The following is a 100,048-nucleotide window of genomic DNA, read 5'->3' on the forward strand; positions in this document are numbered from 1 at the left end:
GCAATCCGAGCCACGTGGGAAATCGATGAGGGGGCAAGACGCTCCGCCGAAGCGGAGCGGGATAAACATGGATACAGCTGGCCCCCAGGCGGGGCTGGCTAAGGCTGATCAGCCTTGGCGCTGCTTGTGCTTGGGATTGGTGCAGATCACCATCACCCGGCCGTGGCGACGGATCACCCGGCACTTGTCGCACATTTTCTTGACTGAGGCACGCACCTTCATGGGCGTTGTGCTCTCCGAATTTGCAAACCGACAACCTATCACACGGGTCAACCACTCCCTGGGGATCAGCCCAGCAGGGCCGTGATCCGTTCGGCGATGGTCTCCACGGTGCCGTTGGCCTCCACGGCCTCGAGCAGGCCCTTGCTTTGGTAGTAGCGAATCAGGGGTGCGGTCTGCTCGCGGTACACCTCGAGGCGATGGCGGATCACGGTCTCGTTGTCGTCGGCCCGGCCCCGTCCCAGCAGACGCTGGATCAGCACGGCGTCATCCAGCTCCATCAGCACCACCAGCTCGATCGGTTGCTGCAGCTCATCAAGCAGCACGCCCAGGGATTCCGCCTGCGCGAGGTTGCGCGGGAAGCCATCCAGCAGCCAGCCGCCGCCACCGCTGGCCGCCTGGGCCTCCAGGCGACTGCGCACGATCGCGAGCACCAGCGCATCGCTCACCAGCTCCCCTCGGGCCATCACCGCCTCCGCTTCCTGGCCCAGGGCGCTGCCGGCGGCCACTTCGGCCCGCAGCAGATCGCCGGTGGAGAGGTGCAGAAGGTTGCGCTCGGCGGCCAGCTGCTGGGCCTGGGTGCCCTTGCCAGCTCCGGGGGGGCCGAGGAACAGGAGACGTTGCTTCATGGCGGGACTGAAAACAGAGGTCGGGGTGCCGGAGGGCTTGCGGTTACTGCCGCACCATGCCCTCGTAGCGCTGGGAGATCACGTAGGTCTGCACCTGTTTGGCGGTGTCGATCGCCACGCCCACCAGGATCAGCAGGGAGGTGGCCCCCAGGCCCTGGAAGGTGCGCACCTGGGTGGCCCCTTCCACGGCGGAGGGAATGATCGCCACGGCGCCGAGGAACACACCACCCAGCAGGGTGAGCCGGTTCTGGACGCCGCTGAGGTAATTGGCAGTGGCTGAACCAGGGCGCACCCCGGGAATGGCCACGCCGCTGCGCTTGAGATTGGTGGCGATGTCCACCGGATTGACCGTGAGCGAGGCGTAGAAGAAGCCGAAGCCGCAGATCAGGGCGAAGAACACCAGGGCGTAGAGCCAGGGCGTGCTGCTGTTGGGGTTGAGGTAGCCCGCCAGCTGGATCAGCCAGGGGCTGCGAGTGAGGTTGGCGATGGTCAGCGGCAGGAACACCACCGCTGAAGCAAAGATGATCGGCATCACGCCGCCGGCGTTGAGCTTGAGCGGCAGATAGCTCTGGCGTGCCGAGAGCACCCCAGCGCCGCCCACCTGGCGCTTGGCACTGACGATCGGGATGCGGCGGTTGCCCTCCTGCACAAAGATGATCCCAACGATCGTCAGCAGGAACACCAGCACCAGCACGACGATGCCGCCCACGGTGCTGCGGTCGCCGCTTTGGGCCAGCTCGATGGTGGAGCCCAGGGCCTTGGGCAGGGTGGCCACGATGTTGACGAAGATCACCAGGGACGCGCCCTGGCCGATGCCCCGTTCGGTGATCACCTCGCTGATCCACATCACCACCATCGAACCGGTCACCAGAGCCAGGGCTGTTTGGATGACAAACACGGGCTCCGAGAGTCCCTCGGTGGCGTACTGGCGCAGGATCAGGGCAAACACCGTGCTCTGCAGGATTCCCCAGCCCAGGGCCACGTAGCGGGTGATCTGGGCAATCTTGCGCCGACCGGCCTCCCCTTCATTCTTTTGGAGGTCCTCCAGCTGGGGCAGGGCTGCGGTGAGCAGCTGGATGATGATCGATGCGTTGATGAAGGGCAGGATCCCCAGGGCAAACACGCCCAGGGTGGAGAGGCCGCCCCCGGTGAAGATGTCGAGGAAGCCGATCAGCTGGCCCCCCCGGGAGAGAAACTCCTGGAAGGCCACCCGGTCGATGCCCGGCATCGGGATGTAGATGCCCAGCCGCACCAGCAGCAGCAGGCCGAGGGTGGTGAGCACCCGGTCGCGCAGGCCCTTTGATTGGATCAATTGGCTGAGGATTTCCCCAGCACTGGGGTTGCGACCCCGGCTAACAAGCATGGCGGCGTGAGGTGGGCATGAAAAAACCGCCCGCTGAATCCTGGGGGGTCCCGGAATTCAGCTGGACGGCTCAGACCTTAGGGCGGAGGCCCGCAAGGCGATCAGATGACTTCGCAGCTGCCACCGGCAGCTTCGATCTTGGTGCGGGCGCTGGCGGTGAACGCAGCAGCCTGCACGGTGAGCTTGACCTTGAGGTCGCCATTGCCGAGCACTTTGAGGGGGTGCTTGGGGCTGGTCACCAGGCCATCTTTCACCAGGGAATCAAGGCTCACGGTGCTACCGGCCTTGCACTCGGCCAGCTTGGCCACATTGATGATCGTGAACTCCTTGGTGTTCACCAGCTCAAAGTGCTTGAGCTTGGGGATGCGGCGGTAGAGGGGCATCTGGCCACCCTCGAAGCCAGGACGGGTCGGACGACCCGAGCGGGACTTCTGACCACGCATGCCGAAGCCGCAGCTCGCACCCTGACCGGCGGCGATGCCGCGGCCTTTGCGCAGTTTGCGGCGACGGGCGCCGGCGTTGGGTTTCAGGGATTGGAGATTGATGCTCATGGCGAGGCCTCAGGAGTAGATCTGCTCGAGGGAGATGCCCCGCTCCTTGGCGGTCTCCTTGTGGGTGCGAAGGCCGGCCAGAGCCTCCATCGCAGCCCGGGCGTTGTTGAGGGGGGTCTTGGAGCCGAGGCGCTTGGCCAGCACGTTTTTGATGCCAGCCAGCTCAAGCACCGTGCGGATCGAGCCACCCGCGATCACACCGGTACCGGGAGCGGCCGGGCGGATCAGCACGCTGGCAGCGCCGTCGCGGCCATTGCTGAGGGTGGGGATGGAGCTGTGGCGGGTGAGGGGCACCTTGACCAGGTGCTTCTTGCCATCGGCCACGCCCTTGCGGACGGCGCCGATCACATCGCCGGCCTTGCCGACACCCACGCCCACCTGGCCCTTCTCGTTGCCGACGACAACGATGGCCCGGAAGCTCATCTTCTTACCGCCCTTGACGGTTTTGGAGACGCGGCGGATCTGGACCACCCGCTCCTGCCACTCGGAGTCGCGCTCTTGGCCGCGACGGTTGTCCCGCCCACGGCCACCGCCACCGCGGCGGTTGTCGCCACCCCGGCCCTCACCGCGGCCACCGCGGCGTTCCTGCTGGCCTTCGGCCGCTACAGGCACATCCGACGCGGCCGGAATGTCGTTGGATTGAACTTGATCGTTGGATTCGGTCATGGTGAGAGCAGGGATCAGAACTGAAGGCCCGCTTCCCGGGCGGCGTCAGCCAGGGCCTTGACCCGGCCGTGGTACAGGTTGCCGCCGCGATCGAAGACCACCTGCTGGATGCCCTTGGCAAGGGCCCGTTTGGCAACCAGCTCGCCTACGGCCACGGAGGCATCGCAGGTTCCGCTGGTGGTGAGGCTGGTGCGCAGGTCCTTGTCGAGGGTCGATGCCGCACAGAGGGTGTTCTGAGCGTCGTCGTCGATGACCTGGGCGTAGATGTGGTTGTTGGAGCGGAACACGGCGAGCCTGGGACGGGCAGCCGTGCCACTGAGTTGGCGACGCAGACGGCGGTGACGCTTCTGGGTCTGCTGTTTGCGGGAGATGGAAGACATGGCAATACAGGGTAACGACGCTCAGGCAGACCTCATTTCTTACCGGTCTTACCGGCCTTGCGCAGGATGTGCTCACCCTCGTACTTGATGCCTTTGCCCTTGTAGGGCTCAGGCGGACGGATGGCGCGCACCTTGGCAGCTTCGTTGCCCACCAGTTCCTTGTTGGCACCGGAGACGAGCACGGTGGTGTTGCCTTCGACGGCGAAGCTGACGCCATCGGGGGGCACCATCTCCACCTGGTGGCTGTAGCCGGCGGAAACCACCAACTTTTTGCCCTGGAGAGCGGCGCGGTAGCCCACGCCGACGATTTCCAACTTGCGGGTGTAGCCCTGGCTGACGCCTTCCACCATGTTGGCGACAAGCGTGCGGCAAAGACCGTGGCGCTCGCGCGAGCGGCGGGTTTCGCTGCTGGGGCTCACCACCAGGGTGTTGCCGTCCTGGGAGATCTGCACCCCATCGGGCAGGGTGCGGCTGAGTTCGCCCTTCGGACCCTTCACGGTGACGTCGAGACCATTGAGGCTGACGCTCACCTTGTCGGGGAGGGGAATCGGCGCTTTACCAATACGAGACATGAATCAACCTCCCGGGATCAGTAGACGTAGCAGAGCACTTCGCCACCGACACCCTGCTTGCGGGCGTCGCGGTCGCTCATCACTCCTTTGGATGTGGAGATGATGGCCACTCCCAGGCCGCCCAAAACTTTGGGCAGCTGGCGATTGTTCTTGTAGATGCGCAGGCCAGGCTTGCTGACGCGCTGGACGGAGCGGATCGTGGGCTGGCGGTGCTTGCCGCTGTACTTGAGCTCGAGCACCAGATGCTTCTGCACGCCTTCACCTTCTTCGGTGATGGCTGCGATGAAGCCTTCCTGCTGCAACACGTTGGCGACGTTGCGCACCAAACGGGAAGCAGGAATCTTGGTGGTCTCGTGACGCTTCTCACTCGCATTGCGGATGCGGGTGAGCATGTCGGAAATCGGGTCGTGATTGGCCATGGTCGGGTCCGAAGAGGGCTCAGTTGCTGCGGAACGGCATTCCCATCTCGCGGAGGAGGGCCCGGCCCTCTTCGTCGTTACGGGCGTTGGTCACGATCGTGACGTCCATCCCCCGGATCGCATCGATCTTGTCGAAGGAGATCTCGGGGAAGATGATCTGCTCGCGGATCCCCAGGGTGTAGTTACCCCGGCCGTCAAAGCTCTTGGGGCTCACGCCGCGGAAGTCGCGGATGCGCGGTAAAGCGAGATTGATCAAGCGCTCCAGGAAGGCATACATCCGCTCACCCCGGAGGGTGACGGCGACGCCGATGGGCATGCCTTGGCGGATCTTGAAGCCGGCGATGGCCTTCTTGGCGCGGGTCACCACCACCTTCTGACCGGTGATTGTGGCCAGCTCCGTGATGGAGGCCTCAAGGGCCTTGGCATTCTGGGCGGCTTCACCGAGGCCCCGGTTGACGGTGACTTTCACCACCTTCGGAACTTCGTGAACGTTGGAGAGATTCAGATCCTTGAGGAGTTTGGGCTGAATCGTCTCCCGGTAGCGCTGTTTCAGTGACATGACGGAGGGAGGGGGTGCGCTTCTGGTCGGGGTCAGAAGGCGGACAGGGACAGGGATGGAGGTGGAAGACTGTGAATGGGAACTGGGCCGATCAATCCAGAATTTCCCCGGTCTTTTTGAGGCGCCGCTTCTTGGTGCCATCCTTTTCCACGACGATTTCGACGCGGCTGGCCACCTGTTTGGTGGTCGAGTAGAGCATCACGTTGGAGGCGTGCAGGGACGCTTCCTCGGTGAGGATCCGGCCGGTCTCGCCCTCCTGGGTGGGCTTGACGTGGCGGGTGCGCAGGTTGATGCCCTGCACGACCACCCGGTTCTCATACGGCAGGGTGCGGAGCACCTCGCCGGTTTTGCCCTTGTCCTTGCCAGAGATCACCTGAACGGTGTCGCCTTGCTTGAGGCGCATCTTGATGCGCTCGGGGGACTTGGCCTTGGGGGTTGCGGTCGCCATCTCAGATCACCTCCGGAGCGAGGGACACGATCTTGGTGAAGTTGCGCTCACGCAATTCACGGGCGACGGGGCCGAAGACCCGGGTGCCCTTCGGGTTGTTGTCGTTGCCGAGGATCACAGCAGCGTTGTCATCGAACCGGATCGAATTGCCGGTGTCGCGACGCAGGGTTGCCTTGGTGCGAACCACCACAGCCTTCACCACATCCGATTTCTTGACGCCCATGTTGGGCATGGCGTCTTTGACGGCGGCCACAATCACATCGCCCACGTGGGCGTAGCGACGGTTGGTGCCGAGCACCCGGATGCACTGGATGCGCTTGGCGCCGCTGTTGTCAGCGACGTTCAGAAAAGTTTCCTGTTGGATCATGGGTCTGCTCTCTTCAACCGGCGGTGCTGTTGGTGAGAACTTCGGCCACGGTCCAGCGCTTGGTGCGGCTGAGTGGGCGGGTCTCGGTGATGCGAACCCGGTCGCCCACTTTGCAGCTGTTCGCTTCGTCGTGGGCCTTGTAACGGGTGGTGCGGCTGACCGTCTTTTGATAGATGGGGTGAGGGAAGCGGTTTTCCACCGCCACCACCACCGTTTTGTCCATCTTGTCGCTGACGACGGTGCCGACCCTTTCCTTGAGTGCCATGGGGATCGAGGGGGGTATCAGGAGGCTGAATCAGCCGTGGCGGCGGAGCGTTGTTGCTCCTGCTGCACCGTCAGCAGGTGGGCCAGCTTGATGCGGGCCTCCTTGAAGCGGTGCGGGTTTTCCAGCCGGCGGGTGGCTTGCTGGAAGCGCAGCTCAAACAGTTCGCGCCGGGTGGCGCTGACCTGTTCGTTGATTTGGTCGCCGCTGAGCTTGCGCACGTCGGCGATGTTGGGTCGTGCCATCGGTCAGGCCTCCACAGGGGCTGCAGTGTCCTGATCCGCCAGGCTCAGGAATTTGGTCTTCACCGGAAGCTTGTATTGCGCCAGGCGCATGGCTTCCTTGGCGATTTCGGGGGTGATTTCAGCACCGCCCATCTCAAACAGGATGCGGCCCGGTTTGATCACAGCCACCCAGAATTCCGGGTTGCCTTTACCGGAACCCATACGGGTTTCGGCGGGGCGCATGGTGACCGGCTTGTCGGGGAAGATCCGGATCCAGATCTTGCCGCCCCGCTTGACGTGGCGGGTCATCGCCCGGCGGCTGGCCTCAATCTGGCGGGATGTGATCCAGCCACATTCTTGGGCCTGCAGCGCAAACTCACCGAAGGCAATGGTGTTGCCGCGGGTAGCGACGCCGCGCATGCGGCCTCGCTGTTGTTTGCGGAATTTGACGCGTCGTGGACTCAGCATGGTTCAGGGCTCCGGATCACTCTTTGTTAGAGCGGTCTTCAAACTGTTGCGGCTGCCGGCTGGTCCGGCGGCGGGGGGCAGCGCCCACGGGCAGCTGCTCTTTCTGGCCAGGCAGCACCTCGCCCTTGAACACCCACACCTTGATGCCCAGCACCCCGTAGGTGGTGCTGGCCAGCTTGGTGGCGTAGTCGATGTCGGCGCGCAGGGTGTGCAGGGGCACACGACCTTCGCGCGTCCATTCGGTACGGGCGATCTCGGCGCCGTTGAGGCGTCCGGCCACCATGATCTTCAGGCCGAGAACGCCGGCCCGTTGGGCCCGCTGCACGGCCATACGCATGACGCGACGGAAGGCCACCCGCTTTTCCAGTTGCTGGGCGATGTACTCGGCCAGCAGGAAGGCGTCGGCATCCACACGCTCAACTTCCACCACGTTGATGCGCACCTGACGGTTGGCATCGCCGAGGGTTTTCTGGATGCCGGTGCGCAGCTCCTCAATGCCGCTGCCCTGACGGCCAACGAGCACGCCGGGGCGGGCGGTTTTCAGTTCGACTTCCAGTTGGTCAGCCTTGCGGGCGATCAGCACATCGCTGATGCCGGCAGCGCCGTACTTCTTGTGGACGAACTTGCGGATCCGATCGTCCTCCTGGAGGAGGGTCGGGTAGGTCTTGCTGGGGGCGTACCAACGCGAGCGGTGATCCTGGGTAATCCCCAGGCGCAGGCCGGTTGGATGGATCTTGTGTCCCATCGGTCGGTGTCCTCGGGGTCAGGCGGAAGGAGCCACAGCAATGCTGATGTGGCAGGTCTGTTTTTTGATCGCGTAGGCACGACCCTGGGCGCGGGGGCGGAAGCGCTTCAGGGAAGGACCCATGTCGGCGATCGCCGTGGCGACCACCAGGGTGGAGGGATCCAGACCCAGGTTGTGCTCAGCGTTGGCTACCGCAGAGCGCAGCACCTTGGTGATGGGCCCGGTGGAGCGGTAGGGCATGAACTCGAGCATGATCAGGGCCTCGCGATAGCTGCGGCCACGGATCTGATCGAGAACCCGGCGCACCTTGGAGACGGAACCGCGGATGTAGCGGCCGTGGGCGAGGGCCTGGTTGGAAGGGGTGTTTGCCATAGCGTTAGCGGCCTCCTTTCTTGTCCTTGATGTGGCCCCGGAAGGTGCGGGTGGGGGCAAATTCCCCGAGTTTGTGGCCCACCATCTGTTCCGTCACGTAGACGGGAACATGGGATTTGCCGTTGTGAACGGCAATGGTGTGGCCGATCATCATCGGCAGGATGGTGGAAGCACGTGACCAGGTTTTGATCACGGACTTGTCATCGGCAACGTTTTGCTTTTCAACCTTGCGCAGCAGGCTGTCGGCAACAAACGGTCCTTTTTTGAGTGAACGTCCCATGGCGGATTAAGCGAACAGCAAAGCGGTGTGGATCATCACGAATCGCGTCCGCCACGGCTCCGTTTGGAGATGCGGCGACGTTTCCGGAGCACAAACCGATTGCTGGGTTTGTTCCGCTTACGGGTTCTGAGGCCCAGGGCCGGTTTGCCCCAGGGTGTCACCGGACCGGAGCGACCGATCGGGGCGCGGCCCTCACCACCACCGTGGGGGTGGTCGCAGGGGTTCATCACCGAACCGCGCACCTCAGGCCGGCGGCCCAGCCAGCGTTTGCGGCCAGCCTTGCCAAGGCTGGTGTTGCGCACCTCTGCGTTACCCACTTCGCCGAGGGTGGCGTAGCACTCACGGCGCACCAGCCGCACCTCGGTGGAGGGCAGCTTGAGGGCGACGTAGTCACCCTCCTTGGCCACCACCTGGGCACTGGCCCCGGCGGTACGCACCATCTGGCCACCGCGACCGGCATAGAGCTCCACGTTGTGGACGCTTGAGCCGAGGGGGATGGCGGAGAGGGGCAGGGCGTTGCCGGTTTCGATCGGCGACTCGGGCCCGGACACAACCTGCTGGCCGATTTCAATGCCGGCCGGCGCCAGGATGTAGCGCTTCTCGCCATCGGCGTAGAAGAGCAGCGCCAGGCGGGCGTTGCGGTGGGGGTCGTAGTGGATCGCGGCCACCTTGGCGACCACGCCGTGCTTGTCGCGGCGGAAGTCGACGATGCGGTAGAGGCGCTTGTGGCCGCCGCCGCGGTGACGGCAGGTGATCACGCCGCGGTTGTTGCGGCCTTTGCGGCGGTGTTTGGCCACCACCAGACCCCGCTCCCGACCACGGCCAGTGACTTCAGAGAAGTCGCTGGCGACGCGGGTGCGGGTGCCGGGGGTGATGGGGCGGTAGTTGCGAATAGCCATGTTGTTTCAGACCCCTCAGGACTCAGGGAACAGCTGGATGGCGTTGCCCTCGGCCAGGCGCACCACGGCTTTCTTCACCTGGGCACGTTTGCCGGCGAAGCGTCCTACACGCCGGGAGCGGCGGGGAGGATTCATGGTGCTGATGCCGATGACCTTCACGTCGAACAGCTGTTCAACGGCAGCCTTGATGTCGGGCTTGGCGGCCCGATGATCCACCTCGAAGGTGTACTGGTTTTGCTCGAGGGCCCGGGTGGCCTTCTCGGTGATCAGGGGCCGGCGGATCACATCCGCAAGCCGACTTGAAAAACGCTCAGCCATCGCCGTAGACCTCCTGAATCTTCGCGAGTGCTTCCTCGCTCACCACCAACTTGTTGGCGTGGAGCAGATCGAACACGTTGAGCTGATCAGCGGCGATCAGCTTGACCTTCTCGAGGTTGCGCACGGAACGCCGCACCGCCTCGGATGCACCGTCGAGCACCACCAGCACCTTGGCGCCGGCTTCGATGCCGAAGCGGGCCAAGGCAGCGGTGATCTCCTTGGTTTTGGGGGTGTCGAGCCCCGCTCCGAAGCCTTTCACCACGGTGATGTCGTCGATGCGGCTCATCAGCGCGGTGCGCAGGGCCAGACGACGTTCCTTACGGTTCATCGCCACGGCATAGCTGCGGGGCTTGGGACCAAACACCACACCACCACCGGGGCGGAGGGGGGTGCGGATCGAACCCTGGCGGGCCCGACCTGTGCCTTTCTGCTTGTAGGGCTTGCGGCCACCGCCGGCCACTTCGGCACGGGTGAGCGTGCTGGCCGTGCCCTGGCGGGCGTTGGCCAGCTGACGCACCACGGCGCGATGCACCAGGTCGGAGGCGGACGTTTCTTTGGCGACCTTGAGGTCGAGGGCAGCCTTGCCGGCTTCTTTGCCCTGCCAGTCGCGGATTACACAGTTAGCCATCGGTGTTCTCCTCAGTTCCCAGCTTTGGCGCCCACCCGGTTCGCCGGGCGGATGTTCAGCAGGGCGCCGGGCTTGCCGGGCACTGAACCCTTCACCACCAGCAAATTGCGCTCCACATCCACTTTCAGGATGACGAGCCCGCGGGTGGTGGTTTGCTTGCCGCCGTAACGACCAGCCATGCGCTTACCGGGGTAAACGCGGCCAGGCGTGGTGCCGGCGCCGATCGAACCCGGCTCTCGGTGGTTCTTGGAACCGTGGGTCATGGGTCCGCGGCTGAAGCCGTGGCGCTTCTGGAGGCCGGAGAAGCCACGCCCCATGGTGTCGCCGCTCACATCGACCTTCTGGCCTGCTTCGAAGGCCGTGACGGTGATGGAGCCACCCAGCTCAAGGCCATCGACACTGTCGACCCGATATTCCTTCAGGTGACGCAGGGCCTCATCGCCCGACTTCGCCAGGTGCCCCTTGGCCGGCTTGTTCACGAGCTTGTCGCGAATGTCGCCAAAACCAAGCTGCACAGCGTTGTAGCCGTCGGTGCTGGTGCTTTTGAGTTGGGTGATACGGCAGGGACCAGCCTCGATCACGGTGACCGGGATGGATCTGCCCTCTTCATCGAAGAATTGGGACATGCCCAATTTCTTCCCAAGAATGCCGATGGACATAGGAGGGGAAACAACGCCAGCTGGACCACCGCACAACAGGAGCCGAGGGCTCATGCGTAGCGGTGAAGCTGAACAAATCGAGGAGCTGCCTGGCTCGGCCAAGGTGGCCGCATGGCGTGGCCCAAGACGAAGCTCGGGCGGACGCGGTTGCGATTTCCAAGGGCTAGCAAGGCTGATCTGGATTGGATCAGCGCGGCTGGGACTTATCTGAACCGGACCAAAATCTCCGAAGGAGATGTGGCGCGTTTAGGCAGTTTCCCGACGGACCTTGCAACCTGTGACAGCTGCTAGTTCCGTGCTGGCCGAGGACGGCCACCACCACTGGTGACCGTGTGCTGCGAACTGGAGGCCCGGCTAGCGGACGGGCACAGTTCATCAGCACAGTTGACAATCTTACCCCACGGGTTGACAGCCTCCCATTGCGTGGCGCTGCAGTGATTGGGACCAGGCGTGTTCGCGGGTCGGCGTGAGCTGTCAGACTGCTGTTGAGCTCTGTGATCCTTTGCGATGCCTCTGCTGCTCTCCGGGCGCGGTTTCCGGCAGGACCTGGAGCGGGCTGGGGCCTTGGCTCTCTTCGCCCCGCTCGAAGGTGGCGCAGAAACCCGTCTGATGCGTCGGATGCGGGCGGCGGGTTACCGAGCCCAGCTCACCTCGGCCAGGGGGCTGGGGGATCCGGAAGCCTTTTTGTTGCAGCTGCATGGCGTGCGCCCACCGCACCTCGGCCATCAAAGTGTGGGTCGAGGTGCGGCCGTAGGGGAGGTGCAGCGGGTGATGCCTCAGTTGGGGAGCCTGCTGGAGGGGACCCAGCCGATCCTGCTTTGGTTGCTCGAAGGCCAGGTGCTGTCGCGGGCCGAGCTGGGGTCGTTGGTGTCCCTCTGCCGGCGTGAGCCGCGGTTGAAGTTGGTGGTGGAGATGGGAGGGGCCCGGGCCCTGCGCTGGCAGCCCCTCGAGCAGCTGCTTGACGCCTGAGGAGGCCCTGACCCGCGGCAGCTGGGTCAAGTTGATCTGCGGCGCCAGCAATCAGGATCTGGAGGCCATTGAAGATGTCTGCGGGGTGTTCGCCTTGGCTGGCGTCCACTGCATCGATGTGGCGGCCGATGTGGCCGTGGCTGCCGCTGCCCGTCGCGGCATCGCCTGGGCCCAGGCGCGGGGAGCGGCCCGGCCCTGGTTGATGGTGAGCCTCAGCGATGGGGCCGATCCCCATTTCCGCAAGGCCTGGTTTGATCCCCAGCGTTGTCCGCTGGCCTGTGCTCGCCCGTGTGAACGGGTCTGTCCGGCCCTGGCGATCGGCGTGGCGGCCACCGGTGGGCCCGGGGTGCTGGTTGAACGCTGCTATGGCTGTGGTCGCTGCCTGCCGGCCTGTCCCGAGGGCCTGATTGAGGAGCGGGGCCAGGTGCTGGAGGCAGTCGACGTGCCACCCCTGCTGACCCAACTCCGGCCCGACGCGGTGGAACTCCACACCCAGCCAGGTCGGGGGGAGGCTTTTGCCGAGCGGCTGGCCCAGGTGGTGGCCAGTGGTGTGCCGCTGCAGCGGTTGGCGGTGAGCGCTGGCCTGGAGGGAACGGCCCAGCTGCCAGCGGCCTTGTCCGCCGAGCTGTGGCAGCGCTTTGCCCTGCTGCGCGCCCAGGGCCTCCGCCCCCTCTGGCAGCTGGATGGCCGGCCGATGAGTGGCGATGTGGGGGCCGGTACGGCCCATGCCGCCGTCAAATTGGCTGCAGCGGTGCTGGCCTGCGCCCCCCCTGGCCCCGTGCAGCTGGCGGGGGGCACCAATGCCCACACCTTGTCTCATTTGCAGGCTCCTCTTCGGCGCCACATTGCGGGGGTGGCCTTCGGTGGGGTGGCCCGCCGTCTGTTGCAACCGCTGCTGTTGGAAGCCCAGGGCCGGGGACGTCCCCTGCTGGCCGATGGGACCCTCTGGCCCGAGGCCCTGGAGCTGGCTCAGGCCCTGGTGGCTCCCTGGCTAGAACAGACCTAGTGCCCGACGATCCGGTGTCCAGCTCTGCCTCGACGGCTCCCCAGCGCGTCACCGACGACCTCGACCGTCTGCTGGAGCTGCTGCCCGAGGTGGTGCAGACGTCGCTGGCGACAGAGGAGGCGCGGGAGCAGCTGTTGGAGGTGGTGCTGGATCTGGGGCGGGTGCCCGAGGCCCGTTATCCCGGCCAGGTTCGGGCTCTGGGTCAGCGGCCCCTGGAGCGCTCCGATCTGGCGGCGGTGGTGGAGCGGCTGGGGATTTTCGGCGGCGACAATCGCGCCGGCATCGAGCGCACCCTGCACCGCATCAGCGCCATCCGCAACCGCACCGGCGAGATCGTCGGCCTCACCTGTCGGGTGGGGCGGGCCGTGTTCGGCACGGTGGCGATGGTGCGCGATCTGCTGGATTCCGGCGAGTCGTTGCTGCTGATGGGCCGACCCGGCGTCGGCAAGACGACAGCCCTGCGGGAGATCGCCAGGGTGTTGGCCGACGACCTGGGCAAGCGGGTGGTGGTGATTGATACCAGCAACGAGATCGCCGGCGACGGTGACATTCCCCATCCCGCCATCGGCCGCGCCAGGCGGATGCAGGTGGCGCGGCCGGAGCTGCAGCACCAGGTGATGATCGAGGCGGTGGAAAACCACATGCCCGAGGTCATCGTGATCGATGAGATCGGCACCGAGCTCGAGGCCCAGGCCGCCCGCACCATTGCCGAGCGGGGCGTGATGTTGGTGGCCACGGCCCATGGCAACGCCCTCGAGAACCTGATCAAGAACCCCACCCTCAGCGATCTGGTGGGCGGCATTCAGTCGGTGACCCTGGGGGACGAGGAGGCCCGCCGCCGCCGCACCCAGAAGACGGTGCTGGAGCGCGCTGCCGAGCCCACCTTCGCCTTGGCGGTGGAGATGCACAGCCGTCACCGCTGGCTGGTGCACCGCGATGTGGCCCGCACCGTGGATCTGCTGCTGCGCGGTCAGAGCGCCCGGCCCCAGGTTCGTGAGCTCGGTGCCGATGGCCACCTGCAGGTCGAGGAGGTCGTGCCCCCCGCGGCTTCGCCCCTCTCGAGCCGGCCGCGCCTCGTGCCCCGGCCCCTGCCGGAGCCCGACGAGCCCGACGAGCCCGATGCCCGCGAGGCCACTCCCGCCGTGGAGCCCTTGCCCGTGTTGCGGGTGTATGGGGCGGGCATCAGTCGGTCGGCCTTGGAGCAGGTGGTGCGGGCCCGCCAGGTGCCGGTGGAGGTGGTGGGCAGCGTGGAGTTGGCCGATGCGGTGCTGAGCCTGCGCCAGCAGCTCGGCCGGGACCCCCACGTGCGCCGGCAGGCCCAGGACCTCGGCCTGCCGATCCTGGTGCTCAAATCGGCGGCGCCACCCCAGCTGCAGCGTGCCCTGGAGCGGGTGCTGGAGCGCCACCGCCAGGACCGTGCTTCCCGAGACCGTGCCGCCCAGGATCCGGCGGCGCTGTCGGCGGCCAGCTCCCAGGGGGACGATGCCCTGGCTGGCCTGGAGGAATGCCGTCTGGCGGTGGAACAGGTGGTGCTGCCCCACGGCCAGCCTGTTGAGCTGCTGCCCCGGAGCGATCGGGTGCGTCTGATGCAAGCGGAATTGGCGAGCCGTTACCGCCTGCGTACGGCGGTGTTTGGCCGTGGATCCGAGCAGCGGCTGCGGGTGTTTCCGGCTTGAACGGGGGCCGGTGGATCGGTCGCGGTTGACGAAGGACCGGGCGCTATGGGTAACTATCTAGGCACCGGTTGCAACCGGCTGCATTGGGTCGTCGCCAAGTGGTAAGGCAGCGGGTTTTGGTCCCGCCATTCCTAGGTTCGAATCCTAGCGACCCAGTTTTTTGATGCCCACACAGCCCAGTCGCGCCAAAACGGCTACTCCGGCTGCTGCCGAGCCCCTTGTGGTGTTCGACTTCGATGGCGTGCTGATGGATGGCATGCCGGAGTACTGGTGGGCGGCTCGGACGACGGCCCTGCAGCTCGCCCCTCAGTTGGTGTTGCCGGAGCAGGCTCCCGCGGCCTTCGTCCGTTTGCGACCCCTGATCCATCAGGGTTGGGAAATGGTGTTGATGGCCGCTGAGCTGGGCCGGGCGGACCTTGATCTGGAGGGCCTGCTGACCCACTACGACGCGGCCCTGCCCGTTGCCCTGGCGCGTTGGGGTTGGGACGCCGCGCAGCTGCAGCAGCGGCTCGAGCAGGTTCGTGCTGCGGCCATCGCCGCTGAACCAGCGACCTGGTTGGCGCGCCACCGGTTGTATCCGGGGGTGAAGGAGCGCCTGGCCCGGCTGGCTGGTGAAGGGGCGGATTGGGCCGTGCTCACCACCAAGGGTGCGGCGTTTGCCTCACGGCTGCTGGCCGCCGCGGGTTTGCAACCCTGGGCGCTCTACGGCCATGAGCAGGGCAGCAAGTCCGCGGTGTTGCGGGGGCTGCTGGCCGAGCAGCGCCCCCTGTGGTTCGTGGAAGATCGTCGCCCCACCCTGGAGACGGTGCGGGCCGATCCGCGACTGGCAGCGGTGCGCTGTTGCCTGGTGAGCTGGGGCTACCTGGGACCCCAGGACGCGCAAAACCTGCCGGCGGATATCGCCTGGCTCACCCCCGAGCGGTTTGCGGCGCCCCTGGCGCAATGGCCTTAGTGGGCTAGAGTACGCGCGTACTACAAGCAATTGGTACGCCGGTCCTCTTTGGTGGCACTTGCTGCTTAGAGGTCGCAGGATGGCTGCCTTCGGGGTTTCCCGGGGCTGTTCCTGCGGGGCTTGCCGAGTTTCGGCCCGCTCCCCGTTCCGGTTCCCGCCCTTGCGGCCTGTCCCATCGCTTCTGATTGCTGCCATGCCCGCCGATTCCACCACCAGCTCTTCCGTGTCCCCTTCCTCCTCCCGCACGTCCGCCAGCTCCGCCACCAGCACCGCCACGAACGTCGCTGCGGCCTCGTCGTCGGCCGATGCCCGGGCGGCCGCTGAGCGGGACAAGGCCCTGGGGTTGGTGCTGAACCAGATCGAGCGCAATTTCGGCAAGGGCTCGATCATGCGCCTTGGTGACGCCTCCCGCATGCGGGTGGAAACCATCGGCACCGGTGCCCTCACCCTCGACCTCGCCCTCGGTGGCGGCTATCCCAAGGGCCGGGTGGTGGAGGTCTATGGCCCGGAGAGTTCCGGTAAAACCACCCTCACCCTGCATGCCATCGCCGAGGTGCAGAAGCGCGGTGGTGTGGCGGCCTTTGTCGATGCGGAGCATGCCCTGGATCCGGTGTATGCCGCCGCCCTGGGGGTCGACATCGAAAACCTGCTGGTTTCCCAGCCCGACACCGGCGAGATGGCCCTGGAGATCGTCGATCAGCTGGTGCGCTCCGCCGCCGTCGACATCGTGGTGGTCGACTCGGTGGCGGCCTTGACGCCCCGCGCCGAGATTGAGGGGGAAATGGGTGATCTGGCGGTGGGCAGCCAGGCCCGCTTGATGAGCCAGGCGATGCGCAAGATCACCGGCAACATCGGCAAATCCGGCTGCACCGTGATCTTCCTGAACCAGCTGCGCCAGAAGATCGGCGTCACCTACGGCAACCCGGAAACCACCACGGGCGGCAACGCCCTGAAGTTCTACGCCTCGGTGCGGCTCGATATCCGCCGCATCCAGACCCTCAAGCGCGGCACCGAGGAATACGGCATCCGCGCCAAGGTCAAGGTGGCCAAAAACAAGGTGGCGCCTCCCTTCCGGATCGCCGAGTTCGACATTCTGTTTGGCCGGGGCATCAGCACCCTCGGTTGCTTGCTCGACCTCGCCGAGGAAACCGGTGTGGTGGCCCGCAAGGGTGCCTGGTACAGCTACGAGGGCGACAACATTGGTCAGGGGCGTGACAACACGATCACCTGGCTGGAGCAGAACCCCGAGCAGGCTGAGTTGATCGAACAGCTCACCCGCCAGAAGCTCAAGGAGGGCTCGGAAGTGACGGCCAACTCGATGAAGCCCCTGGCTGCAGCTGCCAAGGCTGCTGCCACCTCGTCTGCGCCTGGGGAGTCTTCTGCTCTGGGAGAGTCGGCGGCGGCCCTGGCTGAGTTGCCGGTGGCGAGCTGACGGTCTCTCGGCTCAGGGGCGCGAGAATGCGCCCCTGGGTTTGGAGGTCAGGTTGGCGGCACGGGATCCGCCGGCAGCTTCGGGGTTCTGGAGCACCTGGGCAACCCGCTGTAGTTCCTGGATGGCTTCGGCGCCCTCCAACTTCACCAGTTCGTGGCCGTCGCGGGATTCCACCCAGCTGATGCCGAAGTCGGACACCAGAAAACGCACCATGTGGTTGGCGTCCAAGTTGGCCACGAAGGAGGCGCCGTGGCCATCACGGCCATCGCCGCAGATGTAACAGGTGGCGGCGATGCCCCGGTTCTGAAGGCTTTTGGCCAGAGCCTGCAGGCTCATCACCAGGTCGTGCACCACGGATCGGTATTGCTCGGCGAGACGCGGGAACACGGCCGAAACCCAAACTACTTCAAATCCTAATGTTTTCTTCAGGATTTGGCGGTGGGCCAGCCGGCCGCTCAGTTGTCTGTCGCTCAGCCCTCTGCCGCTCAGCCATCTGCCAGCGTCCACCAGCCCGCGGCTGGGCCGATGAAGCGCACCGTCACCCAAAAGAGCACCAGCGCGGCGATGCCCACCCAGGCGCCCTTGGTGGTGAGGGCCACGAAGCGATCGGCCTGGTTGCGGGTCAGCGGCAGCCAGCTGGCAATGCGTGGAGAGGTGTCAACCTGCTTGGTGCGGTCGGGCTTGATCGCTTTGGGCGGCAAGCCCTGGATGCTGCGGCGCTTGGCTTCACCCATTCCCTTGGCTGCTTGTGCGCTGCGACGAGAAGCTCAGGCTAATGAGGCAGCAGGCGGCTGAGGCTGACCCAAGGCTCGAGGGCGAGCAGCACCTGCCGCCCCCAGCTGCGCCCCCGCAGGCGTCCATCCAGCACCGCGAGACGCCCTCCCCCATGGCGCCGCAGGCCGGCCAGGCCCAGTTGCAGCCGGTTGAGGCCATCGGGCAGCAGGCACTCACGGAACCAGTCGCGACCGTCCTGGCGCAGGGCCAGCACCCGGGCTGCGGTGAGGGGATCCTCGAGGCTGGCCAGGGGCAGCAGGCCCACCACGATCTGGCTGGGCAGGGGCAGCCGTTGCTGCTGCTCCAGCCACCAGCTCCAGCGGGCGCAGATCACACCGTTGCCGTCGGGCGCAGTGCTTTCGTGCACCACGCGCGAGCCGAATTCCGCCGCCAAACCACTGGTGAGGCCCCGCCGTAGGGCGTCGTCATCGATCAGCACCACGGTGAGTCCGGCCTGGCCCAGCACCAGCCGGCGGCTCTGGTCCAGCAGATGTTGGCCGTAGTGGGGGCTGTTGGGCAGGGGTTGCCGCAGCGGGGCATAAAGGGGCAGGGGGTCGGCCAGCGGCGGATCCCCCAGGCTCACGCTCACCACCGGCTGCAGTCCGAGGGCAACACCCGGCTCTGGCTGGCCGGCGGCGGCCCGGGCGCTGGCCAGCTGGCCCAGCAGCACCGCTCCGCGCTGCTCCAGCAGGCCCTGCAGCACCCGCAGCGGCTCGAGTGGTTGGCGGTGCAGCTGCCACTGCAGAAGCTGGGGATTCACCTGGGCCCAGCTGGTCCAGCTGTTGCCCTGGGCGTCTAGCCAGGCGGGCCATGGTTCGGGCAGGGGGCTCAGCAGCTGCAGCAGGTGGCGCAGGGGTGCCTCGTCTTCTGGCGCGAGGGCCACCAGCTGGTTGGGGCGGCGAGGATGGCTGAGCACCTGGCGGTTGAGTCGCTCGTGCAGGGTCAGCAGGCTGGCTTCTGCCGCCGGCTGGGCCCGCCGCAGCTGGTCCCAGTGCTGGGGCATCACCACCACCTCCAGGGCCTGGCGCAGCAGGGTGTCGAGCTGTTCAGCCTCGGGAATCACCAGCTGCCGCGTTCCCAGCAGCCCCTGCTGCCAGGCCGCCACCAGTTGGTGGTGGTTGAGCAGCCACACGCGGGCTCCGGCCGGCGGCCGGTCACCCTCGAAGCACGGCAGGGCCAGGCTCGGGTCGGCCCGTCCCAGGCGGGGCAACTCAACCTGGAGCAGCCGCTGCCGCTGGGCTTCACTCACCACCAAGGCCAGCGGTTCCTCGCTCAGCGCCAGCGGCACCAGCAGGCTGATCCACCAGCTGGGATCGCTGCCCGGAGCAAGCCGCACCAGGGTGTGGTCGCTGCGGCGCAGGCTGCGGGCCACCAGGCGGCTGAGGCTCAGATGGTGGGGCCAGGGCTCTCCGCCTTCGTGCTGCAGCAGGGCTTTGAGTTGCTGGTGGGCGCGGGCTTCGAGCATTCCCAGGCGGCCAACAGGCTCAAAGCGTAGGAAGCTGGCTGGATGGCTCTGCCGCAATGACCTCCGTTCCCCTGCCGCACCCGGCGCCAACAACAACCGCCGCACCTGCCCTGTGGCGCCAACGCCCGGTGGGCGTGGTGGGCCTGGGGTTGATCGGTGGCTCCCTGGGCTTGGATCTGCAGCAGCTCGGGGTCGACGTGCGCGCCCTGGTGCATCGCGAGGCCACGGCCGAGCGGGCCCGGCAGCGGGGGTTGGCTACGGCGGTGAGCACCGATCCCGTCGTGCTGGCTGGCTGCGGGCTGGTGGTGCTGGCCCTGCCCCTCGACCGGCTGCTGGAGCCACCTGCCGAGCTGTTGGCGGCCCTGCCAGCGCAGGCCGTGATCACCGATGTGGGCTCGGTGAAGGCGCCGGTGCTGGCCTGTTGGTCGCGGTTGGTGCCGCGCTTTGTGGCCAGCCATCCCATGGCTGGCACCGCCCAGGCGGGGGTGGAGGCTGGGCAGTTGGGGCTGTTTCGGGATCGCCCCTGGGTGGCCACGCCGGATGCCGCCACCGATCCGGAGGCCCTGCAGCTGGTGCAGGGTCTGGCCCAGGCCGTGGGCGCCCAGTGGCTCAGCTGCGCTGCCGCTGAGCACGACCGGGCGGTGGCGCTGATTTCCCACCTACCCGTGCTGGTGAGCGCAGCCCTGCTGGAGACCGCGGATCGCTCGAGCGCCGATCCCTCGGGTGAGGGCGAGCTGGCTGGCCTGGTGCGGCAGCTGGCCTCCAGTGGCTTTGCCGACACCACCCGGGTGGGAGGAGGGAATCCGGAGCTCGGCACCCTGATGGCCCGCTGCAACCAGGTGGCCCTGCTGGCGGCGCTCGGCCACTACCGCAGCGCCCTGGATCAGCTGGAGGCCTGCGTGCTGGAGTCGGATTGGCAGGGGTTGCAGCAGACCCTGCAGCGCTGCCAGAGCCTGCGGCCGGAGTTTCTTTAGGCCTGGTGCCCGCTTGCCCTAGGCCAGCACGAGCGGCTGCTGGCGGGCGGCCAGCAACTGGCGGCAGGCCATCAGGGCTGAGTGACTGACACCGGCGGTGCCTTCGCCGGGATAGATCGCATCGCCGCAGAGCCAGAGGCCCGGCAGGGGCGTGCGGCTGGCCAGGCCAAAGGGCCCAAAGCGGCTGGGGTGTTGCCCGAGCCCGCCCACGTAGCCGAAGGGGCGGCCGGTCCAGCGCTCAAAGCCACGGGGCGTGGCGGTTTCGCAGTGCAGCCAGGGCTGCTCGGGCAGCTGCAGCAACTTCTGAAGGCCCCGCTCCATGCCCGCTTGAGCGCTGGCCTTGCGCGCGGCATAGGCCTCTGGGCTGAACCCAAACCAGGGCCGGGCCTCCGTGAACACACTGGCAATCACCGAGGCTTCACCGGCCGGAGCCCGGCCGTCGCCCTCGCGGCTCACCGACACAAACAGCGATCCCGGATCCTCCCAGGCACCCTGCAGGTGGGCCGGGCATTGGGGTGGCAGGTCGCGGCGGGCCACGGCCCCATAGAGCACCAGGGCCCCGGAGGGTTCGCCCAGCTGGCTCAGCCGGCGGCGGTAGCCCGCGGGCAGCTGCGGACCGAGCAGGGCAGGCAGGGTTTGGGGTGGCAGGGCTAGCACCACGTCGCTGCAGCACAACTGGAAGGGGCGATCTGCCGGTCCAAGGCCCTTCACCTGCCAGCGCCGCTCCGGCGGGGCCCCGGCATTGCGCTCCAGGCCTGTGACGCGGTGGCGGGTGCGCAGCTGGCCGCCGGCCTGATGCAGGCCCTGCTCCAAGCCGGCACTGAGGGTTTGCATCGACCCCTCCAGGTGAAACAGCCCCAGGGGCTCCTGGGCCATGGCCAGCACGGTGGCGCCATAGAGGGCGGCGGTGCGATCTGCGGGTTCCTGGGAATAGAGCTTGAGTTGCAGGTCGAGGAAGCGTCGCAGGCGGGTATCGCCCGCGGCGCCGCAGAGGTGCAACAGGTCGGCGATGGTCGAGCCCACCAGCAGGCCACTGGCCAGGTTGGCCGGGCGCAGGGCCCCCAGCAGCTGGGCCAGATCCCAGGCGTTGCGGGGGGGCAGCACCGGATCCTGGGTGGCGAAGCCCCAGTTGGCGTGGTGCAGGGCCGCAGTCAGCTGCCAGAACCGCTCGCTGCCGGGAAACCGCGCCTGACGTTCGGCCTGCCAGCGGGCGGGGTCGCGCCAGAGCTGCACCGGCGGGCTGCCATCGCCCAGATCCACCACACAGCCGGGATCGAGAGGGCTGGCCTGGGGCAGGGGAACGCCGAGGTGCTGGAAGATCCGCGCGTGGATGCCCCCGGGCTCGAGCCCCGCCACCTGGGTGGCACCCACATCAAAGGTGTAGGGCCCGCGGCGGAAGGTGCCAGCGCAGCCGCCGCTCTGGTGGTGGGCCTCCAGCAGCTGCACCCGCAGGCCGGCCTTGGCCAGCAGGGCCGCGGCGGTGAGGCCGGCGATGCCTGCCCCCACCACCACCACATCGCTGTGTTCCTCCATGGCGGCATGCTGGCAGGTGCCTGATCCGCAGCGCGTCATGGCGGCTGAGCCCCCGGATCCCCTCAACCTGTGGCTGCAACGCCAGCTGGGGCAGGTCGTGGTGGGCCGCACGCCGGTGGGCGGTGGCTGCATTCACCAGGCCTGGCGCCTCGAGCTCGCGGGCGGTGGCACGGTGTTTGCCAAAACCAACACGGCCGCCTGTCTGCCCCTGCTGGAGGCGGAAGCCGAGGGGCTGCAGCAGCTGGCTCGGCATGCCCCAACGGGCCTGGTGATCCCCGAGCCCCTGGTCTGGGGCGTGGAGGGTGAGCAGGCCGTGCTGGTGCTCGGCTGGCTCGATTTGGCTGGCGCTGCAGGGGGTGTGGTTGCCCGGGATGGCTGGTTTCGGCTCGGGCATGGATTGGCCGTGTTGCACCGCTCCAGCGCTGCCAGCGCTCCAGCCCAGGGCTATGGCTGGGGGGCTGACAACTTCATCGGCTCAGCCCCCCAAACCAACAGCTGGCGCCCGGATTGGGGGGTGTTCTTCGCCGAATGCCGCTTGGCCCCCCAGCTCGCCTGGGCGGCTCGCCGTGGCCAGCCGCTGCGGGGCACCGAGGAGCTGCTGGCGCGGCTGCCCCAGTGGTTGGCCGGCCACTGCTGCCAGCCGGCCCTCGTCCACGGCGATCTGTGGTGCGGCAATGCCGCCCTGCTGGCCGATGGGCGCGGGGCGATCTTCGACCCCGCTTGCTACTGGGGGGATCGGGAGGTGGATCTGGCGATGGCCCAGCTGTTCGGAGGCTTCCCGCCCGCCTTTTTCGAGGGCTATGGCGCCGCCTGGCCTCTGGAGCCTGGGGCGGCGGAGCGAGTTGGGCTCTACAACCTCTACCACCTGCTCAATCACGCCAACCTGTTTGGCGGTAGCTATGGCCAGCGCGCCCAGGCCAGCATCGACGCCCAGCTGGCCTAGCCCAGATACTCCTTGCGCAGGGTCTGAACCTTGGCCACCACGGCACCGCGCTTCTCACTGGTGGTGAGGTTCTGCCAGCTCCACTGACCCACCACCACCAGGCCCAGCAGTTCCAGCAAGCCGGGGACCACCGGCAGCAGGTTGATGGTGTCGAGCACGCCCTTGATCAGGATCTGGGCCACGATCACGGCCACGATCACGCCGGTGGCTTTGCCGATCCGGCCCATCTGGCTCCAGTCCACCTGGTCGAGGGTGGAATTCACCTTGGTGAGGATCTCGCTGTAGCGCTCGCTGAAGCTCACCTCGGCTTCGCCGGCGGTCGCGCCCGTGTCCACTTCGGTGGCTGCTGTCTGCTCAGCCGCGTCGGGGGTGGTATCGCTCATGGACCGCTCGGAGGGCTGAAGTTGGAATGCTTTATAAGGTATCGGTGTGTCCTGCCAACCGCCAGTGCAGCTGAGGGCAGGTCACCGCCTGCTCACCGTTCTGCGCCAGATCCTGGCCTGTGCCGGCCCCGAGGAGGGATGTGCCCTGTTGCTCGGCCAACGGCTCGGAGATGGCTGGCGGCTGGATTGGGTCTGGCCCTGTTGCAATGTTTGGCCGGTGCCCAATGAACGCTGCCGGCACTTCGCGATTGACCCCCGTGAGCAGTTGCTGGCCCAGAAGTGGGGGCGTCAGCGGGGCCTGGAGCTGTTGGGTTCGGCCCACAGCCACCCCACCAGCGAGGCCGTGCCCTCGGCCAGTGACTGCCGCCTCAGTGCCTTGCCGGCGCTGATGGTGATCCTCGGCGCGGGTAGCCAGCACCAGACGCCGGAGCAGGACCAGGAGCTGGTGGCCTGGTGGCTGCCGGAGCCGCCCGCCCAGCCCCAGCGCTTGCCATGGAGAATGGAGAGCTGATCCAAGAGGCCATGCTTCCTCCCGACACCAGCGGCGTTCAGCTCTGCCCCGATGAGGTGGCCCGTTTTGCCCGGCACCTGATCCTGCCCGAGGTGGGCATGGAAGGGCAGAAGCGGCTCAAGGCCTCTTCGGTGCTGTGCGTGGGCACGGGTGGCCTCGGCTCGCCGCTCTTGCTGTATCTCGCTGCGGCCGGTGTGGGCCGGATCGGCATCGTCGATTTCGATGTGGTGGATCACTCCAACCTGCAGCGCCAGGTGATTCACGGCACCAGCTGGGTGGGCAAGCCCAAGATCGAATCGGCCAAGGCCCGCATCCTCGAGATCAACCCCCATTGCCAGGTGGATCTCTACGAAACGGCCCTCACCAGCGACAACGCCCTGGAGATCATCCGCCCGTACGACATCGTCTGCGACGGCACGGACAACTTCCCCACCCGCTATCTGGTGAACGATGCCTGCGTGCTGCTGGGCAAGCCCAACGTGTACGGCTCGATCTTCCGCTTCGAGGGCCAGGCCACGGTGTTCAACCTGGATGCCGAAAGCCCCAACTACCGCGACCTGTTTCCCGAGCCGCCGCCGCCTGGCATGGTGCCCTCCTGCGCCGAGGGCGGCGTGGTGGGCGTGTTGCCCGGGATCATCGGTGTGATTCAGGCCACCGAAGCGGTGAAGATCATCACCGGCATCGGCACCACCCTCAGCGGCCGCCTGCTGTTGTTCGATGCCCTGGGCATGAAGTTTCGGGAGCTGAAGCTGCGGCCCAACCCCGAGCGGCCGGTGATCGACACGCTGATCGACTACCAGGAGTTCTGCGGGGTGGGCGGCAGCGCCCCCGGCCAGGAAGAGGCGGGTGCAGTGGAGAGCATCAGCGCCATTGAGCTCAAGGTGCTGCTCGATGGCGACACCTCTGGCCTGGTGCTGATCGACGTGCGCAACCCGCCCGAGGCGGAGATCGCGGTGATCCCTGGCGCGGAGCTGATTCCCTTGGATCAGATCGAGAACGGCACCGCTGTGGAGCGTATTCAGCAATTGGCCGCTGGTAAAACGCTGTATGCCCACTGCAAGCTGGGGGGCCGCAGCGCCAAGGCCCTGATCGCCCTCAAGCGCCACGGCATCGAGGGCATCAATGTGGCCGGTGGCATCGATGCCTGGAGCCAGGACGTGGATTCCAGCGTGCCGCGCTACTGAGCCTTGCCCTCAGTAATCGACCCCGCGCTTGAGGTCGACGCCGCGCTCGGCGTAGTGCTTGTGGCACACCATCTCGGAGTGCACGGAGGCCAGGTCGAAGTAGGCGGGTCGGTTTTTGCAGCGGCCGGTGAGAATCACTTCGGTTTCGGCGGGCTTGCGCAGCAGGGTCTGCACGATCGGCTCCACCGGCAGTAGCTCCAGATCCACCGTGGGGTTGATCTCATCGAGGATCACCGTTTTGTAGAGGCCGCTCGAAATCGCGGCCCGGGCGATCTCCCAGGCGCGCTCCGCTTCGATGTAGTCGATCGGCTGCTGCTGGCCGCGCCACACAATCGCGTCGCGCCCCGAACGCAGGTGATCCACCAGGTGGGGATAGCTCTCGCGCAGGGCGGCGATGGCGGCATCTTCGGTGTAACCGGCGCCGCCCTTAAGCCATTGCAGGATCAGCACCCGGTGGCTTTTGTCCTGGGAGATGCCCCGGCCGATGGCCTGTAGCCCCTTGCCCAGGGCACTGGTGGATTTGCCCTTGCCCTCACCGGTGTAGATCTCCACTCCCTCAAGGCCACCGGGCCCCTGGTGCGCCCGCATCTCGGAGTGCAAGTCGGCCAGCTGCACCAGAGGGCGGGGGGCGCCACGGCCGGTGCAGATCACTTCCATACCCCCGGGTTTGGCCGCCAGGGTGCGGGCCACATCGTCGATGTCCAGCAGCCCCAGGTCCAGCACCGGGTTGAGCTCATCGAGCACCACCACGGAGTAGAGGTCGCTGGCGATGGCGCCCTTGGCGATGTCCCAGCCGCGCTGGGCCTCCTGCCGGTCGAATTTGGTCACTTCCTCGGCGCTGAAGAAGTCCCCGCGGCCGGTGCGAACCTGGTCGATCAGATGGGGGAAACCCTGCTGCAGGGCCTCGATGGCGGCGTCTTCGTCGTAGGCCCGGCCTGGCCCTTTGAGGAAGCGCAGCAGCAACACCCGGGTGCGTTTCTGCTCGCAGATGCCCAGGCCAATCGTGCGCAGCACCACCCCCAGGGCGGCCTGGCTCTTGCCCTTGCCGTCGCCGTCGTACACGTGCAGCTGGCCATGGGCCCGCTCATCGCTGCCGGCCGCCGTGCGGATGCCGATGCCCCGGCCCGTGCCCCGCTGCGGCGTCTGGGTGCTGCTCATGGGGCGATGTTACCGGCGCCGTTGGGTTGGGGTTGCCAGGATCGGGGCTGGATTCCGGGCTTGATGCACTTCTCCCTGCTTGAACCGCTGCCGCCGCCGCTGGACGGAGCTCTGACCGCCCTGCGTCAGCAGCTGGCGGCCCTCGATCAGGTGGTGGTGGCCTATTCCGGCGGCGTCGACAGTGCGTTGGTGGCGGCCCTGGCCGTGGAGCAACGGGGCGAGGCGGCCCTGGCCATCACCGGGGTGTCACCCGCTCTGGCCCCCCATCTGCGGGCCGAGGCTCAGGAGCAGGCCCGCTGGTTGCGGATCCGCCACCGCGAGATCGCTACGGCGGAGCTGGAGGATCCGGCCTATGCCAGCAATCCCGAGCAGCGCTGTTACGCCTGCAAGCGGGAGCTGCACCGCCTGTTGGCGCCGATTGCCGCGGCGGCCGATGGTGCGAGCGTGGTCGATGGCGTCAATGCCGATGACCTCGGCGACCACCGGCCCGGCATCCAGGCCGCCCGCGAGTTCGGCGTGCGCTCCCCCCTGGCCGAAGTGGGCCTCGATAAGGCCGGGGTGCGCCAGCTGTCTCGGGCCCTGGGACTGCCCTGGTGGGACAAGCCGGCTCAGCCCTGTCTGGCGTCGCGCTTCCCCTACGGCGAGCCGATCACGGCGGAGCGGCTGCAGCGGGTGGCGGCGGCCGAAGCCTGGCTGCTGGCCGCCGGCTGGCCCCAGGTGCGGGTGCGCTCGCAGGGGCAGACCGCCCGCATTGAGCTGCCTGCTGATCAGCTGGCAGAGGCCCTCAGCTTCTGGGTGGAGGCCACCCCGCGGCAGGAGCTGGTGGCGGCTTTTCGGGCGTTGGGCTTCAGCGCCGTGGGCCTTGACCTCGAAGGGCTGGTGAGCGGCAAGCTGAACCGGGAGCTGGCATCAGCCCAGCGCCCCGGTTGAGCGGATCCGATTCACCAGGCTCGACCTCAGAGGGTCATCCTCAGAGCGTCACCGCAGCGGTGAAGGCCTGATCCCGCAGCGGATCACGCACGCTGCCGGCGATGGCCGAAGGCGTTTCGCGACGGAAGCTGGTGAGCTTGTGGTCGTTCGCCGCGAGTTCCTCGGCGAGCACAGCGCAGGCCTTCTCGGGCATGGTGTGGTCGCCGCAGGTGAACACATCAACCGCGGCGTAGCCCGATTCGGGCCAGGTGTGGATCGAGATGTGCGACTCGGCCAGTAGGGCCAGCCCCGTAACGCCCTGGGGTTCGAAACGGTGGGTGATCAGGTTGAGCAGGGTGGCACCGGCACGCTTCGCTGCTGCGGTGATGGTGTCCCTGAGGAAGGCTTCGTCGTCGAGCCGGGCGCTATCGCAGCCGTAGAGCTCGAGAATGCAATGCTTCCCGACCGTATCGGAAACCTGGTGGGGGAGGGGGGCAGCTGGGTTGGTCGCTGCGGAGGCCTCAGTCCATCCCGGGTTCGGGTGGAGGCAGGGCAGGGTTTGGGTCATCGAATCCGATCGACAAGTGGACCACCATACGTGGTGGGACCGGTGAAAGTGCCTAGGGCTCTGCTGCAATCGCTCCGCCCCCCTCAAGCAACCCGGCGCGCATCTGCACCACCTGGCTCTGGGCCTGCCAGCCGCCGCTAAAGGCCCCCAGGTGGGTGGCGCTCACCAGGCACTGGTGGCCCTCACCCACGGCCTCCAGCAGCAGTTGTTGCCGCACCGGATCGAGCTCGGCCAGCACATCGTCGAGCAGCAGCAGGGGGGGCTCCCCCAGCACCGTGCCCACCAGTTCCAGTTCGGCCAGCTTGAGGGCCAGCACCAGGGTGCGCTGCTGGCCTGCTGATCCGTAGCGGCGCGCGGGTTGGTTCGCCAGGCTCAGCCCCAGTTCGTCGCGGTGGGGGCCCACCGTGCATTGGCCCAAACGCAGCTCCTCGCTGCGCTGCTGCTGCAATTGGGAGAGCAGGGCCTGGCGCCAGGGCTCTTCCGCGTCCTCGCCGCTGAGTGCGGTGCCGCTCTGGTAGTGCAGCTGCAGCTGTTCGCGACCGCCGCTCAGCCGTTGCTGCCAGGCGGCGGCCAGGGGCTCCAGGCGCTGAATGGCCCGGAAGCGGCGCCGGTGCAGGCGGGTGCCGATCACGGCCATCTGCAGATCGAAGGTGTCGAGCAGGGCCTGCAGCGTGCCGCCGCCCAGGCTGCGCCGCAGCAGCTGGCTGCGTTGGCGCAGCAGCCGGCCATAGCGGCTCAGAAGATCGCCATAGACAGGCTCGAGTTGCAGCACCACCCGGTCCAGCCACAGGCGGCGACCGGCCGGTTCACCGCGCACCAGCTCCAGGTCGAGGGCACTGAAGCCCACACAGCGCAGGGAGCCCAGCAGGTCGAGCTGGCGCTCCAGCACCTTGCCATTGCGCTGGGCGGTGCGCCCGCCGCTGCGGCGCAGGTTGAGCTGCAGCAGATCACCGTTGCCGGTGGCGGCTCGCACCTGGCTGCTCGACTCCCCGTGCTGGATCAGGTCGCGGTCGCTGCCGGTGCGGTGGGAGCGCAGGCAACCCAGCAACTCCACAGCCTCGAGCAGATTGGATTTGCCCTCGCCGTTGGCACCGATCACCAGCAGCCGGGGAGCCTCCAGGGCCAGCTCCAGTCGACTGATATTGCGAAAACGCAGCAGCTCCAGGCGGTGCAGCCGGATGGGTCAGACGCGGTGAGCGGTTAAGGTAAGCCCACCGAGGTTCGGCCTTGGGCATGTAGCTCAGTTGGATAGAGCATCAGATTCCGGTTCTGAGGGTCGGGGGTTCGAGTCCCTCCATGCTCGTCACCCCACTAGCCCCCAGCGCCCCCGGCAGCCCAAGCCTCGGCGCTGGGGGTTTTTTGTAGCCCGCGTTTGGTTGGCGATGCGAGGACGTGGGAGGCATCCGGCCTCCCCGTCAGGATTCAAGCCGCAGCCCCATCGCCCGAATGCCACCGGGATCCACAGCAAAGCCATAGCGCTCCAGGGCCGTGAGGGCTTCCGGTGGTGCGGAGAGGGAAATGCTGCACCCCGCCAGCTCACGGCGCAGCCGTCCCAGGGCGCCATGCACCAGCACCGCCAGGATCTCGCTCTGGCCAGGATCGGCTGGATCGGCACAGAGGTCCCAGAGGTTGGCGTTGAGGGCCAGATCACTGGTGGCACGCACGAAGCCCACCAGTTGCCCATCGGGGGCGGCCACGGCCAGGTGCCAGAGGCTGCGCTCCAGCACCCGCTGCCAGCGCTCGGCCGGGCGCGGCTGATCGCCACTGGCCAGCAGGAGTCGATTGAGGGATTCAGGGCTGGGCGCCCCTTCGGCCAGCAGGCGATAGCCCTCCCGTAGGCGCGGGGTTGGGGGCTGGCTGCGGAAGGGGATCAAGAGGGAGTCCAGAGCTGGGTTTAGCCGGTGTTGCGCATGCCCGCCGCGATGCCGTTGATGGTGAGCAGGGCCCCCCTCAGCAGTTCGCTGCGGCTGTAGGTGCGGCCATCGTCGCTGGTGGCGGCCGCCGCTTCGCTCATCGGTGGTTGGCGGTTTTGGTCGCGTAGTCGCCGCAGCAGGGCCACCTGCAGGAAGCCCAGGGGAATGATCGTGCGGTTGCGCAGATCCACCGACAGCTGCAGCGCCGGATCGCCATCCAGGAGCCGGCTGTGGCCGGAGATCGCCAGCACCAGATCCCGGGTGAGCACGAATTCGGCGGCAATCACCTGGAAGATGTGCTCAAAGGCCTCGCGGTGTTCGCTGCGGCCCAGGGCCTGGACGTAGTGGTGGGCCAGATCCAGATCAACCTTGGAGAGGGTCATCTCCACCTTGGAGATCAGCATGCGGAAAAACGGCCAGCGCTGATACAGCAGCCGCAGCAGCTCCATCTGGCCGGGGTCCTGGTGGAGCTCCTCCTGCAGGGCGGCCCCCACCCCAAACCAACTGGGCAGCAGGAAGCGGCTCTGGGTCCAGCCGAACACCCAGGGAATGGCCCGCAGGCTTGAGAGGTCTTTGGCGCCACCTTTGCGGCGGGCCGGGCGGCTGGAGATCTGCAGCTTGCTGATCTCTTCGATCGGCGTCACCTGCTGGAAGAAGGCCACCAGGTCGGGATTGTCATGCACCAGGGCCCGGTAGTGGTCGCGGGAGCGGGCCGCCAGCCGACCCATCAGGTCATTCCAGCTGGGGGTGTCGTCGACGGGGGTGCTCACCAGGCTGTTTTGCAGCACGGCGGTGGTGACCGTCTCCAGGTTGTAGAGCGCCAGCTCCGGTAGGGAGTATTTCGAGGCCAGCACCTCTCCCTGCTCGGTGATCTTGATCCGGCCGCTGAGGGTGCCACTGGGCTGGGCCAGGATCGCCTGGTAGGCAGGCCCGCCGCCCCGGCCCACCGAGCCGCCGCGGCCGTGAAAGATGCGCAGGGCGATCCCGTGCTCGATCGCCAGCCGCTGCAGGGCGATCTGGGCTTTGTGGATCTCCCAGTTGCTGGAGAGGAAACCGGAATCCTTGTTGCTGTCGGAGTAGCCCAGCATCACTTCCTGCAGGGGCTGGCCGCCATCGCTGGCCAGCAACGCCCGGTAGAAGGGATGGCGGAACAGGGTGCCCATCACCGCCGGGGCCCCCTGAAGATCTTCGACCGTTTCAAATAGCGGCACCACCAGCAAGCCGGCTTTCTGGGCCATCGGGTCGACCAGGCCGGCCTCCTTGGCCACCAGCAGCACCTCCAGCAGGTCGGACACCGTGTGACTCATCGAGATCACATAGGTGCGGCAGATCCGGGAGCCGAATTCCTGCTGCAGCCGCTGCAGCATGCGGAACACCGCAAAGGTTTCCGCCGCGGCAGCGCTCCACTGGGCCGCGGGCGGCAGCAGGGGCCGGCGGGTCTGCAGCTCCGTCAGCAGCCACTCCACCCGCTGCTGCTCGTCCATCTCCCCGTAGGGCACGGCCAGCTGCAGGTAGCGGCTGAGTTCGTCGAGGGCGTCGCTGTGGCGGGTGCTCTCCTGGCGGATGTCGAGGCTGGCCAGGCAGAAGGCGAAGATCTGGGCTTGGCTGATCAGGTGCTGCAGCAACTCGCAGCTGAGGCCGGTGCCTTCGAGGCTGTCCTGGATCAGCTCCAGGTCGTTGCGAAACTCATCGACCGTGCTGTAGTGCAGCTCCTGGGAGGCTGGAGGCGTCAAGCTGCCCCCCATCGGCGGCGGCGGGGCACTGCCGTCACAGGGTGATTCCCAGCCCGCATCGGCCAGCTGCTGGTTGCGCTGGTGGGTCAGCCGCAGACGCTCCAGGGTGTAACTGAGCTTGAGCCGGTAGGGCTCGAGTCGGTAGCGGGCCGCCCGTTCCTCGTAGATCTCGGGGAAGCGCAGCCGGTCCATCTCCAGCGATTCGAGCAGGGCCGGGCTCACCTGGCTCCACTGCATCGAGATGCTGAGCTGGTCGCGCAGCTCCGTCACCGCCTTGATGTAGCGCTCCAGCATCAGCTGCCGCTGATAGCAGGCGGTCCGCCAGGTGATGTCCGGGGTGACCGAGGGGTTGCCGTCCCGGTCCGAACCGACCCAGGAGCCGAAGGTGCAGAACGCATCCCGCGGCGGCTCCACGTCGGGGTAGCTGACCTTCAGGGCGGCGCGAATCCGGTCGCGCAGCTGCGGCATGGCATCAAAGAGCACCTGCTGGAAGTAGTGCAGGGCGTAGTCGACCTCATCGAGCACCGTGGGTTTGAACTGGTGCAGTTCGTCGGTGCGCCACCACAGCCGGATCTCCTCCTCCAGCTGCAGCCGCAGGCTCTGGCGCTCCAGGCTGTTGAGGCCGCTGCCCTGCTCCAGCTTCTGGATCAGCGTGGCCACCCGCCGCTGTTTGTGCCGCACCGTGTGGCGCACAATCTCGGTGGGGTGGGCCGTGAACACCAGCCGCAGGTCAAGGGTGCGCAGCAGGTTTTCCAGCTGGGCTGGAGGCACATTCAGGCTGCGCAGCCGCTCGAACAGCTGGCGGAAGGTGGCGGGGTCGGTCTGGTTCGCCAGCGCCGGCAGGAAGGGGTCGCTGGGGCAGCTGTCCTGGTTTTTGAGGCTGTCGAGGTAGCTGTCCTCTTCGATGTGCTGCTCGAGAATGTTGACCAGCTGGAAATAGAGGGAGAACGCCCGGGCCGCGGCGATCGCTTCGGCCAGATCCATCTCCCGGATCAGCTGCACGATCGCGCTGCTGGCATCGCCGCCAGTGCTGTCTTCCCCTTCACTGGGGTCGCTGAGGTGCTTCAGGCGCAGCAGCCGCTCCGCCTGCCCCGGGGGGCATTCGCTGCGCAGCACGGTTTCCCACAGGTCTTCGACCAGCTCCAGGCGCTCGCCCAGCAGGCGGGTGACCCGTTGCGAGGCGGGCGGGGTGGGCATGGACTGCCGCATGGGAGCCGGATCGGCAGCAAGAGAATCCATGATCATCCCAAAGGATGCGGCACTCCGACTGTGCCAGTTGCGTCCAGCAGTCCAGTCGCCTCCAGCAGGGCCGTTTCCTGGTCGGCCATCGCCTGGATCTCCCGGCTGAGGAGCTCCTCGATGGAAAGGCCGGCTCCCTGCCCCGCCAGCCAGCGCATGGCTTGATTGCCGCTGTCGAGAACGTTCTGCAGGGGGGCCAGCACGGCGCCCAGGCCAAGCTCATCGGCCAGAGGCGCCAGCTCCGCTAGTTGTTCGCGCAGCCAGTGGCGGGCGATCACCGGCGCCCCGTCGCGCCAGTGGTGCAGCGTGGCATCCAGGCTGGAGCGGGCTGCGGCGCGGTCGTTGGCATCCGCCAGCTCGGCCAGTTGGGCGGGGCTCAGCCGGCTGGCCTGCAGTGGGTCGTCGTGCTTCGGGTCGCGCAACAACTGCTGCAGGCGCAGTTCGGCGTAGGCCGTGATGGCCAGCAGCACCAGCGGATCGGTCACCAGATCGCAGATGCGGATCTCCAGCCGGTTGAGGTCGTGGGGCCGGTTGTCGCCATTGGGCCGTACCGACGTCCAGAGGTGGCGCACGTTCTGCATCGTGCCCAGCTCCAGTTGCTGCCCCATCCAGCGGATGTAGTGCTGGTGGTCCAGAAACAGGGGCACATCCGCGGGCGTCAGCGGAAACTGCAGCCAGCGCTGGGAGTGGGCGCCGGTGGCGGCCCCATCGAGAAACGGTGAGCTGGCACTGAGGGCCAGCAGCAGGGCCGCCTCGCAGCGCATCAGCCGCAGCCCGGCAAACAGGGGCTCCATGGCGTTCAGCCCCAGGTTGATGTGCACGCTGGCGGTCACCACCTTGGTGCCGTAGGTGGTTTCGATGTAGCCGTGGTAAGGGTTGTTGGGGTCGGAGCGCTCGAAGCGGTGGCTGTCGCCCAGGCTCAGGGTGCTGCCGGGCAGCAGGGTGAGTTGGCGGCCCGCCAGCCAGTGGCGCAGCCGTTGGCGCGGCTCGAGCAGCAGCTGCAGCTGGCGGGCGTAGCTGGCATCCGGGGGAGTGATGTATTCGAGGTTGCGGTGGTCCGGCTCGGTCACGAAGCCCTCCAGGGCCGCCGCCGCCTCGGCCGAGCAGCCCACCACCGTGCCGTCGGACCGGCCGGTGTACAGCTCCACCTCAAAACCCTTCAGCAAAAGAGGCGTGCTCATGGCTGGGCTGGCAGCAGACAGGCCAGGGCCTTCAACATGCCCCGGGCTTTGTTGAGGGTTTCCTGGTATTCGGCTTCGGGCTTGGAATCGGCCACCACGCCGGCGCCGGCTTGCACTTGCACGCGCCAGCCCCCCTCGGGATGGGGCAGCACCACCATGGTGCGGATGGTGATGGCGGTGTTGAGGGCGCCGGCCAGGTCGACGCCGCCATACACCCCTGAATAGGGGCCGCGGGCATCTGGCTCCAGAGCATGGATCAGCTGCATCGCCCGGATCTTGGGGGCGCCGCTGACGGTGCCGGCAGGGAATGAGGCCATTAGCAGGTCCCATACCGTTTGGCCCTCTGCCAGCAGACCCTCCACCTGGCTGACGATGTGCATCACGTGGGAATAGCGCTCGATCACCATCAGATCGCTCACCTGGACGGTGCCGGGCTGGCAGACGCGGCCCAGGTCGTTGCGGCCCAGATCCACCAGCATCACGTGCTCGGCCCGTTCCTTGGGATCGGCCAGCAGGTCGGCCTCCAGGGCCAGATCTTCGGCTTCATTGGCGCCCCGCGGGCGGGTGCCGGCGATTGGCCGCAGGGAGGCTTTCACGGCCCCATTCGCGGTGGGTTCGGCCTTCACCATCACCTCGGGGCTCGAGCCGATCAGATACCAGCCGCCGAAGTTGAAGAACGCCATGTAGGGCGATGGATTCACCATCCGCAGGCTGCGGTAGAGCTCGAAGGGATCGCGATCGATGCGGGTTTCCAGCCGCTGGCTCAGCACCAGCTGGAACACATCGCCCACTTCGATGTGCTCTGCCCCACGGCGCACGGCGGCTTCGAAGGCTGCCTGGCCCACGTTGCTGCCGGTGGTGAGGGCGCTGGCGATTTCACGGGCGCTGGCATCGTGCCAGCGCAGGGGGGTGACGCTGTCTGGCAGGGGGCCATGCATGCGCTCCTCCAGGGCGGCGATGCGGGCGGCGGCGGCGGCGTAGGCAGCCTGGGGATCCTGGCCGCCGCTCAGGTCGGCATAGGCCACGGCGGTGATCTGGCGCTTGACCTGGTCGAACACCAGCAGGCTGTCGGCCAGCATCCAGCAGCCATCCGGCGGAGCACCCTCCGGGGCCTGGTGCACCGGCACGCTCGGCTCGATCCAGCGGATCAGCTCATAGCCCCAGAAGCCAAACAATTGCCCCACCGGCGGGAGGCCGGGGATCGGGGCGCTGGTTAGGGGCTCCAGGCACTGGCGCAGCAGGGTGAAGGGGTTGCCCTGCAACGGCTCGCAGCGGCCGTCGCGCCAGCGGCGCTCCGAGCGCTCCCCGCGGCTGGTGAGGGTCCAGAGGGGGTCGCTGACCACGAAGCTCCAGCGGCCGATCCGCTCACCGCCCTCCACCGACTCCAGCAGTGCGCCGTGGTCGTGGTGGGCGCCCACCTTCAGCCAGGTGGTGAGCGGTGTTTCCAGGTCGGCGGGCCAGCATTTCCAGAGGGGAATGAAGCTGTTGCCAGCCGCCACCGCCTCGAGGAACGCCTGCTGGGCAAGGCCATCGCGATCGGGGCTGGGCATCGGGCGGGCAGGCAAAAAAAACGGGGCGCCTGGCCCCGCCTTTATAGGGGTTGATCGACGCTGCTCAGGCGTCGAAGGTGTTCTTGCCCGTGAACTTGAGGTTGGCGGGATTGGGGTTGGCACCGATCCGGCGGGGGTTATGGCCCACCATGGCGCGGCCTTCGTTGACCTTCTCGGGGAAGACGCCGTCTTTGGGGTGCAGGAACTCGGTGTCGCCGCCGGGGAAAATCCGGTAGATCTTGTAGTCCTCGATCCGGGGCTTGAACTTGGTGCGCAGCTGGGTGCCGAGCGCCAGGCACTGCTCCTTGCGGGCGAAATACATCAGGTTTTCGCCCGCATTCATGTGGGCGGCACCACCGGTGGGCAGCTCAAACACCTGTTCCTTGGGGCTGGTCCAGGTGATGGCGTATTTCTCCTCGGTCTCAGCGGAGTTCAGCAGGCCGCCGGTGCTGCCGATGTACTTCGGGAGTTGACCGCTGAGCGCCGTAGCTGCCATGGCTTTGGATCGTTTCAGCCGGAAGCTAGCACCGTGGTTTTGGCCCCATCCCGGCTTCTGCTGCAGTCTTCACACCCGTCAACAAACGGCTCCTCCCGTCGGATCTTCAGCACACGGGAAAGAACACGGTGAGGCCGCTGCCGCTGCGTTCCGTCAGGCGGCCGCCGAGGCGATGGAACAACCGCTGGGTGGCCTGGCGGCTGAGCTGCAGGCTGCCGGTGGCGGGATTCCAGCTCAGCACCGGCCCCACCAACTCCCGCTGTTCACTGTCCTCTGCGGAGGCGGTGTCCTCGAGGCGGTGGCCCTCGCTGTTGAGTTGCAGCTTCAGCCGTGCCCCCGCTGGCAGCAGGCTCACGGTCACGCGGCTGCCGCTGGGCAGGCCGCGGCTGAACCGGTCGATCAGGCCGCCCAGCGTGGTTTCCAGACGGGCCGGATCGCTCAGCACCGGCGATAGGCCTGCGGCGATCTCCAGCTCCAGCTCCAGGCCCCGGCGGGCCAGCTGCCGCTGCCACAGCTCCTGGTGCTGGCGCAGCACCTGGCTGAGGTCGGTGCGGGCGAGGGCGTGATTCTCGAGGGGGGCCTCGCCGCTCGGTTGCCGCTGCAGTTCAGCCGCCAGAAAGATCAACCCAAACCGGTCAATCTGCTCGCTGCATTCGCTGTCGATCTGCTCCAGGCGCTGGCGCACCACAGGCGAGAGATCACCGCGCCGCAGCAAAGAGCGGATCAGGGTGCGAATCGTGGCCAGCGGCGTGCGCACTTCATGGGTGAGGGCCTCCAGCAGGGCCAGTTCGCTGCTGATGGCTCGGGGGGTGTCGCCGCCGGGGCGATCCCGCGCTGTGCCGCCGTGCACCAGGGGTTGCAGGGTGAGGCTGGGGGCCATCGCGGCCAGCCGTTCGCCCATCCGCGGCCAGAAGCGCAGGCCCAACTGGTCGTCGCTGCGCAGGGGGCCCAGCCGTTGCAGGGCGCTGCGCAGCGACGACGAGGCTTCCGGGTCGCGGGCCAGCAGCCGTTCGTGGATCAGCCGCAGAGCTTCCGAAAGAGCTGCCGGGTCGAAGCGAACGATCAGGCGCCGGCCTTCGGGCGGGCCATCCAGGCAGAGCGCCACCTGCAGCTGGGGGGTGATCACCAGCAGCAGCGGATCGGTGCCGTCGTCTTCCTCCAGCACCAGCCGCTGGAACCCACCCATGCTGGCGGCCCTACCCGCTCCGGGTAGCAGCGGTGCAGAGCCGGGTAGCAAGTCGTCGAGCTCGCGCGGGGCCCACACCCAGCCCTGGAGCTGCTGCAAGAGGGCCGGTTCGTAGAGCGCGGGCAGGGGGGCGGCCAGCCACAGTCCGTAGAGGGGCTGGCCCTGCAGCAGGAAGTCCTCCTGCAGGGTGGCCAGGGCTGCCCACCACTGGCGCCGCACGGTGTCTTCGCTGCCGACACCGGCTGGCACGCCCTCGGCCAGGCACCGTCGCAGGTCGGCCAGGCTCACCAGCGCCCCTGGGCCGTGCGGCCGCGGCGTGCCACGGAGGCACACAGGCCGAGGGAAATGAAGTTGACGAGCATGGCCGACCGCCCATAACTGAGCCAGGGCAACGGGATGCCGGTGATCGGTCCCAGTCCGATCGTCATGTTGATGTTCACCACCACCTGGAACATCAGCATCGCGCCGATTCCCACCACCACCAGTGCTTCGTAGTCGCTGCGGGCCCGTCCGGCGATCTGCAGCAGCCGCCACATCAGCAGCACAAACCCGGCTACCACCAGCACTGAGCCGAGAAAGCCCGTTTCCTCGCCGAGGGCGCTGAAGATGAAATCCGTGTGCTGCTCAGGGATGAAGCGCAGTTTGGTGAGGGAGCCATGCATCAGCCCAGTGCCCCAGATTTGGCCCGAGCCAATGCCCACGGTGCTCTGCAGCAGGTGGTAGCCGCCACCGAGGGGATCCTGGGCAGGATCAAGAAAGAGGGTGAGGCGAGCCCGCTGGTGCGGCCGTAGGCCGTGTTCCCACAGCCACGGGGTCGCCACTGCGAACACCCCCTGCACCGCCAGGCTGATGGCCAGGGCCACCCGTTTCCAGGGCAGGCTCGTCCAGGCCAGCCAGCCCATCAGCGGAATCCAGCCCAGCAGCAGCCAGGGCAGGGTGCCGGCCACGATGGCCGCTACTAGGGGAGAGAGCAGCAACAGCACCCATGCCCCAGGCATCCCCGCCCAGAACAGCATCACCAGCAGCACGGCTCCAAACACCAGGGAGCTGCCCAGGTCGGGCTGCACGAACACCAGCAGCCAGGGGAGGGCGATCAGACCCACAGGACGCACCAGGTCGACCGGGCGATCCACCGGATGCCGGGCCAGCACGCCGGCCAGCAGGAGGATTGCGCCCACCTTGGCGAATTCCGAAGGCTGCACGTAGAAGCCACCGATGTTGATCCAGCTCTGGGCGCCCAGGGCGCTGGTGCCCACGATCCGCACGGCGATCAGGCTGGCCACCATGGCGCCGTAGATCGGCCACTTCCAGGGGATCAGGCGCTCCAGCGGCAGTCGCGCCAGCAGCAGGGCCACCACCATGCCCACCGCAGCCGTCACCCAGTGCTGGTACCAATCGGCGTAATCCGCTTGGCGCTGGGTGCTGGCGATCAGGATCCCTGCCAGCGCCACCATGGCCCAGGGGATCCCCCAGAGGATGAGGTCGACGTCGGCCAGAGGGCTCTTCTTCCGGCCGCGGCTGCGGAAGAATCGATTTTTTCGCCGTCCCCACTGGCCCAGCATCGGATTCAGGCTGGCACCAGGTGGGCGGCGCCGATGCGCTGGGCCAGGGCCAGGAAGGCTTGGGCGCTTGCCGAATCGGGATGGCTGAGCACCACGGGACGGCCGCTATCGCCGCCTTCCCGAACCGGCATCTCCAGGGGCAATTCGGCCAGCAGGGGGACGCCGGCTTCATCCGCCAGGCGGGCCCCGCCGCCGCTGCCAAACAGGGCGTAGCGCTTGTCGGGAGCATCCGGCGGAATGAAGACGCTCATGTTTTCGACCACGCCCAGCACGGTCACCCCCATCTGCAGGAACATCGCCAGGCCGCGGCGGGCATCGGCAAGGGACACCTGTTGCGGGGTGGTGACGATGATCGCCCCGGCCATCGGAACGGCCTGGGCGATGGTGAGCTGGGCGTCACCGGTGCCGGGCGGCAGATCCACGATCAGCACATCCCGCTCGCCCCAATCCACTTGATAGAGGAACTGGCGGATGATGCCGTTGAGCATCGGACCCCGCCAGATCACCGGTTGGTTCTCCTGGATCAGCAGCCCCATCGACACCATGGCGATGCCACAGGTCTCGATTGGGGTGAGCACCTGGTGGGCACCTTCGCCGCGCACCTCGGGGGTGCGGTCAGCCACCCCCAGCATGGTTGGGGCGTTGGGGCCGTAGATGTCGGCATCCAGGAGGCCGACCTTCAGTCCGGAGGCGGCCAAGGCGCAGGCCAGGTTGACGGCCACTGTGCTCTTGCCCACGCCCCCCTTGCCGCTGCTGACGGCGATCACCTGACGGACGCCCGGGATGGCCTGGCGTTCTGGTAGTTGCCCCTGGCCGCCCGCTCCATGGCCGGCGGCCCCGATCTGGGCGGAGCCGGCGGGTTGGGCCAGTTCGATCTGCACGTCGTTCACGCCGTCGAGGTCGAGCAGGGCGGCTCTGGCCTCGGTGGCAATGCGGTCGCGCTGGCTCTGGGCAAAGCCGGGTAGGGCCAGCCGGAATACGGCTCGATCGCCTTCCAGCCGGGGCTCCTGAATCCAGCCCAGCTCCATCAGGCTGCGCCCGCTGCCCGCATCCTGGACGGCGTTGAGGGCGGCAAGGGCCTGCTCCACAGAAGCCATCGGGGAGGTGAACAAGGCCCGCGATCCTAGGGGCCACGGCCGAAGCCATGACTGTGACCGCGCTGTGGCCTCGCCGTGACAGACCCTCTCGAACACTTGTGTGGGTGGGGGGTGGCCTGAAATGGTGAGACCTTTCCGGCGCTCTTTCGGCGCACTGTCGATGCTCAAGGCCCTGCTGGCGCGTGGCAAAAATAAGCTGGTCGGACGGGTCTCGAAGCCCCACGAGCAGGAGCTGGCCCTGGAGGCCCCGCCGGCCGATTCGCGCCAGCGGGCCAAGGCCCTGCTGATGGGCCTGCAGGACTCCATCTGCGCCGGCCTGGAGCAATTCGATGGCGTCGGCCGTTTTGAAGAGGAGAGCTGGGTGCGCCCCGAGGGCGGCGGCGGCCGCTCGCGGGTGATCAAGCAGGGCCGCGTGTTTGAGCAGGGCGGCGTCAATTTCTCCGAGGTGGAGGGCTCCGAGCTGCCCCCCTCGATCCTGAGCCAGCGGCCCGAGGCCAAGGGCCACCGCTGGTTTGCTACCGGCACCTCGATGGTGCTGCACCCCCGCAACCCCTACATCCCCACCGTTCACCTCAACTACCGCTACTTCGAGGCGGGCCCGGTGTGGTGGTTTGGTGGCGGCGCCGACCTCACCCCCTACTACCCCTTCCTGGAGGACGCCCAGCATTTCCACCGCACCCTCAAGGGGGCCTGCGACAGCGTGAACCCCGCCTATTACGAGGTGTTCAAGCCCTGGTGCGATGAATACTTCTTCCTCAAGCACCGCGGCGAAACCCGTGGTGTGGGCGGCATCTTCTACGACTACCAGGATCCACGCGGCGTCCTCTACAAGGGCCAGAACCCGAGTGGCCCGGCCGCGGCCGCCAGCCAGGCCGTTGGTGCGGTGAGCCAGAGCTGGGAGCAGTTGTTCCAGCTGGCCTCCGCCTGCGGCAATGCCTTCCTGCCGAGCTATGTGCCCATCGCCGAGAAGCGCCAGTTCACCCCCTTCGGCACCCGCGAGCGCGACTTCCAGCTCTACCGGCGCGGCCGCTATGTGGAGTTCAACCTGGTGTTCGATCGGGGCACGATCTTCGGCTTGCAGACCAATGGCCGCACTGAGTCGATTTTGATGTCGCTACCCCCGCTGGTGCGCTGGGAATACGGCTACCAGCCAGAACCTGGCAGCCGCGAGGCCCTGCTCACCGACCTGTTCACTCGCCCCCAGGATTGGTTGAAGGACGGCTCGCTTGTGGGGCGCTGCGCCCCCCATCAGGCGGTGGACTGATCGCCACACCCGCTGGCTCCTGAGCCAAACCCGTCGGCTCAAGGCCCTGCTGCAGCGCACTCACCACCCGCTCGGCAATCGCGGCGATCGCCGCATCGCGGCTGCGGGGATTGCGCAGCGCCGCCTCCAGGCTGCCCTCCAGCTTGCCAATCTCCAGGATGGCAATTCCACGTCTGGGGGCCCCGAGGCCGTTGCGGTAAAGCAGGGGGTAGGGGCCAAAGGCGATCGCCAGGCTTTCGTCGAGGCGGCTGGGCGGGCGATGCAGCGGTGGGATCAGGCCCGATCCCACCCCGTCGGGGCCATAGGCGTCGTAGTGGATTTCGAGGGCATAGCCACCGGCCTCCGCATGGGCCTTGCCCACGCTCCAGTTGGTGCGGGGATCGTCGGCGTTGGCGATCGTGCGCAGGGGTGGTTCGTAGAAGCGGATCGCCAGGCCGCGCTGCTGCCCCAGGGCCACCACCGCCTTGGCGGTGAGCAGGTTCCAGTAGAGCTCATCGCGGATGCCGGGCTGCATCGGGGCGGCCCCGGCAAGATCGACCGCGGCGCCTGCCGTGCCGGCCCCGCCGATTCCCTGGGAGTCGGCATGGCCGGCCAGCACGAGGATTTCGGTGCGGCTGGGCAAGGGGACCTGGCCCAGCCAGTCTTTGCTCAGTCGGCTGCGGGGGCCCGTCAGGGGATCCAGGTTGGCCAGCAGCGGGGCCTGGGCGGCGGCGGCGGAGCCCAGGGTCAGGGCCCCAAGCAACACGGCACCAACCCACCGACGTCGATCCATGGCTGGGCTGGCGGAAGGGCTAGATGGGGGAGCTGAGCAGCTTGCCGTCGCTGAACAGACCCAGCTGGGGGCCCAGTTCCAGCTCAAGGGCGATCAGCTCGTCCCGGTGGGCCCGCAGCCGCAGGGCACTGCCGGTGGCGCTGTCGTGGCTGATCAGGCGCAGCTCCAGAGTTTCGGCCCGCATCGCCCGGTTGCGGTAGATCAGGCCCGCCGCCGGGCCGAGCAGCGCCAGCAGCAGCGGCCACCAGGCCAGCTGGGGCAGCAATTGCCGCAGCACCAGCCCGAGGCAGGCGGCCCCCACGGCCCCGAGCACCGACAGCAGAACAGCCAGCCAGGGGCTGGCAGCCACTTCGGCGCGGAAGCGCAGGTGACGCCGCTCCGGATCGCTGAATTCGGTTTGCCAGCCGCGCTGCTGCAGCCACTCGCTGAGCCGGGTCAGCACCTCCAGCGGCGGCCGCGACGAGCGCACGTCCACCACGGTGGTGCGGTCCTTGCTGGCAGCCCGCAGAAAGAACACCAGGCCGATGGCCAGGAGCAGGGTGAGCAGCAGGGTGGAGCCGAGGTTGGCCATCGCTCCATTGTGCCGCCGGCCCGGCGGGCCGTGGCTTGCCAGCATGGGGGCGCACTTGTTCCCTCTGCATGGCCGCCCCGTCCGCCCCCAGCAACCTGCCGGCCCCCGCCCGCTTCGCCGTGTTCGACGCTGACCTCGACGCGGAGTGGGCCGCCCTGTATGCCGGCGCGCGGGCTCTCGCGGTGGACACCGAGGCCATGGGCCTGATCCACGGCCGCGATCGCCTCTGCCTGGTGCAGATCTGCGACGACCACGACAACGTGTGCTGCATCCGTCTGGCCCGGGGCCAAAGCGCGGCGCCCCGGCTCCAGGCGCTGATGGAAAACCCGGCGATTGAGAAGGTGTTCCACTTCGCCCGCTTCGACGTGGCCGCCCTGGCCGAAAACCTCGGCATCACGGTGAACCCGATCTTCTGCACCAAGGTGGCCAGCCGCCTGGGCCGCACCTACAGCCCCCGCCACGGCCTCAAGGAGGTGGTGCAGGAGCTGGTGGGCGTTGAGCTCGACAAGCAGGCCCAGAGCTCCGACTGGGGCCGGGTTGAAGATCTCTCCGATGCCCAGTTGGCCTACGCCGCCGGAGATGTGCGCTACCTGCTGCCGGCCCGGGACCGGCTGGAAACCATGCTCAAGCGCGAGGAGCGTTGGGAGCTGGCCCAGCGCTGCTTCGGCTGTCTTCCGGTGTTCGCCGACCTCGATCGCCAGCGCTTCCACCTGCTGTTCGAGCACTCCACCGGCGGGAATCGCTGAGCCCCGCCTGGGCGGCGCGTCAGTCTTCGACGATTCAGTCTTCAACCATGAAGTTCTCGTCGTTGCCCACCGCTTCGAGCAGGGAGGTGAGCAGGTCGTGGTTGTTGGTGCCGCTGGATTGGGCTTCTGCCAGCATCTGCTCGGCCAGGGTCAGCTTGGCGGCTGTCTCCCGCAGCCCCTGCTGGGAGGCCTTCACATCCACCTTGCGGCGGGCCGCGGCCAGGCTGATGCCCAACTGGCTGGCGAGCTTGCCGCAGGCGGCGTTGTAGGCCCGATCAGGAATGCCGGCCATGGCAGCGCAGAGGCAGAGGATGGCCGCATCATCCCAGCAGGCGCTGCTCCACCAACGCAGCCAGCCGAGCGCTGCCGCCGGCTGGCCCCATGCGGCGGCGGCCCCAGGCTGCGCGCCGCGCCCGTTCGTGGGGATCCTCGAGCAACTCCTGCAGCCGCCGAACCAGCTGCTCCGGGCTCTGGCAGGGCTGCACGGCGCCGCCGAGCAGCCGGCTCTGGCGGCGGGCAAAGCCCGCCTTGAACTGCGGACCTGAACCCGGCAGCGACAGCGACGGCACCCCAAGCCCCGCCAGCTGTTCGGTGGCGGTGCCGGCGGTGGCCAGGCCCAGTTCGGCCCAGCTCGCCCAGCGGCTGAAGCTGTGCTGGCCCAGCAGCAGCTGCCAGCGGCCCCTTCCCCAGCTGGCGCTGGCGCCGAGGGCGGCCGCTTCCGCGCTCAGGGGCATCGCGGTGAAGCCCCCACTCTCCAGGAGCTGGGCCCAGGCTTCCGCGCTGGGGATCGAGCCTGAGGCCACCAGCACCACCGCCGGATCGGGCGGCTGCCCCAGCGCCAGGCAGCCCAGCAGCCGGTGGGCGTTGGCGAGGGATTCGGGCAGGCGGCTGCCGGCCAGCAGGATGAGGCGCCGTTGGCTCTGCAGCCAGGCCGGCAGAGGGGCGTGGGGGAAGCCATCCATCATCGGGTTTCCGGGAGCCAGGGCCGCCACCCCATGGCGGCGTAGCCCGCGGGCGGTGAGCCGGTCGCGCACGGCCACGAGCCGGCAGCGCCGGCTGCCCATCACGGCCCATTCCCACGGATCCCATTCGCTGCCTTTGCAGCGGTGGTAGGCATCCGCCAGGGGCGAGGGGCGCCAGCCGGGTGGCCCTGACGAGGCCCAGGTGCAGTCGCTTTTGGGGGTGCCGATGAAGCCGAAACGGCCGCCGCTGCTCCAGGCCAGCAGCAGGGGCAGCAGGTCGCCGACGGCCAGCACCGGATCGCCCTGGCGGGCCCAGGCGCGCACCAGGCGTAGCTGCCGCCAGCTCAGCAGGGGCAGGCCGGCGGCCAGGTCACGGGCCAGGCCTCGCAGGCTCTGGTTGCTGAAGCCGCCGCTGGGGAGCTGCAGCTGGGGGCCGAGCCGCTGCAGATGGCCAGCGGCTTCGTCGGCGGCGAAGGCCTCCCCGAGCCCGACCAGGGGCAGCACCCGCACGATCAGATCGGGCCGCCGCTGCCGCAGGGCATGCAGCACACGCTGGGCGATCAGATCCTCCCCGTGGCCGTTGCTCAGAACCAGCAGACGGGAGGACATGCCATGGCTGATACGATCCGCTGCAGGGAGTTTGCTCCCTGTGCGGCGGCATGGCCAAGTGGTAAGGCAGAGGATTGCAAATCCTTTACCCCCAGTTCGAATCTGGGTGCCGCCTCTTTATTGACCGCGAGAGCTGGTCATTTTTTGTTGGCTTGATCGGTGAGCGCCCTGCAACACTCCAGGCACCCCGGCACAACCGCCCATATCCTGAGGGCACTCCCCCAGAACCGATGAAGCGCCTGCTGCTCCTTGCTCTCACCGCTGCGACCCTGCTGATCGGCACAACCGTCAACGCTTGCGAGAAGCACCTGAACGGCCACCAGAACGGATCCGACACGGATCTGGAAGGCAGCAGAAAGTAGGAGACCCGGCGAACACCGCCCCAGTGCCGATTGGAATGAGGTTCTAGGCAAGAGGGAGGAGCAGGGCGGCGGCGACGGGAACAAACCTTCCGCCCGCTTCCTCAAGCGATGAAGGGTCGAACTCCTCCACCGCGTGAATCCAAGTCAGGACAGCGTGTCTGACGTGAGCAGGCGCAAGAATTAGTCACAAAAAATCCCTGGCGTGTTCGACTCCGCCAGGGACAGGTCTCCCGTCGCTCATCACGACAAGATAAAGATACTGAGTATTTCTGCTTAGAAACGGTCGTTGTCGTGCTGGGTGTTCATGCGCGCACACCCCGTCCGACGCATCAGTGCCGGGCCTTGGCCTCCCAGAAGTGGCCGTTGTGGTCGCGGGCCTGACACTGCAGGGCGCGGCGCTCCAGCAGGCAGCTCCCCCGGGCCAGTTGGGCCGTCGGCAGGGTCGGTGCCACCCCCTGGTCATCGGCCAGGCTGCTGGCCACGGTGGCCACCTCCAGGCGGATCGGCCAGCGGGGTTGGCATTCGCCATTGGTGTTGCAGCGCATCGTCTGCTGCCCTTCGGCCAGCACACCACCGAAGACCAGGGTCTGGCTGCCGAAGCGCTGGTGGGCCGACGGTTGGATCAGCCGCACGCTCAGCAGACCCTCCATGTTTTGCTCGAGCCGCAGCCGTTGGCAGGTTTGCTGTTGGGCCTGCAGGGGCAACTCGACCCGCCCTTGGAGCAGGGTGCAATCGCGCAGTTTGGTGTCCCAGCGCCCGAACCCTTCCGCCTGCACGGCGCCGCCCAGGCTCAGGACCAGCACCACGGCCAGGCGGGCCGGCAGCCGGTGAATCGGCAGCAGGAGAGGCATCAGCCCAGGGGGTGGCTCAGTAGCCCGAATCAGCCACGCAGCTGCCCTGGCAGCTGATGCCGTTGCTGGCGGTGCGCCCGCAGTGTTGGCAAAGAATGGGCTCGGGTGCTGGATCGCTTGTGGCCGGGGCCCGGTTGTCGGTGGCGCCTGGGTTGGTGGTGCCAGGGTTGGGAGCATCGGGCATCGTGGGGCAGCACCGCAGGCACGGCAGTCCACCATGGCGCATCCGTTGGCTGATGTTGGCGGAGCGGAGGGCTCGGCGCCCGGGATTGGTGTGGGCACCTGGGCCTGGGGGAACCAGTTGCTCTGGGGATACGACCCCAGCCAGGATCCCGTTCTGGAGGCCACATTCCAGCGGGCCGTGGCCTGCGGTCTGCAGATGTTCGACACCGCCGACTCCTACGGCACTGGCCGTTTCAACGGTCGCAGCGAGGCTTTGTTGGGCCGCTTCAGCGCCGCCCTGCCTCCCCAGCAGCGGGACAGGCTGTGCCTGGCCACCAAGTTGGCCCCCTTCCCCTGGCGGCTCGGGCGGCGCGGCTACCAGCGGGGTTTCGCCGCCTCGAAGCAGCGCCTTGGCGGTCGCATCGACCTGGTGCAGCTCCACTGGAGCACCGCCCGCTATGCCCCCTGGCAGGAGGCCCCCCTGCTCGAGGGCTTGGCCGATCTGGTGGAGCAGGGTGAGGCGGGAGCCCTGGGGGTGTCCAACATGGGTCCGCTGCGGCTGCGGGCTGTGCACCGCCGGCTCGCCGAGCGGGGCGTGGCGCTGAGCAGCCTGCAGGTGCAGCTGTCGTTGCTGGCCCCTGATCCGATCCGGCCCGGCGGCGTGGCCGAGCTGTGCCGCGAGCTGGGCATCCGCCTGATCGCCTATAGCCCCCTGGCCTTGGGGTTGTTGGCCCGGCCGCTGCAGGCCCAGAGCTGGCCGACGGGCCCCCGGGGCGCCCTGTTTCGCCGTCTCGGCCCGGCCCTGGTGGAGCTCCAGGCAGAAATGGGCCGAATCGCCGCCAGCCATGCCGCCAGCTTGTCTGCCGTGGCCCTCAATTGGTGTCGGGCCCACGGCGCCATGCCGATCCCCGGCCTGCGCCGCCCCGACCAGGTGGATTCTGCGGCGGCCGCGCTCACCTGGTCGCTGTCTGCCGAGGAGCGTGAACGCCTCGACGACCTGGCCCTGGGGCTGGAGGTCGGCATGCCAGCCAACCCCTTCCAGAGCGCTTAGCCGGCTTGGGCGGTTGGATCGAGGGTGAGCACCACGGGCATCGCCTGGGGGCGCACCAGCGGCACCACAGGATTGGCGCCTGGGTCGCCGTGGGATTCGGCTTCGGCCGCAGCCGCTTCCGGTCCACAGGCGGCGAGCGCCTCCTGCAGCAGGGAGTCGAAGGTGGCGCCGGGGAGCCGGTGGCGGGCCAGCTCCAGAAATGCCCGGGCCAGGGACTCGCCGGCGGCGGCCCGCAGGGCCGGGTTGTTGCGCCGGAGCTGCAGCTCGTCCTCGATCGAGCGAATGAAGCGCTCGGTCACGTCCCGCTTGGTGGAGGCCCGGATGCGGGTGTCCTGCTCGGCCTGGGAGAGGAAGGGCTGGGCATCGAGCTCCTCCAGCCGGCGACCGAGGCTTTCGAGCACCTCACGCGCCTCTTTGGCCACGTGGGCCAGTTGGCCGTCGGAGAGCCGGGGCAGGTCGGCCACGTACACCTTGCCGTGATCCCTCAGGGTGAGGAAGGTGGGCCGTATGCCTCCGCGCTGGGGGGCAGGCACTGGATCGCGCGGTCGCAGGGGGCGGCTGGGCGGAACGGGGCCAGCGGAACTGCGGCGGCGGGTGAGGCGCTGGCCGGAGCCCAGGGATCCCTGGCCTAGCCCGCTTGAAACTCCCGTGCTGGCAGGGCCAGATCCGGTTAGACGTTGTCCGGTTAGGCGTTGTGGTGAACCTAGTGGTGAACCTACTGATTGCGTCATGACGCCTCTCCTGATTTGTCTTCGTTCTGCTCGGCCACCAACCTGCGGATCAGGGATGGCGACGGTTCGAGGTCAGCACCCTAGGCAGCAGGGTCGTCTTGCCCGGCCCTTGGCCTCCAACGTGAAGCAATTTGCCAGCAGCGGCTTGGGCGCCGCTCAATCTCCGTAGGGCAAGCCCGCCAGGGGTTGGGCGCCAGCACTGCCGCTGGCCACCTCACCCAGCTCCCAGGCGGTGTAGCCGGCTTGCTGGCAGACGGCGAGGGCCTCGGATACGGCGGAGGCAGGCAGCACCAGGCAGAAGCCCACCCCCAGATTGAAGGTGTTCCAGAGATCCGCCTCCGGCACCTCGCCGGCCTCCTGCAGCCAGCTGAACAGGGGGGGGCGCTGCCAGCTGTTGGGGTCGATCACGCCATGCACGCCAGCAGGGAGGCAGCGGGGCAGGTTTTCCGGCAGGCCGCCCCCGGTGATGTGGGCCATGCCGTGGATCGGCAGGCCGTTGGTCAGGAGGGCTTTCACAAGGGCTCCGTAGAGGCGGGTGGGGGTGAGCAGGGCTTGAATCAGGGGCTGATCGCTACCTGGCAACGGGGTGCGTTCGTCCACCGCCTGGATGTCGAGGATCCGACGCACCAGGCTGAATCCATTGCTGTGCACACCACTGCTCGCCACCGCCACGATGCGGTCGCCGGCAACCACGGCGCGGCCATCGATCACTGCGCTGGCCTCCACCACGGCCACGCAGAAGCCCGCCAGGTCGTAGCGGCCTGGACCATAGAAGCCGGGCATCTCTGCGGTTTCCCCGCCCAGGAGGGCGCAGCCGCTCTGCCGGCAGCCCTCAGCGATGCCTTGCACCACCTCGGCCATGGCCTCAGGGCTGAGTTTGCCGGTGGCGATGTAGTCGAGGAAGAACAGGGGTTCTGCCCCACTGGTGATCACGTCGTTGACGCACATCGCCACCAGGTCGATGCCCACGTCGTGGTGACGGCCGTGGGCTTGGGCCAGCTCGAGCTTGGTGCCGACCCCGTCGGTGCCCGCCACCAGCAGCGGCTCCCGCAGGCCTGCCGGCAGTCGGCAGAAGCCACCGAACCCGCCAAGACCACCCACGACCTCTGGGCGATGGGTGGCTTCCACGCTGGCGCGGATCCGATCCACAAACGCCCGGCCTGCGACCACGTCCACGCCGGCAGTGCGGTAGTCCATCCCGTCGAAGTCCATCAGGTGCTGTCTCCTGATCCTCCAACGCCAGCCGTCCGCCCTCAGCGGGCGGCCGGTCACGCCCAGTCGATGGACGATTGGCAGATTGGCACATACGGCTATTAGCTGCGCTGATGACCGTCATTTGGGTCGCTGATGCCGGGGTGGCTTGCTGACGGTGGCTCAGCCCTGTTAGGGCCTGCGCTCGGGGATTTGATGACAAATTCTGATCGGTTCTTGGGGTGTCGTTTTTGACCGAAACCGCCCGCGACGGCCGTTAACTTTGCGTCGTTGTCAATTCCCGATAGGAACTCCGAACGCGAATTCGCATCTCAACTCCATTCAGTTTGAGTTCGAATCCAACGCTGACGAATCATCGATTGGCCGTGAAGCTTTCGCTTTCGGCTGGTGATTGCTGCTCCTGCAGCGGGTTTCGTTTGTTATGCGTCGCACTTTCTCCCTGGGGGCCCTTGCCCTGCTTCTCTCAGGAAGCGCCTTGGTTCCTGCCATCGCCGAATCCAGCCGCGCAGCCACCACCAACGATGCCGTTGCCGTGGCTACGCCGAGCTCAGAGGTCCAAGGCCCCAGCAACGACGTTGCCATTCGTGAGGCCGACAGCGAATCCGCGCCTGCGGAGAGCCTGATCAAGCAGGCTCCCCCTACTCCCATTGCTCCGGCCCCGAAGCCGGCTCCCCGGGTGGTGCATTCCGCTAAAGGTGAGGCCAGCTGGTACGGCCCTGGTTTTTATGGCAATCGCACCGCCAACGGCGAGGTGTTTCGCCCCGGCACCCTCACGGCTGCCCACCGCACCCTGCCCTTCGGCACCAAGGTTCGGGTCACCAATCTCTGGAATGGTCGCAGCACCGTGGTGCGCATCAACGATCGCGGTCCCTTCCATGGCAACCGAGTGATCGATCTGGCCCATGGCGCGGCCCATTCCTTGGGTGTCACCGCCAGTGGTATCGCCCAGGTGCGCCTCGACGTGCTCCAGTGATCTGAGCTGCTCGGCAGCTCTCCTCCAGCCCATCCGCCAACCTGGCGGATGGGCTTTGTGTTGTTTGCCCGCTGTCTTCCCGTGCAGTTGCTCCACACCCGAGACGATTTGCGCGCCTGGCGGCATGAGCAGGCCGGTTCGGTGCAGTTTGTTCCCACGATGGGGGCTCTGCATGCGGGGCACCAGCAGCTGATCCGGCGGGCGGCGGAGCCTTGGGGTGGTGCCATCTCCCCCGTGCTGGTGAGCGTGTTTGTCAATCCGCTCCAGTTCGGCCCCGGCGAAGATCTCGACGCCTACCCGCGCGACCTCAGCACCGACATCGCGTTGGCCGCTGCCGCCGGCGCCACGGCGTTATTTGCCCCGAGCGTGGCCGAGATTTATCCCCAGGGAGAGGCTGGATTGACCCGGATCAGCCCGCCGCTGGCCCTGCGCCAGGTGTTGTGTGGCCGCAGCCGTCCGGAGCATTTTGAGGGGGTGGCCACCGTGGTGGTGCGGCTGCTGACCCTGGTGCGACCGGACCGGTTGTGGCTTGGCGAGAAGGACTGGCAGCAGCTGGTGATCCTGCGCCGGGTGGTGGCGGATCTGGGCCTACCGCTGCGGATTCAGGGCTGCGCCACCGTGCGGGAGGCCGACGGGCTGGCCTGCAGCTCCCGCAACCGTCGCCTCTCCCCCCCCCAGCGTCAGCAGGCTGCGGCCCTGCCCGCCAGCTTGTCCGCTATCGCCGCCGAGGTGGCGGCCGGGCTGTGTCAGGCCGGGGACGTGACCGCCCGCTTGTCTCGCCAGTTGGAGGCGGCGGGGCTGCTGGTGGATTATGTGGAGTTGGTGGCTGCCCATAGCCTGGAGCCGTTGCCGCAGGTGCAGGGCATGGCTCTGTTGGCCGCGGCGGTGCACTGCGGCCCGAGCCGCCTGATCGATCACGTGTTTCTGATGTCTCGCCAGCCGATCGTTGCCATTGATGGTCCGGCGGGGGCGGGCAAGAGCACCGTCACCCGGGCCTTCGCCAAGCGGCTGGGGTTGATCTACCTCGATACCGGCGCGATGTACCGGGCCCTCACCTGGTGGGTGCAGCACCAGCGCGCCGACCCGGCTGATGCGGCAGCGGTGGAGCCGCTGCTGGTGGATCTCAATCTGCAGCTGCGCTCCGGCTCCGGTGGCGAGCAGCAGGTGAGCATCAACGGTCACGACGTCACCGCGGCCATTCGCAGCCCTGAGGTCACCGCTCAGGTATCGGTGGTGGCAGCCCATGGTTGCGTGCGCCAGGCGCTCACTGCCCAGCAGCAGGCGATGGGGCGCCTGGGGGGGCTGGTGGCCGAGGGCCGGGACATCGGTACGGCCGTGTTCCCCGATGCGGAACTCAAGGTGTTTCTGACGGCCACGGTGGCCGAGCGAGCCCGTCGCCGTGCCCTTGATCTGGAGCAGCGGGGCTTTGCGGTGCCTCCCCTGGCCGAGCTCGAAGCCCAGATCGCCGAGCGCGACCACCTCGATTCCAGCCGGGAGGTGGCCCCGCTGCGGCAGGCCGACGATGCGGTGGAGCTGGTGACCGACGGCCTGCCCATCGAGGCGGTGATCCAGGCCCTGGTGGATCGTTTCCGGGAGCGGGTGCCGGAAGAGGCCTGGCCAACGCCGGCGGCTTAGCGGTCCAGGGCCTGCAGCAGTCCAGTGCAGGCATCCTCCAGCAGATCGAGCACCTGCTCAAAACCCTCTTCGCCGCCGTAATAGGGGTCAGGCACCTCGTGGGCGTCAAAGCGGCTGCAGTAGCCCACCAGGGGCTCGATGCGGGCCTGCTGCCCGTGAGCGCCCGCTGCAGCGCAGGAGCGGCCTTCCCGTGCCAGGGCCTGCACGTGGGCAAGGTTGGCGGCATCCATGGTGAGGATGTGATCAAAGCGGTCCAGGTCGCTGAGCTCCAGCTGGCGGGCCCGGCTGGTGAGGGCTATTCCGCGCTGGCTGGCGGCTGCGCGCATGCGTGGATCAGCGGCCTTGCCCACATGCCAGCCCCCCGTTCCGGCTGAATCCACTAGGAAGCGGTCTGCTGCTCCCGCCTGGGTTAGTTGGTGTAGGAACACCCCCTCAGCGGCGGGGGAGCGGCAGATGTTCCCCAGGCAGACGAACAGCACTCGCTTCATTGGGGCTCCAGGCGCGACAGTGCCAACTTCGCGCGCCGCTGAACCACCGGGGGGGTGTCTTCGGTTGCTTCGCTGAGTGTGACCAACCCATTGCGGGCCTGCTGCAACTCTGTGGCGTCTGGGGAAAGCCCCTCGGCGAGGGACTCCAGTCCTACGGCCACCGCGTAGCGCACGACCCATTCACCATCGGCCGTGGCGGCCAGCAGGGCCGCCAGGCAGCGCTGGCGCACCTGGTGCTGCTCTGCCTCAGCCAGGGCGCCCAGCTGCAGCTGGCCCAGACCTTTGGCCGCGGCTCGGCGCACACTGGCGGCCACATCGCTGCCGAGGGCATCTAGCAGCAGCTCTAGCCCGCGCACATCGCCGATGCCGGCGAGGGCGCGCACTGCCCAGGCCCGGGCTCCGTAGTTGTCAGGGTCGAGCTGCAACAGGGCCTCCACGGCTGCTGTCCCCAGGCTGATCAGCCCGTTCACGGCGGCTACTGCCGCGCCGGGGTTGTTGAAGCCCAACACCTCCACCAGGACTGGGGCTGCGCTGGCATCGGCGCAGCTGGCCAGTTCCTGGGTGGCTTGCAGTAGGGCCAGGGCGCTGCCGGCCTGTTGCAGGGCTGCAATTCGGGCTGCCACCGGTGAAACCTGGCTCATAGCAAAAGGTCCATGCAGGCCAGCAGGGCTTCGTCGCCGGGGTCGCCGTTGCCCTGTTCCACCAGCCCCCGCAGGGCCATCAATTTCAGACTGTTCTCTGCCCGGGTGGCGGCAATGGCTTTGAATCCGGGCCGCCAGCCGGCGGTGCCTAGATCCATCAGGGCTGCACGACGCACCGGCAGCTGGGGATGGTCAAGTAGGTCCACAAGCAGTTCCCCCCAGCACGCCTCACCGCTCAATTGCAGCAGGGTGCGCGCCGCAGCGCTGCGGATCACGGGGCGCTCGTGGGCAAGAAAGGGTTTCACCACGGCCAGCACCCGCGGCTCGTTGACACCGATGTCGCCCAGGGCTTCCAGGAGGGCTTCACAGGGTTCCACTAGACGGGTGCTGTTGGCCTGCTGGGCGCCGGCCACGGTGGGGCCGCTGGCTAGCCTCTGGCAGAGAGCCTCAATGGCCTCGCTCGCAGCGAGTTCGCCTAGGGCCCGGGCTGCTGCTTCTCGCAATTTGTCGTCGGCATCCTGCAGGGTGTCGAGTAGGTCGGGGATGGCCGCTTGCGCTGCTGGAGCCAGTTTGCCGAGGGCGCGGGCGGCATTGCGGGCTACTGCGTTCTCCTCAACGCCGGCCCCGCTATCCCTGGGCCGGCGCTGGCGTAGGGCTTGTTGCAACAGGGGCACCGCCTCCGGGTGCTGGCTGCGCATCCGGCCTAGCCACCAGGCTCCGTAGTACTGCTGGGAGGAGTCTTCGCTCTGGCGGAGCCGGCGCAGGGCTTCCTGCTCACTGATGGGTTCGCCTGCTTGGGGGGGCCTGGCGTCGGCTTCGGCCATGGGTGCTGTTGCGTGACGCGGACACCTAGTGATGTTGCCAGCCCAGGGCTGGTTCCAAATTTCAGCTTGGGCATGATTCCGGCAGGTCCGCTGAGGGCTGGCTCTGAATGAGTGAGAGCTAGCCGCAGTACTAATGCTCATGGCGGGCCAATTACTAAGGTCGTGAACTCTTCGCAAAGGGGCAAACCAATCCAGGGCGCCCCCTCTAAGTTGCTGCCCATAGACCTGTTCCTCAGACTGGCACCTATGGCTGTTGCGCTCGCCTCCCAACTGCGTGAAGGCACCAAAAAAGCCCACACGATGGCTGAGAACACCGGCTTCGTGAGCTGCTTCCTCAAGGGGGTGGTGGACAAGGCCAGCTACCGCACCCTGGTGGCCGACCTCTTCTTCGTGTACTCCGCCATGGAGGAGGAGATCGGGCGTCTGCGGGCTGAGGGGCATCCGGTGGTGGGCCCGGTGGGCTTCCCGGAGCTGAACCGCTGCGAAACCCTCGAGCAGGATCTCGCCTATTACTTCGGCGACAGCTGGCGCAGTGCCGTGAAGGCCACGCCGGCCGCCCAGGAGTATGCGGCTCGATTGCATCAGTTGGCCAAGGAGGCCCCCGAGCTGCTGGTGGGTCACCATTACACCCGCTACATCGGCGATCTTTCCGGCGGCCAGATCCTCAAGAACATCGCCCAGAAGGCGATGAACCTGGGAGAACACGACGGCCTGCGCTTCTACGAATTCGACGCGATCCCCGACGAGAAGGCCTTCAAGACCAATTACCGCGCCACCCTGGATTCCCTGCCGATCGACCAGGCCATGGCCGACCGCATTGTTGAGGAAGCGAACCACGCCTTCCACCTCAACATGACGATGTTCCAGGAGCTGGAGGGCAACCTGATCGCCGCCATCGGCAAGGTGTTGTTCGGCTTCCTCACCCGCCGTCAGCGTTCTGGCAGCACGGAAGTGGCGGCGGCCTGAGGCTTGGCGGCGGTTGGACCGGACCCATCAGTCCTCGATTAAATCAACGCTCACCAGCCGGGTGAGGCCTCCAGTGGTGGCCGGGTCGATGGTGCCTGGCTTGAAGTTGGCCTGAAACCACCACTGGCGACCATCCTTGCTGCGCCGCTCCACACGGAAGTTGTCCAGTCCCTGCTCCCGCAGTGCCAGTTGCAAAGCATCTCCGCTGCAGCCGGCGCAAGTGACGGAAAGTGGCGGTAGCCCAGGCACTTCAACGCAATAGACGGGCATGGGCTTACGGCGACAGCTCAGGTTGCCATAGGAACCGAGTAGGGCTCAGGGAGCGTCATCCGTAGCGATGACAACGCAACCCCCCATCCGGCAGGCCTAGGGTTGCAAAACTTCACGATTTGGCTTCGCGGGATGACTTCTACCCCTGATCTGGCCTCGCTTTATCAGTTGCTGTCTCTCCAAGAGCGCCCGATCCTGCCCTCGGGCGAGCGTCGCGCAATCCTGGGTTGTGGCTACGTAGGCGAAGCGGTTGCCAAATCCTGGAAGCAGGAAGGGCATGCACTCTGGGGCACCACAACCCGGCGTGAACGCTTGGCAGAGCTGGCTGACCTAGTCGAGAATCCGTTGGTTTTTGATTCAACGGATCCCTCCAGCAGCCTGGACTTCGCGGCAGATCTCGACGGCATCTTGGTGTCCTTCGCTCCGTCAAAGAGTTCCAGTGTTGAGCTGAACCAATACGAGCAGACCTTTCTTGGCGGCCTGCAACGGCTGATCGAAACGCTTAGCCGTCGGCCTGTCAGCTCGCCACTGCAACTTGTTCACCTGAGCAGCTGTGGCGTGTATGGCAACCGGCAGGGAGCGCTCACACGTGAGAGCGATCCAACTGATTCAAATCATCCAGTGAACTCCGTGCTCGTGAGGGCAGAGCAGATGATTGCGTCGGTCCGCACCGAATCGATCAAGGTCTGCGTGTTGCGCCTCGGTGGCATATATGGGCCTGGACGCGATATTCCGGGCATGTTGCTTAGTGCAGCTGGCGGCTTAGTGCAGCGTAATGGCTTGAATGTGCCGTGCTGGATTCACCGCGACGACATCGTTCGAGGTATCAAATTCGCCTTTGACCAAGGCCTGAATGACACATATAACCTGGTCAATGACACCCAGTACAACGGTCAGGAGCTCACAGATCGGTTGTGTGAGCGCGCTGGCCTGCCACTGGCAAAGTGGTTGACCAGAGACACCAGCGATCGAATCCTTAATGCGCGGGTGAGTAATGAGAAGCTTAAGCAGCTTGGCTTCAGCCTTTCTCATCCATGCATGGTGGGCTGATAGCGACGTTCTATCCAGGCCAGTAGATTGTAATTGGCATCGAACTCCATTGTCAGATGCACAAAGTTTTGACGATCTAGTACGCAGCCGAAGTGGAGGTCAAATGATTGCTTTGACAAACTCTCAGGAAGGCTGCAGATTAAATTATCTTCAAATAGCCCATTTGCTTCATTCTTAATAAACCATTCGCTACAGAATGGCGCCAACCGCTGTTTTGAAATCGCAATTCTAGAACTGAATCCGGGTCTGATCACTGATTCCACTCCTTGCCAGCCAAAGACGGTCTCGAATACCGCCTCCAACGATTGAAACTGAGCGCGTTCCGGGTCAGGACTAGTGCGTTGGCAGCGGAAGGGTGTGGCGGCGATTGAGTCCAGCAGCATCTCTCCATCCGGTTGTTGCTGGTAAAGCGCAACCAGCATCGAACGACTGCGGCCGCTGAAGAAGTTCACTTCATGCCCAGCACGCGTGCAACTGCCTGCCATTTGCAGGCTCGACTGACCTGCAGTCTGCGGAAAATGCCAGCAGTTGTGGCTGAGGTTGTAGTTGTGCCGATATAGGGGGAAGCGGCGTTCTCCACCCGGTGCGAATCGAAGGCCTGTTCCATGCCATTCACCCGTATGCGCATCCGAGAAGCGGATGGCGTAATGCGAGGCCTCCGGGTTGACGGTGCCCTGCTTCATATTCATGCCGTCGCTGTTGCGGCCGTACCAGGTGGTTGTTCCTTGCCAGTCGCCATCAAAGCTGGCGCGCATGAGGTTCCATTGGCGATCAGCTGCGGCTTTGGCGTGGATGTCTAAATCTTCCATTGTCTTTAGTTCGGTAGTCGGGTTTTCCAGAATCGTTCTTTCGTGATCAGAGGTCCGAGGCGAAAAGTTTATGGGGCTCTCAGGCCATTATCCGCTGGCTAAAGATCCTTGGGGCTGGGGTGTGCCTTAATCCACTTCGCTGCCAAGGCCGACCCTAAATATTTCTTAATCAATCGAGCGAGTGCAGCTGCAAGCGTTTGTTGGCCTATGGTGATGTGCTGCCTCATGATCGCCAAGCCATGTCCAAGGTAGGTGTTCTCCTGCTAAACCTCGGGGGTCCGGAGCGCATCCAGGATGTCGGCCCTTTTCTCTACAACCTGTTCTCGGACCCCGAGATCATCCGGCTACCCAACCCAGCTCTGCAGAAACCTCTGGCTTGGCTGATCAGCAGTCTGCGGGCGAGAAAGTCGCAGGAGGCTTATCGCTCTATCGGCGGGGGCTCGCCACTGCGGCGAATCACTGAGCAGCAGGCGCGGGAGCTGCAGAGTGCCCTGCGTCTGCTTGGGATCGAGGCCACCAGCTACGTGGCGATGCGCTACTGGCACCCCTTCACCGAATCGGCGGTGGCAGATATTAAAGCCGACGCTGTGGATGAGGTGGTGGTGCTGCCTCTTTATCCCCATTTCTCGATTAGCACCAGCGGTTCCAGTTTTAGGGAGCTTCAGCGTCTTCGTCAGGCTGATCCTGTCTTCGCAGCGTTGCCGATTCGATGCATCCGCAGCTACCACGATGACCTGGGCTATATCGACGCCATGGCCGGGCTGATCGCCCGCGAGATCCAGGCCTGCCCAGATCCAGATACCGCCCACGTGTTCTTCAGTGCCCACGGTGTTCCTAAAAGCTACGTGGAGGAAGCGGGCGATCCCTACCAAGGGGAGATCGAAACCTGCGCCCGGTTGATCATTGAGAAGTTGGAGGCCACATTGGGCTACAGCAACTCTTTCACCCTCGCTTACCAGAGCCGGGTGGGCCCTGTGGAGTGGCTCCAGCCCTACACCGACGAGGCATTGGAGGAGCTAGGACGGCAGGGTGTGAAGGATCTGGTAGTTGTGCCGATCAGTTTTGTGAGCGAGCACATCGAGACCCTCGAAGAGATCGACATCGAGTATCGCAAGCTGGCTTTCGAATCGGGCATCACCAACTTTCGGCGTGTGCCGGCGCTTGACACCAACCCTGCGTTCATCCAGGGGCTTGCACGACTCGTCCAGCAGGCCCTGGATGGACCCGAAGTGAATCTTGACCAGGCGGCGGCTTTGCCCAGCACTGTGAAGCTCTACCCCCAAGACAAGTGGGCTTGGGGCTGGAACAACAGCTCAGAAGTGTGGAATGGCCGTTTAGCTATGGTCGGATTCTCCGCTTTTCTAGTGGAGCTGATCAGTGGAAGTGGGCCTCTTCATGCCATAGGCCTACTTTGATCTCCTTTTTGCTAGGGATAGTGTCTGTCCAGATCAAACAACACCTCATGAATATATGTCTCGGTCCACTCTGCACCGTGAAAGCGGCTGAGCATCCCCCTTGCTGGATCTTTCTCTGCCCGGTAGCTGGTGTAGCGCCTTTGGCCATTGAGCAATATCGCTGAGCGATCGTCTGCTACGGGGGGCGCTTCATCCACGAGCTGTAAATAAAGCTTTAAATACTCAGCAAAGGCTTGAAATATGATGGTGCTGATCAGCTCATCGGAGGCTACGCCCAAAGGCAGACGGGTCCAGAGAAATGCAGGCGAAAAGTAAGGTTCTGCCTCAGCAGGAATGGGCCCGCCATCGGGTAAGTGAGGTTTCCAGCTGTTAAAAATTGGGAGCAAGCGATCCCAGACAGGTTGGGTATGGAGGGAATCGCTGCGGTCAACCGGCTGCAGGTCAAGGGCTAGCAGATGGCCTGAGGGCAGCGTGACCAAATCGGCTCCGAAGAAAGGCAGATCAAAGCGGCAGTTGGGATTGATGACTAGGTTCAGCACGGACGCTGCTGGCCCCGCCTCCACGCAAGCGGCCCTCACCTGGCGAAGCTTGTTGGTTTGACAGGCCCAGGTTGCAGTTTGCACAACTACCGGCTGTGCCTTCGAACCGGTGGATCCGGTTTTTTGCAGAAACTGCTCCGGCACGGGGTAGGCGGTTGGCTCCAATGCCTGAAGCATTTTGACTGCATGATCAAGAAAGGGCTGCCAACGCCAACCGGGGATTCTGACCTGGTCAAGGCTGCAGCTTTGCGGTGCTGTCATTGCTGCGGGCTAGATGGGAAGAGGAACTCGTGCAGAAAGCGATCCGACCAAGCCTTGCCGAAGTGGCTGCTAAACAGTCCGTGAGCCGGATCTCTTTCGGCGCTATAGACATCGTATGCCTCCTGCAGGGTTTTCACCTTTTCTGCTGTAACAATGGAAGTGCGTTGGCCGGCTTCGGCGCTGAGCTGCCAGTAGCAGTCGAGAAAGGCAGTGAAAGCTCTGGGCAACGATTCCTGCGCCTCCTCAGCTCCTCCACGGCAGAACAGCAGCCATGGCGAGAAATATTGGTTTGGATCAAATGAGCGCATGGCCTCAGCACCGTGAAGATCCGGGTGGCGAGAAATAAGTTCTTTTAGGCCTCGATAATAGGTGTCAAGATAATTTTGATCCTGCAGTAGTGGCTGAAAATCAAGCACTGCGACCAGCTTGCCGCGGGTGCCGAACCAAAGGAGATCGATTCCCATCAGGGGCTGATCGTTGTTGTATTCGGGATAGGCCACCGAATTCAACACTTGCAGGCTGTCCCCCGCGTCCATCCTGGTCACCCGCCAGCGTCGGAACCCAGGCACCTGCCAGAGCCAGCTTTGGATCACGCTCTGCCTCTTCGGGGAGCGACATTCAGCTAGCCCATCGGGTGGGGCAATGGGCTGCGCTCCAGACCTTTCCAGCCTGCTATTGAGCTCTTGCAAAAAAGGGTCAAACATCTCGGAGCGCTCAGGAGCAGGGTGGGTTAACGGAAACCGGCGGCCATGGAATCGGCGCTTTCCCGAAGCGCCTGCAGAGTTGCGTCGGAGGGGCAACGAAGCTCCGTGCAGTAGGTGGTCATCGACACACCATCGAGACACTGCACTGAGCTCACCCGCATTCGCACCTGATCCGTGACGAACCAGCAGCGCTCCGTGCCGACATTGCTGTCGTAGCGCGTGGTAACGGTCATGACGCCATCGGTGGAAAAGGTGTATTGACTGAGGACGGGCTGCTTCTCCACGTAGCCCTTGTCACGGACTAGGAAACCCTGAGAGGGATCTCCTGCGAGAGGGATATCTATTAATACTGCCGCTTGATCTTCTGCTCTGGCTAGGGGCTTTAGATTGCTTTCCCACCAGAAACGAGCCCCTCCTGCTGCTAAATGAGGGTTGATATTGAGAGCTAGGCATATCTGTGTGACGGCTGGATCCTCAGCGGAGAAGGGCTCGATAACAAGATTGGAATCGCCGAATTCATCATCTTGGTGGTCGAGGTGGTGTACAGCCCGCCGCGTCAGCCAGGACCCTCGACTGGCCGCCAAGAACTGGTCCATCGTTCGGGCTGGGTCCACGGGTGCCACGGGCGTGTGAGGGGGATGGGGGTTAGTCCTGCTCGGACTTCTGGGACTCAAGTTGAGCCAGAATTGCTTCTAGCTTCTGCAGCTCGGGATGCTGAGCCAGGGTGAATTCCACTTGCTTCTGAGGGAGCTTCAGTCTTTGCCCCATGCCGATCACATCTTTGATCAGTCGATCGCGGTAGGCCGCCAGCTGATCAATCGACTCCTGCAACTCCTGCCGACTCGGATCGGATGCGTTGAGTGCAGACGTGTCGGCGCGAGCGGTGGTGCCGTCGGACATGGGTTGCGTAGCGCGAAGGTCAGCATACGCAGTCGACCGCTGCGATTCACCAAACCGGCTGCGCCGTTCACCAGGGCTGCTCGGTTGTGGCGGATCGTCCTCAGCAGGGCGGCCGGGGTGAGTGGTTCGTCATGGCGGCGTCGTGGGCACCGGCATTCCAAAGGTCAGCCTCCTCAAATGGGATTCGCTTGGCCGATGTTTGGACGATGTTGGTGAACAGGCGCAGAGCGGCATCAAGCTGGCAAAGCCGCTTCAGCGGCTGGGCTCTTTGTAGCCGGCGGCGCCCCAACATGCGCTGCACGAGCCTGCCGGTTTTTGCACGACCTAGGCCTGATCATCGGATTTGCAGGCCCTTGAACTGGTCAGCTCCCCAGCCGGCCATCGCGGCTGGGGAGCTGGACACATGTCCTCCACCACTGGGTACTCTGATTACGATCCGCAACCACCGGAGCCGTTGCTGACCGTCCTGGGCAAAGCGAGCCGGTGCCAGCAGCCGATCGGTCGTGGCCGGGCTCCACTGCAGCAGCAATGCCTTGAGAACCGGTCGAATCTCCAGGTGACCATGGTTTCAATTGCCACCACAAGCGTGGGCAACACCGCCGCCAGGCGTTTGCCGCAGCGATGGTCGCTGGCCTCCCACAGGGTCTCCAGGAGTCGCATCACTCGGGGCCACAGCGTCTCCGGCCGGCAGCAGCCGCAGCCGCAGCCCCGATTTGCGCTGATACCCGCTGAGGTCCACCAGGCCATCCATCAGGGCAAGAGCAGCTGCAAACGGCTGCATTCCTGGTGAAAATGGAAGAAAAGATAAATCTCCCGGCGCTTTGTGGCGCAATTGGGTGGGAGTGCGTCCTTCCTTTTGCCAAAACCCTTTGCCAGCGCTGCCCTTTTAAGGTCGACAGCGATGGGTGACGAAAGTTTGCATGATTGCTTTGATCGGGGTCCTGAGGCTGGAGATAGCCGTAGTTTCCCCTTACGCCTTCCCCGGGAGGCAGCTAAGCCATGCAGCTCCAAGCAGATCTAATGATCTTCCCTGGCTGTCAACTGGCTGAGCACTAGAACCCCTGGCCCCTTTCCCATGCTCGACGCCTTTTCACGCGCTGTCGTCAGCGCAGATTCGAAGACTGCCCCAATTGGAGGCGGTGAGCTTGCTGCTCTCCGTAACTATGTTGCTGAGGGTAATAAGCGTCTAGACGCTGTTAACGCCATCACCAGTAATGCCTCCTGCATCGTTTCAGATGCAGTCACCGGCATGATCTGTGAAAACACTGGCCTGATCCAGGCTGGTGGCAACTGCTATCCCAACCGCCGCATGGCCGCCTGCCTGCGCGATGGCGAAATTGTGCTTCGCTACGTCAGCTACGCGCTGCTGGCAGGCGATGCCTCGGTTTTGGACGACCGCTGCCTGAACGGCCTCAAGGAGACCTACATCGCTCTGGGCGTTCCCCTTCAGTCTGCCGCCCGCGCTGTGGCCATCATGAAGGCTTCTTCCACAGCTCACATTAACGAGACAAACACCAGCGGCACCAACCCTGTGGAAACCCGTTTCCGCAAGATGGAAACCGTTCAGGGCGACTGCTCCGCTCTAGTGGCAGAAGCTGCTACCTACTTTGACCGTGTGATCAGCGGCCTCAGCTGATTCATCCGAAGAGATTGCTTTTTTAAACCACTACAACTCAATTAAACGAGGATCTTCACGATGAAGTCTGTTGTGACCACTGTTGTGACCGCCGCTGATGCCGCTGGTCGCTTCCCCTCCCAGAACGACCTGGAAGCTGTTCAGGGCAACATTCAGCGAGCTACTGCTCGTCTTGAAGCTGCTGAAAAGCTGGCTGCCGGTCTGGACAAAGTGACGAAGGAGGCTGGTGACGCTTGCTTCAGCAAGTACCCCTACCTCAAGCAAGCCGGCGAAGCTGGTGAGAACCAGGTCAAGGTGGACAAGTGCTACCGCGACATCGCTCACTATCTGCGTCTGATCAACTACTGCCTGGTTGTGGGCGGCACCGGCCCTCTCGATGAGTGGGGCATTGCCGGAGCCCGTGAGGTGTACCGCACCCTGCGCCTGCCTACCGCTGCTTACGTAGAAGCGCTCACCTTCACCCGCGATCGGGCTTGCGCCCCTCGGGACATGAGCCCCCAGGCTCTCAACGAGTTGAAGTCGTACCTTGATTACGCCATCAACGCCCTCTCCTGATCAGTTTCTGATTAATTGTTGAGGACAACCCAGGGAGGCCTTCGGGCCTCCTTTTTTATGTGAAAATCAGGCGTTGCCTACCCTCCCCCTCTTCTCGATGGAAATGGAAGCATTAGATATCTTATTTGATGATCTCGCCCACCCTAATCCTTATATTCAAAGCCAGGCTTTTATGGCTATGGTCAGGGATTGGCCTCAGCAAGCTCTTCCTCGCCTGCTTGGTCTGTTGGCCCAACCGGATATAGCTTTACGCAGGGCTTCTGTTCGTGGTATTGGCGCCTTTGGTGCGGCAGCCTTGCTGCCCTTAGCGGATCTTCTTATGGCTAGCACGGACAGCACTATCCGCGCCAGCTGCGTGAAGGCCTATGCCCAGGTGGCTTCAAACCAGCCTGGGATCCATTTCCCCGAGACAGCGATGCGGGCTCTCGAGGAGGCACTCAGCGACGACTCACCCGTTGTGGCTGTTGCTTCGGTGATGGCCCTTGGGCAGGTTGGTGGGCAGGCGGTGCCGCTGTTGCTAAGAGTGGTGGGTGGAGATAATCCAGCCCAGGCGGTAGCTGCTGTCAATGCACTTGCCCAAATTGATGATCCTGCAATCGAACCGATTCTTAAGGATCTGCAGCATCAACCACAGGTAGATAGTTATGTGCGAGAGACCCTTGAATCAGCCCTAGCTCGAATAAGTGACCTGCAAGCGCGTCAACCTCAGCCGGGCTGACGCGAGACGATAAGCATCCTCACTTGCTCAGCTGACTGATTGCTAGTTCGAGCACTAATCTGACTCCAGGTTGTACTTCCTGTTCCACACTTGCTTGTAATGTAGGCAATGCATCCCTGGCTCCTAGCTTCATCAGCGATAGAGCAGCGTTTTTGCGAACCTGTTCTTCCGAGTCGGTGAGCAGGGGGAGCAGGCGCGGACAGGCCCATTCTGGCTCCTGCAACTTCCCCATCAGCGTTGCAGCTTCTGCCCGCACTTCGGAGTCCAGGTCACCCAGCGCGGTTAGCAGCAGCTGCCTCGCCTCGTCATCCCCCAGAGCCTGGATCTGTTCGCCGAGAGCTGCTATTGCTGCCGCTCTTATCCTTGCATCAGGAGAGCTGGCTGCTTGGCGAAGCGCTTCGGGCGCCTTGGCGCCGATAAAAGCAATCCCCCAGCTGGCCAGCCCCTGCTGCATGGCCGAAGCTTTTGGATGAACCAGCACTGAGAGGAGTGGATCGAGAGCCTGCTTGCCGACTGCAGCCATCGCTCCGACCGCTGATCCCTGCACAACGGGATCCGAATCTGAGAGCAGGGTTTCGAGTAAGACGGGCAAGGCAGCTGGATCTGCAATCAGGGTCAGAGTCTTAGCTGCAGCACGTCGAACGGTGACGTTGTCGTGAGACTGCAATGCACGGCAGAGTGTTGGCACCGCTGCAGCACCCACTGCTCCAAGGCTTTCGGCAAAGGTGAGCCGCATCAAGCCCCTGGTATCGCCGAGACCAGCCACCATGCGCTCAATTGCTGGGGTGTCGGATGAAGGAACTAACCCCTGACGAAGTTGGGAACGCAGCTCTGCAGCCAGAATGTTGGCTTCTTCAACGCTCAGTTGCTGGATCCCAGATGCGGGGGTAGCGGACAGCTCGGCAGACAAGGTTCCCTCCTATTGGACAAATTATCAGGGATAGCCGCTGCGATCCTATGGTGGGCTTAACAAGATCAGGACATGACACGCTTTTTGCTCTCCCACAACCTTCAGGTGGCTTCCGAAAGCCTGAAAGCCCTCAATTCCGCCGATCTGGCGGCGGGGCTTGTTGCGCACCTATCCACCGATTTCCATGTTCAGGCACTGAGCCACCCCCACTGGTTGGTTCAGGTGGAAGCGGATCTGCTGCCCATTGATCTGGCCAAGGCCATGCTCCAAGCCTGGCGTCAGCTGCGCTGCTCTACAGGCGCTACAGATGATGCGTGCCAGCTTTTGGCCTTGGGTGGTCGTAAGGACGATCAAGGAGCCTCTGGAGCGTTGTTGCAGAGGGGCGACTGGGGGGTCGATGTGGTGGAGACTCTGAACACAGCCGCTTTCCTTCAGTCGATTAACTGGGAATTGCTCAAACAGGGGCGTGCTCCTGATGGCGTGTTCGAGCTTCAGGGCTGAGCTGGGCTATTTGCGGCGGCGAGTGGATTGCCGTCCAGCTTTGGGTGATTCGCCTGGGTCGGTAGCCAATTTGGTCACCACTGCGGAAGCCGAGTTGGAAGCCTCTAGCGTTCCCACCTTCGTAACAGGGATTCCGTTCTGGTGTAGTTGCTGCATGGCCTGGCTCAGCATATGGCGCGGAACTAGCAGCTTCTGAGCAACTCTCTGGGGAGTTTCAGAATTGATGCTTGTAACAACCAGAAGTGCACCACATTGATGGGGTCCCATCGAGCGTCTATTGTAGATTGCTTCATATTGATCGTGACCGGGCCGGGTTGCGTCAAGACACATAATTCTTAAACTTTCAGCGCGCTTGCCCTGCCGGCCATCAGAGTTGGGATCAGGCCAATGTTGAGCTAGACAGCTTCGCCCCCTTTGACTTTTGAGGACAGTATTTTGGCAAGCTCCAGCAACAGTTATGACAACATTCATCCCGGGCTCAGCCATCATGATGCGCTAGCGATTCTTGAACAATCTCTTGACTCGCTTGATTCTGCCAGCGACTACTACATGGCGGCCGCCCATCTCGTGAATTTCCCCGGCGATAAAACGGAGGAGGCATTATTGCGGCTCATTGATAATTCTTCGGGCGAACAGGCGGTTAACCTTGCGCGCCGCAAAGCGGTCGAAGTTTTGGGCAGGCTTGGGGTTCAACGGGCCATACCCAGCATTGGGCGTTGCCTAAGGAGTAACGATCACTATCTCATTGAAAATGCCGCCTGGGCCCTTCTTCAGCTCAATTGCCAGGATGTTGAACTCCATCAGGCGATGCTGCTGTTACTTAATGATCCAGGCCAGAGCCGCAGGGTTCTTATCCAGGCTCTTGTTGGGTTAGAAGTGCATGGGGCCTTGCCCGTATTTCAATCGCTGCAAGATGATGCGAATCCAGGGGTTCGCGGCGCTGCTTTGTCCGGGTTTGCACAGCTCAGTGGCGATAGCAGTCGCCTTCAAGAGTTGGAAGACCACCTGACCCTGCCTAATCAAATGGACCGGCAGTCGGCGATTCAGGATTTAATTGACTGTCGAGCTACATATCTACTGCCTTCGATCCTCAAGGCGCCCGTGTCCCCTGTGTTCAGGTTGCGCGCTCTGCGGACACTCTGGCCGGGCCAAGAAAAAGCACATGCAGGCCTTGACCTGCTTACTTGTTTAGATTCGCTGATGTTGGATCAGCCAGAGGATTTGGTCTTGGCGCACTGCTACGACGCTGAACCCACCATATTATTTTTATTCGATGAGTTTTTTGGTACTGACTTTAGCCGTTGCTACCTAGCATTGTCCACATTGAAGCATAGGCCAGCAGAGGAGCTCTGGCCTGTTTTCTGGAAGCGATGGCAGGAGGATGCTTATAATGACTACGGCGCTCATTACTTCTTCATTCAGCTTCTTGGTAGTGTGGATATCTGGCCTTGCGCTGCTACTTCTGAGATTGAGGCATTGCTGCTGGAAGCCATGAATAGCAAGCGCCCACAATTCGGCAAATCAAGACCAGCTGCTTGCTTGGCTTTGAATAAGCATTTCCCTGATATATGGTGCAAAAGTGTACGGCAGCTCTTGTCCTCCGATTTCACGCCAAGCTGGGAGCTACGTTATGCGGCATTGATAGGTCTTGATTCAATTGATGTTGGGAATAACCATGAAATAATTCGGCTTTTACAGAATGCTTTTGCCGTGCAGGATCCTGATGTTTTAGTAGATCGTAGGCGTCAACTGCTTATTTCAGAAAACCGGGTCTGAAAGGAGCCACGCTCAGCCCAGTAGCGTTGGATTTCCAGGCCTTTGGGCCTCGGCACAGCTGCGTCAGCTCTCAGGATTTTGAATGTTCGACGGGGCCCCATGGGCCAGTTTCCAATTGCTCTTACAGACCGCACTTGCCCACCAATCATATTTAGGCAGGCTTCAAAACGCTCAAGCTGACTATGATCGATTGTTTCAAAAATAAAGTCTTGGCCTTGGCAAACTAGGTGCTGCGAGCGAATCCAGCTACGGAATTGGCGGATAGCTTCTCCGTCAGCTTGCAGTGTTTCAGTTTTATCCAACTTATTTAGGTTCTTCTCCCTTATGATTAATTAGACGTGCCCACTCAGCTGTCACTTCATTCTCAAAGCTAGCCACGCGTTCAAAACGTAGTGGCCCATGTTCAGAGCCCCATTGCAAGGTATTAGTAGCTGGATCAAAACCCTGATCTCTACTAATCCAGTTTTCATGATCAACCAACACCTCACTCACTAGATAGGTAGGCCGCCCGTCGCGTGGCACTAGGCATTTATTACCAGGCTCTACCTTTCCGCTGAAGCACCCCGGTGTCGTCTCTTGGAAATGCATCGCACAACCGCAGCGCTGTTTAAGGCGATCAATATGAATAAGCCTAAGCAGTTTAGGCGTGAAGCCTGCTCCAGCTAAGCGAATTGGTTGGTCGAATCCAAAATTCTCAACAATCTGCACCTTCTCGGTTGAAATCAGTCGATGTACGCCTTGCCTATAAGGTCGCCAAGGATCATGCCCATAGCTTTGCTCGGAGTAAAAGCCAGGGCCCTGAAATACTTCCCAAGGCAGCGGGCGAAAATAGATATTGATATGGGCGAAATTTACGGGGTCTTGCTGTGCCTGGAAGAAATTGCTGTAGTGCCCAGCTAGAATTTTAGCGAATTTCAGGGTAATGCCTATCATAGTGAACTCTATTGGCTGAAGGAATCTAACCGTCTGATTTCAGATGCGAAGGATGTTTGCAGTATTCCTGAGCCGGCCGAGGTTCGCAGCACTGATGAGCGGCAGCGAACATTCTCAGATACGAACCAGATCCTTTCCTCTGCAATCGATTGACCATATTGCGTAGTGAGTATAAAAGTATTATCTTCTAAAAAGGTATAATTTGATACTGCTTGCTCGGCCTCTGCATATCCAGCGCTTCGCAGTAAGATTCCTTTTTGATTATCAAGTGGGATTGGAACGAGGATGCATGATCCTGCTGATACTTCACTGGGCCCCTCTGGCTCCCAGTCACTTTCTGCTTTCCATTCCATTCGGAATGGCAGAAGGGGGTCGGCGTTGTGTATTTTGCACTCTCTAATTAACTGAAGCACCAACGGATCTTGGAGTCCAACTGGTTCAATCAATACTGAACTGCGAACATCCTCAAATTGCTGAAAAGCAAGAGAATGACCGCTTCTCATGGATCGCCAGCGGCCTAGGCTACGAGCTACAAAAGATTCCAGCTGCATCAACGCTGCTCAGGCCTTGTTTCTGTGAGTTGTCAATGCAGATGGCAGACGACCTGCCTGAACCATGTGTACCCATGTATCGATCATCATGTTGATCGCAGGCCGTGTCTTTGTAGTGCTCTGATCATTCCGAGAGCACTCTGCTTTGAGATGGTGATTGTCCATTAAATCTATGGTTTGTAGCCAGGGTGCTTGTTGCTGATGCTTTTGGGAGGCGGCTCAATTGTTCCGCATTATACTTAATGCAGCCTTTAGCCGCCTCCAATTTCATTTAAATTAGGACTCTCGTACTGACGCGATACGACCCCTACGTCGATGAATTGATTGGATCGCTGATGATAGCGAGCTGAAGGGAACTGTTGTCGTTTGCGTTACGCGTCGATTTAGGCCAACAGGATTAGAGCTTGTCCAGCGGATAGCATAGCGCTGGCTGTTGCGACCTCCTGGGCCGGGAGTTTTTTGACTGCCTCCGGGGGCTGATCTGGTCGCCAGGCTGACTAATAATTGTGATTGCCCGTCACCATCAAAACTTGCAAAGCCCGATGTCAATGCACGTGTTCTGTTGTACGTAAGATTGGATTCACCTTTCTGGCTTGCCACTCCTCTGTCATAAGGCACTGTATCAAAGCCAAAGACCTCTAGATACTCGGCTCCGTATATGTAGCTGTTGATTTCTGCTTCGTATCCTTCTGCAGCCAGAAGCTGAACATGCGTGCTCAGTTCAGCCTGATTTCGTGGGGCGCGGCCTAAGAGATGCTTGAAGTTGAGTTCAACAAACCGATAGGGACCATTTGTATCAAAAAAGAGACGCCGATAGCTGTCGGAAAGGGCTAGGGCATTGATCAGCCCCTGCACAGTGAGGTCGCCGTTTATGAACAAACTCTCTGCAGAGACTGAGAGCTCTTCATCAAAGAGGTGTGCATTGCCAAATACCTGGCGGTAGGCGGCTTTCAGCTGTGCTTTAGCTTCTGATTGGCGTAAACCCGAATTGGGCCGGTCAAGAGTTTCGATTTCCATGGTTTATAAGTTAGTAGGGGGGGCAGAAATTAGCAGTTGTCCCGAATAAATGAACTAGCGTTTGCTAGGTGATTTCGGTGACAGAAATGATCCGACCACCGCGTCTATGGATGTATCCCAGTTGGCTTGTGATGTCATTGCCACTGACTACGTAACTGGCATTCGGGTTGCGTTGGCGGCCGCCTGCTGGCTGGGCATTGACGACAATACGGAAGCGCTTGGATGTGGGATCAGCTGATCCAGAGGCTGCACCAAGCCTGTTAATCCGTACGGTTGTATTTGTCCAGTTTGTAGGGGTAGATCTTGTTGCTACTGAATTCTGCAGGCTTGAGGCACATTGAATGGTGTCACTGGCTGCATAGCCTTGCACTAGGGCTATGTGCCGATTAAAGGAAACCTGTTCGCGACCGTTTTCCGTGGCTACACGCAGATATGGAACAGTATTTTCGCCGAAGGTGTTCTGATACTCTTCGCTATCAACGTAGCTGTTGATTTCTGCTTCATAGCCGTGAATGGCTAGCCTTTGTAGATGCTCACTCATCTCGGCCTGAGATGCGGGTGCACGCCCCAAAATATGTTTGAAATTCAGCTCAACAAAACGGTAAGGAGCATTGGTTTCGAAGAAGCGCCGGCGATAGTCTGAAGAAAGTCCAATAGCTCTTATGAATTCGCGAGTGCTGAGCCTTCCCTCTGCAAACTGGCTTTCTGCTGTTAAGTTGCGTTCGCTGTCCATTACATGGGGATTGCCCAGCACTTGGCGGTATACTGAGCGGATCAGCGCAGTAATCTGATCTGCTGAATCACCGTTGCAGCGCTCGAATACTTCCTGCTGGCGCTGGCCAAGCCCAAAGCCAACGTATAGATCACCACGCATAGGTGTCGAGTCGCCTCCATCGGCACTGTTCCGCTTGACAGGCACTAACATACCGCCCGAACCAGCCGCTGTTCCTCCCGTTTGACTAAGGGAAGCAGATCGGTAAACCTGTGCAGGCACTCTTATTGAGAGCCTGTAGCCGCTAACTAGATTGCCTAGCAGTTGACTTTTGGTTCCTACGGCTGTGTCGCTGCCAGCGAAATTCTGCTCAAGTGCTGCGATCCTGTTGAACGCTGCTTGAGGCTGGCCTACTGGTGAGTTCCAACTTGTTTGGTATGGAACTGTTTCCTCGCCAAAGGACTTTAGATACTCATCGGAATCAAGATAGCTATTGATTTCTTCTGTGAAGCCACTTGTGGCGATTAATGCCACATGGCTAGCCACCTCTGCTTGATTCTGGGGGGGGCGGCCCAGCAGATGCTTGAAATTAAGCTCAACTGCTCGATGCGGAGACACAGCATCAAAGAAGCGCGAGCGATAAAAATCGGATTGGGCCAATCTGCGTACGAACTCGCGTACGTTTATGTCCCCATTGCGTAATTTTGATTCGGCGCTCAGCAGGCGCTCGCTTTCCATCGGCTGAACATTGCCGAATACCTGCCGGTATGCAGCTCTTACTGCGTTGTGAAAAGCAGCATTGTCGTTTGCGGTGAATGCTGATGGTGTATTTAGTAGCTGCTGGTTGCGAAATTGATCATCGCTTGTGGCAGTTTCTACGGCATCAGTCCTTTGTCGAGAAAACCTTGCTGGTGCCTCAAGTAGCTGAGTGGCTCCGAAATCAAGTGAATTGCTTTGATTTGCTGTCACGGGCGGGTGGGGGAGAAGTGGGGGTGGCAGGTAAAAGACTTGCTTTGCTTTTTGGAATATAATTGCTTGGATGTCTTTCGGCATCCAACTAATTTTGACTGCTGAATCGGAAGCTCTATTGTCAAACAGAGCCAGTTGGAGCAATGGATCAGTCTAATGGTGTGATGCTTGCGATCTTGCCCCCCTCGCGGTGGATAAGTTGATATTGCTCTGAAAGCTTATTGAAGGGAACGAAGAATACCCTGTTTGCTTTCCTATAGCGTGATGTGGGTCGCACGTTATTGGCCCGATAGCCGGTGACTTCTACCCGATAGACTTTGCCTGTTTCGCCTGCGAGTACACCAATCCGTGTAACGGGATCTGTCAGGTTGGCAGCTGGGCGGTAGCTCCAGCCTTGGGTATCTTGTGATGAGGGAGCCACCACAGGAAGGGGGCGGTTCTGATAGGCAGCACCGCCAAGACGGCTCCTGATTCCAGCCAAGTTGCCTTTTAGGCTGCTGCTGCTGTTGCCACGTAGCAACTGGAATGACCAGGTGAACTCTTGAAGCGTTGCACAGGATTCTGTTTTCCACCCACGTTGATATGGCACTGTCCACTCACCAAAGTTGTTCTGATATTCGTCAGAATCTAAGAAGCTGTCGATGTCTGCTTCGTAACCACTTGTATCTAGTCTTTCGGCATGCCCCCGCATTTCTTCAAAATCTGCTGGAGCACGTCCGAGTAGGTGGCGAAAAGCCAGTTCGATATAGCGGTAGCGTGCGCATGAGTCAAAAAAGCGCGTGCTATAAAGATCGCTTTTTGCGATCCGTCTTACCAGTTCTCTAACGCTGATTTCCCCTAGCTTGAACTGCGATTCTGCAACAATTTGTCGTTCGCTCTCCATCACGTAGGCATTTCCAAGAACCTGTCTGTAGACAGCCCGGATTACTGACTCCTTCGCTTGGTCGTCGTCTCTTGGCACTAGCTCACGTGGTGCTTCGCACTCTTGGGAGAAGCTCTCCACACCCAGGATCGAGGCTGGACCAAACGGCATGACTTTCTTGGCGATACCTGGCCATTATCTCTGATCCCTCACAACCCTCTCCTTCGACTTCACGAATCTCAAGATGTTGCTTTAACCGCTTCGCTTTGTCTGCCACTGCGAGTACCCTATGCGGGTTTTGTTGTCGATTCCAGCAGCGACTCCAGTGTCGTCCGAGTCGCTTGCCTAGTGAGTGGGTTCCAGCAATCCAGTTCGATATGAGTGCGAGTTAGGAGGTTGGCTAGCTGCATCTTGTCCAAACCCGTGGCTTGACTGAAGTCAGCGCCCTTGATACTTTCAGCCTCATCTAGGATTGCATCTGCCAAATTAGCGGCTCTAAAGTCTGCCTGTTGCAACTGACTACCGTTAAAGCGTGCGCCTATGCAACGACTACCTTGCATTTTTGCAAATCTTAAGTCTGCTCCTACAAAGCGTGCTCCGTCTAATACTGCACCACTGAGGTCACATCCGCTTAGGTACGCACCCATGAAGTTGGTGCTACGTAGGTCCATACCCCTGAGATCTGCACCATTCAAAAAAGCCCCATTAAGAGCTGCACCAGGGCCTACCGCTCCTGACTTTTCAAGATCAAAGCCAGCGGGTACACGAGTCTTTTTGTCATATCGAGCAAGTGTTAAATTGCATCCTTCTAGTAGGCAGGCGCTGAGGTCTGTTCCCCTTATATCCATTCGACAAAGGTTTGCCTGACGCAGGTCAAGTGGTTGTAGAACACGTTTGCTCCAGCTTGCACCGCGCGCGTCTACGTGTTGATGCTGCGTCGCAGTTGGTTCGCATTTCTCAGGAGCACTCCATTGGCTTGGATCTTCCGGTAACAAAAATGCTTGATGCTTTTGGTACATTTTCAGGCAGGATTTGATTTTCTAGTAATTAGACACATTTACGTTCCGTGCTAGCGCTAGCTTTGCTCGGTTGGTAGCAGAGCGTTGGTCAGGTTATCAAAAGCTTTGTTGAGGCAGGTTGCCTCATGAGCATGCCCTGAAGTTTCTAGGACTTGTGTGGTTAGTGCACGCATCCGAGCTAGGACATACATCATCGCAGTGATAGGTACTTCCATTTTCTTGTATAAATGACGCAATGCAATCATGCCCTCTATGTCTGCTATATCTGTGCAATCGCATGCAACCCCATAAATTATCACCCGCAAAAACTGTTGGCAATCGTGCCAGCAGGCTTCTGCTCGTGGCTCCGGGAATAGCCCTCCGCCAGGCATTGTGAGCTGTGGTTGTTGGGTTAGTAAATCTCGCCTTGCTTCATCAATTACCTGGTTTGACCCCGCTATTAGTAGCCCAATGGCATCCTCTGAAGTATTGCAATAGTTACATATTGCTTTTGATTCCTCTGCGCTGAGGAACCGTTTTGAAGTATCGGCTTTAGCTATCAACACCCTTGCCGCTTCGGGGATGCTGTTGCGATTGCTTATGCCGCATACTTTTGCATCCTTGGCAAGTTGGCTGATCTCCATTTTCTGTTGAGCTTCTCTAGTCAGTTTCACCATTCTACAGGAGTAGCGGTTAGCCAGCCATGTCGTTCCAAATGGAATGCCCAGACTGCTGTCCCGCCAAGTTCTGGACAGTGTTCAGATGCCAGATCCACTAGCTCTTCTGACACACCGAGGTTTTTAAGTAGATCCCTTGCTCCGGACGTTCCTTCAGCCACGGCTGAACGGATTGCTGCTCCGACAACCCAGGTCAGATTAGTGTCTGACAGTTTTCCGCTGTTCCTTTCGCAGGCAAGTAAAAGATTTTGGTTGCCAGGATGTTTCTTGTGATAGGCCTTCCAAATCCCAATGTCGTCAATTCTTAGGTCTATGCGCAAGCGAGCCTCGTCGGTACCGTACTGAATCTCCTGTTCTCCTCCAGCTTGGTTTATCAAGTCTTTAATGCTAAAAGTTTCATTGGGTGACATGGTGTTTTTGTTTTGGCAGTAGGATGGTTTTACCGGGCTGTCTAGAGTCTTTCCCGAATCTTTGCGCGCGCTTAATGCAACACGCCTATTGCCTTAATGCTGATTCTGTGCGCAACTCTTTATTTCTTTTATTTTTTAAATAAAAATAGCCCCCCCTGCTTAGGGGAGGCTATTAATCACTTTTAACAGGAAGCCTGATCAAACAAGCGCGTTGATTGCGTAATCGAGGTAATTGTTTGCTTCTGTTGCTGCTTCGCCCGTAAGGCCATGGTTGGCTTTGATGTAGCTAAGAGCTTCAACATACCAGGAGGGGGAGAGCTCAAAAGCGCGATTGATTTCATCAATACCGGCAATCAGGTACTCATCCATGGGTCCGGTGCCACCAGCCACGAGGCAGTAGGTGACCATGCGGAGGTAGTAGCCGATGTCGCGGGAGCACTTAGCCTTACCACGGGCATCAGCGGCATAGTTTGCACCCTGCATCTGGGTGGTGTAGGGGAACTTGTTGTAAACGGCCTGGGCAGCGCCGTTCACCAAGTTGTCTGCGTTGGCTGTTAGGCCCTTAGCAGCTGCGAGAGCATTTTTGGCGCGGTCAAAGCGACCAAAAGCTGAGTTGAGCTCAGTGTTTGAGAGGAACCGTCCCTGGGAATCAGCGGTTGCGACGGCTTCGGTAAGGGGAGTCTTCATTGGAAAGGGGAAATAAGTTGGTTTGGCTTTTTAGTGAGCTGATCAGCCGACGGCTGCTGCAGCGCGGTCGAAGTAGGTCCCGATTTCGCTGATTAGAGCTGAGCAATCTCCCTGGGTGATGCCGTTACGGTCGTTGGCAATTGCAATGGCGGCGTCTTTCATCTTGCGAACACCTTCAGCAACCGAAGCGCCAGGAACGCCGAGGGCCAGGTAGGTCTCCCGCAGGCCGTTGAGGCAGCGGTCTTCCAGCACGGATGCATCGCCGTTGAAAATGGCGTAGGTGATGTAACGGAGGATGATGTCCATATCGCGTAGGCACGCAGCCATGCGGCGGCTGGTGTAGGCGTTCCCCCCAGGAGCTGTTAGCGCCGGCTGAGCTTCAAAAAGATCGCGGGCCGCATTGGTGACGATCTTGGATGCATTGGAGGTGATGCGGTTCACAGCATCCATCCGCTTGTTGCTCTCGGAAACCATCGCTGCAAGCGCGTCGATTTGACCGGCGTTGATGAATTCGCCACGGGCATCAGCCTGGGCTACAACCTTGGTGAAGGCGTCGAACATTGGGAGGCTCCTAGTCGCGACGAATAGTCGGAAGGGTGGATAGGGGTTCCAGGCTGGTCAGGGCCCAGGCGAGCGCAGTGCCTCTTGTGGGCAGAGAGCAGCAGCCTGGCTGTTTCAACTTGGTGCGCCCATTCTCATCAAGATGCCTGCCTGCCTACTGCTCCCTTAACAAACGGTCACTGCCCCAAGGCCTGGAGGGCTCTTCTCGTTGCAGGTGGCCATGGCAGGTGCCTCATTTTTAGCTCGACAATGCTGTTGGTGGTGTGGTTCTCAAAAAGCTTGGCTATCCACAGCTTGCGATCGAGCAATGACCCGAGCTTTTGAGGGATTCCCTCGCCAATGCGAAATGGCTTGCAAGCACCGCTTTGCATGCGCATTGATTTGGTCGCTTTGCCTCTGTCATGGGGGGCGCCCCTTTGTCTTGTTTGACTGGTTCACAAGGCTTTGTGAATCGTTGCAAATACCGCGCGGCAGGCTCTGGTCCGTCTGGACCTAGCGCTCACGGGCTGCGCCGATACCATCCGCCCATCCCATCGGCACTGGTCATGTCTGTTGATCTAAAGGTTGCAGACTTCACCCAGCGGCTGGCCAACCAGCTGCAGACCCTTTCTGAGGTGGCTGAAACCCTCACCTTCCGGCTGCTCGAGCTGGAGGAACGACTGGTGGCGCAGGAGTTGAAGGTGGAGCCGTTGCTGGATGGCTCCGCTTCCGGTTTCGGGGTGGTGGCCGAAGACACGGAGCTGCGGCTCGGTGAAACGGAGGATCGCCTGGCCCAGTTGGAGGGCCTGCTCAGCGGGCTGGAGAGCACGGGGGCGGCCCACCACCTGCGCTCCATTGCTCCCGCAGCAGTCCCCGCCGTTGCGCCCATGGAAGAGGAGGCCGTGATGGAGGAGCCCCCCAGCGAGGATCCATTTCTCGATGAAGCGGAGCAGGCCTTTGCCGATGAGCCCCTGTTTGCCGAGGAACAGCCGTTCCTCGATGAGCTGAGTGCCTGAGGGGTTGATGCCTTCGCTGGTTCAGCGGCTGAAGGCTTCCCTCCAGCTGTCGGGGATCTCGGCGCTGTAGTCGTCGGTGCGGGTGAATTCAAAGGGCCCTGGCAGCGAGCCCCAGAGGTGCTCGTGGGTCACTGGGTCGTGGCCGCGGTCGATTGTGCGCATGCTATCCCGATGCAGCTCGAGGCGGCTCACCAGGTAGGAGGTGGTCCCTTTGCGGTCCACCAGGCAGCGGCAGCCCGGCTCCACCTCACCCACAAAGCCATCACCCTCTTCCCGCACCACGTAGGCACAGCCCTCGAGGGGCCGTAGATCCTCCGCTTGGATCAGGCTGCGGCGTTCGACATCCTCCACTGCACCCCAGAAGCGTTGGTCGTCCACCAGGGACTGGTTGCGGATGATCAGCTGATCCCCCTGACGCTCGGCCCGCAGCACCCGAGTGCGGTAGGGCGCCGCAGGGTTGATCGCGTAGCTCTGCTCGAGCAGCAAGGAGCCCGGCTCCAGCTGGGGAAGGGGACGAAACTTGACCAGGATGTGGGCGTAGAGGGGAGGGTTCTCGAAGGCCTGCTCCTGGTTGCTGAAGCCGCCGCTCAGCATCCGCACCAACCGCTCCAGTGAGGTCTCCATCAAGCCTGACCGTGCCTGTGCGACCGAAGCTACTGGCTCATCCCCGTCAGCCCCAACAGCCTCAGCCGGAAAGCCGCCACCTGGCGGGCCAGGGTGGGGTCGTTCTGCAGGAAGGGGTGGTCGGCCAGGCGTTCCAGCATCAGCTCAACTTTGGCTGCGGGGTCGAGGCCATGGTGTGGGTCGCGTTGCTCGTGCTGCTTCCAGGCTTCATCGAAGGCCTGGGCAAAGCTGTCGGCGTTGTTGAAAAGCCGGTTGGAGTCTGCTGGTGGCTCGCGCATGGTGTTGAGAAAACGCGCCTGGGCCACAGCCAGTCGAACAATGCCAGGACCCAGATTTGAACTGGGGACACGGCGATTTTCAATCGCCTGCTCTACCAACTGAGCTATCCCGGCCTGTCGCCGTAGCAACTTTTGGATCTTAGATCACGGCGCTGCCAGGGGGTGCGGGCCAGGCAGGCCATGCCGGCCACGCCCCACCCTTGCTCACGCAGGGCCGATGCGGCGGCGCAGGCGGTGGCGCCTGTGGTGAGGATGTCGTCGATCAGCAGCACCGGTGGGCGGGGCCGGCGCCGCAAGGTTTTGGGGGCGACGCAGCGGAAGGCACCGGCCTGGTTGGCCCAGCGCAGCTCGCGGCCCAGGTGGTGCTGGCCCAGCACCGCCCGACTGCGTTCGAGCAGGGGCGACTGCTGCCAACCCAGCCGCCAGCTCAGGGCCCGGCCCAGTAGGGCCGGCAGCGGGTTCGCCCGTTGTTTCCAGCTGGGAATCGGCACCAGCAGTGGTGGCTGCTCCCAGGCTTCGGCGGCAAGGGCGTCGGCCAGGTGCTCCGCCAACACACCCACCAGGGGTGGCTGTGGTTGCTTGCGCAGCTGCAGCAGTTGCCGGCGCACATCGCCTTCATACAGGCCCGCCGCCCACCAGCGCAGGGGCCCAGCGCCCTGGAATCCGCCCGGTGGCAATGCTGCGGCGAGATCGGCGTGCAGCTTGGGCGGTTGGGCGATCCAGTGCAGGGGCAACAGCCGGAGCAGCCCTGCGGCCAGGGGGGAGGGGCCGGTGGGCCAGGCAGCCATGGCGGGTGAACGCGGCAATGGCTGCAGGATTCCCACGCCCTAGCGGGGCATGGCCCGCAGCATGGCCACCAGGGTGCGGTGGGCGTCGTCGCTGTCGCTGAGGGTGTGGTCGAAGCGCACCTCCACCATCTGGCCATCCACCTCCAGCTGCATCGCCTCTGGCCCCACGGCAACCATGCGCGCGGCCGTGGCGGCTTCGATGCCGGCGTAATGGCGGGCGTAGGCGGCCACCGCTTCGGCGTGGTCGTCGTTCATGTGTTTGCAGATCCGATCGCTCACGGCGGGGGTGAGGGGGTCGGCGGCCATGGCGCTGCGCAGCGGGGGTGTGGCCGGATTCTGGCGTCAGCCGGCTCCGAAGCGCTGCCAGAGCAGGATGCCCAGGCGAATGGCACTGAAGCCCACATACCCCGCCAGCACCACGAACACCCCCATCGAGATCACCGAGCGCAGGCGGTCGTTCATGGCGGAGCAAGGATGGTTGCTGCCAGTCTGGCCATGCCGAGGGCCGCGGACAGCCCAGGGCGGTTCAGCACCGGAACCCCCAGGCTCTGTTGCCGCAGCTGGCGCCACTGGGGGTTGCGGGCACCACCTCCCAGGGTGATCACCCGCTCCAGGGGCGGTGCGCCGGCTGCGCGCAAGCGCTGCCAGCCAGCCTGCTCGATGGCGGTGAGCCCCTCCAGCAGGGCCTGGAGGTAGCGCCCATCGCTGATCGGGCGGGGCTCGAGCACCGGCTCCAGGTTGGGATCGTCTACCGGAAAGCGCTCGCCGCGGGCCGGCAAAGGGCGCAGCCGCAGCCCCGTGGGCTGGCTGGGGTCGATCTGACGGCTGAGTTCGGCGATTTGCCCGTCGCTGAAGAAGCGCCGCAGGATGCCCGCCCCAGCATTGGAGGCGCCGCCCACCAGCCAGCGCCCGGCGACGCGGTGGCAGCTGATCCCCGCCCCCTCAATCGGCTTGGGGCTGAACTGCTTGAGCACCAAGGTGGTGCCGAGCACGGTGATGCCATCGCCGCTGCGGGGCTCCGCTGCAAGGACGCCGGCATTGGCGTCGGTGCTGCCCGCCACCACTTGGCTGTGGCTGGGCAGGCCCAGCCGTTGGGCTGGCCCGGCTGCCAGGGCGTCCAGCACTGTGCCGCTGGCGCAGATCTCTGGTAGGCCAGAAGCCCACGGCTGGAGGTCGATGGCTCCACTCCAGCGCTGTCGCTGCAGATCCCAGCCCAGTCGCAGGTTGTTGCCTTCCTCACCCCGGCGCCAGTTGCCCATCAGCCAGCCCATCAGCCAGTCGGCCTGGTGCCGCAGCAGCCAGGGCCCCGCTTCGCCGCTGTGCTCGGCCTGGGCCAGCAGGTGCAGGGCCCGGGCCAGGCTGCCGCTGGCACTGGCGGCCGGGCCCCCACCGGCGAGGGCCGCAGCAGCTGCGGCTTGTTCGGTGCAGCAGTGGTGATAAGGCAGGGCTAGGCCCAAGGCCCCTGGGCCTGGTTGGCCATCGGGGCGGCACAGCAGCAGGGTGCCGGAGGTCCCAGCGATGGCGATGGTCCCCACCCGACTGCGCAGGGCGGACGGCAGCCGGGCGCAGAGCAGCTCCAGGCCGTTCACCCAGCTCCAGGGGTCTTCCAAGCGGGTGGGGTAGGGGCTGGTCTCCTCCAGCAACTTTGCGCCGCCAGGTTCAACAAGCGCGATCCGCAGCCCGCTGCTGCCCAGATCCACACCCAGCGCCAGCGCTGTCATCGCTGGCTGGTCAACGGTGTCAGGCCGCGACCTGGGCGGCGGTGGCCTGCTTCAGGGTGGCGGCGATCGCCTCCACGTTTTCCCAGGGCAGATTGAGGTCGCTGCGGCCGAAGTGGCCGTAGGCAGCCACGTCCTGGTAGAAGCGGCCGCCACGCTGCTGGGGCAGCTGGCGCAGGCCGAAGGTTTCGATGATGGCGCCGGGGCGCAGGTCGAAATGCTCCTGCACCAGGGCGGTGAGGTCGGCGTTGCTGATCGCGCCGGTGCCGAAGCTCTCCACCAGGATGCTCACGGGCTTGGCCACGCCGATGGCGTAGCTCAGTTGCACTTCCACCTTGCGGGCCAGGCCCGCGGCCACCAGGGCCTTGGCCACATAGCGGGCGGCGTAGGCGGCGGAGCGATCCACCTTGGTGGGGTCCTTGCCGGAGAAGGCCCCGCCGCCATGGCGGGCGTAGCCGCCGTAGGTGTCCACGATGATCTTGCGCCCTGTGAGGCCGGCATCGCCCTGGGGGCCGCCCACCACGAATTTGCCGGTGGGGTTCACCAGGAAACGGGTGTCAGCCTGGCTGGGTTTGAGGCTCAGATCGGCGGTGGCGGGCTCCACCACGTGCTGCCAGAGGTCGGCGGCGATGCGCTCCCGCATGGCCTTCTCCTCCGAGATGCCATCGATCTCGGCGGTGTGCTGGGTGGAGATCAGGATCGTGTCGATCGCCACGGGCTGATCGTTTTCGTACACCACGCTCACCTGAGTTTTGCCGTCAGGCAGCAGGTAGCCGAGCGTGCCGTTGTGGCGCACTTCCGCCAGGCGCCTCGCCAGCCTGTGGGCCAGGCTGATCGGCAGGGGCATCAGCTCCGGCGTCTCGTTGCAGGCGTAGCCAAACATGATCCCCTGGTCGCCTGCCCCCACCAGATCCAGTGGGTCGCCGTCGTGGTCGTCGGCCTCGTTCACCCCCTGGGCGATGTCGGGCGATTGTTGATCCAGGGCCACCAGCACGGCGCAGCTGTGGGCATCGAAGCCACCGGCGCGGGCGCCGCTGTAGCCGATCTGGTTGATCACGCCCCGCACCAGGGTGTTGAAGTCGACCCGGGCGTTGGTGGTGACTTCGCCGGTGATCAGGCAGAGGCCCGTGTTCACCACGGTCTCGCAGGCCACCCGCGAGGCCGGATCTTGGGCGAGCAGGGCGTCGAGTACCGCATCGCTCACCTGGTCGCAGATTTTGTCGGGGTGCCCTTCGGTGACGGATTCGGAGGTGAAAACGTAGCGGCTCATCCGGCCTTGATCAACGTGGGGTCAGCCTATGCGGCGGTGGCGCGCACCTCCAGCTCATTCCAATGGCTGAGGCAAGCAAAGCTGGGGTCCAGCGGAGGAGCCATGGTCCAGCCCGCCCCATAGCCGAGCACGACCGGCACCCCCGCTTGCCGGGCCATGCGCAGGTCACTGTTGGCATCGCCGATCAAGGCGCAGCGCTCCACCGCCACGCCGAGGGCGGCGCAGAGGGCTTGCACCGCGGCCGGGTCGGGCTTGCGGGGGCTGTGGTCGGCGCTCCACAACCCCTGAAAACGGGAGCTGAGCTCCTGACTGGCCAGGAACGCCTCGATGCCCGGGCTGTCATCGTTGCTGATCACCGCGCAGGCCACCGCGGCTTCGCCTAAAGCCTCCACCAGGGTGTGCAGCCCGTCGGTGGCGATCGGCTGATGCTGGCTGCCCTGCCCATGCAGACCATCGGTGGCGGTGAAGATGGCCTCGCTGAGCTCGAGCGCCTCGGGCCAACCCAGCCCGACCAGGGCCAGGGCCGTGGCGGTGGAGATCAGGTTGTGGGCCCGGGAGCCGACGGCCGTGGCGCCAGCGGGGTGGATGGACTGCTCGCTCAGCCCATAGGCGCGCTGCAGCAGGTCAGTCAGCGCGTCGGTCTGGGTAGTCGGCAGTTCCGGATGGCGTTGCTGCAGCAACCGGCGGGCATGAAAAACCCTGGCCGAAGCCAGGGCATGGAGCATGGGCTCACTGATCGAGAGGGTGCCGTCCTTGTCGAACAGCACCGCGTCGATCTGGTGGGGATGGCCGGTGGCATCAGCCAGGATCTGGCCCCGCAGGAGCAGTTGTGCCATCGGAGAATCGAGGGGTGTCGAGCCCTCAGTCGAGGGTGACGCCCATCGGCTCGTTGTCTTCGGCTTGCTCCAGCAGCATCTGCTTGTAGCGGGCGGCCATCTCCTCGGCCTTCTCAAACACCTTCTGGGGATCGGTGAGCATGTCGCCGGGCTCTGGCTCGAGGGCCTTGGTGGACAGGGAGATACGGCCCCGCTCGGCGTCGAGGTCGATGATCATCACCTTCATCTGATCGTTCACGTTGAGCACCGTGTGCGGCGTCTCGATGTGCTCGTGGCTGATCTCGGAGATGTGCAGCAGGCCGCTGACGCCACCGATGTCGATGAAGGCGCCGTAGGGCTTGATGCCGCGCACGGTGCCCAGCACCACTTCGCCCACCTCGAGGCGGTTCATCTTGCGCTCCACCAGGGCGCGGCGATGGCTGAGCACCAGGCGGTTGCGCTCCTCGTCCACCTCCAGAAACTTGAGGGGCAGGAAGTCGGCCACCAGCTCTTCCTTGGCCTTGCGGGTGCTGATGTGGCTGCCGGGGATGAAGCCGCGCAGACCTTCCACCCGCACCAGCGCACCACCGCGGTTGGTGGCAAACACTTCGCTGTAGATGGTGGCGTCTTCCTTCTGGAGCTGACGCACCCGCTCCCAGGCCCGCTGGTACTCAATGCGGCGAATGGAGAGCGAGAGCTGGCCGTCCTCGTTCTCCTCACTCATGATGAAGAACTCCCGGATCTCCCCGGGCTGGAGCACGTCGCTCAGGCCCTCGACCCGGTTGATCGACACCTCCTGCAGGGGCATGAAGGCGGCTGTCTTGGCGCCGATGTCGATCATGGCGCCCTTCGACTCGAGGGCAAACACGGTGCCGTTGACGACGTCGCCGGGCTTGAAGTTGTAGTCGTACTTGCTCAGCAGCGACGCAAATTCATCGAGCGTGAAGCCCACGCCATCGACGTCGCTGCGGGATGCGGCGCGGCTGCTGGGGTCGTCGGCGGTGGGAACCTCTTCCGGAATGGCCAGGTCGAGATCGTCGGCCGTCTCAGCGGCGAGATCGAGGTCGGCCTCGGCACTGAGAGCGTCGCTGCTGAGCGATGGCGTGCTGAGCGCTTCAGTGGTGGAGTCGGAAGGGGTCACGGTCATGGAAGGTTGGCGGCCTGCCGAGGGCAGTGCGAAGGATTGGACGATCTGCCCGCCAGCAGACATAGTCCGATCCGTCACTGTACCAACGTGGGCGGCCCCGGTTGGTGACGTGATCAGGCAGGTTTGGCGACGTGCTCAGCCGATGGCCGCCAAGCTCGGCTGGCCGCGCAGGCGGCTACCGCTGCGTTTGTGCAGGCCTTCAAGGGTGGCGACAAAGTCGCTGATCCCCTGGAATTGCCGATACACCGACGCAAAGCGGACGTAGGCCACTTCGCTCATCTCGCTGAGATGTTGCAGCACCAGCTCGCCGATTTCGCCACTGGTCACCTCGCGACCGCTGCGCTGTTGCAGCTGCAACTCGATTTCGTCGACCACCCCTTCAAGTCGGGCGGGCTCAAGGCCGGTTTTCTCGCAGGCCCGCAGCACACCGTGCAGCAATTTGGCCCGGTTGAAGGTTTCCCGGCTGGAGTTGCGCTTCACCACGGTGATGGGCACCGTTTCCACCCGTTCATAGGTGGTGAAACGAAATTCGCAATTGAGGCATTCACGCCGTCGTCGCACACTGCGCCCGCTGTCGGCTGCCCGAGACTCGAGCACCCGGCTGTCGGTGTGTTGGCAAGAGGGGCATTGCATCCCCGAACGTCCGGGCGTGTTTCTCAAGTTTAGACAGCGTTTTTTCATTTGGAAAGGCCTGCTTTTCTGTTTGCGGCAACAAAAAAGCCCCTGCCGGGGCAGGGGCTTGGCTCAGAGATGGCCAATTATTTGCCGATCTTCGGGGGATCGCGAAAGGCGATGGCAAAGAAAAGCGTGGAAATGGCCAGAGCCAGGATCAGGATGTAAGCGAAGCTTTCCATGGATGTCCTCGAGGGTTCTGGCGGTCAGCTGAGGGTCGTCGTGCCGGCAGGGGGCACGTAGCCCTCTGGCAGACGACGGGTGGACTTGTCGCCCAGTTTCTGGAACAGACCGAATTCCACCTGCTCACCCAGATCCGGATCAATGCCGGCGAACACATCCCGGTAGAGGGTGCGGGCGCCGTGCCAGATGTGGCCGAAGAAGAACAGCAACGCGAAGGTGGCGTGGCCGAAGGTGAACCAGCCGCGGGGTGAGCTGCGGAAGGTGCCGTCCGAGTGGTAGGTCTCGCGATCGAACTCGAAGGCTTCACCCAGCTGGGCCTTGCGGGCCAGCCGCTTGACGTCAGCGGGATCGGTGAAGGTCTGACCGTTCAGAGCACCGCCATAAACGGTGGCGGTGACGCCCGTTTGCTCGAAGGAGTACTTGGCTTCAGCCCGACGGAAGGGGATGTCGGCTCGCACGATGCCCTCCTGGTCCTGGAGAACCACAGGGAAGTTCTCAAAGAAGTTGGGCAGGCGGCGCACTTCCAGGTCGCGGCCGTCCTTGTCGGTGAAGGAGATGTGGCCGATCCAGCTGGTGGGCAGGCCATCACCATTCACCATCGGGCCGACGCGGAACAGACCGCCCTTGGCAGGGCTGTTGCCCACGTAGTCGAAGAAGGCGAGTTTCTCAGGAATCGAGGCGTAGGCCTGCTCCTTGGTGGCGCCGTTGTCGAGGGCCGTTTGCACGCGGCGGTTGATTTCCGCCTTGAAATAGCCCTGGTCCCACTGATAACGGGTAGGGCCGAACAGCTCGATCGGGGTGGCGGCAGCGCCGTACCACATCGTGCCGGCCACGATGAAGGCAGCAAAGAACACCGCGGCGATGGCCGACGCCAGCACGGTTTCGATGTTGCCCATGCGCAGGGCCTTGTAGAGGCGCTCTGGCGGACGGGTGGTGATGTGGAAGATGCCAGCGATGATGCCAACAATGCCGGCGGCGATGTGGTGGGCCACGATGCCGCCAGGGTTGAAGGGGTTGAAGCCTTCAGGACCCCACGAGGGCTGCACCGGCTCTAAATGTCCGGTGATTCCATAGGGGTCGCTGACCCACATGCCTGGGCCAAACACACCGGTGAGGTGGAAGGCGCCGAAGCCAAAGCAGGCGAGGCCGGCAAGCAGCAGGTGGATGCCAAAGATCTTGGGCAGGTCGAGGGCTGGCTCCCCGGTGCGGGGGTCTTGCCAGATCTCGAGATCCCAGTAGGTCCAGTGCCAGATGGCGGCCAGGAAGAGCAGGCCGCTGAAAATGATGTGGGCAGCAGCCACACCTTCGAAACTCCAGAAGCCGGGATCGACCCCGGTTTCTCCGGTGATGCTCCAGCCTCCCCAGCTGCCGGTCACGCCGAGACGGGCCATGAAGGGCATGACAAACATGCCCTGGCGCCACATCGGGTTGAGCACCGGGTCGGAGGGGTCAAAGATGGCGAGCTCATAGAGCGCCATGGAGCCGGCCCAGCCGGCAACCAGGGCGGTGTGCATGAGGTGCACGGCGAGCAGTCGGCCCGGGTCGTTGATCACGACCGTGTGCACCCGATACCAGGGCAATCCCATGGGGGGTAGTTCTGGGTGGGTTGGGCGATCGTAAGGGGAGCCCAGGCCACCGCGCGGCCGAGGTAACGGACCGCAACGGCCTGACCCACAATGGAGATCGCAGCAGCTCGTTTCCCATGCCCGTCATCCGGTTTGTGCGCGAGGGGCGTGACGTGGAGTGCTACCCCGGTGAAAACCTGCGGGAGGTGGCGCTGCGCGAGGGAATTCAGCTCTATGGGCTCAAGGGAACCCTGGGCAACTGTGGGGGGTGCGGCCAGTGCATCACTTGCTTTGTGGCCATTCCAGAGGGAACGGGCAGCCAGGTGCTGAGCGGCCGCACCCCTGTGGAAGACCTGAAGCTGAAGCGGCGTCCCCAGAACTGGCGGCTGGCCTGCCAGGCCCTGGTGCAGGACTCGCTTCTGGTGCTGACGCGGCCCCAGGTGGGGTTGGCGGATCAGGACGCTCTGCTGGAGGCAGCTCTGGCCCAGCCTCTGCCCCCCGGCCCCACGGCCTGGCCCGCTCCACCGGAGCTGGAAGACGACGATGGGGAGCCGGAGGAGCAGGAGCCAACCGCAACGAGCGATGAAGCCTCCTGAAACCCGCCCATTTGGCGGTGATACCCTCCCAGAACTTCCCTTTCAGCCATGGAAACCAACGATCTCGGCTTTGTTGCCAGCCTGCTGTTCGTGTTGGTTCCCGCGGTCTTTTTGATCATCCTCTACATCCAGACCAACAGCCGTCAGGGGGGCTGATCCCAGGGGGCTTGGCGCCTTAGCTGCGTCCCTCCGGTTCACGCACCAGGAGCACCGGTGCTGGTGCATGCACCCGGATGTAATCGCTCACTGAGCTGCCCAGCAGACGGTCGATGTCCACCAACCCTCGGGCGACCACCGGGCGCCGATCCTGGGATGCGATGACCAGTAGGTCGGCCTTGAGATCCTCGGCAGCGGCGCACACGGTGCGGCCCACGTCCCCGCTCCGATGCACCGTTTTCAGATCCACGCCGTAGCCGCGGGCCCGTTGCACGGCCTTGTCCAGCACCTCGTCGGTCGGGGATTTGCCTCCGCGAGAGGGCGTGATGTCCTGCCGGGTGATGTGCACACCCGTGAGGCTGCCGCCGGGGATCTCGCGCACCAATTCACAGGCCAGTTTGAGGGCGTCATCCCCCACGCCGGTGCCATCGATCGTCACCATGATCCGGTTGATGTGGCGCACGTAGAGGTCGTCGCGCACCAACAGCATCGGCCGGGTCGACAATTGAAAGACGTATTGGCTGGCGCTGTTGCTGAGGATCGCTTGCAGGCGGCTCATGCCGCGGGAACCCATCACGATCAGATCGCTGTCGAGTTCATCGGCCACCTTCAGCACGGTCTGCTTGGTGTCGCCCTGGCGAATGATGGTGTTCACCTCGCTGGGGTTCAGGCCCAGGCGCTGCACGGCTTCCGCGGCGATGGCGGCGGCCTTCTGGGAGTGTTCGGTGAAGCTCTCACCCGCCTGCTCAGGCACCACATGCAACAGGTTGATCCGGGCCTGGCGAACGGCGGGGATGTCGCGCAGCATGCGCACCATCTCTTCCACATGGCCCTTGCCGGAATCGGCGATTAGAACGTTGCGAAACACGGGGACGACTCAATGAAGCAGGCTCCCCGCAAGCCTATGGCCGATCCCTGGAGCCCAGGCATCTGCTCTGCAGACCGTGATGGACAGGCCGCGCTGCGGGGGCTCCAGCCATGACGGGTGCTGCCAGTTGGTTGCTGGAGCGGCGGGTGCTGCCGCAGCACACCGATCACGCTGGCGTGATGTGGCATGGCGCCTATCTGGCCTGGCTTGAGGAGGCCAGGGTGGAGGCCCTGGCGGCCGCGGGGCTGGCCTACAGCGATCTCTCGGCCCGGGGGCTGGAGTTGCCGGTGGTGCGTTTGAGCATCGATTACAAGCAGGCCCTTCTCCACGGCGAGGTGGTGCAGATCTGGAGCGAAGTGCTGCCGCGTCATGGTTTGAAGTTGCCCTGGCGCAGTCGGTTTGTGGCGGCGGATGGGGGCGTGGCCGCCGAGGCACAGGTGGACCTGGTGCTGGTGGCCGGGGTGCCCGGCTCGGACCAGCGCCGGCTGCTGCGCCGGCTGCCAGCCGATTTGGAGGCCGCGGTGGCAGCCCTGGTGCGCGGCCCGCTCTAGGATCAGTACATCTGTACTGAAAGCGGGTATGGCGGGGCGGGGTCGGGCTCGGGGGCTGGGTCTGGGGCTGTTGAGGGCGGCCGATCGCCAAGGCTGGAATCGGGAGCAGCGTCTCTGGTGGTTGTTGTGGTCGGGGTGTCCGGGTATTGGTTTCAGCCGATTAATGGCCATTCGCGACAGCTTCTGCGGGTGGGCAGCGGCCTGGGCCTCGCCGCCGGAGGCCTTTACGGCCTTGGCGGGATTGGGACCCGCCAGCTGCCGTCAGTTGGAGCGCTACCGCACCCACTGGGGGCCTGATCCCCTGCCTCGCCTGGCCCGCCAGCTCCACGGCGGCAGGCGGGTGGTGCTGCCCGCCGATCCCGCCTTCCCGCCTGCGCTTCTGAACTTGGAACGCCCGCCCTTGCGGCTGCATTGGAGCGGGCGTGGTTGGTTGTGGCCGCTGTTGCATCGCCGTCAGGCCATCGCGGTGGTGGGCACCCGCCGGCCTTCCCGCCATGGCCTCGCCATGGCGGAGGCGATCGGTGCGGCCCTGGCCCAGGCCGGCTGGCCGGTGGTGAGTGGCCTGGCCGAGGGGATTGATGGGGCGGTGCATCGGGGATGCCTGGCCCACGGCGGCCGGCCCGTGGCGGTGCTGGGCACGCCCCTGGAGCGGGTGTATCCGCGCCATCACGAGGCTCTCCAGGCCGAGGTGGCCGCTGAAGGGTTGTTGGTGAGTGAGTTGCCCGCCGGCACGGCGGTGCAGGCCGGCCATTTCGCGGCGCGCAATCGTCTTCAGGTGGGGCTCTCCCAGGCCGTGGTGGTGGTGGAGTGTCCGCTGCGCAGTGGCGCCCTGCATTCGGCCAACCTGGCGATGCGCCAGGAGTTGCCCCTGTGGGTGGTGCCAGCCGATGCCGGCAAAGCCTCGGCAGCCGGCAGCAATCGGCTGCTCGCCCAAGACGCCACGGTGCTGCTGGAGCCCGCCGATCTGATCCGCCAGCTCGGTCCGGGCCCCCTGGCCCCGGCCGATGCACTCCCTCCGTCGCAGGAGCAGGCTCTCGGCACGGTGGATCCAGCTCTGGTCTCGGCCCTGGGGCGCGGCGCCTCCCTGGAGCAGCTCTGCCTTGCTCTCGATCAGCCTGCGGCCGTGCTGGCTGCTCGCCTGCTGGCCCTCGAGCTGCGGGGGCAGGTGCGGGCTGAGCCGGGCCTGTGTTGGCGCCCGATCTAGCCTGGATTCATGCAACAGGTGCAGCTCGACGGTGAGCAGTGGTTGGCCTGGCGGCGGAGGCAACTGGCCCTAGGGGGTACCCCCGCCGCCTTCGATTGGCTGGTGGACCTGGCCGGTGGTCTCTCCTGGCAGCAGCAGCAACAGCTGAGGCTCTCTCCCCAGCAACCGGTGCGGCTGACCTGTGGGCTGTCGCGGCTCGAGGCCCTCTGGCAACGCCATCTCGACACCGCTGAGCCCCTGCAATATCTGGTGGGCCTTTGTCCGTGGCGGGATCTGGAGCTTGCCGTAGCTCCTGGCGTGTTGATTCCGCGGCAGGAAACCGAGCTGCTGGTGGAGCTGGCCCTTGCGCTGGCCCCGGCTTGCCCGGGCCGTTGGGCCGACCTCGGCACCGGTTCGGGTTGCTTGGCCCTCGCGCTCGCCCTGGCGTGGCCGGCGAGCTGCGGCATGGCCGTCGATAGCAGTCCCGTGGCGTTGCAGCAGGCGGCCGACAATCTGGAGCGGGGCGGGGTGAGCGGGCGGGTGGAGCTCCTGCAGGGCAGTTGGTGGCAGCCGCTGCGCCCCTGGTGGGGTGCGTTGGAGCTGGTGGTGAGCAATCCTCCCTACATCCCCACGGCGGTGTGGGCTGGCTTGGATCCGGTGGTGCGGGATCACGAGCCGGCCCTCGCCCTCGATGGCGGCGCCGATGGGCTCGATGCCCTGCGCGCGATCGCCAAGGGGGCGGCCGCCGCCTTGGCGCCCGGCGGGTTGCTGTTGTTGGAGCACCATCACGACCAGAGTGAGGCGGTGATGGCTCTGCTGGCCGCAGCGGGGCTCAACCAGGTGCAGGCCCATGCTGATCTGGAGGGCCAGCGACGCTTTGCTTCAGCTCGCCAGGGTCTCTCCCTGCAACACACCGGCGATGGGGTCTGATTCCGCACCGAGGGCTTGGCCCGCCCCAGCCCTCTCCGCCCCGGCTCTGGCCGATCGGCTGCAGCGCGGCTCGGCGGCGCTATTCCCCACCGATACCCTGCCGGCCCTGGCGGCCTGCCCCAACCAGGCCCACCAGCTGTGGACCCTCAAGCAGCGGCCGCCCGACAAGCCCTTGATCCTGATGGCGGCCAGCTCGGAGGCGTTGCTGGCTGCGCTGGGGGTGCCGCTGCAGCCCGCCTGGCTGGAGATGGCGGCCTGGGCCTGGCCGGGAGCGGTCACCCTGGTGTTGCCGGCCACCGGGCCAGTGGCTGCAGCATTGAACCCCGGCGGCGCAAGCCTGGGCCTGCGCCTGCCGGCCTGCCCCGAAGCCTTGGCCCTGCTAAGCCTCTCAGGCCCCCTGGCCACCACCAGCGCCAATCTCTCCGGTTGCCCTGCCGCCACCACTGCCGAGCAGGCCGCCCAACAATTCCCTCAGGTTCCTCGCTTGGCTCCGTTGCCATGGCCGATGGCCGGCGGTCAGGCCAGCACGGTGTTGGCCTGGGGGGAAACGGGGCGGTGGCAGGTGCTGCGCGCTGGTGCTCTACTGCCACCAGGGATCTAGCGCAAGTTCATGGCCGCCCTTGCTCTGATGGTGCTTCTGGCGGTGGCTGTGTTCCATTGGACGATGGAACCGCTGCTGCAACTGCTGCCGGCGCTGATGGAGTTGTCGTTCCTGCCGTGGGCGCTGTTGGCTCTGGGGCTGTGGTTGTTGGCCGGGCGCCCGGTTGGGCCTTAAGCGAGCCTTCGGCTGAGGACGGGTGGTCTACCAAGAGCCGGCTAACGGATTTGAACCGATGGCCTTCGCTTTACAAAAGCGCTGCTCTACCACTGAGCTAAGCCGGCCTAGGAGGCAGAAGTCCGCTCTCCAATGATGACTTTATCGTTCGGCCAGGGCCCAGAGCAGCAGCTGGGTGCGGCTTTGACAGCCGGTTTTGGCCAGCAGGCTCGACATGTGGCTTTCCACCGTGCGCGGGCTCACGATCAGGGCTGCAGCAATGGCCTTGTTGCTGTGGCCCCGTTCCAGTTCCTGGAGCACGCGCCGTTCTGCGGGAGTGAGTTCCGCATTGGCCATCTGAATCGGCAACGACATCGGGATCCCAAGGGCATCTGCCCCAGGATTCCCACACCGGGCCTTAGGGGACGACTTTGGCCTCCAGAGCGGCTTCAGCCGAGGGGGATGGCAGTTTGGCGCGCCGGATCGGCAGGTTGGCCACCAGCGCCGTCACCCGGTCTTCCGTTTCGAGCGTCACATCCCCTTCCTCAAAGTCGATTTCGACATAGCGGCTCACCACCTCGAGGATCTCCCGCCGCATCTGTTGCAGCAACTCGGGGTTGAGGTCGCTGCGGTCGTGGGCAAGCACCAGCTGCAGCCGCTCCTTGGCGGTGTTGGCGCTAGCGGGTTGCCGGCCCAGCAGTTTGTTGATCACATCGCGCAGGGTCATCGGCTTCAGAAAATCTTGGTTTGCATCAGGCGGCCGATCTTGGCCCGAAGGCCTTGGCGCTCCTTGCTTGGATCGATCAGGGGCACGTCTTCGCCTTGCAGGCGACGGGCCACATTGGTGTAGGCACGCGCTGCCGGGGAGCCGTTGCCATTGAGGGTGAGGGGCTCGCCGCGGTTGGTGCTCACGATCACCTGCTCGTCTTCCAGCACCAGCCCCAGCAGGGGCAGGGCCAGGATGTCGGTGACATCGCTCACCGCGAGCATCTCCTGGTTGGCCATCATCTTTGGCCGCACACGGTTGAGCACCAGCTGAATGGGCTTGACCCCTTCGCTGTTGAGCAGGCCGATCACCCGGTCGGCATCCCGCACCGCCGATACTTCCGGTGTGGTGACCACGATGGCCTCCCGTGCTGCCGCCATGGCGTTCTTGAAGCCGCCCTCAATGCCGGCGGGGGCATCGATCAGCACGTAGTCGAAGTGCTCGCCGAGCATGGCGGCAATCTTCTGCATGTCGTCGGGCTGGAGCCAATCGAGCATGCGGGGGTTGCCCGCCGGCAGCAGCGCCAGGTTGGGTTCCTGCTTGTGCTTCACCAGGGCCTGTTCCAGTCGGCAGCTCTCCGAGAGCACCTCCTGGGCGGTGTACACAATGCGGTTTTCCAGCCCCAGCAGTAAGTCGAGGTTGCGCAGGCCGAAGTCGGCATCGAGCACGGCGGTGCGGGCTCCCTGCTTGGCCAGGGCGATGCCGAGATTGGCGGTGAGGGTGGTTTTGCCCACGCCCCCTTTGCCGGAGCAGATCAGGATGTAGCGGGTTGACGCAGCGGCCACGGCGAAGGCTGTATTGCCGGCAGGTTAAGGCCAAAATCCAGGGTTGCAGGTGTTCTAGCTGGCATTGCCGCCCCTCCACCAGGGTTTACAACGGGTGGATCTGGCACCCGGTCGGGATGACTGAGCTCACGGACCCGCAGCCGGCTCCACCGCAGGACCATCAACACCATCACCAGCAGCTGCTGGTGATGCCCGACGACGGTGTTGAGGCCGTGGTGGCCCTGATCGACGGGGCCCAGGAGTCGCTGCGGCTCAAGCAGTTCAAGCTTCAGTCGGAGGCCATTGAGCAGGCGCTGCTGCGCGCCCACCAGCGCGGGGTGCAGGTGCGGGTGATGCTCAATCCCCACACCTCCGGCGGCGACCGCTGGAACGATGAGGCCCATGCCCAGCTTGGCGCCTGGGGCATCGCGGTGGCCTGGACCAGCGAGGCCTTCCCGGTCACCCATGAGAAGTCGCTGGTGGTGGACCGCAGCTGCGCGTTGATCTCCACCTTCAACCTCAGCGACAAATATTTCACCCAAACCCGCGACTACGGCATCGTCAGCTATGCCACCCCGGTGGTGGAAGAGGTGATTGGCGGTTTCGAGGCCGACTGGAATCGCACCTTTTTCCACCCCGACCTCAGCGTGGGGCTGGTGTGGAGCAGCGTGCACAGCCGGGGACAGATGGCCCGGATCATCGACATGGCCCGCGCCACGCTCTGGATTCAGCACCCCAAATTTGTGGATGCCGTGATCCTCGAGCGGATCATTTCCGCCCGCGAGCGGGGCGTGAAGGTGCGCCTGCTCTGCGGCGGTAAGCACGGCATCTCCGACTGGGACATTTACGACACGTTTTCGTCGCTGCGGGTGATGGAGCGCTTCGGCGTGAAGGTGCGGCGCCAGAAGCACTTGAAACTGCACGCCAAGCTGCTGCTGGTGGATGGGGCCTACGCCCAGACCGGCTCCATGAACATCGATCGCAGTGCCTTCGACCTGCGCCGGGAGCTGGGCATCGAATCCGATGCCCCCGAGGTGGTGGCCCGGCTGCGCGCCACATTCCAGGCCGATTGGGAGGCGGCGAAGAAATACCACGCTCCCGATCCGCTCGATCCCAGCCTCCATGAGGCGGGCGAACTGCCGCCCGATCCCCATTTCGTGCATGACTGAGCCCGCAGTCGTAGCCCCGCCCACACCGCTGGCCCCACGCCCCAGCCTGGCCCAGTTGTTCTGGGGCATGCTTCAGGTGGCCCTCTCAGCCTTTGGGGGCGGGCTGTCGGCTTGGAGCCAGCGGATCGTGGTGGAGCAGCGCCGTTGGATGACCAACGAGCAATTCCTCACGGGCCTCACCGTGGCGCGGCTCTTCCCCGGGCCCAACCAAATCAACATGGCCGTGTACATCGGCGCCGACTTCCACGGCCTCGCCGGTGCCCTGGTCGCCCTGGCCGGGATGTTGCTGCTGCCCTTCACCCTGTTGATGGCGGTGGGCCTGGTCTACTTCCAGTTCCACGGCATCCCTTCGGTTGATCGGGTGCTGGCGGGGGTGGTGGCCGCGGCGGCCGGCATGGCCCTCTCGATGGGCTTCAAGATTCTTGATCAGTATTGGAACGACCGGGTTGCGCTGCTGCTGGCCGCCGGCGTGTTCCTGGCGCTCACTGCCTTGCACGTTCGCCTGATTCCGGTGGTGTTGGTCGCCGGCCCATTGGCGATGGCCTGGTATTGGCCGCGCCGCCCGTCGTCGCCATGAGCCTGGTGCTTGCTGCTGCTGCGGCTGTCTGCGAACCCGCCCCTCTCACCGACCTGGGCACCCTGCTGCAGGTGCTTTGGCAGTTTTTGTCGCTGTCGCTGTTTTCCCTTGGCGGTGGCAACACCCTGCTGGCGGAATACCACCACCTGGCCGTGGCTCAGTTCTGCTGGCTGAGCAATGCCCAGTTTGCCGATCTCTACGCCCTGGCCGAAGCGGCGCCGGGGCCGAGTTCGATGTTGGTGGGCTTGCTGGGCCTCGGGGCCAGCTGGCGGGAGGGGCCGCTGTGGGCCCTGCTCACCGCCTACGGCGCCGAAGCCGCCATCCTCCTGCCCTCCACCCTGCTGATGGTGGCGGCCTGCCTGAGCTGGAAGCGACTGGAGCATTCCCCCTGGCGGATGGCCTTTGAGCGTGGGATGGGGCCGATCACCCTGGGGATCCTGTTTGCCGTGGGGCTTAAGATTTTGCGCACGGCCGACACGAATGTTCCCGGCGTGGTGGTGTCGCTGGTGGTGTGCGTGCTAATGCTGCGCACCCGCCTCTCACCGCTCTGGTTCATGGCGGTGGCTGGCCTGCTGGGTGGTCTGGGGGTGATCAACCGCTGAGGGGCCAGGTCGGTTGGGCGGGGTCGATCTGAATGGCCCCATCCACAATCCGGGCCTCCTCGGCCAACCCTGCCGGGGGCAAGCCCTCCGGCCCGCGGGCCACCGCTGCTGCGATGCGCAGCTGCAGGGGGCGAAGTTGCAGGGCCACGATGCGGGCCTCGCTGTTGCCTGTGCAGCCGGCATGGGCGATGCCCCGCAGGCGGCCCCACACCAGCACGTGGCCGCCGGCGGAGATCCGTGCTCCGGGGTTCACGTCCCCCAGCAGCAGCACCGTTCCATCCGCTTGCAGGTGGTCGCCGGAGCGCAGCGTGCCCTGGTGCACCAGCAGCCCCGCCTCGCTGGCGGTGGCAGGGGCGTCACTGGCAGCGCCGTTGCTGATGGAGTCGTTCCCATCGCCGGGGGGATGGGGCCAGTGGCTCTCAAGGCCCAGGCCGGCGGCGGCCACATGGGTGTGGGGATGGCCGCTGGTCAGGGCCACCAGCTGCAGCTGCCGGCTGGCCAGGGTGGCCTGGATTTCGCTGAGCTGGCTGAGGCCGAGGCGCCAGGATCGGGCATCGAGCATCACCGCCCCTTGCACGGGGCCATCGGCGAGCAGGGCTGCGCTCTCAACGGCGCTGCGCACCAGGTTGGCGGCTCCACCTAGCGCCGGGGTGGCCAGGGCGGCATCCACCTGGGGCGCTGGCAGCACCAGCCGGTGGGCCCCCTGGCCCGATCGGTCTGCCGTGAACACGGCGCCACCAGCTGGTTCCATTCCGCCAGGTGATCCCGCGTCCATCAGCACCTCCGCTCAGCGGCCCAGCAATTGGCGCAACTTAGGGGCCACCTCCGCCGGATGGATCAGCCAGGCCAGCTCCACCGGCACGGTGAGGCTTTGCACCAGGGTGGAGCGTTGCTCCAGGGCCTGAAGGCGCTCGCCGTCCCAGATCCGCAGCCCCCCTTTGTAGGGGTGATAGCCGCGGCTTTGGCGCTGCTGCAGGCCGCAGCTGGTTTCCGCACTCAGGCCCTCCGCTTCGCTCAGCTGCCGCGCCGCCGCCAGCAGCTCCAGCCGCTGGGCCGGCTCACAGTGGCTCACATCGGTGGCCTTGAGCAGGCGTCGCTCCAGCAGTCGACGGCAGGGATCCTGCAGCTCGGCCGGCCCCTCCTCCATCCAGCGCATCAGGTGGTAGCCGGTGCGGATGTCGTCGTTGGCCAGGAAGGTCGGCAGATCGAGCTCGCTCGGGTGCCAGAGCCAGCGGTTCATCACCCGATCGGCCCACACCCGCTCGGGCCCGAGCCGACGGGCGGTGGCGATGGCCTGGTTCAGCAGCCAGTTGCACACCACATTGAGGCGGTGGTTGTAAACGCTGCGGTACATCAGATTGCGCACCACCAGGTAGTGCTCCACGGCCATCAACCCCTTGGGGCTGAGGGCCAGCTGGCCATCGGGGGCCAGGGTGAAGGCGGCCAGGATCCGCTCCAGATCCAGCCGGCCGTAGGTGGTGCCGGTGCTGTAGCTGTCGCGCAGAAGGTAGTCGAGGCGGTCGCAGTCGAGTTGGCTGCTCACCAAGGCCTGGATGGCCGGGTTGGCATAACGGCCGTGCTCGAGCAGATCGGCCACGGCGCTGGCCGTGCCTGGTGCATGGGCCTCCAGGCGGTCCCGCAGGGCCGGATGCTCCCGGATCAAGCGGCCCGACCAGGCTTCGTGATGCAGCCCATACATTTCTTCGCCGGAGTGGCTCAGGGGGCCATGGCCCACGTCGTGGAGCAGGGCCGCGGCATAGAGCACCCCCCGGTGCGCGGCCAGCTCGGGATGGCGACGCTCCAGCTGCTGCAGGGCCAGCCGGGCCAGGTGCAACACCCCCAGCGAATGGGTGAAACGACTGGATTCGGCGCCATGGAAGGTCAGGAAGGCGGGCCCCAGCTGGCGCACCCGGCGCAGGCGCTGAAAGGGGGCCGTATCGACCAGGTCGATGGCCAGGGCTTCGGCCGGATCGGCCCCATCCAGGCGGATCGCCCCGTGCAGGGGATCGTGATAGGTGCGTTCCCCCATGGTCAGAAGTTGCCCTCCAGGCGACTGGCCAGCAAGCGGCCGGCCTGCTCCAGCCAGGCGTCGTCGTCGCCGCCAGGATCGAGGGGCTCAGGTTGGGGCAGGGCCAGATCGGGTTCGATCCCCTGGTTCTGGATGTCCCGGCCGCTGGGGGTGAGGTAGCGGGCCACGGTCACGGCCAGCCCGCTGGTGTCGCCCAGGGGGATCAGGGTCTGGATCAGCCCCTTGCCGAAGGTGCGCGACCCCACCAGCTCACTGCGGCCGTTGTCCTGCAGGGCGCCCGCCAGGATTTCGCTGGCGCTCGCCGTGCCGCCGTTCACCAAGGTGAGCATGGGCCCGTCGTAGAGCCGGCCTGGTCTGGCCTGCTGGGGTGAGCTGAGCCCATCGCGATCCTGGGTCTCAACGATGGGTGTGCCATCGAGCAGATCGTTGGCAACGGCAAGGCCCGCACTCACCAACCCGCCGGAGTTGTTGCGCAGATCCAGGATCAGCGCCTCGATGTCTTTGCCGTTGAGGTCGGCCAGGGCTTCCTGCACGTCTTGCGGCACCGGCTCGGAAAACTGGGTGATGCGCAGGTAGCCAAGGGTGTGGTCACCCACCCGCAGCCGCTTGCTGCGCACGGGGCGCAAGTCCACCTGGCGGCGCTCCAGTTCCGCCTCCCGCACCTGTCCGGCCACATCCAGCTCCACCAGCACCCGGGAGCCAGACGGCCCCCGCAGGGCGGCGGCCGTTTGCTCCAGCCCCAGCTCAGCGGTGGCCTGGCCATTCACCCGCAGCACTTCGGCGCCGCTGGGGATCTGGGCTTCGGCGGCGGGCGACCCGTCCAGCGGGGCGATCACCACGATCTGTTGGTCACCGCTGCGCAACCCCAGCTGCAGCCCCACGCCGGTCACGGTGCCCTGGGTGTTGGAGCGCAGGGTGGCGTAGTCGTCGGGCCGCAGCAGCCGGGTGTAGGGATCGCCCAGGGGGGTGAGCATCGCCTCAATGGCGTCGTAGGCGTCGCCGGAGCTTTGGATTGGTTGCTCCAGGGCTTTCTGGCGCAGCCGCTTCCAGTGCACCTGGTCGAAACGCGTGGGATCGACGTAGCTCTGGTTCACCAGGCGCCAGGCCTCCACCACCAGCTGCTGGGTGTCGCTCAGGGCCAGCAGCCCGCCGCCGGGGGCCATCAGCAGGCCCAGCACCAGCAGCCCCCCCAGCAGCGGGCGCCACAGCCATGACCAGCCTGGCCTCAAGGCCATTGCAAAGGGTTGAGAAGGCCTGGTGCTGGGGTGCGGGGCACTCACGGGCGGCTCGGGGCGATCGGTAGACTCTCGCAACCAAACCACCCAGCTGCATGGCGAACACACCTGCTGGAAACTCCGGTCAGGCCGCGAACCCGGTTTACAACTGGTTCGAGGAGCGCCTTGAGATCCAGTCGATTGCCGACGACATCTCGGCCAAGTACGTGCCGCCCCACGTCAACATTTTTTACTGCCTGGGCGGCATCACCCTGGTCTGCTTCCTGATCCAGTTTGCCACTGGGTTTGCGATGACCTTCTATTACAAGCCCACGGTGGCTGAGGCCTACGCCTCGGTGCAGTACCTGATGACCGACGTCAGCTTCGGCTGGCTGATCCGTTCGGTGCACCGCTGGAGCGCCTCGATGATGGTGCTGATGCTGATCCTGCACGTGTTCCGCGTCTACCTCACCGGTGGTTTCAAGCGCCCCCGCGAGCTCACCTGGGTCACCGGCGTCACCATGGCCGTCATCACGGTGTCCTTCGGCGTCACCGGCTACTCCCTCCCCTGGGATCAGCTCGGCTACTGGGCCGTCAAGATCGTGTCCGGCGTCCCTGCAGCCGTCCCCGTGGTGGGCGATTTCATGGTGGAACTGCTGCGCGGTGGTGAAAGCGTCGGCCAATCGACCCTCACCCGCTTCTACAGCCTCCATACCTTCGTGATGCCCTGGCTGCTGGCCGTGTTCATGCTCATGCACTTCCTGATGATCCGGAAGCAGGGCATTTCCGGTCCCTTGTGACCCATTGACTCGGCGGTCTCCTCCGCCGGTTCATCCCCTCTAGTCTGCGTCCACTGTCCTCAGAGATCCCTGCTCCCGGCACCCCGCCATGCACATCCTCAAGAAGCCCGACCTCACCGATCCCAACCTGCGCGCCAAGCTCGCCAAGGGCATGGGTCACAACTACTACGGTGAGCCCGCCTGGCCCAATGACCTGCTCTACATGTTCCCGGTGGTGATCCTCGGGACCATCGGCTGCATGGTCGGTTTGGCCGTGCTCGACCCCGCCATGCTGGGTGATAAGGCCGATCCCTTCGCGACTCCGTTGGAGATCCTGCCCGAGTGGTACCTCTACCCGGTGTTCCAGATCCTGCGGGTCGTGCCGAACAAACTGCTCGGCATCGCTCTGCAGACGATGATCCCCCTGGGTCTGATGTTGGTGCCCTTCATCGAGAGCTTTAACAAGTTCCAGAACCCCTTCCGCCGTCCCGTGGCCATGGGCGTGTTCCTGTTCGGCACCGTGTTCGCGATCTACCTCGGTATCGGCGCAGCCCTGCCGATTGATAAGTCGCTCACCCTGGGTCTGTTCTGATCCGTCAAAACACCCTTCTTGAGCCGCGGCCCTGGTCGCGGCTTTTTTGATGGTGATCGCTCCTGGCTTCAGATCAGGCCGCCACTGGCATTGAGATCCAGCAGAGCCACGTCCTCGGGCTTGACCCGCAGGATGTGGTGCAGCAGCAAGAACCCCACGATCGTCCAGGTCTGGTAGGTGCGGGCCTGCTGGCCCACCCAGGTGCCGGTGGGTCCATCGAAGTATTCGGCCCATTGCTGGCGGGGCAATTGGTTGAGCTGGCTCCAGTAGCACTCCTCGAGCATGGCCTTCATCTGGCCCATCAGCAGCAAGTCGGCTGATGGGTGCCGCTGCTCGTGCAGCAGGATCGCCCCGCCGAGATACCAGAGCAAGCTTGGCCAGTGGCCGCCGTTGTGGTAGCTCCAGGGCCAGTTTTTGGGATCCGATCCGGTTTTTTCGGTCCACTCCTCCACCTCCATGGGCGGGTGGCAGATCCGCATCGGCATCTGGGCCATCAGGTGCTGGCGGTTGTGCAGCACCAGGCGGAACAGGGCCCGTTGTTGGGGGGCTGTCAGCAAGCCGAACAGGCAACCCAGGGAATTGCCCAGGCTGTAAAAGCGGAAGTCGGGGCGCCCGGTGCGCATGTTGCCGATCAAGTAGCCGCCTCGGTTTTCCAGCCAGTCCTGCAACCAGGGCGGCACCACTTGGGGCTGCACGTTGAATTCGTTTTCGTGTTGCTGGTCGCCGTATTGCTCGGTGGGACGGCGCCGCAGCACCTGCATGGTTTTGCTGGTCACCCAGTAATGCTTGAGCAGGAAGGAGCGCAGGTCGTGCAGCCACTGACGGGTGAGCACGAGCCGTTGCTCGAGCAGCCGGCTCATGGAGCCCGTCTGGGCCAGTTCCATCAGCTGGCAGCAGCTGCGCAGGCAGCCAAACAACAGCACCTCCACTTCCAGCGGTGCGCCCCACACGTCCATCGGGCGATCAATCATGAAGGCGCAGTCGGGCACGAACAGCACCGGCGTGCCCTCAAAGGTGGGGTGCAACACCAGATCGAGCAGCAGTTGCACGCCCCGTTGCACCTTTTGGCTGGCGCCGAACTCCATGTCGCGGCTGTGCTGGACGTAGAGCCAGCACAGCACCGGCCACCAGAGGCTGGCGTCCACGGAGCTGATCCGGCCGATCGAGCGCTGCCCGTAGTCGGCGATCAGCACGCCGTTCTGTTCCACGAAGCTGGTGGGGAACACCCCCCGGGTCTGGTAGGTGCTGCTCTGCAGGTCGAGGCACACCGTCAGAAAGTTGCGCACGATCTCAAAGCGCCCCTGCACCAGCAGGTAGAGCATCACCGGCACGTTGTCCCGCAGGAACACCTCGCCGTAGTTGGCGGCGTCGCTTTTGTTGGGGTGCTCCAGCGCGGCGACGGAGCCCACCAGTTCGCCGCGAATCCGCACCAAGGTGCGTTCGAAGTGCTCTCGGGCGCTGGCCACCACCGCTTCTTCCTTGGAGCTGGGGCGAACCCGCAGCTGCTCCTGGCTGAAATGCCTTGCCATGGCCGCACCATAGAAGCGCCAACCGATTTGGTCAGCAGCACTGTGCTGCAGGGGTTTTGGCTGATTCCGCTGTCGCCTGCGACACCGTTTCTTGCGGTCTGGGCAACTGGGGTGTTATGTTTTTGGACTGCGCGCAAGGGGGAACCCGAAGCGAGCAGGCTTACGGCAGAAGGAGGCGAGAGCCGACGGTGTTGTAAGTTTTCTGAGTCGCCGGGAGGCGACGTTCCGCCGAGAGCTCCCGAGAGGGGGAGGAAGCGGAAGCACCTGGACA

The 100,048-nt window shown here is 64.5% G+C and carries 123 protein-coding genes and 5 tRNA genes (1 of these 128 cut by a window edge); 40 read left to right on the top strand and 88 right to left on the bottom strand.

What is annotated here, in order from left to right:
- The 22 genes from rpsM to rplC form a co-directional block, all read right to left on the bottom strand.
- A protein-coding gene (gene rpsM / locus KBY57_RS08595; protein WP_254995445.1) for a 30S ribosomal protein S13 crosses the window boundary here: on the bottom strand, window positions 1-14 show its beginning. 352 nt of this gene lie to the left of the window's left edge; 14 of the gene's 366 nt are visible here — the first part of the coding sequence; the start codon lies at window positions 12-14; its stop codon lies beyond the left edge, outside the window.
- A 94-nt stretch (window positions 15-108) separates the two neighbouring features.
- Complete coding sequence (gene rpmJ, locus KBY57_RS08600; RefSeq protein ID WP_006173336.1) at window positions 109-222, bottom strand: 50S ribosomal protein L36; 114 nt, start codon at window positions 220-222, stop codon at window positions 109-111.
- A 65-nt stretch (window positions 223-287) separates the two neighbouring features.
- Window positions 288-848: an adenylate kinase gene (locus KBY57_RS08605; protein ID WP_254995446.1), complete on the bottom strand. Its 561-nt coding sequence runs from the start codon at window positions 846-848 to the stop codon at window positions 288-290.
- A 43-nt stretch (window positions 849-891) separates the two neighbouring features.
- Window positions 892-2,211, bottom strand: a complete 1,320-nt coding sequence (secY, locus tag KBY57_RS08610; protein ID WP_254995447.1) for a preprotein translocase subunit SecY — start codon at window positions 2,209-2,211, stop codon at window positions 892-894.
- Between the two features lie 101 nt (window positions 2,212-2,312).
- A complete protein-coding gene (gene rplO / locus KBY57_RS08615; RefSeq protein ID WP_254995448.1) occupies window positions 2,313-2,762 on the bottom strand; it encodes a 50S ribosomal protein L15 in 450 nt (149 codons plus the stop codon).
- Between the two features lie 9 nt (window positions 2,763-2,771).
- Window positions 2,772-3,428: a 30S ribosomal protein S5 gene (gene rpsE, locus KBY57_RS08620; protein ID WP_254995449.1), complete on the bottom strand. Its 657-nt coding sequence runs from the start codon at window positions 3,426-3,428 to the stop codon at window positions 2,772-2,774.
- Between the two features lie 14 nt (window positions 3,429-3,442).
- Window positions 3,443-3,808, bottom strand: a complete 366-nt coding sequence (gene rplR, locus KBY57_RS08625) for a 50S ribosomal protein L18 (protein ID WP_254995450.1) — start codon at window positions 3,806-3,808, stop codon at window positions 3,443-3,445.
- Between the two features lie 32 nt (window positions 3,809-3,840).
- Window positions 3,841-4,380: a 50S ribosomal protein L6 gene (gene rplF / locus KBY57_RS08630; protein WP_094560057.1), complete on the bottom strand. Its 540-nt coding sequence runs from the start codon at window positions 4,378-4,380 to the stop codon at window positions 3,841-3,843.
- A gap of 17 nt (window positions 4,381-4,397) precedes the next feature.
- The gene (gene rpsH / locus KBY57_RS08635; RefSeq protein ID WP_094560056.1) at window positions 4,398-4,799 is read right to left on the bottom strand and encodes a 30S ribosomal protein S8; all 402 of its coding nucleotides are present in this window, start codon (window positions 4,797-4,799) and stop codon (window positions 4,398-4,400) included.
- A 19-nt stretch (window positions 4,800-4,818) separates the two neighbouring features.
- A complete protein-coding gene (rplE, locus tag KBY57_RS08640) occupies window positions 4,819-5,358 on the bottom strand; it encodes a 50S ribosomal protein L5 (protein WP_254995451.1) in 540 nt (179 codons plus the stop codon).
- A 91-nt stretch (window positions 5,359-5,449) separates the two neighbouring features.
- Window positions 5,450-5,806 (bottom strand): 50S ribosomal protein L24, encoded by a 357-nt coding sequence (gene rplX, locus KBY57_RS08645; protein ID WP_254995452.1) that lies wholly within the window; start codon window positions 5,804-5,806, stop codon window positions 5,450-5,452.
- 1 nt (window position 5,807) lies between these two features.
- A complete protein-coding gene (gene rplN, locus KBY57_RS08650; RefSeq protein WP_048018117.1) occupies window positions 5,808-6,173 on the bottom strand; it encodes a 50S ribosomal protein L14 in 366 nt (121 codons plus the stop codon).
- Between the two features lie 13 nt (window positions 6,174-6,186).
- A complete protein-coding gene (gene rpsQ / locus KBY57_RS08655) occupies window positions 6,187-6,438 on the bottom strand; it encodes a 30S ribosomal protein S17 (protein WP_094560052.1) in 252 nt (83 codons plus the stop codon).
- A gap of 17 nt (window positions 6,439-6,455) precedes the next feature.
- Complete coding sequence (gene rpmC, locus KBY57_RS08660; protein ID WP_254995453.1) at window positions 6,456-6,680, bottom strand: 50S ribosomal protein L29; 225 nt, start codon at window positions 6,678-6,680, stop codon at window positions 6,456-6,458.
- Between the two features lie 3 nt (window positions 6,681-6,683).
- A complete protein-coding gene (gene rplP / locus KBY57_RS08665; RefSeq protein ID WP_094560050.1) occupies window positions 6,684-7,127 on the bottom strand; it encodes a 50S ribosomal protein L16 in 444 nt (147 codons plus the stop codon).
- A 16-nt stretch (window positions 7,128-7,143) separates the two neighbouring features.
- Window positions 7,144-7,872 carry a 30S ribosomal protein S3 gene (rpsC, locus tag KBY57_RS08670; protein WP_254995454.1) on the bottom strand — a complete coding sequence of 243 codons (729 nt, stop codon included), beginning with the start codon at window positions 7,870-7,872 and terminating at the stop codon, window positions 7,144-7,146.
- Between the two features lie 18 nt (window positions 7,873-7,890).
- Window positions 7,891-8,244: a 50S ribosomal protein L22 gene (gene rplV / locus KBY57_RS08675; RefSeq protein WP_094560048.1), complete on the bottom strand. Its 354-nt coding sequence runs from the start codon at window positions 8,242-8,244 to the stop codon at window positions 7,891-7,893.
- 4 nt (window positions 8,245-8,248) lie between these two features.
- Window positions 8,249-8,524 carry a 30S ribosomal protein S19 gene (gene rpsS / locus KBY57_RS08680; protein WP_094560047.1) on the bottom strand — a complete coding sequence of 92 codons (276 nt, stop codon included), beginning with the start codon at window positions 8,522-8,524 and terminating at the stop codon, window positions 8,249-8,251.
- Between the two features lie 35 nt (window positions 8,525-8,559).
- Entirely contained in the window at window positions 8,560-9,423 is an 864-nt protein-coding gene (rplB, locus tag KBY57_RS08685; RefSeq protein ID WP_254995455.1) for a 50S ribosomal protein L2, read from the bottom strand.
- Window positions 9,424-9,438: 15 nt separating this feature from the next.
- On the bottom strand, window positions 9,439-9,741 hold the full coding sequence (locus KBY57_RS08690; RefSeq protein WP_094560045.1) for a 50S ribosomal protein L23: 303 nt from the start codon (window positions 9,739-9,741) through the stop codon (window positions 9,439-9,441).
- Window positions 9,734-10,369, bottom strand: a complete 636-nt coding sequence (rplD, locus tag KBY57_RS08695) for a 50S ribosomal protein L4 (RefSeq protein WP_254995456.1) — start codon at window positions 10,367-10,369, stop codon at window positions 9,734-9,736. Before rplD ends, KBY57_RS08690 begins: the two co-directional genes overlap by 8 nt.
- An 11-nt stretch (window positions 10,370-10,380) precedes the next feature.
- Entirely contained in the window at window positions 10,381-11,028 is a 648-nt protein-coding gene (gene rplC, locus KBY57_RS08700; RefSeq protein ID WP_254995457.1) for a 50S ribosomal protein L3, read from the bottom strand.
- Window positions 11,029-11,535: 507 nt separating this feature from the next.
- Here rplC and KBY57_RS08705 point away from each other — a divergent pair.
- The 6 genes from KBY57_RS08705 to recA all read left to right on the top strand — a co-directional run bounded on the left by KBY57_RS08705 (window position 11,536) and on the right by recA (window position 17,063).
- Window positions 11,536-11,997, top strand: coding sequence for an NAD(P)H-quinone oxidoreductase subunit N (locus KBY57_RS08705; RefSeq protein WP_094560042.1), 462 nt, complete (start codon window positions 11,536-11,538; stop codon window positions 11,995-11,997).
- A complete protein-coding gene (locus KBY57_RS08710) occupies window positions 11,987-13,003 on the top strand; it encodes an LdpA C-terminal domain-containing domain (RefSeq protein WP_254995458.1) in 1,017 nt (338 codons plus the stop codon). Before KBY57_RS08705 ends, KBY57_RS08710 begins: the two co-directional genes overlap by 11 nt.
- Before the next feature lie 14 nt (window positions 13,004-13,017).
- Window positions 13,018-14,679 (top strand): AAA family ATPase, encoded by a 1,662-nt coding sequence (locus KBY57_RS08715; protein WP_254995459.1) that lies wholly within the window; start codon window positions 13,018-13,020, stop codon window positions 14,677-14,679.
- Window positions 14,680-14,763: 84 nt separating this feature from the next.
- A tRNA-Gln gene (locus tag KBY57_RS08720) sits at window positions 14,764-14,835 on the top strand.
- Between the two features lie 7 nt (window positions 14,836-14,842).
- Window positions 14,843-15,631 (top strand): HAD family hydrolase, encoded by a 789-nt coding sequence (locus tag KBY57_RS08725; protein WP_254995460.1) that lies wholly within the window; start codon window positions 14,843-14,845, stop codon window positions 15,629-15,631.
- Window positions 15,632-15,824: 193 nt separating this feature from the next.
- Window positions 15,825-17,063: a recombinase RecA gene (gene recA, locus KBY57_RS08730; protein WP_254995461.1), complete on the top strand. Its 1,239-nt coding sequence runs from the start codon at window positions 15,825-15,827 to the stop codon at window positions 17,061-17,063.
- Between the two features lie 12 nt (window positions 17,064-17,075).
- On the opposite strand, the gene KBY57_RS08735 is transcribed toward recA, so the two are convergent.
- The 3 genes from KBY57_RS08735 to KBY57_RS08745 all read right to left on the bottom strand — a co-directional run bounded on the left by KBY57_RS08735 (window position 17,076) and on the right by KBY57_RS08745 (window position 19,302).
- Window positions 17,076-17,450, bottom strand: coding sequence for a DUF1815 family protein (locus KBY57_RS08735; RefSeq protein WP_254995462.1), 375 nt, complete (start codon window positions 17,448-17,450; stop codon window positions 17,076-17,078).
- Window positions 17,451-17,548: 98 nt separating this feature from the next.
- Window positions 17,549-17,797, bottom strand: a complete 249-nt coding sequence (locus KBY57_RS08740; RefSeq protein ID WP_254995463.1) for a DUF2839 domain-containing protein — start codon at window positions 17,795-17,797, stop codon at window positions 17,549-17,551.
- Between the two features lie 38 nt (window positions 17,798-17,835).
- Entirely contained in the window at window positions 17,836-19,302 is a 1,467-nt protein-coding gene (locus tag KBY57_RS08745; RefSeq protein ID WP_254995464.1) for a helicase, read from the bottom strand.
- Window positions 19,303-19,358: 56 nt separating this feature from the next.
- On the opposite strand from KBY57_RS08745, the gene KBY57_RS08750 reads away from it, so the two are divergent.
- Window positions 19,359-20,276 carry a prephenate/arogenate dehydrogenase gene (locus KBY57_RS08750; protein WP_254995465.1) on the top strand — a complete coding sequence of 306 codons (918 nt, stop codon included), beginning with the start codon at window positions 19,359-19,361 and terminating at the stop codon, window positions 20,274-20,276.
- A gap of 18 nt (window positions 20,277-20,294) precedes the next feature.
- Here KBY57_RS08750 and crtD read toward each other — a convergent pair whose 3' ends face one another.
- A complete protein-coding gene (gene crtD / locus KBY57_RS08755) occupies window positions 20,295-21,809 on the bottom strand; it encodes a C-3',4' desaturase CrtD (RefSeq protein WP_254995466.1) in 1,515 nt (504 codons plus the stop codon).
- 37 nt (window positions 21,810-21,846) lie between these two features.
- Here crtD and KBY57_RS08760 point away from each other — a divergent pair, with 37 nt between their 5' ends.
- On the top strand, window positions 21,847-22,752 hold the full coding sequence (locus KBY57_RS08760) for a fructosamine kinase family protein (RefSeq protein ID WP_254995467.1): 906 nt from the start codon (window positions 21,847-21,849) through the stop codon (window positions 22,750-22,752).
- Here KBY57_RS08760 and KBY57_RS08765 read toward each other — a convergent pair.
- Complete coding sequence (locus tag KBY57_RS08765; RefSeq protein WP_254995468.1) at window positions 22,749-23,135, bottom strand: CAAD domain-containing protein; 387 nt, start codon at window positions 23,133-23,135, stop codon at window positions 22,749-22,751. The genes KBY57_RS08760 and KBY57_RS08765 overlap by 4 nt on opposite strands.
- A 46-nt stretch (window positions 23,136-23,181) precedes the next feature.
- Here KBY57_RS08765 and KBY57_RS08770 point away from each other — a divergent pair, with 46 nt between their 5' ends.
- Together KBY57_RS08770 and moeB are read left to right on the top strand one after the other, a co-directional pair.
- Entirely contained in the window at window positions 23,182-23,646 is a 465-nt protein-coding gene (locus KBY57_RS08770; RefSeq protein WP_254995469.1) for a M67 family metallopeptidase, read from the top strand.
- A gap of 11 nt (window positions 23,647-23,657) precedes the next feature.
- A complete protein-coding gene (moeB, locus tag KBY57_RS08775) occupies window positions 23,658-24,830 on the top strand; it encodes a molybdopterin-synthase adenylyltransferase MoeB (protein WP_254995470.1) in 1,173 nt (390 codons plus the stop codon).
- Window positions 24,831-24,839: 9 nt separating this feature from the next.
- On the opposite strand, the gene KBY57_RS08780 is transcribed toward moeB, so the two are convergent.
- Window positions 24,840-25,988, bottom strand: a complete 1,149-nt coding sequence (locus KBY57_RS08780; RefSeq protein ID WP_254995471.1) for a cob(I)yrinic acid a,c-diamide adenosyltransferase — start codon at window positions 25,986-25,988, stop codon at window positions 24,840-24,842.
- A 63-nt stretch (window positions 25,989-26,051) separates the two neighbouring features.
- Between KBY57_RS08780 and larE the strand changes: the two genes are divergently transcribed.
- Window positions 26,052-26,918, top strand: coding sequence for an ATP-dependent sacrificial sulfur transferase LarE (larE, locus tag KBY57_RS08785; protein WP_254995472.1), 867 nt, complete (start codon window positions 26,052-26,054; stop codon window positions 26,916-26,918).
- A 40-nt stretch (window positions 26,919-26,958) separates the two neighbouring features.
- Here larE and speD read toward each other — a convergent pair whose 3' ends face one another.
- On the bottom strand, window positions 26,959-27,465 hold the full coding sequence (gene speD / locus KBY57_RS08790; RefSeq protein WP_254987924.1) for an adenosylmethionine decarboxylase: 507 nt from the start codon (window positions 27,463-27,465) through the stop codon (window positions 26,959-26,961).
- A gap of 52 nt (window positions 27,466-27,517) precedes the next feature.
- Entirely contained in the window at window positions 27,518-28,645 is a 1,128-nt protein-coding gene (gene recF / locus KBY57_RS08795; RefSeq protein ID WP_409996434.1) for a DNA replication/repair protein RecF, read from the bottom strand.
- 49 nt (window positions 28,646-28,694) lie between these two features.
- On the opposite strand from recF, the gene KBY57_RS08800 reads away from it, so the two are divergent.
- Window positions 28,695-28,768, top strand: a tRNA-Arg gene (locus KBY57_RS08800).
- 112 nt (window positions 28,769-28,880) lie between these two features.
- Here KBY57_RS08800 and KBY57_RS08805 read toward each other — a convergent pair.
- From KBY57_RS08805 to KBY57_RS08840, 8 genes are all read right to left on the bottom strand, one after another.
- Entirely contained in the window at window positions 28,881-29,339 is a 459-nt protein-coding gene (locus tag KBY57_RS08805) for an N-acetyltransferase (RefSeq protein ID WP_254995473.1), read from the bottom strand.
- A gap of 20 nt (window positions 29,340-29,359) precedes the next feature.
- Window positions 29,360-32,308: a phosphoenolpyruvate carboxylase gene (gene ppc, locus KBY57_RS08810; protein ID WP_254995474.1), complete on the bottom strand. Its 2,949-nt coding sequence runs from the start codon at window positions 32,306-32,308 to the stop codon at window positions 29,360-29,362.
- Between the two features lie 44 nt (window positions 32,309-32,352).
- Window positions 32,353-33,531, bottom strand: a complete 1,179-nt coding sequence (gshA, locus tag KBY57_RS08815) for a glutamate--cysteine ligase (RefSeq protein ID WP_254995475.1) — start codon at window positions 33,529-33,531, stop codon at window positions 32,353-32,355.
- Window positions 33,528-35,081, bottom strand: coding sequence for an anthranilate synthase component I family protein (locus KBY57_RS08820; protein ID WP_254995476.1), 1,554 nt, complete (start codon window positions 35,079-35,081; stop codon window positions 33,528-33,530). Before KBY57_RS08820 ends, gshA begins: the two co-directional genes overlap by 4 nt.
- A 64-nt stretch (window positions 35,082-35,145) precedes the next feature.
- Window positions 35,146-35,577, bottom strand: a complete 432-nt coding sequence (locus KBY57_RS08825; protein ID WP_254995477.1) for a photosystem I reaction center subunit II PsaD — start codon at window positions 35,575-35,577, stop codon at window positions 35,146-35,148.
- A gap of 106 nt (window positions 35,578-35,683) precedes the next feature.
- Window positions 35,684-37,051 carry a sensor histidine kinase gene (locus KBY57_RS08830; protein WP_254995478.1) on the bottom strand — a complete coding sequence of 456 codons (1,368 nt, stop codon included), beginning with the start codon at window positions 37,049-37,051 and terminating at the stop codon, window positions 35,684-35,686.
- The gene (gene rodA / locus KBY57_RS08835; RefSeq protein ID WP_254995479.1) at window positions 37,048-38,325 is read right to left on the bottom strand and encodes a rod shape-determining protein RodA; all 1,278 of its coding nucleotides are present in this window, start codon (window positions 38,323-38,325) and stop codon (window positions 37,048-37,050) included. The genes KBY57_RS08830 and rodA overlap by 4 nt, the downstream gene beginning before the upstream one ends.
- A gap of 5 nt (window positions 38,326-38,330) precedes the next feature.
- On the bottom strand, window positions 38,331-39,422 hold the full coding sequence (locus KBY57_RS08840; protein WP_254995480.1) for an Mrp/NBP35 family ATP-binding protein: 1,092 nt from the start codon (window positions 39,420-39,422) through the stop codon (window positions 38,331-38,333).
- A gap of 160 nt (window positions 39,423-39,582) precedes the next feature.
- Between KBY57_RS08840 and hemF the strand changes: the two genes are divergently transcribed.
- Window positions 39,583-40,686 carry an oxygen-dependent coproporphyrinogen oxidase gene (gene hemF, locus KBY57_RS08845; RefSeq protein WP_254995532.1) on the top strand — a complete coding sequence of 368 codons (1,104 nt, stop codon included), beginning with the start codon at window positions 39,583-39,585 and terminating at the stop codon, window positions 40,684-40,686.
- Here the strand turns inward: hemF and KBY57_RS08850 are convergent.
- Both KBY57_RS08850 and KBY57_RS08855 read right to left on the bottom strand, forming a co-directional pair.
- On the bottom strand, window positions 40,613-41,458 hold the full coding sequence (locus tag KBY57_RS08850; RefSeq protein ID WP_254995481.1) for a dehydrogenase: 846 nt from the start codon (window positions 41,456-41,458) through the stop codon (window positions 40,613-40,615). The genes hemF and KBY57_RS08850 overlap by 74 nt on opposite strands.
- 19 nt (window positions 41,459-41,477) lie before the next feature.
- Window positions 41,478-42,029 carry a cofactor assembly of complex C subunit B gene (locus KBY57_RS08855; protein ID WP_254995482.1) on the bottom strand — a complete coding sequence of 184 codons (552 nt, stop codon included), beginning with the start codon at window positions 42,027-42,029 and terminating at the stop codon, window positions 41,478-41,480.
- Window positions 42,030-42,097: 68 nt separating this feature from the next.
- Between KBY57_RS08855 and KBY57_RS08860 the strand changes: the two genes are divergently transcribed.
- Entirely contained in the window at window positions 42,098-42,775 is a 678-nt protein-coding gene (locus KBY57_RS08860) for a ribonuclease D (RefSeq protein ID WP_254995483.1), read from the top strand.
- Window positions 42,776-42,809: 34 nt separating this feature from the next.
- Here the strand turns inward: KBY57_RS08860 and KBY57_RS08865 are convergent, their stop codons facing one another.
- Both KBY57_RS08865 and KBY57_RS08870 read right to left on the bottom strand, forming a co-directional pair.
- On the bottom strand, window positions 42,810-43,067 hold the full coding sequence (locus tag KBY57_RS08865; protein WP_254995484.1) for a hypothetical protein: 258 nt from the start codon (window positions 43,065-43,067) through the stop codon (window positions 42,810-42,812).
- 28 nt (window positions 43,068-43,095) lie between these two features.
- Complete coding sequence (locus tag KBY57_RS08870; RefSeq protein ID WP_254995485.1) at window positions 43,096-44,346, bottom strand: lipid-A-disaccharide synthase-related protein; 1,251 nt, start codon at window positions 44,344-44,346, stop codon at window positions 43,096-43,098.
- A gap of 44 nt (window positions 44,347-44,390) precedes the next feature.
- On the opposite strand from KBY57_RS08870, the gene KBY57_RS08875 reads away from it, so the two are divergent.
- Both KBY57_RS08875 and KBY57_RS08880 read left to right on the top strand, forming a co-directional pair.
- Window positions 44,391-44,461 (top strand) — tRNA-Cys (locus KBY57_RS08875).
- A gap of 115 nt (window positions 44,462-44,576) precedes the next feature.
- Window positions 44,577-44,708, top strand: a complete 132-nt coding sequence (locus KBY57_RS08880) for a hypothetical protein (protein WP_254987910.1) — start codon at window positions 44,577-44,579, stop codon at window positions 44,706-44,708.
- 329 nt (window positions 44,709-45,037) lie between these two features.
- Here the strand turns inward: KBY57_RS08880 and KBY57_RS08885 are convergent, their stop codons facing one another.
- On the bottom strand, window positions 45,038-45,559 hold the full coding sequence (locus tag KBY57_RS08885) for a hypothetical protein (protein ID WP_254995486.1): 522 nt from the start codon (window positions 45,557-45,559) through the stop codon (window positions 45,038-45,040).
- A 16-nt stretch (window positions 45,560-45,575) separates the two neighbouring features.
- The gene (locus tag KBY57_RS08890; RefSeq protein WP_254995487.1) at window positions 45,576-45,743 is read right to left on the bottom strand and encodes a hypothetical protein; all 168 of its coding nucleotides are present in this window, start codon (window positions 45,741-45,743) and stop codon (window positions 45,576-45,578) included.
- 33 nt (window positions 45,744-45,776) lie between these two features.
- Here KBY57_RS08890 and KBY57_RS08895 point away from each other — a divergent pair, with 33 nt between their 5' ends.
- On the top strand, window positions 45,777-46,772 hold the full coding sequence (locus KBY57_RS08895; RefSeq protein WP_254995488.1) for an aldo/keto reductase: 996 nt from the start codon (window positions 45,777-45,779) through the stop codon (window positions 46,770-46,772).
- Here KBY57_RS08895 and KBY57_RS08900 read toward each other — a convergent pair.
- Both KBY57_RS08900 and purM read right to left on the bottom strand, forming a co-directional pair.
- Window positions 46,769-47,389, bottom strand: coding sequence for a hypothetical protein (locus tag KBY57_RS08900; RefSeq protein ID WP_254995533.1), 621 nt, complete (start codon window positions 47,387-47,389; stop codon window positions 46,769-46,771). The two genes, KBY57_RS08895 and KBY57_RS08900, sit on opposite strands and share 4 nt — an antisense overlap.
- A 270-nt stretch (window positions 47,390-47,659) precedes the next feature.
- On the bottom strand, window positions 47,660-48,700 hold the full coding sequence (purM, locus tag KBY57_RS08905) for a phosphoribosylformylglycinamidine cyclo-ligase (RefSeq protein ID WP_254995534.1): 1,041 nt from the start codon (window positions 48,698-48,700) through the stop codon (window positions 47,660-47,662).
- 436 nt (window positions 48,701-49,136) lie between these two features.
- On the opposite strand from purM, the gene KBY57_RS08910 reads away from it, so the two are divergent.
- A complete protein-coding gene (locus KBY57_RS08910) occupies window positions 49,137-49,688 on the top strand; it encodes a septal ring lytic transglycosylase RlpA family protein (protein WP_254995489.1) in 552 nt (183 codons plus the stop codon).
- 48 nt (window positions 49,689-49,736) lie between these two features.
- A complete protein-coding gene (locus KBY57_RS08915) occupies window positions 49,737-51,323 on the top strand; it encodes a bifunctional pantoate--beta-alanine ligase/(d)CMP kinase (protein ID WP_254995490.1) in 1,587 nt (528 codons plus the stop codon).
- On the opposite strand, the gene KBY57_RS08920 is transcribed toward KBY57_RS08915, so the two are convergent.
- From KBY57_RS08920 to KBY57_RS08930, 3 genes are read right to left on the bottom strand one after another with little or no spacing between them, the layout of a single operon-like run.
- Window positions 51,320-51,811, bottom strand: a complete 492-nt coding sequence (locus KBY57_RS08920) for a low molecular weight protein-tyrosine-phosphatase (protein ID WP_094560009.1) — start codon at window positions 51,809-51,811, stop codon at window positions 51,320-51,322. The genes KBY57_RS08915 and KBY57_RS08920 overlap by 4 nt on opposite strands.
- Window positions 51,808-52,434, bottom strand: a complete 627-nt coding sequence (locus KBY57_RS08925) for a HEAT repeat domain-containing protein (RefSeq protein WP_254987904.1) — start codon at window positions 52,432-52,434, stop codon at window positions 51,808-51,810. Before KBY57_RS08925 ends, KBY57_RS08920 begins: the two co-directional genes overlap by 4 nt.
- A gap of 14 nt (window positions 52,435-52,448) precedes the next feature.
- The gene (locus KBY57_RS08930) at window positions 52,449-53,276 is read right to left on the bottom strand and encodes a HEAT repeat domain-containing protein (protein ID WP_254995491.1); all 828 of its coding nucleotides are present in this window, start codon (window positions 53,274-53,276) and stop codon (window positions 52,449-52,451) included.
- A 246-nt stretch (window positions 53,277-53,522) separates the two neighbouring features.
- Between KBY57_RS08930 and KBY57_RS08935 the strand changes: the two genes are divergently transcribed.
- On the top strand, window positions 53,523-54,242 hold the full coding sequence (locus KBY57_RS08935; RefSeq protein ID WP_254995492.1) for a heme oxygenase (biliverdin-producing): 720 nt from the start codon (window positions 53,523-53,525) through the stop codon (window positions 54,240-54,242).
- Window positions 54,243-54,269: 27 nt separating this feature from the next.
- Here the strand turns inward: KBY57_RS08935 and KBY57_RS08940 are convergent, their stop codons facing one another.
- Window positions 54,270-54,437, bottom strand: coding sequence for a hypothetical protein (locus KBY57_RS08940; RefSeq protein ID WP_158217044.1), 168 nt, complete (start codon window positions 54,435-54,437; stop codon window positions 54,270-54,272).
- A gap of 207 nt (window positions 54,438-54,644) precedes the next feature.
- On the opposite strand from KBY57_RS08940, the gene KBY57_RS08945 reads away from it, so the two are divergent.
- Window positions 54,645-55,562, top strand: a complete 918-nt coding sequence (locus KBY57_RS08945; protein ID WP_254995493.1) for an NAD-dependent epimerase/dehydratase family protein — start codon at window positions 54,645-54,647, stop codon at window positions 55,560-55,562.
- On the opposite strand, the gene KBY57_RS08950 is transcribed toward KBY57_RS08945, so the two are convergent.
- Entirely contained in the window at window positions 55,541-56,371 is an 831-nt protein-coding gene (locus KBY57_RS08950; protein ID WP_254995494.1) for a hypothetical protein, read from the bottom strand. The genes KBY57_RS08945 and KBY57_RS08950 overlap by 22 nt on opposite strands.
- A gap of 239 nt (window positions 56,372-56,610) precedes the next feature.
- Here KBY57_RS08950 and hemH point away from each other — a divergent pair, with 239 nt between their 5' ends.
- Window positions 56,611-57,786 (top strand): ferrochelatase, encoded by a 1,176-nt coding sequence (gene hemH, locus KBY57_RS08955; protein ID WP_254995535.1) that lies wholly within the window; start codon window positions 56,611-56,613, stop codon window positions 57,784-57,786.
- Window positions 57,787-57,797: 11 nt separating this feature from the next.
- Here hemH and KBY57_RS08960 read toward each other — a convergent pair whose 3' ends face one another.
- The 5 genes from KBY57_RS08960 to KBY57_RS08980 form a co-directional block, all read right to left on the bottom strand.
- The gene (locus KBY57_RS08960; RefSeq protein WP_254987899.1) at window positions 57,798-58,586 is read right to left on the bottom strand and encodes a phycoerythrobilin:ferredoxin oxidoreductase; all 789 of its coding nucleotides are present in this window, start codon (window positions 58,584-58,586) and stop codon (window positions 57,798-57,800) included.
- The gene (locus KBY57_RS08965) at window positions 58,583-59,290 is read right to left on the bottom strand and encodes a 15,16-dihydrobiliverdin:ferredoxin oxidoreductase (RefSeq protein ID WP_094560003.1); all 708 of its coding nucleotides are present in this window, start codon (window positions 59,288-59,290) and stop codon (window positions 58,583-58,585) included. Before KBY57_RS08965 ends, KBY57_RS08960 begins: the two co-directional genes overlap by 4 nt.
- A 26-nt stretch (window positions 59,291-59,316) precedes the next feature.
- A complete protein-coding gene (locus KBY57_RS08970) occupies window positions 59,317-59,886 on the bottom strand; it encodes a phycobiliprotein lyase (protein WP_254995495.1) in 570 nt (189 codons plus the stop codon).
- A gap of 49 nt (window positions 59,887-59,935) precedes the next feature.
- The gene (locus tag KBY57_RS08975) at window positions 59,936-60,190 is read right to left on the bottom strand and encodes a hypothetical protein (protein WP_094560001.1); all 255 of its coding nucleotides are present in this window, start codon (window positions 60,188-60,190) and stop codon (window positions 59,936-59,938) included.
- Window positions 60,191-60,758: 568 nt separating this feature from the next.
- Window positions 60,759-60,971: a hypothetical protein gene (locus KBY57_RS08980; protein WP_254995496.1), complete on the bottom strand. Its 213-nt coding sequence runs from the start codon at window positions 60,969-60,971 to the stop codon at window positions 60,759-60,761.
- Between the two features lie 294 nt (window positions 60,972-61,265).
- Here KBY57_RS08980 and cpeB point away from each other — a divergent pair, with 294 nt between their 5' ends.
- From cpeB to KBY57_RS08995, 3 genes are all read left to right on the top strand, one after another.
- Window positions 61,266-61,826: a class 1 C-phycoerythrin subunit beta gene (cpeB, locus tag KBY57_RS08985; RefSeq protein WP_094559999.1), complete on the top strand. Its 561-nt coding sequence runs from the start codon at window positions 61,266-61,268 to the stop codon at window positions 61,824-61,826.
- 60 nt (window positions 61,827-61,886) lie between these two features.
- On the top strand, window positions 61,887-62,381 hold the full coding sequence (cpeA, locus tag KBY57_RS08990) for a class 1 C-phycoerythrin subunit alpha (protein WP_094559998.1): 495 nt from the start codon (window positions 61,887-61,889) through the stop codon (window positions 62,379-62,381).
- 73 nt (window positions 62,382-62,454) lie between these two features.
- Complete coding sequence (locus tag KBY57_RS08995) at window positions 62,455-63,099, top strand: HEAT repeat domain-containing protein (RefSeq protein ID WP_233128540.1); 645 nt, start codon at window positions 62,455-62,457, stop codon at window positions 63,097-63,099.
- A 19-nt stretch (window positions 63,100-63,118) separates the two neighbouring features.
- Here the strand turns inward: KBY57_RS08995 and KBY57_RS09000 are convergent, their stop codons facing one another.
- Window positions 63,119-64,009 (bottom strand): HEAT repeat domain-containing protein, encoded by an 891-nt coding sequence (locus KBY57_RS09000; protein ID WP_254995498.1) that lies wholly within the window; start codon window positions 64,007-64,009, stop codon window positions 63,119-63,121.
- Window positions 64,010-64,081: 72 nt separating this feature from the next.
- Here KBY57_RS09000 and KBY57_RS09005 point away from each other — a divergent pair, with 72 nt between their 5' ends.
- Window positions 64,082-64,510 carry a DUF2656 family protein gene (locus KBY57_RS09005; protein ID WP_094559995.1) on the top strand — a complete coding sequence of 143 codons (429 nt, stop codon included), beginning with the start codon at window positions 64,082-64,084 and terminating at the stop codon, window positions 64,508-64,510.
- Window positions 64,511-64,924: 414 nt separating this feature from the next.
- The gene (locus tag KBY57_RS09010; protein ID WP_254995500.1) at window positions 64,925-66,286 is read left to right on the top strand and encodes a HEAT repeat domain-containing protein; all 1,362 of its coding nucleotides are present in this window, start codon (window positions 64,925-64,927) and stop codon (window positions 66,284-66,286) included.
- 303 nt (window positions 66,287-66,589) lie between these two features.
- Here KBY57_RS09010 and KBY57_RS09020 read toward each other — a convergent pair whose 3' ends face one another.
- From KBY57_RS09020 to KBY57_RS09065, 10 genes are all read right to left on the bottom strand, one after another.
- Window positions 66,590-67,219, bottom strand: coding sequence for a chromophore lyase CpcT/CpeT (locus KBY57_RS09020; RefSeq protein WP_254995501.1), 630 nt, complete (start codon window positions 67,217-67,219; stop codon window positions 66,590-66,592).
- Window positions 67,220-67,227: 8 nt separating this feature from the next.
- A complete protein-coding gene (locus KBY57_RS09025) occupies window positions 67,228-67,770 on the bottom strand; it encodes a phycobiliprotein lyase (protein ID WP_254995502.1) in 543 nt (180 codons plus the stop codon).
- Between the two features lie 276 nt (window positions 67,771-68,046).
- Window positions 68,047-68,787: a phycobilisome rod-core linker polypeptide gene (locus KBY57_RS09030; protein ID WP_254995503.1), complete on the bottom strand. Its 741-nt coding sequence runs from the start codon at window positions 68,785-68,787 to the stop codon at window positions 68,047-68,049.
- Window positions 68,788-68,851: 64 nt separating this feature from the next.
- Window positions 68,852-70,552 carry a phycobilisome rod-core linker polypeptide gene (locus KBY57_RS09035; protein WP_254995504.1) on the bottom strand — a complete coding sequence of 567 codons (1,701 nt, stop codon included), beginning with the start codon at window positions 70,550-70,552 and terminating at the stop codon, window positions 68,852-68,854.
- 64 nt (window positions 70,553-70,616) lie between these two features.
- Window positions 70,617-71,501: a phycobilisome linker polypeptide gene (locus tag KBY57_RS09040; protein WP_094559992.1), complete on the bottom strand. Its 885-nt coding sequence runs from the start codon at window positions 71,499-71,501 to the stop codon at window positions 70,617-70,619.
- Between the two features lie 116 nt (window positions 71,502-71,617).
- Window positions 71,618-72,349: a pentapeptide repeat-containing protein gene (locus KBY57_RS09045; protein WP_254995505.1), complete on the bottom strand. Its 732-nt coding sequence runs from the start codon at window positions 72,347-72,349 to the stop codon at window positions 71,618-71,620.
- Window positions 72,350-72,405: 56 nt separating this feature from the next.
- Window positions 72,406-72,972, bottom strand: a complete 567-nt coding sequence (locus KBY57_RS09050; RefSeq protein ID WP_254995506.1) for a phycobilisome polypeptide — start codon at window positions 72,970-72,972, stop codon at window positions 72,406-72,408.
- A gap of 26 nt (window positions 72,973-72,998) precedes the next feature.
- Complete coding sequence (locus KBY57_RS09055; RefSeq protein ID WP_254995507.1) at window positions 72,999-73,415, bottom strand: hypothetical protein; 417 nt, start codon at window positions 73,413-73,415, stop codon at window positions 72,999-73,001.
- A gap of 198 nt (window positions 73,416-73,613) precedes the next feature.
- On the bottom strand, window positions 73,614-74,102 hold the full coding sequence (gene cpcA / locus KBY57_RS09060) for a phycocyanin subunit alpha (protein ID WP_094559989.1): 489 nt from the start codon (window positions 74,100-74,102) through the stop codon (window positions 73,614-73,616).
- Between the two features lie 42 nt (window positions 74,103-74,144).
- The gene (locus KBY57_RS09065; RefSeq protein WP_094559988.1) at window positions 74,145-74,663 is read right to left on the bottom strand and encodes a phycocyanin subunit beta; all 519 of its coding nucleotides are present in this window, start codon (window positions 74,661-74,663) and stop codon (window positions 74,145-74,147) included.
- A gap of 545 nt (window positions 74,664-75,208) precedes the next feature.
- On the opposite strand from KBY57_RS09065, the gene KBY57_RS09070 reads away from it, so the two are divergent.
- The gene (locus KBY57_RS09070; RefSeq protein WP_254995508.1) at window positions 75,209-75,658 is read left to right on the top strand and encodes a hypothetical protein; all 450 of its coding nucleotides are present in this window, start codon (window positions 75,209-75,211) and stop codon (window positions 75,656-75,658) included.
- Between the two features lie 21 nt (window positions 75,659-75,679).
- Here the strand turns inward: KBY57_RS09070 and KBY57_RS09075 are convergent, their stop codons facing one another.
- From KBY57_RS09075 to psbB, 12 genes are all read right to left on the bottom strand, one after another.
- Window positions 75,680-76,282 carry a chromophore lyase CpcT/CpeT gene (locus KBY57_RS09075; RefSeq protein ID WP_254995509.1) on the bottom strand — a complete coding sequence of 201 codons (603 nt, stop codon included), beginning with the start codon at window positions 76,280-76,282 and terminating at the stop codon, window positions 75,680-75,682.
- 29 nt (window positions 76,283-76,311) lie between these two features.
- On the bottom strand, window positions 76,312-76,560 hold the full coding sequence (locus KBY57_RS09080; protein ID WP_254995510.1) for a hypothetical protein: 249 nt from the start codon (window positions 76,558-76,560) through the stop codon (window positions 76,312-76,314).
- A gap of 41 nt (window positions 76,561-76,601) precedes the next feature.
- A tRNA-Phe gene (locus KBY57_RS09085) sits at window positions 76,602-76,674 on the bottom strand.
- Complete coding sequence (locus KBY57_RS09090; protein WP_254995511.1) at window positions 76,665-77,348, bottom strand: ComF family protein; 684 nt, start codon at window positions 77,346-77,348, stop codon at window positions 76,665-76,667. The genes KBY57_RS09085 and KBY57_RS09090 overlap by 10 nt, the downstream gene beginning before the upstream one ends.
- 39 nt (window positions 77,349-77,387) lie before the next feature.
- Complete coding sequence (locus KBY57_RS09095) at window positions 77,388-77,654, bottom strand: DUF2470 domain-containing protein (RefSeq protein ID WP_254995512.1); 267 nt, start codon at window positions 77,652-77,654, stop codon at window positions 77,388-77,390.
- Window positions 77,655-77,806: 152 nt separating this feature from the next.
- Complete coding sequence (locus KBY57_RS09100) at window positions 77,807-79,069, bottom strand: FGGY-family carbohydrate kinase (RefSeq protein ID WP_254995513.1); 1,263 nt, start codon at window positions 79,067-79,069, stop codon at window positions 77,807-77,809.
- A 19-nt stretch (window positions 79,070-79,088) separates the two neighbouring features.
- Window positions 79,089-80,336 carry a methionine adenosyltransferase gene (gene metK, locus KBY57_RS09105; protein ID WP_094561579.1) on the bottom strand — a complete coding sequence of 416 codons (1,248 nt, stop codon included), beginning with the start codon at window positions 80,334-80,336 and terminating at the stop codon, window positions 79,089-79,091.
- Window positions 80,337-80,362: 26 nt separating this feature from the next.
- A complete protein-coding gene (locus tag KBY57_RS09110) occupies window positions 80,363-81,172 on the bottom strand; it encodes an HAD family hydrolase (RefSeq protein ID WP_254995514.1) in 810 nt (269 codons plus the stop codon).
- Between the two features lie 25 nt (window positions 81,173-81,197).
- Window positions 81,198-82,298 (bottom strand): 30S ribosomal protein S1, encoded by a 1,101-nt coding sequence (locus KBY57_RS09115; protein WP_254988838.1) that lies wholly within the window; start codon window positions 82,296-82,298, stop codon window positions 81,198-81,200.
- Window positions 82,299-82,433: 135 nt separating this feature from the next.
- A complete protein-coding gene (gene nrdR / locus KBY57_RS09120; protein ID WP_254988837.1) occupies window positions 82,434-82,931 on the bottom strand; it encodes a transcriptional regulator NrdR in 498 nt (165 codons plus the stop codon).
- Window positions 82,932-83,056: 125 nt separating this feature from the next.
- Window positions 83,057-83,152, bottom strand: coding sequence for a photosystem II reaction center protein T (locus KBY57_RS09125; RefSeq protein ID WP_010314684.1), 96 nt, complete (start codon window positions 83,150-83,152; stop codon window positions 83,057-83,059).
- Window positions 83,153-83,176: 24 nt separating this feature from the next.
- Entirely contained in the window at window positions 83,177-84,739 is a 1,563-nt protein-coding gene (psbB, locus tag KBY57_RS09130; RefSeq protein WP_094561583.1) for a photosystem II chlorophyll-binding protein CP47, read from the bottom strand.
- Between the two features lie 116 nt (window positions 84,740-84,855).
- On the opposite strand from psbB, the gene KBY57_RS09135 reads away from it, so the two are divergent.
- Window positions 84,856-85,314, top strand: a complete 459-nt coding sequence (locus KBY57_RS09135) for a 2Fe-2S iron-sulfur cluster-binding protein (RefSeq protein WP_254988836.1) — start codon at window positions 84,856-84,858, stop codon at window positions 85,312-85,314.
- A gap of 48 nt (window positions 85,315-85,362) precedes the next feature.
- Window positions 85,363-85,470, top strand: coding sequence for a photosystem II reaction center protein PsbM (gene psbM / locus KBY57_RS09140; RefSeq protein ID WP_015109223.1), 108 nt, complete (start codon window positions 85,363-85,365; stop codon window positions 85,468-85,470).
- A gap of 19 nt (window positions 85,471-85,489) precedes the next feature.
- Here psbM and KBY57_RS09145 read toward each other — a convergent pair whose 3' ends face one another.
- A complete protein-coding gene (locus KBY57_RS09145) occupies window positions 85,490-86,338 on the bottom strand; it encodes a universal stress protein (protein WP_254995515.1) in 849 nt (282 codons plus the stop codon).
- Between the two features lie 110 nt (window positions 86,339-86,448).
- Between KBY57_RS09145 and KBY57_RS09150 the strand changes: the two genes are divergently transcribed.
- From KBY57_RS09150 to KBY57_RS09170, 5 genes are all read left to right on the top strand, one after another.
- A complete protein-coding gene (locus KBY57_RS09150) occupies window positions 86,449-86,889 on the top strand; it encodes an acyl-CoA thioesterase (RefSeq protein ID WP_254995517.1) in 441 nt (146 codons plus the stop codon).
- A gap of 163 nt (window positions 86,890-87,052) precedes the next feature.
- Window positions 87,053-88,093, top strand: coding sequence for a DNA-processing protein DprA (locus KBY57_RS09155; protein ID WP_254995518.1), 1,041 nt, complete (start codon window positions 87,053-87,055; stop codon window positions 88,091-88,093).
- A gap of 9 nt (window positions 88,094-88,102) precedes the next feature.
- Window positions 88,103-89,002 (top strand): peptide chain release factor N(5)-glutamine methyltransferase, encoded by a 900-nt coding sequence (prmC, locus tag KBY57_RS09160; RefSeq protein ID WP_254995519.1) that lies wholly within the window; start codon window positions 88,103-88,105, stop codon window positions 89,000-89,002.
- Complete coding sequence (locus KBY57_RS09165) at window positions 88,992-89,603, top strand: Sua5/YciO/YrdC/YwlC family protein (RefSeq protein ID WP_254995520.1); 612 nt, start codon at window positions 88,992-88,994, stop codon at window positions 89,601-89,603. The genes prmC and KBY57_RS09165 overlap by 11 nt, the downstream gene beginning before the upstream one ends.
- 9 nt (window positions 89,604-89,612) lie before the next feature.
- Window positions 89,613-89,777, top strand: a complete 165-nt coding sequence (locus tag KBY57_RS09170) for a hypothetical protein (protein WP_254995521.1) — start codon at window positions 89,613-89,615, stop codon at window positions 89,775-89,777.
- 35 nt (window positions 89,778-89,812) lie between these two features.
- On the opposite strand, the gene KBY57_RS09175 is transcribed toward KBY57_RS09170, so the two are convergent.
- From KBY57_RS09175 to minD, 4 genes are all read right to left on the bottom strand, one after another.
- Window positions 89,813-89,884 (bottom strand) — tRNA-Thr (locus tag KBY57_RS09175).
- A gap of 34 nt (window positions 89,885-89,918) precedes the next feature.
- Window positions 89,919-90,131 (bottom strand): response regulator transcription factor, encoded by a 213-nt coding sequence (locus KBY57_RS09180; RefSeq protein ID WP_094561590.1) that lies wholly within the window; start codon window positions 90,129-90,131, stop codon window positions 89,919-89,921.
- Between the two features lie 43 nt (window positions 90,132-90,174).
- Window positions 90,175-90,483: a cell division topological specificity factor MinE gene (gene minE, locus KBY57_RS09185; protein WP_254995522.1), complete on the bottom strand. Its 309-nt coding sequence runs from the start codon at window positions 90,481-90,483 to the stop codon at window positions 90,175-90,177.
- Window positions 90,484-90,488: 5 nt separating this feature from the next.
- Window positions 90,489-91,307 (bottom strand): septum site-determining protein MinD, encoded by an 819-nt coding sequence (gene minD, locus KBY57_RS09190; RefSeq protein WP_094561592.1) that lies wholly within the window; start codon window positions 91,305-91,307, stop codon window positions 90,489-90,491.
- Between the two features lie 116 nt (window positions 91,308-91,423).
- On the opposite strand from minD, the gene KBY57_RS09195 reads away from it, so the two are divergent.
- Genes KBY57_RS09195 through KBY57_RS09205 form a run of 3 tightly spaced genes read left to right on the top strand, consistent with a single transcriptional unit; the run spans window position 91,424 to window position 93,634 of the window.
- Window positions 91,424-92,455 (top strand): phospholipase D-like domain-containing protein, encoded by a 1,032-nt coding sequence (locus KBY57_RS09195; RefSeq protein WP_254995523.1) that lies wholly within the window; start codon window positions 91,424-91,426, stop codon window positions 92,453-92,455.
- The gene (locus tag KBY57_RS09200; protein WP_254995524.1) at window positions 92,448-93,032 is read left to right on the top strand and encodes a chromate transporter; all 585 of its coding nucleotides are present in this window, start codon (window positions 92,448-92,450) and stop codon (window positions 93,030-93,032) included. Before KBY57_RS09195 ends, KBY57_RS09200 begins: the two co-directional genes overlap by 8 nt.
- Window positions 93,029-93,634 carry a chromate transporter gene (locus tag KBY57_RS09205; protein WP_254995525.1) on the top strand — a complete coding sequence of 202 codons (606 nt, stop codon included), beginning with the start codon at window positions 93,029-93,031 and terminating at the stop codon, window positions 93,632-93,634. Before KBY57_RS09200 ends, KBY57_RS09205 begins: the two co-directional genes overlap by 4 nt.
- Here KBY57_RS09205 and minC read toward each other — a convergent pair.
- The 3 genes from minC to ctpZ are packed head-to-tail and all read right to left on the bottom strand — an operon-like array spanning window position 93,624 to window position 96,898.
- A complete protein-coding gene (minC, locus tag KBY57_RS09210; protein ID WP_254995526.1) occupies window positions 93,624-94,385 on the bottom strand; it encodes a septum site-determining protein MinC in 762 nt (253 codons plus the stop codon). The two genes, KBY57_RS09205 and minC, sit on opposite strands and share 11 nt — an antisense overlap.
- A 36-nt stretch (window positions 94,386-94,421) precedes the next feature.
- Entirely contained in the window at window positions 94,422-95,663 is a 1,242-nt protein-coding gene (locus KBY57_RS09215) for an HD domain-containing protein (RefSeq protein WP_254995527.1), read from the bottom strand.
- A gap of 2 nt (window positions 95,664-95,665) precedes the next feature.
- The gene (gene ctpZ, locus KBY57_RS09220) at window positions 95,666-96,898 is read right to left on the bottom strand and encodes a carboxyl-terminal processing protease CtpZ (RefSeq protein ID WP_409996431.1); all 1,233 of its coding nucleotides are present in this window, start codon (window positions 96,896-96,898) and stop codon (window positions 95,666-95,668) included.
- Window positions 96,899-96,993: 95 nt separating this feature from the next.
- On the opposite strand from ctpZ, the gene petB reads away from it, so the two are divergent.
- Window positions 96,994-97,677 (top strand): cytochrome b6, encoded by a 684-nt coding sequence (gene petB / locus KBY57_RS09225; RefSeq protein WP_094561597.1) that lies wholly within the window; start codon window positions 96,994-96,996, stop codon window positions 97,675-97,677.
- An 88-nt stretch (window positions 97,678-97,765) separates the two neighbouring features.
- Window positions 97,766-98,248 (top strand): cytochrome b6-f complex subunit IV, encoded by a 483-nt coding sequence (petD, locus tag KBY57_RS09230; protein WP_190390726.1) that lies wholly within the window; start codon window positions 97,766-97,768, stop codon window positions 98,246-98,248.
- A gap of 68 nt (window positions 98,249-98,316) precedes the next feature.
- On the opposite strand, the gene KBY57_RS09235 is transcribed toward petD, so the two are convergent.
- On the bottom strand, window positions 98,317-99,777 hold the full coding sequence (locus KBY57_RS09235) for a glycoside hydrolase 100 family protein (RefSeq protein WP_254995528.1): 1,461 nt from the start codon (window positions 99,775-99,777) through the stop codon (window positions 98,317-98,319).
- Window positions 99,778-100,048: the final 271 nt, after the last annotated feature.

It is taken from the genome of Cyanobium sp. Aljojuca 7D2 (assembly GCF_024346415.1).
Classification (GTDB): Bacteria; Cyanobacteriota; Cyanobacteriia; order PCC-6307; family Cyanobiaceae; genus Cyanobium_A.

Excerpts from the sequence above, each read along its gene's own strand:
- KBY57_RS08840 (WP_254995480.1), bottom strand. The coding sequence starts at position 39,422 with ATGGCTTCTGTGGAGCAGGCCCTTGCCGCCCTCAACGCCGTCCAGGAT.
- KBY57_RS09195 (WP_254995523.1), top strand. The coding sequence starts at position 91,424 with ATGACTGAGCTCACGGACCCGCAGCCGGCTCCACCGCAGGACCATCAA.
- psbM (WP_015109223.1), top strand. The coding sequence starts at position 85,363 with ATGGAAACCAACGATCTCGGCTTTGTTGCCAGCCTGCTGTTCGTGTTG.
- KBY57_RS08825 (WP_254995477.1), bottom strand. The coding sequence starts at position 35,577 with ATGGCAGCTACGGCGCTCAGCGGTCAACTCCCGAAGTACATCGGCAGC.
- KBY57_RS08860 (WP_254995483.1), top strand. The coding sequence starts at position 42,098 with ATGGCCGCCCCGTCCGCCCCCAGCAACCTGCCGGCCCCCGCCCGCTTC.
- rpsQ (WP_094560052.1), bottom strand. The coding sequence starts at position 6,438 with ATGGCACTCAAGGAAAGGGTCGGCACCGTCGTCAGCGACAAGATGGAC.
- KBY57_RS08945 (WP_254995493.1), top strand. The coding sequence starts at position 54,645 with ATGACTTCTACCCCTGATCTGGCCTCGCTTTATCAGTTGCTGTCTCTC.
- rpsH (WP_094560056.1), bottom strand. The coding sequence starts at position 4,799 with ATGGCCAATCACGACCCGATTTCCGACATGCTCACCCGCATCCGCAAT.
- KBY57_RS08970 (WP_254995495.1), bottom strand. The coding sequence starts at position 59,886 with ATGGACCAGTTCTTGGCGGCCAGTCGAGGGTCCTGGCTGACGCGGCGG.
- KBY57_RS08870 (WP_254995485.1), bottom strand. The coding sequence starts at position 44,346 with ATGTCCTCCCGTCTGCTGGTTCTGAGCAACGGCCACGGGGAGGATCTG.
- rpmJ (WP_006173336.1), bottom strand. The coding sequence starts at position 222 with ATGAAGGTGCGTGCCTCAGTCAAGAAAATGTGCGACAAGTGCCGGGTG.
- speD (WP_254987924.1), bottom strand. The coding sequence starts at position 27,465 with ATGACCCAAACCCTGCCCTGCCTCCACCCGAACCCGGGATGGACTGAG.
- cpeA (WP_094559998.1), top strand. The coding sequence starts at position 61,887 with ATGAAGTCTGTTGTGACCACTGTTGTGACCGCCGCTGATGCCGCTGGT.
- KBY57_RS09020 (WP_254995501.1), bottom strand. The coding sequence starts at position 67,219 with ATGATAGGCATTACCCTGAAATTCGCTAAAATTCTAGCTGGGCACTAC.
- minC (WP_254995526.1), bottom strand. The coding sequence starts at position 94,385 with ATGGAACCAGCTGGTGGCGCCGTGTTCACGGCAGACCGATCGGGCCAG.
- rplE (WP_254995451.1), bottom strand. The coding sequence starts at position 5,358 with ATGTCACTGAAACAGCGCTACCGGGAGACGATTCAGCCCAAACTCCTC.
- KBY57_RS09170 (WP_254995521.1), top strand. The coding sequence starts at position 89,613 with ATGGCCGCCCTTGCTCTGATGGTGCTTCTGGCGGTGGCTGTGTTCCAT.
- petB (WP_094561597.1), top strand. The coding sequence starts at position 96,994 with ATGGCGAACACACCTGCTGGAAACTCCGGTCAGGCCGCGAACCCGGTT.
- rpsS (WP_094560047.1), bottom strand. The coding sequence starts at position 8,524 with ATGGGACGTTCACTCAAAAAAGGACCGTTTGTTGCCGACAGCCTGCTG.
- KBY57_RS09180 (WP_094561590.1), bottom strand. The coding sequence starts at position 90,131 with ATGTCGTTGCCGATTCAGATGGCCAATGCGGAACTCACTCCCGCAGAA.
- rplV (WP_094560048.1), bottom strand. The coding sequence starts at position 8,244 with ATGGCAAACACCCCTTCCAACCAGGCCCTCGCCCACGGCCGCTACATC.
- rplP (WP_094560050.1), bottom strand. The coding sequence starts at position 7,127 with ATGCTGAGTCCACGACGCGTCAAATTCCGCAAACAACAGCGAGGCCGC.
- KBY57_RS08930 (WP_254995491.1), bottom strand. The coding sequence starts at position 53,276 with ATGGCCGAAGCCGACGCCAGGCCCCCCCAAGCAGGCGAACCCATCAGT.
- KBY57_RS09150 (WP_254995517.1), top strand. The coding sequence starts at position 86,449 with ATGACGGGTGCTGCCAGTTGGTTGCTGGAGCGGCGGGTGCTGCCGCAG.
- KBY57_RS09065 (WP_094559988.1), bottom strand. The coding sequence starts at position 74,663 with ATGTTCGACGCCTTCACCAAGGTTGTAGCCCAGGCTGATGCCCGTGGC.
- KBY57_RS08765 (WP_254995468.1), bottom strand. The coding sequence starts at position 23,135 with ATGAGCGATACCACCCCCGACGCGGCTGAGCAGACAGCAGCCACCGAA.
- KBY57_RS09045 (WP_254995505.1), bottom strand. The coding sequence starts at position 72,349 with ATGTACCAAAAGCATCAAGCATTTTTGTTACCGGAAGATCCAAGCCAA.
- rplR (WP_254995450.1), bottom strand. The coding sequence starts at position 3,808 with ATGTCTTCCATCTCCCGCAAACAGCAGACCCAGAAGCGTCACCGCCGT.
- KBY57_RS08745 (WP_254995464.1), bottom strand. The coding sequence starts at position 19,302 with ATGCTCGAAGCCCGCGCCCACCAGCAACTCAAAGCCCTGCTGCAGCAC.
- KBY57_RS09025 (WP_254995502.1), bottom strand. The coding sequence starts at position 67,770 with ATGCAGCTGGAATCTTTTGTAGCTCGTAGCCTAGGCCGCTGGCGATCC.
- hemF (WP_254995532.1), top strand. The coding sequence starts at position 39,583 with ATGCTCAAGGCCCTGCTGGCGCGTGGCAAAAATAAGCTGGTCGGACGG.
- KBY57_RS08780 (WP_254995471.1), bottom strand. The coding sequence starts at position 25,988 with ATGAGCAGCACCCAGACGCCGCAGCGGGGCACGGGCCGGGGCATCGGC.
- rpsE (WP_254995449.1), bottom strand. The coding sequence starts at position 3,428 with ATGACCGAATCCAACGATCAAGTTCAATCCAACGACATTCCGGCCGCG.
- KBY57_RS09075 (WP_254995509.1), bottom strand. The coding sequence starts at position 76,282 with ATGGAGACCTCACTGGAGCGGTTGGTGCGGATGCTGAGCGGCGGCTTC.
- nrdR (WP_254988837.1), bottom strand. The coding sequence starts at position 82,931 with ATGCAATGCCCCTCTTGCCAACACACCGACAGCCGGGTGCTCGAGTCT.
- cpcA (WP_094559989.1), bottom strand. The coding sequence starts at position 74,102 with ATGAAGACTCCCCTTACCGAAGCCGTCGCAACCGCTGATTCCCAGGGA.
- KBY57_RS09080 (WP_254995510.1), bottom strand. The coding sequence starts at position 76,560 with ATGCGCGAGCCACCAGCAGACTCCAACCGGCTTTTCAACAACGCCGAC.
- KBY57_RS08855 (WP_254995482.1), bottom strand. The coding sequence starts at position 42,029 with ATGGCCAACCTCGGCTCCACCCTGCTGCTCACCCTGCTCCTGGCCATC.
- KBY57_RS09155 (WP_254995518.1), top strand. The coding sequence starts at position 87,053 with ATGGCCATTCGCGACAGCTTCTGCGGGTGGGCAGCGGCCTGGGCCTCG.
- KBY57_RS08605 (WP_254995446.1), bottom strand. The coding sequence starts at position 848 with ATGAAGCAACGTCTCCTGTTCCTCGGCCCCCCCGGAGCTGGCAAGGGC.
- KBY57_RS08705 (WP_094560042.1), top strand. The coding sequence starts at position 11,536 with ATGCCTCTGCTGCTCTCCGGGCGCGGTTTCCGGCAGGACCTGGAGCGG.
- KBY57_RS09050 (WP_254995506.1), bottom strand. The coding sequence starts at position 72,972 with ATGGAGATCAGCCAACTTGCCAAGGATGCAAAAGTATGCGGCATAAGC.
- KBY57_RS08910 (WP_254995489.1), top strand. The coding sequence starts at position 49,137 with ATGCGTCGCACTTTCTCCCTGGGGGCCCTTGCCCTGCTTCTCTCAGGA.
- KBY57_RS09095 (WP_254995512.1), bottom strand. The coding sequence starts at position 77,654 with ATGGCCGCCGACCCCCTCACCCCCGCCGTGAGCGATCGGATCTGCAAA.
- KBY57_RS08980 (WP_254995496.1), bottom strand. The coding sequence starts at position 60,971 with ATGCAGCCGTTTGCAGCTGCTCTTGCCCTGATGGATGGCCTGGTGGAC.
- crtD (WP_254995466.1), bottom strand. The coding sequence starts at position 21,809 with ATGGAGGAACACAGCGATGTGGTGGTGGTGGGGGCAGGCATCGCCGGC.
- rpsC (WP_254995454.1), bottom strand. The coding sequence starts at position 7,872 with ATGGGACACAAGATCCATCCAACCGGCCTGCGCCTGGGGATTACCCAG.
- ppc (WP_254995474.1), bottom strand. The coding sequence starts at position 32,308 with ATGCCCACCCCGCCCGCCTCGCAACGGGTCACCCGCCTGCTGGGCGAG.
- KBY57_RS09110 (WP_254995514.1), bottom strand. The coding sequence starts at position 81,172 with ATGGCACAACTGCTCCTGCGGGGCCAGATCCTGGCTGATGCCACCGGC.
- secY (WP_254995447.1), bottom strand. The coding sequence starts at position 2,211 with ATGCTTGTTAGCCGGGGTCGCAACCCCAGTGCTGGGGAAATCCTCAGC.
- KBY57_RS08965 (WP_094560003.1), bottom strand. The coding sequence starts at position 59,290 with ATGTTTGACCCTTTTTTGCAAGAGCTCAATAGCAGGCTGGAAAGGTCT.
- petD (WP_190390726.1), top strand. The coding sequence starts at position 97,766 with ATGCACATCCTCAAGAAGCCCGACCTCACCGATCCCAACCTGCGCGCC.
- rplC (WP_254995457.1), bottom strand. The coding sequence starts at position 11,028 with ATGTCCATCGGCATTCTTGGGAAGAAATTGGGCATGTCCCAATTCTTC.
- recA (WP_254995461.1), top strand. The coding sequence starts at position 15,825 with ATGCCCGCCGATTCCACCACCAGCTCTTCCGTGTCCCCTTCCTCCTCC.
- rodA (WP_254995479.1), bottom strand. The coding sequence starts at position 38,325 with ATGCTGGGCCAGTGGGGACGGCGAAAAAATCGATTCTTCCGCAGCCGC.
- metK (WP_094561579.1), bottom strand. The coding sequence starts at position 80,336 with ATGAGCCGCTACGTTTTCACCTCCGAATCCGTCACCGAAGGGCACCCC.
- cpeB (WP_094559999.1), top strand. The coding sequence starts at position 61,266 with ATGCTCGACGCCTTTTCACGCGCTGTCGTCAGCGCAGATTCGAAGACT.
- KBY57_RS09215 (WP_254995527.1), bottom strand. The coding sequence starts at position 95,663 with ATGGGGGAACGCACCTATCACGATCCCCTGCACGGGGCGATCCGCCTG.
- KBY57_RS09135 (WP_254988836.1), top strand. The coding sequence starts at position 84,856 with ATGCCCGTCATCCGGTTTGTGCGCGAGGGGCGTGACGTGGAGTGCTAC.
- KBY57_RS09030 (WP_254995503.1), bottom strand. The coding sequence starts at position 68,787 with ATGGAAATCGAAACTCTTGACCGGCCCAATTCGGGTTTACGCCAATCA.
- KBY57_RS09115 (WP_254988838.1), bottom strand. The coding sequence starts at position 82,298 with ATGACCGTGACCCCTTCCGACTCCACCACTGAAGCGCTCAGCACGCCA.
- KBY57_RS09040 (WP_094559992.1), bottom strand. The coding sequence starts at position 71,501 with ATGCCGTTTGGTCCAGCCTCGATCCTGGGTGTGGAGAGCTTCTCCCAA.
- KBY57_RS09165 (WP_254995520.1), top strand. The coding sequence starts at position 88,992 with ATGGGGTCTGATTCCGCACCGAGGGCTTGGCCCGCCCCAGCCCTCTCC.
- KBY57_RS09035 (WP_254995504.1), bottom strand. The coding sequence starts at position 70,552 with ATGCCGAAAGACATCCAAGCAATTATATTCCAAAAAGCAAAGCAAGTC.
- KBY57_RS08690 (WP_094560045.1), bottom strand. The coding sequence starts at position 9,741 with ATGGCTGAGCGTTTTTCAAGTCGGCTTGCGGATGTGATCCGCCGGCCC.
- KBY57_RS08885 (WP_254995486.1), bottom strand. The coding sequence starts at position 45,559 with ATGCCTCTCCTGCTGCCGATTCACCGGCTGCCGGCCCGCCTGGCCGTG.
- KBY57_RS08975 (WP_094560001.1), bottom strand. The coding sequence starts at position 60,190 with ATGTCCGACGGCACCACCGCTCGCGCCGACACGTCTGCACTCAACGCA.
- KBY57_RS09070 (WP_254995508.1), top strand. The coding sequence starts at position 75,209 with ATGTCTGTTGATCTAAAGGTTGCAGACTTCACCCAGCGGCTGGCCAAC.
- KBY57_RS08895 (WP_254995488.1), top strand. The coding sequence starts at position 45,777 with ATGGCGCATCCGTTGGCTGATGTTGGCGGAGCGGAGGGCTCGGCGCCC.
- rplN (WP_048018117.1), bottom strand. The coding sequence starts at position 6,173 with ATGATCCAACAGGAAACTTTTCTGAACGTCGCTGACAACAGCGGCGCC.
- prmC (WP_254995519.1), top strand. The coding sequence starts at position 88,103 with ATGCAACAGGTGCAGCTCGACGGTGAGCAGTGGTTGGCCTGGCGGCGG.
- KBY57_RS09100 (WP_254995513.1), bottom strand. The coding sequence starts at position 79,069 with ATGACAGCGCTGGCGCTGGGTGTGGATCTGGGCAGCAGCGGGCTGCGG.
- rplX (WP_254995452.1), bottom strand. The coding sequence starts at position 5,806 with ATGGCGACCGCAACCCCCAAGGCCAAGTCCCCCGAGCGCATCAAGATG.
- KBY57_RS08960 (WP_254987899.1), bottom strand. The coding sequence starts at position 58,586 with ATGACAGCACCGCAAAGCTGCAGCCTTGACCAGGTCAGAATCCCCGGT.
- KBY57_RS08740 (WP_254995463.1), bottom strand. The coding sequence starts at position 17,797 with ATGGGTGAAGCCAAGCGCCGCAGCATCCAGGGCTTGCCGCCCAAAGCG.
- hemH (WP_254995535.1), top strand. The coding sequence starts at position 56,611 with ATGTCCAAGGTAGGTGTTCTCCTGCTAAACCTCGGGGGTCCGGAGCGC.
- larE (WP_254995472.1), top strand. The coding sequence starts at position 26,052 with ATGCACTTCTCCCTGCTTGAACCGCTGCCGCCGCCGCTGGACGGAGCT.
- ctpZ (WP_409996431.1), bottom strand. The coding sequence starts at position 96,898 with ATGGCCTTGAGGCCAGGCTGGTCATGGCTGTGGCGCCCGCTGCTGGGG.
- rplD (WP_254995456.1), bottom strand. The coding sequence starts at position 10,369 with ATGGCTAACTGTGTAATCCGCGACTGGCAGGGCAAAGAAGCCGGCAAG.
- KBY57_RS08725 (WP_254995460.1), top strand. The coding sequence starts at position 14,843 with ATGCCCACACAGCCCAGTCGCGCCAAAACGGCTACTCCGGCTGCTGCC.
- KBY57_RS09235 (WP_254995528.1), bottom strand. The coding sequence starts at position 99,777 with ATGGCAAGGCATTTCAGCCAGGAGCAGCTGCGGGTTCGCCCCAGCTCC.
- KBY57_RS09055 (WP_254995507.1), bottom strand. The coding sequence starts at position 73,415 with ATGTCACCCAATGAAACTTTTAGCATTAAAGACTTGATAAACCAAGCT.
- KBY57_RS08820 (WP_254995476.1), bottom strand. The coding sequence starts at position 35,081 with ATGCCCAGCCCCGATCGCGATGGCCTTGCCCAGCAGGCGTTCCTCGAG.
- KBY57_RS08880 (WP_254987910.1), top strand. The coding sequence starts at position 44,577 with ATGAAGCGCCTGCTGCTCCTTGCTCTCACCGCTGCGACCCTGCTGATC.
- KBY57_RS08950 (WP_254995494.1), bottom strand. The coding sequence starts at position 56,371 with ATGGAAGATTTAGACATCCACGCCAAAGCCGCAGCTGATCGCCAATGG.
- rplO (WP_254995448.1), bottom strand. The coding sequence starts at position 2,762 with ATGAGCATCAATCTCCAATCCCTGAAACCCAACGCCGGCGCCCGTCGC.
- KBY57_RS09125 (WP_010314684.1), bottom strand. The coding sequence starts at position 83,152 with ATGGAAAGCTTCGCTTACATCCTGATCCTGGCTCTGGCCATTTCCACG.
- KBY57_RS09090 (WP_254995511.1), bottom strand. The coding sequence starts at position 77,348 with ATGGCTGCCTGGCCCACCGGCCCCTCCCCCCTGGCCGCAGGGCTGCTC.
- KBY57_RS09005 (WP_094559995.1), top strand. The coding sequence starts at position 64,082 with ATGACACGCTTTTTGCTCTCCCACAACCTTCAGGTGGCTTCCGAAAGC.
- rplB (WP_254995455.1), bottom strand. The coding sequence starts at position 9,423 with ATGGCTATTCGCAACTACCGCCCCATCACCCCCGGCACCCGCACCCGC.
- moeB (WP_254995470.1), top strand. The coding sequence starts at position 23,658 with ATGCTTCCTCCCGACACCAGCGGCGTTCAGCTCTGCCCCGATGAGGTG.
- KBY57_RS08850 (WP_254995481.1), bottom strand. The coding sequence starts at position 41,458 with ATGGATCGACGTCGGTGGGTTGGTGCCGTGTTGCTTGGGGCCCTGACC.
- KBY57_RS09200 (WP_254995524.1), top strand. The coding sequence starts at position 92,448 with ATGACTGAGCCCGCAGTCGTAGCCCCGCCCACACCGCTGGCCCCACGC.
- KBY57_RS08935 (WP_254995492.1), top strand. The coding sequence starts at position 53,523 with ATGGCTGTTGCGCTCGCCTCCCAACTGCGTGAAGGCACCAAAAAAGCC.
- KBY57_RS08890 (WP_254995487.1), bottom strand. The coding sequence starts at position 45,743 with ATGCCCGATGCTCCCAACCCTGGCACCACCAACCCAGGCGCCACCGAC.
- KBY57_RS08915 (WP_254995490.1), top strand. The coding sequence starts at position 49,737 with ATGGGCTTTGTGTTGTTTGCCCGCTGTCTTCCCGTGCAGTTGCTCCAC.
- KBY57_RS08750 (WP_254995465.1), top strand. The coding sequence starts at position 19,359 with ATGACCTCCGTTCCCCTGCCGCACCCGGCGCCAACAACAACCGCCGCA.
- rpmC (WP_254995453.1), bottom strand. The coding sequence starts at position 6,680 with ATGGCACGACCCAACATCGCCGACGTGCGCAAGCTCAGCGGCGACCAA.
- KBY57_RS08760 (WP_254995467.1), top strand. The coding sequence starts at position 21,847 with ATGGCGGCTGAGCCCCCGGATCCCCTCAACCTGTGGCTGCAACGCCAG.
- psbB (WP_094561583.1), bottom strand. The coding sequence starts at position 84,739 with ATGGGATTGCCCTGGTATCGGGTGCACACGGTCGTGATCAACGACCCG.
- rplF (WP_094560057.1), bottom strand. The coding sequence starts at position 4,380 with ATGTCTCGTATTGGTAAAGCGCCGATTCCCCTCCCCGACAAGGTGAGC.
- KBY57_RS09205 (WP_254995525.1), top strand. The coding sequence starts at position 93,029 with ATGAGCCTGGTGCTTGCTGCTGCTGCGGCTGTCTGCGAACCCGCCCCT.
- KBY57_RS08865 (WP_254995484.1), bottom strand. The coding sequence starts at position 43,067 with ATGGCCGGCATTCCTGATCGGGCCTACAACGCCGCCTGCGGCAAGCTC.
- gshA (WP_254995475.1), bottom strand. The coding sequence starts at position 33,531 with ATGAGCACGCCTCTTTTGCTGAAGGGTTTTGAGGTGGAGCTGTACACC.
- minE (WP_254995522.1), bottom strand. The coding sequence starts at position 90,483 with ATGACCCTGCGCGATGTGATCAACAAACTGCTGGGCCGGCAACCCGCT.
- KBY57_RS08920 (WP_094560009.1), bottom strand. The coding sequence starts at position 51,811 with ATGAAGCGAGTGCTGTTCGTCTGCCTGGGGAACATCTGCCGCTCCCCC.
- purM (WP_254995534.1), bottom strand. The coding sequence starts at position 48,700 with ATGGACTACCGCACTGCCGGCGTGGACGTGGTCGCAGGCCGGGCGTTT.